Genomic DNA, 111,711 nt, shown 5'->3' with positions numbered 1-111,711 from the left:
TCAGCGTCGACAGCACCGGGAACGGATCGGCAAGGCCGGTGCTCTCGATGACGATGCGGTCGAAGGGCGGCACGAGGCCGCGGTCGCGCTTCGAATGGAGGTCGCGGATCGCGTCGGCGAGCTCGCCCCGCACGGTGCAGCACAGGCAGCCGGACTGGAGCAGCACCATCGTCTCGTCGATGCGCTCGAGCAGGTGATGGTCGAGGCCGATCTCGCCGAACTCGTTGATCAACACGGCGGCATTCTCGAGCGCGGGATCGGTGAGCAGCCGCTTCAGAAGCGTCGTCTTGCCGGAGCCGAGAAAGCCGGTGAGCAGGTTGACTTGGGTGAAGTCGGGAAAGTCGCCGGCCATCGCCTCACGCCTCCAGCCGGGCGATCAGCGCGTCGGCCAGCGGATCGCAGGGGCGGCCGATCACCCGCTCGGCGGCCGACCAGAGATGACCGAGATCCTCGACGATCTCGGTCTTGCCGGTGAACGAGGAGAGCAGGAAGGAGGCGCCCTGCCAGTCGGAGAGCGTCAGCCCGTAGGCGGCGAGGATGCGGTTGGCGGCGCTGACGCGCCGCATGCGTTCCCGCCTCCTGTCGATGCGCTCGACATTGCGGGTATAGACGCCCGGCCGCGCGGCCGCATCCGCCCAATGCTCGTTCCCACCGATGACGCCGCAGAGCGAACACATGGCCTTCCCCCTTCAGAACCGGCGGCGCGGAGACATCCGCGCCGCCAGCTGATCTTACTTCTTGCGCGGGAAGCGCTGGGCGAAATCGTCGGCGATCTCGTTCATCGTGACGAATTTCACGCCCGGGTGCTTGATCATGTGGGCGTAGAGCCGCTCCAGCATCATCAGCACCTGCGGCCGGCCGGCGACGTCGGGGTGGATGGTGATCGGGAAGACGGCATAGTCCATCTCGCGATAGACCCAGTCGAACTGGTCGCGCCACATCTGCTCGATGTCGTGCGGGTTGACGAAGCCGTGGCTGTTCGGCGCCTTCTTGATGAACATCATCGGCGGCAGGTCGTCGAGATACCAGGAGGCCGGGATCTCGATCAGGTCGGTTTCCTGGCCGCGCTTCAGCGGCACCATCCAGTCGGACGGCTTCTTCGAATAGTCGATCTTGGTCCAGCTGTCGCCGACGCGCACGTAATAGGGCGTGAAGTCGTTGTGCATCAGCGAGTGGTCGTACTTGATGCCGCGTTCGAGCAGCAGCTCGTTGGTGACGTTGGAGAATTCCCACCAGGGCGCGACATAGCCGGTCGGGCGCTTGCCGGAAAGCTTCGTCACCAGCTCGATGCACTTGTCGAGCACTTCGGTTTCCTGCTCGCGCGTCATCGCGATCGGGTTTTCATGGGTGTAGCCATGGATGCCGATCTCGTGGCCGGCATCGGCGACCGCCTGCATCTGCTCGGGGAAAGTCTCGATCGAGTGGCCGGGGATGAACCAGGTCGTCTTGATGCCGAAGCGCTCGAACAGCTTCAGCAGGCGCGGGCTGCCGACCTCGCCGGAGAAAAGGCCGCGCGAGATGTCGTCCGGCGAGTCCTCGCCGCCATAGGAGCCGAGCCAGCCGGCGACCGCGTCGACGTCGATGCCGAAGCTGCAGAAGATTTCCTTTGCCATAGTTCCTCCTTGAGGGATCTGCCGGACCTCATGGGGGCCGGTCGTTCTTCGACTGTGGATCAGTGCGCCGGGATGACGGTCGCCTTTTCCGGCGCCCAGGCGAGCGTGATGTCGGCATCGGCCGGGAAGACGCCCGGCGGATACTTGTCGACATGGGCTTCGAGCGAAAGCACGCGCCCGTCCGGCAGGGTCACGCCGAGATGGGAGATGTGGCCGACGACCTCGAAGCGGTTGATCTTCGCGTCGATCCGGTTGTGACTGCGGCCGACAGCGCCGCGCGCGAAAACCTCGATCGCCTCGGCCGGGATGACGATGCTGGCGGCGGCCCCGTTCGCGAGCGTCCCGTTGGCGTCGCCGGCGAGCGGCCCGAAGGGCGTGTCGACGATGGCGTGGCCGTTCTCGGTGCCCTTGACCGCGCCCTTGAAGATGGTGTTGCGGCCGATGAACTGGGCGACGAAGGGCGTGTTCGGCCGGGTGTAGAGCGCGCGCGGCGGGCTGATCTGCTCGACGCGGCCCTGGTTCATCACGACGATGCGGTCGGAGAGTGCCAGCGCCTCGGACTGGGCATGGGTGACGAAGACGAAGGTGACGCCGAGATTGCGCTGCAGCAGCTTCAGTTCGTTCTGGATCGCCTTGCGCAGGTTGGCGTCGAGCGCGCCGAGCGGCTCGTCGAGCAGCAGGATGTCCGGCTCGACCACGAGGCCGCGGGCGAGCGCGATGCGCTGGCGCTGGCCGCCGGAGAGCTTGTCGCAGCGCTTGTCGGCGACGTCCTCGAGCCCGAGCGTGGCGAGGATGCGGTCGACCTTGGCGTCGCGTTCGGCCTTCGGGAGGCCCTTGACCTCGAGCCCGTAGCCGACATTGCGGCGCACGGTCATATGGGGAAAGAGCGCGTAGTTCTGGAAGATCATCGAGGTCGGCCGCTCGGCCGGGCTGATCTCGTTCATCCGCACGCCCTTGATCATCATGTCGCCGGACGAGATGCTCTCGAAGCCGGCGATCATCCTGAGCGTCGTCGTCTTGCCGCAGCCGGAGGGACCGAGGAAGGCGATGAACTCGCCCTTCTCGACGGTCAGGTTGAAGTCGATGACGGCGGGCGTGCCGTTGTCGTAGACCTTGCCTACCTTAAAGAGTTCGAGATCGGGGGTGGTCATCGGCGGCACTCCGGCTTGGTGATCGTCGAGGCGAGGCCGTGCGGCCTCGCCTCCTGTCGTTCGTCTCGGGGCGCCTCAGGCGCTCAGGAACTCGTCCCACTTCTGGATGAGGTGGTCGTACTCGTCCGGCCACTGGTGCCAGTAGGCGACGTTGGCGGCGCGGGTTTCGAGCGAACCGCCGTCACGCAGATCCCCTTCCTTGATGCCGCGCTCTTCGGCGCCGACCCAGGGCTTGCCCTCGTACCAGAAGGCATACTTCTCCGGCGACATGACGTCCTTGATGTTGGTCGTCGGCGAGTAGTAGCCCTGCTCGGAGACGGTAATGCCCGGCGTGCCGGAGAGCCAGTAGTCGCAATAGGCGATCGCGGCTTCCTTGTTCGGCGTGCCCTTCAGGATCGTGTTGCCGATCGACCAGCCGCGATAGCCTTCCTTCGGAATGGCGTATTTGCACGGCTTGCCCTGCGCCTTGACCGCCATGACGGCCGGCTGCCAGGCGTCGGAGACGACGATCTCGCCGGAGGCGAGGAAGTTGACGAGTTCGCCGAAATCGCCCCAGAGCGCGCGGAACTGGCCTTCCTTCTTCTTCGAGATCAGGAACTTGGCGGCCTCGTCGATCTCGGCGGCGGTCGGGTTGCCCGGGTTGGCGACGTTCGACAGGCCGAGCGTGTTCATCGCCATGACCGCCTGGCCGAAGGCCGTCAGCGGGTCGGTGTTGAGGCCGGACTTGCCCTTGTACTTCGGATCGAACAGCGCCGTCCAGGAGTTGGCCTCCTCGTCGGAGAGGATTTCCGGGTTGTAGCCGACCGAGTCGAAGTTGAAGACGGAAGGCACCATCCAGAGCGACTGCTGGCTCTCGTCGGTCCAGATCTGGCCGACGATCTGGGCGGAGGCCGGCCACTTCGGATCGGGCTTGACGAAGATCTCGCGGATGTTCGACCAGTTCTTGAGCTCGGACACGGCGACCTGCTCGGCATTGTCGGTCATGACGACCGAGGGCAGGCGCTCGCCGATCGTTTCCCAGACGTCATAGTCCTTGGAGCCCGAAAGGATGCGGGTCTGGGCGTCCGGGAAGGTCGCTGCCGTGCCCGAGGTGGAGCCGACGCCGCTCGCCGCCTTGAAGTCGGCAAGGATGCGCTCCTGCACGGTGACCGACAGGCCGATCGTGCGCAGCTGCTGGCTGGCGAGGTCGGTCGCCTGGGCATAGGCCGCCCGCGAGGACAGGAAGTGTGTGCCGCCGCCCATCGCGAGCGCCATCGCGCCGGCTGAACGCTTCAGCAGGCTGCGGCGGTTCATTTCCATCGAAAATGCCATGGTTGTTCTCCAGTTTCGGTTGTTCCCCGGAACGCCTTGTCGGGCGCCCCTTCCTGCGCGGTCCACGGCAGGCGTCCGGCATGCGGCCGGGCGCCCGACGATTTCTCTTCAGTAAGCCCGGTCAACTCCGGTTCACCGACCCTACTCTTTCCTTTTGTGTCTGCCGCATCGTCCGTCGCCGAAGCGATCCCGCCTCGGCTGGACATGCCCTAGTATCGTCCGACCAGCAGGCCGCCATCCACGACCAGCGTCTGGCCGGTCATGTATCGTGCCGCATGCGAGGCGAGGAAGACGATCACGTCGGCGATGTCCTCCGGCTCGCCGATCCGCCCCATCGGGATGATCTCGCCGACCGTCTTGGCCCGTTCCGGCCCGAGCGAATTCTCCTCCGACAGAAGCTGGGCCGTGCGGATATAACCGGGCGCCATGCCGTTGACGCGGATGCCCTCGCGGGCAAGCTCGACGGCGAGCCCGCGCACGAGCCCGACGACGCCGGCCTTGGCCGCCGAATAATGCACATGCTCATCCCAGCCATAGGCGACGCCCATGATCGAGGAGAGCGCGACGATGGCGCCGGCCTTCTTCTCCTTCATCTTCGGCGCGACGGCCCGGGCGACGCGGAAAATGCCCTTCAAGTCGATGTCAAAGGTCAGGTCCCACTTGTCGTCGGTCAGCGCCGGAAGCGCCGTCTTGTGGGCGATGCCGGCATTGGCGACGAGCACGTCGACGCCGCCGAGGCGGGCGTCGAGACCGGCGACCAGCGCATCGACCGCCTCCGTCGAGCGCACGTCGAGGACGTGGAACTCGGCCGAGCCGCCGCTCGCGATGATCGCTTCGACGGTGGCGTTGCCTTCGGCCTCCAGCACGTCGGTGACGACGACGTGGTCGCCGAGCGCGGCGAAGGCCTTGGCGCTCGCATGGCCGATGCCGATGCCGGCGCCGGTGATCAGGACAACTCTCTTGCTCAGTGCGGTCATGGTCTGTCTTTCGATCTCACAGCATCACGTCGCCGGAATTGGGTCCGAGCGTCTGGCCGACGAAGAGGCTCGCTGCCGGCGAGGCGAGGAAGGCGACGGTGGCGGCCACCTCCTCCGGTTCGCCGAAGCGGCCGAGCGGCAGTTCGGCCGCCTTGCGCTTGCGCCAGTCCTCCGACAGCTCGCGCACCAGCGGCGTGTTGATCGGGCCCGGCGCGACGGCGTTGACGCGCACGCCGCGGCTCGACACCTCGCGGGCGAGCGACTTGGTCATGCCGATGATCGCCGATTTCGCCCCGGCGTAATGGGACAGCTCGATGCCGCCGATCTGGCCGAGCTGCGAGGCGATGTTGACGACGACGCCCGCGCCCTTCGCCAGCATCGCCGGCAGCACCTGCTTGGTCATCAGGAAGGTGCCGCGCACATGGACGGCGAACATCCGGTCGAAATCGGCGGTCTGAAGGTTCTCGAACAGGGCCTGGTGCACGATGCCGGCATTGTTGACCAGCAGCGCCGTATCGCCGAAGGCCGCCACCGACGCGCCATGGATGGCGGCGGCGTCGGCCTCCGACGATACGTCACCGGCCGCCGCATGGGCTTTCCCGCCAGTGGCGGTGATCTCGTCCGCCACGGCCCTGGCGCGGTCGAGATTGAGGTCGTTGACGGTGACGGCATAGCCGTCCTCGCTGAGCTTCAGGGCGATGGCGCGGCCGATGCCGGAGCCGGCGCCGGTCACGATGGCGGAGCCGTTTTCCGTCGAATGATGGGGCATCACGCTTCCTCCTGGATGGCGACGCGCTTGGCGCGGCGGATGGTCATCAGCATCAGCACCGCATAGATGCCGAGCAGGCCGAAGGAGAACAGCGTCGTCAGCACGCCGAAGGCAAAGACGTTCGGATGCACTTCCACCGAGAAGGTGCCGTAGATGGCGAGCGGCAGCGTCAGGTCGCGGCCGGAGGCGAAGAGCGTGCGGGAAAATTCGTCATAGGAGAGGGTGAAGGCGAACAGCATGGCCGAGAGCACGCCGGGGAAGATCAGCGGGAAGGTGATCTTGCGGAAGGTGCGGGCCGGCGAGACGCCGAGCGACCAGGCCGCCTCCTCGACCGTCTGGTCGAAGCGGTTGAGGATCGCCAGCATGACGAGGAAGGCGAAGGGGAAGGTGTAGACGACATGCAGCGCAAACGCCGTGCCCCACCAGTGCCGGTCGATGCCGAGCGTGTTGGCGACGAGCGCCATGCCGAGGCCGACGAGCACGCCGGGCACCATCATGCCGAGCACGATCAGGTAGAAGACGACGCCCGAGCCGCGGAACTTGCGGCGGAAGGCCTGGGCGGCGCTGACGCCGAGCACGGTCGAGACGATCATCGTCATCACGGCGAGCGTCAGCGAGCGGAACAGCGCCTCGTTGATCGGCAGCGGCGCGATGCGCGAGGGCGGCGTCAGGCCGAAGAGATGCTTGTACCAGTATGTCGACCATTCGATGATCGGGAACTGCGGCCCGCCTTCCGGCCCGGTCTGGAAGGAGAGGATGGCGAGCACCACCATCGGCGCGTAGAGGAAGACGAGGAACAGCGTGGTGTAGACGCCGAGGGCGAATTTCGTACCGCTGGCTTGCATGGCTCAGAGCTCCTTCCTGAGATCGACGACCCGGAGAAGGGCGGCGACGACGATGCCCATCAGGATGGTCAGCACGACGCCGACCACCGCGGCAAACGCCCATTTCAGCGATCCGACCTGGGTGACGATGATGTTGCCGAGCAGGTTGACCTTGCGGCCGGACAAGGCTGCCGCGGTGGCGAACTCGCCGAGCACCATGACCGAGACGAAGATCGCCCCGACGACCACGCCCGGCATGGAGAGCGGCAGGATGATCGTGCGGAAGATGCGCCAGAAGCCGGCGCCGAGATCCTGCGCCGCCTCGATGACGCTCTGGTCGATGCGGCCCATCATGAAGGCGATCGGCCCGACCATGAAGACGCAGTAGATCTGCGTCATGCCGATGATGACGGAGAGTTCGGAGAAGAGCAGCACCTCGATCGGCTGGTCGATGACGCCGATGCCCTGCAGGATCAGGTTGATCGCGCCCTCTTTGCCGAGCATCGGCCGCCAGGCGAGAACGCGGATGAGGAAGGAGGTCCAGAACGGAATGACGCAGAAGACGAGCAGCACGGTCTGCAGCGTCTTGTTGCGCACGAACAGGCCGACGAACAGCGCCGTCGGGTAGCCGACCACCAGGGTGGCGGCAAGAACGATCAGCCAGATGCGCACCGTCGTCCAGAGCGCGGAGAGATAGGTGTCTGTGGTGAAGAAGGTGACCCAGCTCTTCACCGTCAGGATCGGCTCGATCTTGAAGGTCGTCTGCGTCCAGAAGGAAACGTAGACCATCATCAGGATCGGCGCGACGAGGAAGAGCAGCATCCAGATGACGCCGGGCGCGAGCAGCCACAGCGTCCTGTCGCGCGCCTTTTTGACCGGCGGCGCCGCCGCGTCGGTGTCTGTCGTGGTGACGGTCATCGTCATCGGGCAATCTCCAGTCCGCCGGCGGGGAGGCCGTTCAAAAATCAGGCAAAGACGAGGGCGTCGTCGCGCTTCCACACCAGCGCGTAGCGGCCATGCGGCGTGCAGTCCGGCGCTTCATGCTGGCTCAAGTGCGACTCGACCTCGAAGACGCGGCCGTCCTCGAGGGAGAAGAAGGAATTGACGGCGGCGCCGGAATATTCGTCGGCGATGAAGGTGCCGGGGATCGCCACCTCGTCGGCGGCGACGCCCGCCCCTTCCGGGCGCACGTCGATGCGGTCGTAGCGGATGGCGTAGCCCGGACGGCCGCCGGCCGGAGCGCGATGGGCCCCGAGAGGGAAGGTGCCGAGCGGCCCCTTGAAGCCGGCATCGGAGACGGATCCGTCGAAGAGGTTGTAGCAGTTGAGGAAGCGGGCGACGGCGACCGAGTTCGGACGGTTGTAGAGGGCGTCCGCCCGGTCGGCCTGGACGATCCTGCCTTGATCCAGCACCAGCACGGTATCGCCCATGGCGAGCGCTTCCGTCTCGCTGCCGGTGACGTGCAGGAAGGTGACGCCGCAGCGCTCGCGGATGGCGCGCAGCTCCCCGCGCATGCGGCCGCGCAGATTGGCGTCGAGCGCGCCGAGCGGCTCGTCGAGCAGCACCAGCGAGGGTTCGGTGACGAGCGTGCGGGCGAGCGCCACGCGCTGGCGCTGGCCGCCGGAGATCTGCGTGACGCCGCGATCCTCGAGCCCCTTGAGGCCGACCAGCGCGATCATGTCGCGCACCTTGGCCTCGACCACCTTCGGATCGGTGACCGGGTTCACCTCGCGGTTCTCCAGCCCGAAGGCGACGTTCCTGGCGACGCTCAAGTGCGGGAACAGGGCGAAGTTCTGGAAGACGAAGCCGATGTCGCGGCGGTGCGGCGGCACGGTCTCGACGCGGCGGCCCTTGAAGGTCACGGTGCCCGCATCCGGCGTCTCGAAGCCGGCAATGACGCGCAACAGCGTCGTCTTGCCCGAGCCGCTCGGGCCCAGCAGCGAGACATAGGCATTGTCCGGCACGGCGAGATCGAGCCCGTCCAGCGCCTTCAGCGTGCCATAGGCGCGGGTGACCTTGGAGAGCGTGAGGACCGTCGATGTCATCTGACCATCTCCCGTCACGAACATGGAGGGCGTTTCGTCGCGCCGTCCGCGGGAAGCGGAGAGCAAGCCGAGAGCGCCTGCGCGCGCGGTCGCGCACAGCGAGAAACCGATCCTGTCGTGGCGTCTTCTTGTTGTTCACCTCATGGACGCTTCTCTCGTCGTCCATGGGAAAGTGATGACACAAATGATTTTTGTATTCAATAGGCTTTTTATAAAAAGTTCATGGCGCGAAACGCGCCGTTTTCGGCAGGGGACGCGCTTGTCTGCGTCCCGGATAGGCCACGACCGGACAGGCGGTGCGCTCTCCGCGCGGGAATCGTCAAAAATCAGGCTCTCTGCGAAAAAAATCGACAGTTTTCTGCCGATTTCGCAGGCATCGCTCCGTCTGCGCTGCGTCGCAATATCGCTCCCGCATATGCGAATTGATGCATGGCTGATATTTTCGCTTGCGATGTCCCCTGTTTCAGGTCAACAATTCCGCTCAAACTTGGTATGCAAAAGTCATTTATTGAGCGCGACATGGTCGTCCGGGGGCCGCCCCGCCGGCCGGGGCCGCGTGTGCCATCCGGTGTGCGGATGGGGGATCCGTGCAGGATGATGAAGAACGGCACCGGCCAGAATGCGCGGCGACGCTACGAGATCGCCGAACATATTTTGAGGGAAAACATCGTCGCCGGCATGCTGCCGCCCGGCCTGGTGCTGCTCGAGGGGCCGATCGCCGACATCCTGCAGACCTCGCGCGCGCCGGTGCAGCGCGCGCTGCTGGCGCTGGAGGCGGAGGGGCTCGTGCACCGCTTCCAGGGGCGCGGCTTCCTCGTCGGCCCTGAGGATGCCGGGATCGTCGCCAACCGCACCGACATCAAGGCCTTCGGGCTCGTCATCCCGCAGCATGCCGACGAGGCGCTGCAGAGCCGCTCGTCCTGGGAGCGCATCTACACCACGGTCGAGAACGACGTCGCCGGCTGCGTCGTCTTCGGCGAATACCGCATCATCGAGATGGAGCTCGCCGAGCATTTCAACGTCAGCCGCACGGTGGTGCGCGACGTGCTGTCGCGGCTGCAGGAGCGCGGCCTGGTGCGCAAGAACCAGAGCTCGCACTGGATCGCCGGGCCGCTCACCGCGCAGACGATCAAGGATCATTTCGGCCTCAGGCGCATGCTGGAGCCGGCGGCGCTGCTGGCGGCGACGGCCCGCCTCGACCGGGCGCGCCTTGCCGCCTTCTTCGCGCGTCTCGCGGCGCTGGAGGCGGCGGCGGCCGGCGAGGATCTCGAAAACCTGCAGGAACTGCAGGGCGAGATGATCGAGGCCTGCGTGCTCGGCGGCGCCAACGAGAAACTGCGCGAGCTCGTGCGCAAGAACCTTCTGCCGCTCGGCGCCGCGGAGCGGCTGCTGCGCCATCTGGGGCTTCCCGACGACATGACCGCGATCACCGAGATGCGCCTTGTCGCCGAACTGATGATGCGCGGCGCGATCAAGGCCGCCGCCGCCATGCTGGAGGCCCATCTCGATGCCTCGATGCGCCGCATGATCGCCCAGATGAAGATCGTGGCGATCATTCCCGGCCCCTCGGTCACGGCCGGCTATCTGACCCGCGTCGAATAGCCCGGCCGCTGTCATCTCAAGCCAAACTTGCGCGCAGGCGGTCGAGAAGGCCGGCGCGATCCTTTCGCGCCGCCAGCGCCTCCTCCATCGTCACCTTGAGGAAGCGCGTCGGCGTGTGCGGCTGCAATTGCCCGATCAGGTCCATGTCGGCCGAAATCACCGTGCCGACCATGAAATAGCCGCCGCCCGAGACCGCGTCGCGGTGAAGGATGATCGGCTCGGTGCCGCCCGGGATCTGGATCGAGCCATAGGGGTAGCAGCTGTCGACGATGTTCGACGGATCGGAGCCGGCGCCGAAGGGCTGGTCGCGCTCGACAAAGCTCATCTTCGTGCCGCCGCGGAAGCGGTAGCCCATGCGGTCGGCCTCCGGCGCCACCTTCCAGGTGTCGGCGAAGAAGGTGTCCTTGGCCTCCTCCGTCAGCCGGTCCCAGTAGAGGCCGGGAAGGACGCGCAGTTCGGCCGGCTTGCCGGGGCCGCGGCGGAAGTCTTCCGCCACCGTCCGGCCCGCGCCGGCAAGGCTGCCCTCGCCGACCGGCAGTTCGTCGCCGGCGGCGATCGCCCGGCCGTGGAAGCCGCCGAGCGCGCCGATCGGATAGGTCGAGCGGCTGCCGAGCGCGAGCGGCACGTCGATGCCGCCGGAGACGGCGATCAGGATGCGGGCGCCCGATTTCAGCGTGTCAAAGGTGAGCACCTGCCCCGCCTTGACGGCAAAGGCCGTCCAGCCGGGCTGGACCTCGCCGTCGACGCGGGGCGGCATGTCGGCGCCGGTGACGGCGACCAGCGCATCCGCGGTGAATTCGAGCTTCGGCCCCATGAACACGGCTTCGAGACCGGCCGCACCCTCGTCATTGCCGACGAGCAGGTTGGCGGCGCGCAGCGCCAGCCGGTCCATCGCCCCGCCGAGCGGGATGCCGAGATGGAAATAGCCGGGCCTTCCGAGATCCTGGACGGTGGTGGAAAGACCCGGATGCAGAACCTTAATGGCCATGGAGCAGACCCTCCAGCTTGGCGTTGTAGCCGTCGATGTCCTTCTTGAAGTCGCGCAGGTCGAAGGTCACCTCGCGGATCGGCGGGGCGAACAGGCCCTTGTCGACCTCCTCCACCGCCTGGTCGTAGCCGTCGCGATCGACCGGCTTGAAGGTGACGATGTCGCCGGGGCGGAAGAACACCATGAAGTCGCGCAAATACGAGGTCGTCTGCGTCGGGTCGAAGATCGGCATCGGCGTGATGCCGAACATCTGGTAGCCGCCTGCGCCGCGCACGGAATAGATGCAGCCGAAGCAGCCGCCATGGCCGACCGTCAGTTTCGGCGTGTCCGTGCGGGGGCGCAGGTATTTCGGCACCTCGATCTGCCGCTGGCGCTCGACCATCTGGTACATGAAGGGCAGGCCCGCGACGAAGCCGACCATCGAGACGAACCAGGGCGAGCCGGAATGGGCGGCGATGAAATCCTTGACCGTGTCGTAGGAGTTCACCCGCGCCGCATAGTCGAGATCGGTGCCGGAGGGATCCTGATGCCGCTCGCGAAAACGCATCAGCGTTTCATGGGTCCAGGGATCGTTGTAGAAGACGGGGATCTCGACGATGCGGGTCCTGATGACGGGTTCCGCCTTTTCCGCCGCGCCCTCGATCGCCTTCACCTCGCGCAGGATGTCGTCGGGGGAAATGACGTCCGGATCGAACTTCACCTGGAAGGAGGCGTTGGCCGGGCAGATCTCGGTGACGCCGGTGATCGCGCTCTCGCGCACGCCCGTCGCCATCGACAGGGACGTGAAGAAGGCGTCGAGCGACATCTCGTCGCTGCATTCGACGAACAGATGTTCGTCGCCGCCGAACGTGTAGCGTGCGGGCATCAGGCAACCTCCGTGGTCTTGCCGGCCGGGGCGAGGAGCCGCGTTTCGAGCCAGGCTTCGAGGGATCGGGTGTGGAAGGCGCCGGCGCTGACGTCCGGATCGGCGGCGAGCGCCCTGTGCAGCGGGATCGTCGTCGGCACGCCCTCGATGACGAGGCCGTCGAGCGCGGTTGCGAGCCGTTCGAGGCAGGCCTGCCGCGTGTCGGCATGGACGATCAGCTTGCCGAGCAGCGAATCGTAGAAGGGCGGCACGGTGTAGCCCTCGTAGAGCATCGTATCGAAGCGGATGCCCTCGCCTTCCGGAACGACGAGCCGGGTGATCGTGCCCGGCGCCGGCAGGAAGCCGCGCGCGGGATCCTCGGCGTTGATCCGGCACTCGATCGCATGGCCCTTCGCCGCAATCGTCGCTTGAGAGACCGAGAGCGGTGCGCCGCCGGCGACCTTGAACATTTCCTGCACCAGATCGATGCCGGTGATCATCTCGGTCACAGGATGCTCGACCTGGATGCGGGTGTTGACCTCGATGAAGTAGAATGCTTCCGTCTCGTCGTCGTAGAGATATTCGACCGTGCCGGCGCCGCGATAGCCGACCTCGCGGGCGAGCGCCACGGCGCTGGCGCAGAGTTTTTCCCGGACGGTCGTGGGCAGCGCCATCGACGGCGCCTCCTCCCAGACCTTCTGCCGGCGGCGCTGCAGCGAGCATTCGCGCTCGAAGCAATGGACGAAAGTCTCGCCGTCGCCGAAGATCTGCACCTCGACATGACGGGCGCGGGTGATGACCTTTTCGAGGTAGAGCCCGCCGTCGCCGAAGGCGGCCGCGGCCTCTGCCGCAGCCTGCGGGAACTGCTGCTCGAACTCGGCGAAGGTGTTGACGATGCGGATGCCGCGCCCGCCGCCGCCGGCCGCCGCCTTGATCATCACCGGAAAGCCGGTGCGCGCGACGACGGCGCGGGCCTCGTCGAGGCTCGACAGGCGGCCGTCGCTGCCGGGAACGGTCGGCACGCCGGCCTTGGCCGCGACCTTGCGCGCCGCGACCTTGTCGCCGAGCAGCCGGATCGCATCGCCGCTCGGACCGATGAAGATCAGGCCGGCCGCGGTGACGGCATCGGCGAAATCGCCGTTTTCCGAGAGGAAGCCGTAGCCGGGATGCACGGCATCGACGCCGGCGGCTTTTGCCGCCGCGATCACCGCCTCGACGTTCAGATAGGACTTCTTCGGCGCCGGCGGGCCGATCTGGACCGCCTCGTCGGCGAGCTTGACCGCCAGCATGTCGGCGTCCGCCGCGCTGTGGACCTGGACGGTGCGGATGCCGAGCGCCCTCGCCGCCTTGACGATCCTGACCGCGATCTCGCCGCGATTGGCGACAAGGACCGAGCGGATCGTCATGCCTTGACCTCGGCGATCACCTGGCCGGCCATCACCGGCTCCTCGTTGTCGACGGTAAAGGTGATGGCGCTTCCCGAGACGGTCGACGTCACCTGCTGGAAGGTCTTCATCACCTCGATCAGGCCGATGACGTCGCCTTCGGCCACCGGGTCGCCGTCCGCCTTGAACGGCGGCACATCCGGGGAGGAGGCGCGGTAGAAGGTTCCGGGAAGGGGCGACTGGATCTCGTGGCTGCTCATGGATCTCTCCGGTCAGGTCTGTCAGGCGATGAGTTCAGAGGCGGGGACGATGCGGATGCCGGCCTCGATCAGGGCCTTGCGCATCGTCTTGACGATGTCATGGGCGCCGAGCGTGTCGGAATGGAAGCAGATCGATTCGAAGGCGATGTCGATGTCGTTTCCGGCGACGGTGCGCACCCGGCCTTCGGTACAGGCGCGCAGCACCTTCTTCGCGATCGCCGCCGGATCGGGGCGGCCGGCATCGCGCACGAAGACGATCGAGCCGCTGTCGTCATAGTCGCGGTCGGCGTAGAATTCGCGGATCACCGGGTGGCCGGCCTCGCGCGCCACCTGATCGGTGACCGAGCCGCCCATGCAGAAGATCGCCGCGTTCGGCGCGGTCTTGCGCATGTAGTCGACGAAGAGCCGGGCAAGCTCGGGATTGCCGGCCATCTCCATGTAGAGCGCCCCATGCGGCTTGACATGCTGGAGCGACGCGCCGTGGCGGCGGGCGAACTCCCTGAGCGCCCCGACCTGGTAGACGATGTCGTTGACGAGCTCGCTCGCCGTGCCGAGGATCTTGCGCCGGCCGAAGCCCTGCAGGTCGTTGTAGCCCGGATGGGCGCCGATGCCGACGCCGTGCGAGCAGGCGAGCCGGACGGTCTCGTCGATCAGGTTCGGGTCGCCGGCATGGAAGCCGGTGGCGATGTTGGCCGAGCTGATCTCGGCCATCAGATCCGCGTCGCTGGCATCGCCGATCCGCCAGCGGCCGAAGGCCTCGCCCATGTCGCAGTTGATATCGACGGCTGTCTTCACGATGCCCGTTCTCCCGACTTCAGCTTTCACGAACGGTAGGACGAAAGATCGCGTTTGAAAAATTCATTTTTTGATGATTGAATATCGAAAAATCAGATGACGGTGTCCAGTTTCTGGGCAGAAATTACCTTTCTAAAACAAATATTTATGCAGGACATAGGTTGAGATCGCCGTTGATCTGATCAGGCGTATGGTGGTTCTTCGGATTCTTCCGTTCGCAATTCTGAAAATCGGAAGGGAGCTTCTATGTCCTTCAGCCTGCGCCAGCTTCGCTATTTCGTCGCCACCGCCGAGCAGGGCCAGATCTCCTATGCCGCCGTCTCCCTGTCGATCTCGCAGTCGGCGGTGACGACGGCGATCAAGGAACTGGAGCAGGACGTCGGCATCGCCCTCTTCAACCGCACGCCGCAGGGCATGGAACTGACGGCGGGCGGGCGGCAGTTCCTGTCGCATGCCTACGAGATCCTCGCCAAGGTCGACGAGGCGACCCATCTCAACCTCGTCTCCAGCGACGTCGAGGGCGAGCTGACGATCGCCGCCACCTATACGGTCATGGGCTATTTCCTGCCGCTGCATGTCGAGCGCCTGCGCCGGCTCTACCCGAAGCTGAGGCTGCAGCTCTACGAGGTCAATCGCGAGGCGATCGAGGAGGGGCTGCTCTCCAACCGCTACGACATGTCGGTGCTGCTCACCTCCAACATCCTCAATCCGGCGCTGTCGACGGAGACGCTGATGAGCTCGGTGCGCCGCCTCTGGCTTCCGGCCGGCCATCGCCTGTCGAAGCTCGGCCATGTCGGCCTGAAGGAGGTGGCGGAGGAGCCCTATATCATGCTCACCGTCGACGAGGCCGCCCACAGCGCGCTGAAATACTGGAGCACCACCCCCTACCAGCCGCGCGTCATGCTGCGCACCTCCTCGATCGAAGCCGTGCGTTCGATGGTCGCCAACAATCTCGGCGTCGCCATCCTCTCCGACATGGTGCACCGGCCCTGGTCGCTCGAAGGCCGGCGCATCGAGACGCTGACGGTAAAGGACCCGGTGCCGTCGATGGATGTCGGGCTCGCCTGGCGGGCGAGCTCCGCCTTTACCCCGGCGATGCGCGCCTTCCGCAGCTATTTCCAGCAGGCCTTCGGCCTTCCCGGAACCAATGCCTGACGCGGCCATTTTAGTGTCGACAGTTGTGAATGCAGATGCTAGGCTCCGTGCATGTCAAGCAGGGGGCGCGCGATGAGGAATTCACCGTCGATCGACGAGCAGGTCGAGATGTACCGCAAGATGATCGTGGTGCGCCGGCTGGAGGAAGGGCTCGGGCTCTTGCACAAGGAAGGCCGCACGCGCGGGCCGATCCACCGTTGCGACGGGCAGGAGGGCGTCGGCATCGCCGCCACCGCCGTGCTTGCCGCCGGCGACAAGGTGACGACCACCCATCGCGGCCATGCCCATTACATCGGCAAGGGCATGGACCTGCGCGCCGTCATCGCCGAGATCTTCGGCCGCGAGACCGGCGCCTGCGGCGGCCGAGCCGGCCACATGCTGATCGCGGACGCGGAAAAGGGCGTGATGGGCGGCAATGCCATCGTCGGCGGCAGCATCCCGGCGGCGACCGGCATGGCGCTGTCGCTGCAGGTGCTCGGCAAGGGCGACGTCGCCGTCTGCTTCTTCGGCGATGGCGCGGCGCAGACCGGCATTTGTCACGAATCGATGAACATGGCGGCACTGTGGAAGCTGCCGGTCGTCTTCATCCTCGAACACAATATGTACGGCCTGACGGTCCCCTCTTCGGTGCAGTCGCCGGTGAAGGATCTGGCGATCCGCGCCGCCGGCTATGGCATTCCCGGCGAGATCGTCGACGGCAACGACACGGTCGCCGTCTATCGCGCCGTCGGCGAGATGGTCGAGCGCGCCCGCCGTGGCGAAGGCCCCGGCATGATCGAGGCGAAGACCTATCGGTTGGAAGGCTTCTCCACCTCCGACATGGGCGGCTACCAGTCGGCCGAGGAAGTGGCCGGCTGGAAGGCGCGCGACCCGATCACCGTCGCCTTCAATGCGCTGAAGGCCGAGATCGGCGAGGAGAAACTTCGGGAAATCGACGAGGCTGCCACCGCCGAGGTCAAGGCCGCCTTCCAGCAGGCGCTTGCCGACCCCTATCCCGCCTTCGAGATCCATGCCTGGAGCGGCGCCTATTCGGAGATGAACTGATATGGCGATGATGCGCTATGCCGAGGCCCTGAATGCGGCGCTTCGCGAGGAAATGCAGGACGACCCGACCGTTTTCATCTTCGGCGAGGACATCGGCCGTTACGGCGGCGTCTTCAAGGTGACGCGCGGCCTGATGGAGGAGTTCGGCGAGAACCGCGTGCGCGACACGCCGATCTCCGAGCAGGCGATGACGGCGATGGCAGTGACGGCGGCGATGACCGGCACGCGGCCGATCCTCGAAATCATGTATGCCGACTTCCTGCCGTTGACCCTCGATGCGCTGGTCAACCAGGCCTCGATCTACGACTACATCTGGAACGGCCAGGTCTCGATGCCCTTCGTGCTGCGCACGCAAGGCGGCGGCGGCGCCGGTGCCGGCGCGCAGCATTCGAAGGCGCTCGATTCCATGCTCGCCCATATTCCCGGAATCAAGGTGGTGGCGCCGGTGACGCCCGCCGACGCCAAGGGCATGCTCAAATCGGCGATCCGCGACCGCCAGCCGGTGGTCTTCCTCGAACACAAGCTGCTCTACAACACGCGGGGCGAGGTGCCGGAGAACCGCGATTTCACCGTGCCGCTCGGCAAGGCCGATACGCGGGTCACAGGTTCTGACGTGTCGATCTTCGCCACCTCGCGCATGGTGCTCGAAAGCCTGAAGGCGGCCGAACTGCTGGAGAAGGACGGTGTCTCGGCCGAGGTGATCGACCTGCGCACGCTGCGTCCGCTCGACATTTCCGCCATCAAGGCGTCGATCGCCAAGACCAACCACGCCGTCGTCGTCAACGAGGGCTGGACCTTCTGCGGCTATGCGGCGGAACTCTCGGCGAGCATCATGGACCATTGCTTCGACGATCTCGACGCGCCGGTCGCCCGCGTGGCGCTGCCGGACATGCCGATCCCCTACAGCGAGCCGCTGGAAATGGCGGTGCTGCCGAATGCGGAAAAGATCCGCGCCGCCGCGCTGAAGACGCTGGGCTGAGGGCGGATCATGAGCCATCCGATCATCATCGAGAGCGCCGGCGGCGAATATATGGAAGAGGTGCTCGTCGTCGAATGGCGGGCGAAGCCCGGCGATGCCGTGAAGAAGGGCGAGGTCGTCGTCGTCGTCGAGACGGCGAAGGCGGCGACCGAGATCGAGGCGCCCGCCGACGGTGTCCTCACCGACATCCTCTATCCGGTCGGCAAGGAGGCGCCCGTCGGCGCGACGCTCGGGATCGTCGGCGACGGCGTCGTCGGCGTGGCGCGGGCCGACGCGACCGGCGCGCCGGTCGACAATTCGCTGATCGCCGCCGCCGAGGGTGCGGTCCTGCCGCCGGAGACCTCGTTGCAGGCGCCGGCCGTTCGCCCCGCCGGCGCCCGCGTCGTCGCCAGCCCGCTCGCCCGCCGGCGCGCCCGCGAGGCCGGCATCGATCTTTCCGGGCTGACGCCGAGCGCGGCGAGCGGCCGGATCAAGAGGCGCGACGTCGAGGCCGTCCTTGCGCGCGCCGCTGAAACGCCGCTGCCGGCGGCAAGGCCTGCCCCGTCCGTCCCGGCCGGGGCCCTGCCGCCGATCGTCTTCCTGCACGGTTTCGGCGCCGACCGCAGCATCTGGCGGCAGGTGACGGCGCTGATCGGCCGCGACCAGCCGGTGCTGGCGCTCGATCTCCCCGGCCATGGCGACGCCCTATCGATGCCGGCGGCAAGCGTCACGGAAATGGCGCTCGCCCTCTCCGACGTGCTCGAGGAAAAGCGCATCGACAGCGCCCATCTCGTCGGCCATTCGCTCGGCGGCGCGGTGGCGCTGGCGCTGACCGCGCTCGGGCGCGTCTCGGTGCGCTCGCTCTGCCTCATCGCGCCTGCGGGCCTCGGGCCGGAGATCGACCACGGCTTCGTCGCCGGCCTGTCAAAAGCCGGGTCGGAGGCTGCCCTGGCGCCGTGGCTCGCTCGGATGGTCGGCGATCCGGCCGTCCTTCCGCCCGGCTATGCGGCGGCGGTGCTGCGCCAGTGGCGCAAGACCGGCGCGCAGGAGAAGCTCGCCGGCCTCGCATTGCAGCTCTTCCCGGACGGCGTGCAGGCGGAAGGCGTCGGCGCCGCGCTTGCCGCCCTGCGCGTCCCGGCCAAGGTGATCTGGGGCCGGCGCGACGCGATCATCCCGCCCGCCCATGCCGAGGCGGTCCCGGGGAGCGTGGCGCTGCACCGGCTCGCCGGCATCGGCCACGTGCCGCAGATCGAATGCCCCGAGATCGTCGCCAGCCTCGTCGGCGAACTCGTCCGCTCTGCCCGCTGACGGCCCTTTCCTTTCACCCGCACCTCCCCCGCGGGTCACCTCGATGCGCCTTCGGGCGCATCCTCTTTTTCCGGCGGGGATTCCCGACAAAAGCCCGGAACTGCACAACAAAAGTGTCGACACACCATTATGCACTGTGTCATGATCGCCCCATGTTTTCCCCAGTCTGACACGCGGAAGGGCTTCCCATGATTTTCGATCACCGCACCTACACCGCCCGGCCGAACAAGCTCTCGCATTTCCTGAAGCTCTATGAGGATGTCGGCCTGCCGATGCAGCGCCATTATCTCGGCGAGCCCTTCGGCTTCTTCCAGACCCATATCGGCGATCTCTCGCGCACCGTGCACCTATGGAAATATGACAGTCTCGCCGACCGCGAGGCGCGCCGCGACGCGATGGAGGCCGATCCGAACTGGCAGGACTATCGCCGGAAGGTGATCGAGACCGACTATCTCCTCGACATGCGCAACCAGATCCTCAAGCCCGTTTCCTTCTTCGATCCCGGCAAGTAAGCGCGGCGAAGACCGCACAACCACGGACGCCCACAGCATGAAGCTCGATTTCGACATCGCCGGCGCGCGGTGGACGGTGACCTGCGCCCCGGACAAGGCGCCGCGCACGCTGGCGGCGCTCGCCGCCCATCTGCCGATGGCGCTGCAGCTGCACACGCCGAAGATCGCCGGCAGCCACATCTACTGGCATGCGCCCTTCGTCGAGGATGTCGAGGGCGCCGTGCACGTGCTCGACGCGCGGCCGGGCGCCTTCATCTACTGGCCGGTGCGCCAGTTTCTCGAGATCACCTTCGCGCCGCTGCAGGCGGAGACGGCGTCGGTCACCGTGCTCGGCCATCTCGACGGCCCGGTCGAGGGCATCGCCGCGCTCGCCGCGCGGCTGCGCGACGGCCAGGGCCGGGGCCGCTTCGAGGGCACGCTGTCGCTTGCCGACAGCCATCCGTTTGGCAAGAGCCCTGCCGCCGAACCCGGCGTGCCGGCCGGAATCATAGAGGCCCGAAGGGTCCTCTGGGCCGCCTGCCCGGCCGACATCGCGGCGCTGACGCGCTCGCGCGCGATCATGCATCCCGCCGGCCCCGTCTTCATGGCGGAATCGGAGGCGCGGGTGCTGCACGAGACGCTCTGGTGGGTGCGCGAACGCCTCGAACGGGATCCGGCGCCGATGCTGCGCTATGCGGCGGCGCTGGCGCTGAACAAGGCCGCCGTGCGGCTGCGCGACTTCTGCCACCTCTCGACCTCGGCGGATGCGCTCTTCGCGCTCGAGGCGGCCCTTGCCGACGAAACCGCGGCACTTGCCGCCCTTGTCGACCAGGCGATCCTGACGAGCGGCCGCATCGCCGCCTGGATCGATCTCCTGATCCCCTGGTCGGACGTCAATACGGGCTTCCGCGCCGCGCTCGACGGCGACGCGGCACCGCGCGCGGCGGCGGGCTGAACCATGGCGATCGACCGCGATTATCTCCGCCGCCAGGGCGCCGTCGGCATCGTCGGCCTCGGCACGATCGGCCAGCGCTGGGCGGCCGCCTTCCGCCATGCCGGCCTCGACGTCCGGGCCTACGATCCCGATCCGTCCCGCGCGGCGGCCTTCGACGCCGCCTTCCCGGCGCTGCTTGCCGATGTCGAGGCGCTGCACGGACCGGCACCGGCCCTCGGCGCCTTCGTCTTCTCCGGCGACCTCGGCGCGGCGCTCGCCGGCGTGACCTTCGTGCAGGAAAACGGGCCGGAGCGCCTCGACCTCAAACAGGCGTTGCTCGCCGAGATCGAGCGCCATGTCGACGACGACGTCGTCATCGCCTCGTCCTCCTCGGCCCTCATCGTCAGCGAGATGCAGCGCGCCTGCGCCCGGCCCGGCCGCATCGTGCTCGGCCATCCCTTCAACCCGGCGCATCTGATGCCGCTGGTCGAGATCGTCGGCGGTGCGGCGACCGCGCCGGAGACGGTGGCGACGGCGCGCGCCTTCTACGAGGCGATCGGCCGCAAGCCGGTGGTGCTCAACCGCGAGGTGACCGGCCATCTGGCGCTGCGGCTGATGGGCGCGATGTGGCGCGAGGCGATCGCGCTGGTGCGCGACGGCGTCGCCTCGGTCGAGGACATCGACCGCGCCTTCGTCTACGGCCCTGGGCCGAAATGGACGCTGCAGGGCTCGTTCATCTCGAACCACCTCAATGCCGATGGGATCGATGCCTTCCTCGTCAAGTACGGCCCGACCTACCAGGCGATCTGGGACGATCTCGGCGATGCTATGCTCGACCGCGAGACGATCGCGACCGTGTCGTCGTCGCTGCGCGATACGCTCGGCGCGCGGAGCGACGACGACCTCAGGGCCGAGCGCGACCGCGGCCTCGTCAAGATCCTGAAGGCGGTCTCGGAAGACGGCGCGCTTTAGACCATGTCCGGCCGGGGCGGGGTCGTTCCGGCGCCGGACGCCGCGGTCGAGACGACATGACGCAACATCCCGTTTGCCTCGGACATGCTCCCGTCCCGAAGGAAACGGCGCCAGGATGGAGAGGATGCACCGATGAGCCTGCCCTATGAAACCGCGCTGGTCACCGGCGCCTCGCGCGGCATCGGCGCCGCGATCTGCCGGGCGCTTGCCGGCGCCGGCGTCACCGTCTATGCGCTCGCCCGCACGGCGCCGGCGCTGGAGGCGCTTGCCGCCGACTGCGGCGTCGTGCCGGTCGTCGCCGACGTGCGCGACACGGCCGCCATCCTTGCCGGGCTGAACGGCGCCCCGGTCGACATCCTCGTCAACAATGCCGGCGGGCTCGCCACGGTGAAGCCGCTCCACGAACAGACGCCGGAGGAGGTCGCCGAGACGATCGCGCTCAACCTGACGGCGCCGCTGACGCTGATCCGGGCGCTTCTGCCCGGCATGATCGCGCGCCGGCGCGGCCATGTCTTCAACATCACCAGCACCGCCGCGCACAACGTCTTTCCCCAGACGACCGCCTATGGCGCGGCGAAGGCCGGCCTGTCGCAGGCGGGCAAGGTGCTGCGCTACGACCTCGCCGGCAGCAATGTCCGCCTTACCGAGCTGATCCCCGGCCGGGTACAGACCGACTTCTACCTGCAGGCCTTTGCCGGCGATGCCGCCGCGCTGACGGCGAAGATGTATGCCGCGCAGCGTGCCCTCCAGCCCGCCGACATCGCCGATGCCCTGATGGCGGCGCTCGTCCTGCCGGCCCATGTCGATCTTGCGCAGATCGACATTTCCCCGACCGACCAGGCGCCGGGCGGTCATGTCTACGGAACCGTCGCGCCGGACTGAGAGCAAGACCCGCGGGACCAGCTCTGCGGGACATGCGGAACATCGGCAGCAGGACGGGCGGCCCGTCCGCGGGATCGCGCCGCGCCTGAAAGCCTTTCCTGCCGGAGCGGGATCGCTCCGGCGTCGCACGAGGCGGGGGAAACACTTTCGGGCGCATCGTCAGGAGGGGGAGCCTGTCCGGTGTCCCGGTCGCGCCGGACAGGCCCGCGTCTACCAGCCGAAGCGCCGCGTCGCCGCATGCATCGCCGCCGCGACGACGGCATTGCCGCCTGCATTCAGGTGGATCGCATCGGCACGCAGCGAGCGCGGCGGGATGCCGGCGGCGATGTCGTCGTCGTCGCCCGGCGAGCCGTTGCCGGCCGCCCGCAGTGCGGCGCCGGGATCGACGAAGCGCGCGCCGTGGAGTGCCGCGAGATCCGCATTCGCCGCCGCGATCGTCGCATGGGCCCCGGTTCCGATCCCCTCGCCGGCCGCATTCAGCAGGCCGGCGACGAGATAGCGCCGGTGGCCGAGATGGGCGATCATCGCGGCGATGTCCGCCTTCACCGTCGCCGGCGCGTCGATATTGTTGCGCCCGACCCAGATCCAGGCGGTGCCGGCGCGAAGCGTTTCCGCCTCCTCCGGGACGAAGAGCGAGCCCGGCGGGCAGGCGACCGCAGGGCCGGGCGTGGTGCGGACAAAGGTCATCGCCGCGCTCCCGTTGCCGCTGTCGTCCGGCGTTGCCGCCCGCTCGAGATGTCCGGCGACGCCGGCAAGCGTGCCGGCGAGCCGGCGCACGCCGCCGGAAAACGGCCCCTGATAGGTGACCGGCGAGACCGAACGGGCGGTGACCGTGACCGGCTCCAGCGGCGGAACGGTCTTCGTCACCACCACGTTGTCGAGCCGCAGCCGGCCCGACAGCGCCACCGCCGCCCCGGCATAAAGGAACGAAAGCGATTGCGGCGCGCCTTCCTTGTCGTCGATGACCGGGACGTAGATGCGGTAATGCCCGACCTCCGTGATCGATGTCGACGGCCCGCCCTGGCTCCAGGCGCCGGCGGTGATGCCGACCTGGAGCGGCTGCGGGAAGGTGTATTCGACGACGTCGAACGCGACTTTGAGGATGTCGCCGGCGGCGAGCGCGCCGATGTCGCGGGCCGGGCCGGGAAAATCGGCGTGGCCGGCGCGGTTGACGAGGTCCGCCACCAGCGTGCCCGCCGCGACGGACAAGGCCGTGCCGGGGCCGCCGCTATAGGTCCCCCATGCGGCCGGCACCTCCGTGCCGCCGAAGGTGTCGTTCGAATGAAGCGTGCCGGCGCCGAGCGCCGGGATCTCGTCGCCGTCGAGGGTCAGCAGGATCGCCCTGCCGCCCTGGCGCGCGGCGATCTCCGTCGAGGTCTGCACGCCGACGCCGCGATTGAGCACGGCGCGCGGCGGCGAGAACAGCGCGCCGGCCGCGGTCGTATACCCGCCAGCCGTCAGGCTGTCGCCCCAGGCGACGATCTGCGTCGGCGGGCGGGCCGGAAGCGGGCGGCCGATGCGACATCCGAGGGTAAAATTCCGCATGAGGATCATCCTTCCAGATTTTAGGAAAAATATCCTATCATGCGGTGGCGAGGCGGTATCGCGCGGGGATGGGCGAGGAGGCCCGGCGGGGGAGGCAGGGCGGACAGAGCCAGCCCCTGTCGTTGGAAAATCAGGGAGATAGCAGCGCTCCCGTGCGGCGATGGCTCCCCGCCTTTACGGATGGCGCGCGATCGCCGTCCCCGCCGCAGGCACCTGCCAGAGTCTGTTGTCGTTTGTCGTTTCGGGATAACCGGATTCCATCTATCCCTGACAAACTCTAGCGCTCGAACGGTTCCCCGAGGGAGGCGACGCCGTTCAGCTTCAAGAGGCGCCGGTCTGCGGAGATGATGCCGAGCACGAGGATGGTGACGAGATAGGGCAGGCTCGAGAGCAGTTGCGACGGCACCGCAAGCCCGGTCGTCTGCGCCGCGAGGCTCGTCAACGACACGGCGCCGAACAGGCACGCCCCGAGGAAGACGCGCCCCGTCAGCCAGGTACCGAAGACGACGAGGGCAATGGCGATCCAGCCGCGCCCGGCGATCATGCCGTCGGCCCAGAGCGGCGTGTAGACGGTGGCGGCATAGGCGCCGGCGAACCCTGCCATCAGCCCGCCGAAGGCGATCGCGGCGACGCGCACGCCGATGACGGGATAGCCGATCGCATGGGCCGCCTTCGGATTCTCGCCGATGGCGCGGAGGACGAGGCCGGTCTTGGTGTAGGCGAAGGTCGCCCAGATCGCGACGGTCACGAGAAGCGACAGCCAGACGACGGCGTCCTGCACGAAGAGCCCGCCAATGAGGGGGATCTCGGAAAGGCCGGGAAGGGCGAGCTTCGGCAGGCCCTTCACCGTCAGGCTCTCGTAGCTCTTGCCGAAAAGGGCCGAGAGGCCCTGGCCGAGAATGCCGATCGCGAGCCCCGTCGCCACCTGGTTGGCGCGGAAACCGAGCGCGACGCCGGCGAAGACCAGCGACAGCGCCGCGCCCGCGAGCCCGGCAGCGAGAAAGCCGAGAATATGCCCGCCGCCGTGATAGACGATGATGAAGGCGACGACGGCGCCGAGCGCCATCAGCCCCTCGACGCCGAGATTGAGCACGCCGGCGCGCTCGACCACCATCTCGCCCAGCGCCGCGAGCAGGAAGGGGGTCGCGGCGGCCAGCATGCCGGCAAGGATGAAGGCAAGGGCATTCATGGCGCGCTCCGCTTCGGGGACGGCTGCCATTCGAGGCGGTAGCGCACGAAGGCGACGGCGATGAGATAGGCGAGAAGCAGGCTGCCCTGGAAGACGCGCACCGCCGCGATCGGCAGGTTGGCCGAGACCATGGCATTGTCGCCGCCGATATAGAGCGCTGCCATCACCAGCGCGGAGACGGTGATGCCGAGCGGGTGCAGGGCGCCGAGATAGGCGACGATGATCGCCGCATAGCCGTAGCCGGTCGAGATCGAGCGCTGCAATTGCCCGAGCGGGCCTGCCACCTCCGCCGCCCCAGCAAGGCCGGCGGCAAAGCCGCCGATCAGCAGCGACAGCCAGATCGCCCGCCCCTCGCTGAAGCCGGCATAGGAGGCCGCGCGCGGCGCCAGCCCGCCGACCTGCAATTTGTAGCCGGCAAAGCTCTTTTCCATGAAGATCCAGGCGGCGAGCGACAGCGCCAGCACGATGAGCAGCGAGACGTTGACGCGCGTGCCGGAAATCAGCGTCGGCACCATGGCGTCATACTGGAACATCACCGATTGCGGGAAATTGAAGCCCGCCGGATCCTTCCACGGACCGAGCAGCAGGTAATTCAGCAACTGCGCGGCGACGAGGCTCAGCATCAGCGAGACGAGGATCTCGTTGGCGTTGAGCCGGACGCGCCAGAAGGCGGTGATCGCCGCCCAGAGCGCGCCGCCGAGGGCGCCGAGGACCAGCATCGACGGCCAGATCCAGAAACCCGTCGCCATCGGGAACCAGACGGGGATCGACGAGGCGAAGATCGCGCCGAGGATGAACTGCCCCTCCGCGCCGATGTTGAACACCTTGGCGCGGAAACCGATGGCGAGCCCCTGTGCGATCAGCAGCAAGGGCCCGGTCTTCAGGAGCACCTCGGAGAAAGAGGCCCAGGAGAGGAAAGGTTCGAGCAGCATCGCATGGAGAACGGCGATGGGATCACGGCCCATCAGCCTGTAGAGCAGGAGATTGGCGAGGATCGCCACCGCAAGCGCCGCCGGCGGCGCGATCAGCGTGGCGGCGAGCGAGCCGCGCTCGCGGCGGACGAGGGAGAGGCTCATGCGACCGCCCTTCCGGCGGACGCGCCGATCATCAGGCGGCCGATCTCCTCGGCGCGGGTCTCGCGGGTGACGAGCGGCGGGCTGAGATGTCCGTGATGGAGAACCTGGATGCGGTCGGAAAGCTCGAACAGTTCCTCCAGTTCCTCGGAGATGACGAGGATCGCCATGCCCTGATTGCGCAGCGCGATCAGCCGCCGGCGGATGGCCGACGCCGCGCCGATATCGACGCCCCAGGTCGGCTGGGCGACGAAGAGCAGTTTCGGCGCCAGCATGATCTCGCGCCCGACGATGAATTTCTGCAGGTTGCCGCCCGACAGCGCGCCGGCTTCCGCCTCCGGCCCCGGTGTGCGCACGTCATAGTCGCGGATGCAGCGTTCGGCAAAGGCGGTGGCGCCAGCCGTGTCGACGAGCCCGTGCCGCACCAGCGCCAGCGGATGCGCGGTGAGCAGGCCGTTCATGACCAGCGACATGTCCGGCACCGCGCCGCGCCCGAGCCGGTCCTCCGGCACGAAGGCGAAGCCGAGGGCGCGGCGGCGGGCGGCATCGAGCATGCCGACATCGGTGCCCATCATGAAGATGCGGTCGCGCTCGTTGAGCGAAAGCCGCGTCTCGCCGGAGATCAGCGCCGCGAGTTCGCTCTGGCCGTTGCCGGAAATGCCGGCGATGCCGAGGATCTCGCCTTCCTTCACCGAGAGCGTGATGTCCTTGAGCGCCACGGCGAAGGGATCGTCGGTGCGGTGCGAGAGGCCGGCGATCTCCAGCCGCGTCTCGCCGCCTTCACGCGGTTCGGCCGGCATCGGTTCCGGCATGTCGCGGCCGATCATCATCCGCGCCAGATCATGGGCGTCATGGTCGCGCGGGTCGATGTCGCCGGTGACGCGGCCGGCGCGGAGAATCGTCGCCCGGTCGCACAGCGCGCGGATCTCCTCCAGCTTGTGCGAGATGAACAGGATCGACACCCCCCCGTCGCGCAGCCGTTTCAGGGTCTCGAACAGTTTTTCCACCGCCTGCGGCGGCAGCACCGAGGTCGGTTCGTCGAGGATCAGCAGTTTCGGATCGGTCATCAGGCAGCGGATGATCTCCACCCGCTGCCGCTCGCCGACCGAGAGCGCATGGACATGGGCGAGCGGATCGACTTCCAGCCCGAAATCCTGGCCGAGCCTGCGGATCCGTTCCGCCAGTTCCGCCTTGCGGCCGGGGACGACGAGGCGGATGTTCTCCACCACGCTCAGCGTCTCGAACAGCGAGAAATGCTGGAACACCATGCCGATGCCGCGCCGTCGTGCTTCCGCCGGCGAGGCGAGAGACAGCGCCTCGCCCCGCCAGAGCATGGCGCCGGCGTCGGGCTGCTCGACGCCGTAGATCAGCTTCATCAGCGTCGACTTGCCCGCCCCGTTCTCGCCGAGGATCGCATGGATCGAATGCTCCGCCACGTCGAGGTCGATCGCCGTGTTGGCGTGGATCTGTCCGTAGCTCTTCGAGATGCCGCGAAGCGACAGCAGGGGCGCGCCTGTCATGGGATCGACGACGCCCGCGTCACTGCGGCAGCGGCGTCGTCACACCCTTGACGTGCCAGTTCATCGCGACGATGTCGCCGTCGGCAAGCGTCGTGCCGGCGGCGACCCCCTCGCTGCCGTCGGCCTTCGCGATCGGGCCGGTGAAGGGCGAGAAGCTGCCGTCGGCGATCTTCGCCTCGATCTCCTTGATCTTCGCCATCGTGTCGGCCGGGATGTCCGGGTTCCAATCGGTGACCTCGACGACCTTATCGGCGACGCCGAGGAAGGCGTTGGCGCCCTTGAAGGTGCCGGCGAAATGGGCATCGACCGAGGCCTTGAAGAAGGGCGACCAATCGGTGGCGACGCAGCCGAGATATTTTTTCGGCGCATAGGTCTTCATCGAGGAATTGAGGTTGAAGGCGTAGACGCCCGCCTCTTCGCAGGCCGCGATGACGGAGGGCGTGTCCTGCGCGTTGGAGAAGATCACGTCGCAGTTCTGCGCCATCAGCGCCTTGGCCGCTTCCTGTTCCTTGGCCGGATCGAACCAGGAATTGACCCAGACGACCGAGACCTCGACATCCGGATTGACGGTCTGGGCGCCGAGCGTGAAGGCGTTGATCGAGGTGATCAGTTCCGGGATGGCGAAGGCCGAGACCGAGCCGAGCTTGCCGGTCTTGGACAAGGCCGCTGCGGCCATGCCGAGGAGGTAGGTGCCCTGGAAGTATTTCGCCGCGAAGGGCGAGAAGTTCGGCGCCACCTGGAAGCCGGAGGCATGCAGCACGGTGACGGAGGGATCGCGCCGCGCGATCTGCAGCGCGCCGTTCTGGTAGCCGAAGGAGCCGGCGATCAGCACCTTGTTGCCGTCGGCGACCGTCTTGTTCATGATCCGGTCGGCGTCCGGGCCTTCGGCGATGTTCTCGATCACGGTGACCTTGACCTTGTCGCCATAGGCGGCCTTGACCGGCTCCAGCCCGGCGGCGAGCGCATGGCCCCAGCCGACGTCGCCGACCGGCGACGGGATCACCAGGGCGATGCCGAGCGGCTCGTCGGCGGCAAGGGCGAGGCGGCTGCCGAGCACGCCGGCAAGGCCGGTGGCGGCGAGCCCGGTGACGAAGGTCCTGCGGGTGATGGTGATCGGCATGTCTGTTCCCCTCATTGGCTATTGCGTCTGGTTGGTGTGCCGGCTGTTCTGGACATCGATGGCGTCGAGCGCCGCCTCGGCGTCGGCGAAGAGTTGCTGTTCGTCGAGGCCTGGGAACTCGCCCTTCTCCCAGACGATGCGGCCGTTGATCATCGTCATGTCGACCGGCGCCCCGATGCCGACCTTGGCGATGAGGGAGAGGGGATCGTGGCGCGTGCCGACATAGTCCATCCGCCGCGTGTCGATGGCGAAGAGGTCGGCGGCCATGCCCGGCGCCAGCCGGCCGATGTCGTCGCGGCCGAGCAGGCCAGCGCCGCCGCTGGTGGCGTAGCGCAGGAAATCGACGGGCGGCGGCACGGGATGGGCGCGGCTTCCGGCGACCAGGCATTGCAGCATGTAGGCGGAGTGGATGCAGTGCATCAGGTTGGAATTGTCGTTCGAGGCGGTGCCGTCGACGCCGAGCCCGACGCGGATGCCGAAGGCGCTCATCGCCGGAATGTCGGTGACCTCGGCGCCGACGAGATAGACGGGCTCCGGGCAATGCGCGACGCCGGTGCCGCTCGTCGCCATCAGACGCAGTTCGTCATGGGTCAGTTCCCAGCAATGGGCGTAGAAGGCGTCCGGCCCGGCAAAGCCGATCTCGTCCAGATAGTCGACCGTGCGCTGGCCGTGGCGGGCGAGGATCACCGGGCTCTCGCCCTCGCCGACATGGGTGTGCATCAGCACGCCGCGATCGCGCGCCAGCGCCACGGACTCCATGAAGGTCTCGCGGTAGCAGTTGACCGGCTGGCAGGGCGCGACCACCACCTGGCGCATGCCGAAGCGGCGACGATCGTGGTAGCTGTCGATCAGCCGGGCGCAGTCGGCGATGAATTCGTCCGTCGTCTCCAGCATCGCGTCGGGGATGGTCGATCCTTCCGACTTCGGCAGGGTGTTGCCGCCGCGCCCGGCATGGAAGCGCATGCCGAGGAGGTCGGCCGCCTCGAACTGCCGGTCGATCAGCCGCTTTCCGGCATGGCGGGGGAAATTATACTGGTGATCGAAGGCGGTGGTGCAGCCATGCTTGATCATCTCGGCCATGGCGGTGAGCGAGGCATGGTAGAAGCAGTCTTCGGTCAGCCGCGAGAAGATCGGGTAGATCCGGTCGAGCCACTCGATGACCGAGAGTTTCGTCCAGTCGAGATCGGCGCGATTGCGCACGAAGCACTGGAAGAAATGGTGGTGCGTGTTGACGAGGCCGGGATAGACGAACCAGCCGGTCGCATCCCTCGTCTCGACGCCTTCCGGCAGGTCTGTGGCGTCGAGGCCTTCGCCGATCGCGACGATCGCCGGGCCGTCGGTCAGCAGGTCGACATCGCGGCGCACGCCGAGCGCCGGCCCGTCGTCGACGATCACGGCGGCACAGTTCTTCAGGAAATAGCCGGCCATGTCAGGCCTCCTCCGGCTGCGGCTCGGGTTCCGGCTTCAGCTCGTGCAGCCGGTGGATGCCGGGCATCTCGACGAAGCCGTCGAGGCTGCGGAAGCGCCGCGACCAGAGCCGGATCGCCGGATAGGGATCGAGCGATACGCCGCCGTCCGGGGCGAGCGCCACATAGGGAAAACAGGCGATGTCGGCGACGCTCGGGCGGTCGCCGGCAAGGAAGCCCATGCCGCGCAATGCCTGCTCGACGAGGCCCGCCTCCAGCTCGCGCAGCGCCGCGATGCCGGCGGCCTGGAGCGCGCCGATATCGCCGTCCCGCAGCAGCATCTCGTGCAGCCGGGCGCCGCCGAGGCTCGCCGTCAGCCGCTGCGAGAAGGCGAGCCATTGCTGAACGCGGGCCAGAGCAGCGGGATCCGGGCCGCCGAGCCAGTCCGGCCCGGCCTTCGCCGCGAGATAGACGAGGATCGCCGAGGATTCCGTCAGCACCAGGTCGCCGTCCGTCAGGATCGGGATCGAGCCCGCCGGATTGAGCGCCATCAGCTCGGCCCCGCGATGTTCGAGGCCCGGATGGAAATCGACCGGGCGGATCTCGAGTTTGACGCCGAGGAGCGCGGCCATCAGGCGGATCTTGTAGCAACTGGGCGAGAGGATGTAGTCGTAGAGCCTCATCGCGCCACCCGCTCGGCGCCATAGGTATAGTCGTGCCGCTTCAGCCAGCGCCGATAGGCGATCGACGTCATGTCGGCCCGGGTCGGGATCTCCATGCCCGGATCGAGCGGCAGCCGGCGCGGGATCTGGTTTTCGAGGATCGAGCGGTCCTGCAGGAAGATCATCTGCTGGAAGTGGATGAGGTCGGTCATCGGCGTCGTGTCGTCGAACAGCGCCATCCACGGCCAGACGTCGCAGATCTCCTCGCCGAGCGGCTGGACGAAGAGGGCGATCACGTCCCATTCGCCGGGGCGCGGCGGCGAGGTCTTGTAGAGCACCGACGAGGTCGGCGCCGGCACACGGTACATGTATTCGGTGGTAATCCCGCCCGCCGCCGATTTCGCCGCCTGCGGCTGGTAGAAGGAGACCTGCGTCGCCCAGACCTCGTCGGCCTCCTCGCGGATCTCGACCTTGTAGCCCTTCACCTCCGTATGCGGTTCCGACCCCAGGATATCGGTGTGGACGAAGGGAAAATGGGCGATGTCGAGAAAGTTCTCGACCGCGCGCAAGGGCGAGCAGCACACGCGGACCACGCCGACATCGACGAGCCGGCGGCCCGGCTGGTCGGCCTCGGGAAGGGCGAAGAGGTCCTTTTTCGGAGCGCCGAGCGAGGTCCAGACATGGCCGTAGCGGACGCGCACCGGCAGCGTGCGCCCGCCGGCCGTCACCGTCGCGCCGGTCTCGCCGCTGCGGGTGACATGGATCGGCGTGTCCATCAGCCGGGTTGCCGTGCCTCTGGCGTCGAGGCGGCTTGCCATCGCCACCGGATACCATTCGTCGATCATCGCGCCGATGCTCATGCGGCCCTCCGCCTCGCTTGCGCCTCGGCCGCCCGGCGCAGCGCCTCGGCCCGCCGCGAGGCGGCGATGCGCGCTTCCAGGCTGCTGCCGGCGGCGACCAGCACATGGATCAGCGTCGCCTCGCCCTGCGGCGCCAGCAGCAGGCTGAGGCCGTCGGCGGTCGTCGCAAGGCCGGTCTCCCCGGTCGTCGCGCCGGCCGCCGCCATCGCTTCGAGGTCCGCCGCCGCCGTCAGCGAGCGCAAGGGGTCGAGGCCGGCGAAGACCGGCGGCGGGGAGGACGGAGCGCCGGCGGCGACCCAGACGATCCCGCCCGCCTCCTCGGCGCGAAAGGTCGAAACGCGGATCGCCTCCGGCGGCGTCAGCGCCGGATGGGCGGGGATCTTCAGGCAGGTGCCGCTCTCGGCATAGCGCCAGCCGTGATAGATGCAGGAGAGCGCCTCGTCGCGGACGAAGCCGTGCGACAGGCGCATGCCGCGATGGGGACAGCGGTCGGCGAAGGCGGAAAGCCGCCCGGAACGGCTGCGCCACAAAGCGACGGCGCCGGCCGGGGTGATCGCCGGCATGACGGTCGCCGCCGGCAGGTCCGTCGAAAGGGCAACGGGGGTCCAGCACTCCGCCGTTTCAGTCATCTCGTCTCGACTTTCGGAACGCAGTCAACGCTGTGGCCCCGCCATGCCCGATGCGGCGGCGCGGATCGTCACGACGTTTGCATAAATTTTCCGCATTGGCAAGAATGATGAAATATGGTGCAAAAATATTCCGCGTTCCCGCGGAAAGGGCAGGATCACGCCGCGGGCGGATCGATCGGCCGGCGCTCGATCGTCTCGACCCAGGCCTCGAACGGCCCGAGCGAGCAGCCGACCTCCAGCATGTCGATCAGCGCCGCGTCGCCGTCGAGGTCGAGCATGACGCAGGCCGCGTCCGCCTGCACGATCGCCGGCTCAAGGCCGAGCCGCGCCGCATGCCGCTTGACCCAGGGCAGGAAGCTCGGGACGCCGAGCGCGCCATGGATGGTCATCCTCTGCCGAACCGCGCCGTTTCCCGTCATCGCCGCCTCCTGTCGCGTTTCATCGAGCATAGGATGATTCCTCCGGAGACGCCCGCGCGGCGGTCGCCCACTCCCGCTTCAGCCGGTCGACCAGGCGATCCACAGCGCGACGCCGGCGAGGGCGACGGCGAAGAGGCGCCCGCCATGCCTCAGGCGCCGCCGGTCGGACAGAAGCGGGCTGAGCAGGCTGGCGAGCGCCACGATCGTCGCATGGATGCCGGTCGCCACGGCGACATAGATCGCCGACAGCGTCAGGGCTTGCGACGGCGTGCCGCCGGTCGGGGCGAGGAAGGTCGGAAGCACGGTGACATAGAACAGCGCCGCCTTCGGATTGAGCAGGTTGGTGACGAGCCCGCGCAGGAAATAGCGCCGCGCGGCCTCGACGGTGACGGCCGCCGGCATGGCCGGCTCGCGCCAGGCATCGAAGGCGAGATAGAGCAGGTAGGCAACGCCTGCCCAGCGCAGCGCCTCGTAGGGCGCCGATCCGGCTTCGATCGCCCTGCCGATGCCGAGCGAGACGACGAGGGCAAGCAGCGCGAGGCCGAGGGCGACGCCCGCGACCGCGGCAAACCCCGCCCGCCGTCCCGCCTTCACCCCGACTAGCGCGAGATAGGTCATGTTCGGCCCCGGCGTCAGTTCGATGAGGAGGCTCGCCAGCGTGAAGGCGAGAAGGGTGGCCCGGGTGAGCATCAGATCCGTGAGCATCAGATCCCGCCGCCGTCGACGATGGGGCCGCGAACCTGTCGCGCCGGCATACTTGCGCGGGCGCCCGCCCGTCCGCCCGACACGGCGGCCCGGCCCGGGAGCGGCTGCCGGCAGAGGGGGCGAGGGAAAGGGATCATGACACCGTTATAGCCTTCGGTGCCGGGCAGGCAAGGGCCCGCGCGCGCCCCCTCTGCCCGGATTTCGTCGCGATTGTTCCGGATCGCCGGCGGCTGAAGGGACGACGTGCCGGTCGGCCGGAACCGCGCCGGCCGTTAAGCCAATCCTGACCCTTCGGTGTCAGGATGGTGCCGTCGCCGCCGCAGGGTGCGGCCACGGGTTGCGGGGCTCCGCGCCGCGTCGCTCGAAAGGGACAGGGCCGCATGGCTGGACGCATTCTCCTCGTCGCCGCCGTCGTCGCGGCGATATCCTTCGCCGCCGCGCCCGCGCGCTCCGCCGGTGCTTTGCCGGCAGAGCGCGGCCTTGCCTCCGCCCCGGCCTATCTCGTCTCGCGCCGGCCGACGCTCGCGCCTTACGCTTTCGTCCGGTTCTGCCGCGACAATCCGGCCGATTGCCGGCGGGCGACCGGCGCAGACGTCGTCGCGCTGACGCCGTCGCGCGCGCGGGCACTTTCTCGGATCAACGGCCGGATCAACCGGGAGATCCGCCCGGTGCGCGAGGCGGGAGGCGGCGATCGCTGGGCCGCCGATGTTGCGGCAGGCGACTGCGAGGATGTCGCCCTGACCAAGCGCCGCGCCCTCGTTACCGCCGGCTGGCCGGCGCGGGCGCTGCGCCTTGCCACGACGCGGACCGCCTCGGGCGAGGGCCATGCCGTGCTCGTGCTGCGCACGACGCGCGGCGATCTCGTCCTCGACAACCGCAGCGCCGCGATCAGGCCCTGGCGGCAGACGGATCTCGACTGGCTGAAGATCCAGTCCGCAGACGATCCGCGGCTCTGGCATGCGCTCTGATCATCACGCCGTCGCATAGGCCTTCGCGACGGCGATTTTTCCGACGCCGGGGTTTGTCACGGCGTCCAGCCGGTCACCTGCCGATGCCGGATCCGACGCGCCCGTCAAGGAATAGATCCCGAGATCCGTGTCGCTCTCGGTGCTGTCGCCGGTGCTTGCGTTCTCTTCGGCGACCTTGGCCTTGAAATAGGCAGTGGCATCATCGATCGCGCTGTTGACCTTTTTGTCGGCAGCAGGACGCGGCTGCGTGCGCTGCGCAAGCGCGGTGGTGTCGCTCAGCGACGAGAGACTGGAGCGGGTCGCTGCCGACAGTGTGGTTGACGTAACCATTTTTCATCGTCCTTCCGAAAAACGCGCTCGGTTACCGCTCTCCCGAGCGGGCCTCACCTTATGAGAACATGATCATATTATCGGTAACCTCTTAAAAAGACGGGCGTCTTGCCGCTAAAATCTTAACGAGCGGCGCGTGCGGGCGAGCGTGTCAGGGATGAAGGGGGATCCGGTAGGACCGAATGGCAGGCGACGGCAAAGGCGCAGAGTCCTTTCGGTTGCAAATGGTCCTGACAGGTATCGGAGACGCCCCGCGATGGCTCCTGTGCGGGCGGTCCGTCCTGCCGCAGGACGGCGTCCCTGCCGATGCAGAAGCGGTGGCGGCGATGGGGGTTGACGCGAAGCACCGGCATCACCGGCAGGCCGAACAGTCCGGATGGTATTTTTGCGCGCGCAGTGGCGCCATGTCCCGGCCTTGCTGGCCCCGCGCCGGCATGACCGCGGGGGTGGCGTGCGCCCGCCAGTCTCCGCGCAGCCCGGTCGCGCCGGCGAGAGGATGCGTGCCGGAAAGGCTTTCCGCGTCCGCTTTGACGTGCACTCCGGGGTCGAAACCATGTCGCTGCCGCCGGAAATGGTCTAGGGAAAAGCGGACGTCCTTCCGCCCCCTCCGCCGGCCGGGAGGCGCGCCCTTGGGAGACCCGGCGGGGAAAGGCTGTCCGATGTCCGCGCCGCTCAACCTTCTCACCGATGTCGCCGGGCTTTCCGTCGGCCATGCGACCGATCCGGTGCTCGGCTCCGGCGTCACCGTCGTCGTCTTCGACGCGCCGGCGACCGCCTCCGGCCTCGTGCTCGGCGGGGCGCCCGGCGGGCGCGACACCGCGCTGCTCGGTCCGTCGATGACGGTCGGCGCCGTCGATGCCTTCGTGCTTTCAGGCGGCTCCGCCTTCGGGCTCGATGCCGCGGGCGGCGTCCAGTCCGGGCTCAGGGCCGACGGACGCGGTTTCGCCGTCGGCCCGGCCCGCGTGCCGATCGTGCCACAGGCGATCCTGATGGATCTCCTCAACGGCGGCGACAAGGACTGGGGCCTGCATTCCCCCTATCGCGACCTCGGCCACGCCGCCTATCGCGCGGCGGCGAAGGGCGCCTTCGCGCTCGGCAGCGTCGGCGCCGGCACGGGCGCGACGACGGCGACGGTGAAGGGCGGGCTCGGCTCGGCAAGCGCGGTCGCCGCCTCGGGCGCCGTCGTCGCGAGCCTCGTCGCCGTCAATGCGCTTGGCTCCGCCACGATCGGCGACGGCCCGCATTTCTGGGCCGCGCCCTTCGAGCGCGACGGCGAGTTCGGTGGCCTCGGCCTTCCCGCCGCCTTCACCGCGGCCGACAGCGCCCTGCGCGTCAAGGGCCTCAGCCTGCCCGCCACCAGCATCGGTGTGGTCGCGACCGATGCGCGCCTGACCAAGGCCGAGGCGCATCGCCTGGCGGTGATGGCCCATGACGGGCTCGCCCGCGCGGTGCTGCCCGCCCACCTGCCCTTCGACGGCGATACGATGTTCTCGGCCGCCACCGGCATGAGGCCGCTCGAAGGCCCCGGCGCCTTTCTCGAACTCTGCCATCTCGCGGCGCTGGTGACGGCGCGGGCGGTGGCGCGCGGCGTCTTCGAGGCGACGGCGCTCGACCGTCCCGGCGCGCAGCCCGCCTGGCGTGACCGGTTCGGAGGCGACCGTCCCGCCCGATGATCAGGCCGCAACGACGATGCGCGGCGTCTCCGCGCCCGTCCATTCGAAGGTGACCTGGCGTCCCTGCCGGACGTTCTGGATCACCGAGGGGCGGAAGACGGCGATGCAGCGCCCGCCCGGCCGGCGCGCGGAGGGGTAGATCAGCCCGTTGCCGCCCCCGGCGCGGATCGCCCGCGCCAGCGCCTGTCCCGCCGGATAGGCGCTCCGCGTGTCTGCCTCAAGGCTCGGATGGCCGGGCAGGCCGGTCAGGTCGTGGAAGCGGCAGGTGAAGCCGGCGAGAAGCTCGCGATAGGCGCCGCGGTCGGTGAGGCAGCCGGCCTCCTTCAGCGCCCGCGTCCGGTGGAAGACGATCTCCGCCTGGGACGTCTCGCCCGCGTCCGGACCGAAGGCGCAGTACCAGGCGCCGCGCTCGGCATCGTTGAAGCGGTTGCCCGGCGGGCGGGCATGGCAGAAGGCGGCGTTGACCAGCGTATGGCCGTAGCCGTAGGAGGGCGGCAGCAGTTCCGCCGGGTCGACGCCGGCCGGCAGCACCGCCGGGCCGCCGCGCGCCGAGGTCTTCTCCTCGAGCGCCGTCAGGATCGCCAGTTCCGCCTCGGTCTCTGCGAGCGGCGCGATCGCGGGTTCGGGCAGATAGGCGGTCGAGATCAGCCGGACGGTCGCCGGATCGGTGAAATCGCGCTCGGGGATCATAGGCCGCCGCGCAGGCCGTCGATATAGCGGCGCGTCGACAGCATCGCCGGGATGCCGCCCTCGATCATGAAGCGGAGCGGCGAGCGTCCGGCAAACAGCGCGTGGCCGTTGTCGCCCTTCGGCCAGCCATAGGTGAGCGGCCCGTCGAAATAGAGCCTCAGGCCTTTGAAGATGCCGAGGATCAGGCTCGCCCGCATCGTCTTGTCGCGGTCGAGCCGGCCCTTGAAGGCGCCCGCCTTCATCCGGTTCCAGGTGGCGAGCGGCACGTCGAAAAGCGCGGCCGACTCCTGGTTCGTCAGCTTCCAGAGGGCGAAGGCGCGGGCGATCGCCCGGATCACCACCGCATCCTCGTCCCGGTCCGGGGCGGCGGCTGCGGGCAAGGGCGATGCAAGGGCGGCCATGTCTCTCTCCTGCGCGTCGTTTTCATATCATATGATACGATTGCGCCGGCATTCAAGGCCCCTCCGCCTCAGGAAGCGATGTCGATCACGACGCGGCCGCGAATCCGGCCGGCGACAATCTCCTCGGCAAGCTCCGCGATGCGGCTCAGCGGCTCCGTGCGGGTCATGCGGGCGAGAAGGCCCCGGTCGAGGCTCTCGTCGAGCATCGCCCAGGCGGCATCGCGCTTGTCGTGGCGCGCCATCACCGAATCGATGCCGAGGAGGGCGACGCCGCGCAGGATGTGCGGCATGACGGTGGCCGGCAGGTCGGCGCCGCCGGCAAGGCCGCAGGCGGCGACCGCGCCGTCGCGCACCGTCTGGGCGAGCACGTTGGCAAGCGTCGTCGAGCCGACGGAATCGACCGCGCCGGCCCAGCGCTCCTTCTGCAGCGGTCCGCCCTTCTCGGCGAGCGCCGCGCGCGCGACGAAGCCGGTGGCGCCGAGCTCGGCGAGGTAATCATGGGTCTCCGGCCGCCCGGTCGCGGCGGTGACGGTGTAGCCGCGCCGCGCCAGCAGCGCGATCGCGACCGAGCCGACGCCGCCGGCAGCACCCGTGACCAGCACCTCGCCGCCGCCCTTCCCGATCCGGCCCCAGTCCTCCAGCGCCCGGACTGCGAGCGCCGCCGTATAGCCGGCCGTGCCGATCGCCATCGTCTGTTCCAGCGTGAAGCCTTCGGGCCTCCGCGTCAGCCATTCCGGCTTCAGCCGGGCGTAGCGGGCATAGCCGCCCCATTCCGTCTCCGACAGGCCCCAGCCGTTGACGATCACCTCGTCGCCGGGCCGGAAGGCGGGGTCGGCCGATTCGACCACCGTGCCGGCGAGATCGAGGCCGGCGACCATCGGCAGCCGCCGCGCGATCCGGCCCTTTCCGGTGACGGCGAGCCCGTCCTTGTAGTTCACCGTCGAGTATGTCACCTCGACGAGGACGCCATGGTCCGGCAGGTCGGCGAGGGAGAGATCGCGGAAGGCGCCCTTCGCCTTGCCGTCCGCCTCGTCGATCACCATCGCCCTGAAAGTCTCCGCCATGCCGTCTCTCCCGTGCTTTCCTTTTGGGTCGGGACCATCGCATGCGCCGCCGCCGAAATCCATTCCGACGAAAGCCGGTGTCCAACCGGACACCATCCCTTGCCCAAATTTCAGGCAAGTGCTGCGCACGCCGCTTTCCATGGCATGCCCGGAGCGCAGGCCAGACCTGCGCCGACGCCTCTGGCCTGCGGCGTCGCGGCGGGCCATATGAGACTGATCCAGAGCACCGGGCGTTCGCCACGGGCCGAAGGCCTGTCCGTCCGGATGCGAGAGAAAACGGACACTTCTATGTCGACCCTTCACCAGACCGACCGCCAGCACAGCTTCATCGCGCGCCTCTGGGACGCGATGCGCGTCGTGCACATGCGCGACACCCTGTCGCTCCTCGGCGGCCGTCGCTGATCCTTGTTCCCCCGTGATGAAAAAGGCGCCGCGCGGCGCCTTTTTTTTGGGCGCCGCTCACGCCTGAGGAAACGTCACCGAGACGGTCAGCCCCCGCCCGCCCGCCCCGTCGCCGAGCCGCACGCGTCCCTTGAACAGCGCCGCGATCTCCTCGACGATGGCGAGGCCGAGGCCCGCGCCGGGCGTGGCGCCGTCCGCGCCCCGGCGGAAGCGTTCGAGGATCGCGCCGCGGCGCTCCGGCGCGATCCCCGGCCCGTCATCCTCGACTTCCAGCCGCACGCCCTCGTCCGCGGCCACCACCCGCACCGTGACGCTCGCCCCCGCGCCGGCATAGGCGATCGCGTTGCCGATCAGGTTGCCGATGAGTTCGCCGACGAGCAGCGGCTCGGCGCGCACCGCCTGCGTTCCCTCGCCCTCGAAGCCGAGATCGATATCGCGCCCGGCCGCGCGCGGCACGTGGTCGGCGGTGGCGGCCCGCGCCAGCGCGACGAGATCGACGGGCGCGGCCTCCTCCGGCGCCGCATGGGCATCGATGCGCGCGAGCACCAGGAGCTGCGCCAGGATGCGCTCGGCATGGGCGACGGCCTGGTCGCCCTCGCGCGCCGCCGCCCGCGCCTCCTCGAGCGTGGCCGCGCGGGCGGAGAGCGCCAGCTGCGTGCGGATGATGGCGAGCGGCGTGCGCAACTGGTGGCTGGCATTGCCGGTGAAGTTGCGCAGTGCCCCGAGCGCGGCCGCGAGCCGCACCATGAAGGAATTGACCGTCTCCACCAGCCCCTCGACCTCCTCCGGCACCCGCTCCTCGATCGGGTGCAGGTCGGCGGGATTGCGCAGCGCGATCGCGTCGCCCAGCCGTTCCAGCGGTTTCAGCGAATAGGTGACGGCGATCCAGACGATGGTCGCGGCGCCGAGGATCATCATCGCGAGGCGCAGCGCCGAGCGCAGCAGGATCGCGCGGGTCAGCTGCTGGCGCGCGATGGTCGTCTCCGCCACGGTGACGACGAAGGGAACCGAATGGATGCCGGTCGAGGCGGAGCGTTCCAGTGCTGCGACGCGGATCGGCTCGCCGCGGAACGTGTCGTCGCCGAAGACGGCGCCGCGCGGATTGCGGCGCGCGATCGAGGGCAGCGTCTGATAGCCGGTGATGAAGGTGCCGGGCGGCCCGTCAACCCGGTAGAAGACCCGGTCCTGCGCCGCCGAGGTCAGCATCTCCAGCGCCACATAGGGAATGTCGACCTCGAGGGATCCGTCCTCGGCGACGACCACCCGCTCGGCGATCGCCAGTGCCGAGCCGGCGAGCACCCGGTCGGAGACGGTGTTCGCCGTGCCGACCGCCTCGCGATAGGTGTCGATCAGCGCCGCCATGCCGATGACGGCGGTGGCGGCGAGCAGCATCGCCAGGAGGCGCCGGCGCAGCGAATGGGCGGCGCGCCTCACGGTGCGGTGTCCGGCGGCCCGGCCGGCGGCGCCTCGGGGGCCTTGTCGAGATAGTAGCCGATGCCGCGCGCGGTCCTGACCGTCAGCCCGTGCGGCGCCAGCCGCTTCCTCAGCCGCGAGACATATTGCTCGATGGCATTGGCGGAGAGGTCCTCGTCGAAGGCGGTCAGCGACTGCAGGATCGCCTCCTTCGACACGACCTTGCCGGCGCGCATGAACAGGATTTCGAGGAGGCCGACCTCGCGCGCCGGAATGTCGAGCGGCACGCCGCCGGCGAGGAAGCTGCGCGAGACGAGGTCGAGCGTGACGCCGCCATAGGCGACGGTCGAGGCGCGCAGCCCCGCCTGCCGGCGGATCAGCACGCGGATGCGCGCCTCCAGCTCGCCGACGTCGAAGGGCTTGGTCATGTAGTCGTCGGCACCGAGGTCGAGGCCGCGGATGCGCTCCTCCGGCGTGCCCCGCGCCGTCAGGATCAGCACGGCTGCACTCCGCCGCCCGGCCCGCATCGCCTTCAGTACCTCGAGCCCGTCCATGCCCGGCAGCGTCAGGTCGAGGATGACGAGGTCGAAGCGCTCCGTCGCCAGCGCCGCCTCCGCCGAGGGGCCGTCGGCGACCCGGTCGACGGCATAGCCGCTGCCGGCGAGCAGCGTCGCCAGCCCCTCGGCGAGCGCCGCGTTGTCCTCGACCAGAAGGATGCGCATCGGACCTTTCCCGCCTCCCCTCGCCCTTGCTCTTGCCCGCGGCATCGCTCTTGCCCGCGGCCCCCGTCGCGGGGCATGATGGCGCATGCGCCTCGTCCCTCTCTTCTCCCTGATCCTCGCGGCGATGTCCACGCGCCTTCACGCCGAGCCGGTCATCTTTCCGGCGCGGGACGGGACGGGGGACGCCGCCCTCCTCACCGTCTATTCCTCGCTCGACGAACCGCTCGCCCGGCCGATGATCGAGGCCTTCCAGAAGGCCTATCCGGGGATTTCGGTGCGCTACGAGGACATGCTGACCGGCGAGATCTACGATCGCATCGTCCGGGAGACCGATGCGGGCGAGGGCACGGCCGATTTCGCCTTCTCCTCGGCGATGGACCTGCAGGTCAAGCTCGCCAATGACGGCTACGCGCAGGCGAGCGTGCTGCCGATGAGCGCGCGCTGGCCGGCCTGGGCCAACTGGCGCAACACCGCCTATGCGCTGACCTTCGAGCCCGCCGTCTTCGTCTATCACCGGCCGAGCTTCGCCGGAAAGGCGCCGCCTTCCACCCGCGCCGCCTTCGTCGATTACCTGAAGCACGAGGGCGACGCCGTCTACGGCCGCATCGGCACCTACGACATCGAGCGTTCCGGCGTCGGCTTCCTGTTCATGGCGCGCGACCAAGAGCAGTTCGGCGACATCTGGTCGGTGATCCGGGCGATGGGGGCGGCCGGCGTCAAGCTCTATTCGACCAGTTCCGCCATCCTCGAGCGCGTCGCCGACGGGCGCTTCGTCCTCGGCTACAACATCCTCGGCTCCTACGCCGCCGACTGGGCGCGCCGCCACCCGGATGTCGGCATCGTGCTGCCGAAGGACTATACCGTGGTGATGTCACGCATCGGCCTCGTGCCGGAGGCCGCCCGCGCGCCGGAGCTCGGCCGGCTCTACCTCGAATTCTTCATGTCGAAGGAGGGGCAGACGCTGATGGCGCGCGAGCTGCAGATCCCCGCCGTCAATCCCGACGTCGCCGGCGACAACACGGCGCTGACGTTGCAGGACATGCTCGGCGCGCAGCTCCGCCCCGTTCCCGTCAGCCCCGGCCTGATGGTCTATCTCGACCAGGTCAAGCGGGCGCGGCTGATCGCGCGCTGGAACGAGATGCTACGGCTGCAATGAGGCGGGCGCCATCGCAGTCCGTCGGGTTCCCTCTGGAACGGACGGACGCTCTCTTCCCTCTGTCGTGCTTTGCCCTTTCGGGACAGCCGGATTCGGCTTATCCCGACACGCTCAAAACCGGCGCAGGCCCGCCACCTCCGCCTCCGTCAGCGCCCGCGCCGCGCCCTTGCCGAGGTCGCCGAGCGCAAGATCGCCGATCGCGACGCGGATGAGCCGCAGGCAGGCGGTGTCGAGGGCTTCCAGCATGCGGCGGATCTGCCGGTTGCGGCCCTCGGTTAGCACGATCTCCAGCCAGGAATTGCGCCCGCCTTCGCGCAGCATACGGGCGCTCGCGGCGGCGAGCCTCTCGCCGTCATGGACGACGCCGGAGGTCAGCGCGTCGATGAGCGCCGCGTCGGCGATCCGGTCGATCTGCACATGGTAGGTCTTCGCCACATGGGTTCCGGGGTCGAGCAATGCCTGGGCGAACACCGTGTCGTTGGTGAAGAGCAGCAGCCCCTCGCTCGCCCGGTCGAGCCGGCCGACCGGGGAGAGATGGGGGTGGTCGAGGCCGGAGAGGCAGTCATAGACGGTCGGCCGGCCTTCAGGGTCGCTGCGGGTGGTGACGAGGCCGCGCGGCTTGTTCAGCATCAGATAGAGGCGCGCGCTTTCCGCGACCGGCACGCCGTCGACGGCGATCGCCGCCGTTTCGATGTCGACCCAGGTCCCGGTGTTGGTTACGACGCGCCCGTCGAGGCTGACGCGGCCGGCGCGCACCAGCGCCTCGCCCTCGCTCCGCGAGCAATGGCCGAGCTTCGACAGCGCCCGCGCCAGCGTCACGCGTCGTCCGGCCGGCACCGCGTCCCGGCGCGGCCCCCGTCCCGACCGGTCCTTCATCGCCCGTCCCGTCCCACGCCCACGTTCTCCACCCTTGTCCCACGCCTTGCATCGACCGGCACTCACTCGACCGGCCTTGAGTTGACGGCCTTGAGTTGACCGGCGGGGGCCTGCCATTCTAAAGCCGTGGGCGTCAAGCCGGACCATCGTGCCGGCATAGCGCCGGCTGCGGCGGAAAGCGAGGCCCTGTTGAGCGACGACGACATCACCCGCGAGCTTTCGACGCTGCGCGACCACTGGCGCTACGCCGTTTCCCGCTTCAACGCCGCAGGCCTCAGCTACGGTCACGGCACGACGACGGCGGTCGACGACGCCGCCTTCCTTGTCCTCGATTCGCTCGACCTGCCGATCGAAATGCTCGATCCCTTCCTCGACGCGCGCCTGCTGCCCGCGGAGCGCCGGCTGCTCGCCGAGCGGATCGCGGCGCGGGTTTCGACGCGCAAGCCCTCCGCCTATCTGACCGGGCGCTCCTATATCCAGGGCGTGCGCTTCCACGTCGACGAGCGGGTAATCGTGCCGCGGTCCCATATCGGCGAGATCCTCTTTGCCGAATACGGCAATCCCGACGGCCCGTCCTACCTGCCGGACCCGGATGTCGTCGAAAGCGCCGTCGACATCTGCACCGGTTCCGGATGCCTTGCCATCCTTGCGGCGAAGTTCCTGCCCGGCGCCGCGGTCGACGCGGTCGATCTCTCGGCGGATGCGCTGGAGGTGGCGCGCATCAACGTCGCCGCGCATGATGTCGGCGACCAGGTGACGCTGCACCGGGGCGACCTCTTCGCGCCGCTTTCCGGGCGGACCTACGATCTGATCATTACCAATCCGCCTTATGTCGACCACGCGGCGCTTTCCGCCTATCCGCCGGAATACCGCGCCGAGCCGGCGATGGCCCATGACGGCGGGCAGGACGGGCTCGATCTCGTGCGCACGATCCTTGCCGATGCCGCCGCCCATCTCAATCCCGGCGGCGGCATGCTCTGCGAGATCGGCCGCGGCCGCCCGCTGCTGGAGGCGGAGTTCCCGGATCTCGAGTTCCTGTGGATCGAGACCGAGGAGGCGGCCGATTCGGTCTTCTGGATCAGCGCCGAGGCGCTCGGCGTCGAGGGATAGGATCTGCCCGCGCCAGCGTCACGCGCCGGCCGTCGGATAAAGAACGCGAGGGAGAACGCGACCATGACCCAGACCATCGTTTCGACGCGGGAGCGGCCCGATCTGGCGCCGGTGACCGGCACCTGGCGCTGGAAGGCGTTTTTCGAGGGCGGGCCGACCGGGCTCGACGAGATTCTTGCCCGCGACGCCGCCTGCACCCGGGTGACGGAGCGGATGCCCACCGTTCTCGTGCTGCTGGAGGACGGCGCGCCGGTCGCCATGGCCGCGCTCTGCCGCGACGACCTGCCGCAACGCCCGGCGCTGAACCCGTGGCTCGCCGGCGTCTATGTCGACCATCCCCATCGCGGCAAGGGCCATGCCCGCACCATCGTCGCCGCGGTCGAGGCGCTGGCGCGCGATGCCGGCATCGCGGAACTCTTCCTCTATACGCCGGATGCCGAAGGCCTCTATGCCAGGCTCGGCTGGACGGAGCGCGAGACGCTGCCGCGCGGGGCGGAGATCCTGACGGTGATGTCGAAGCGGCTTTGAGCCGGGGACCGCGGGTCGCGCCGCTCGACGTTCGCGCGCCGCTCGCCTAGTGTGCCCGCCATGCCGCCGCGCCCCGCAGAGACGATCGCCCTTCGCATCACCCGCACGCTCGCCGAACGCATCGTCGCGGGCGGCATCGAGCCGGGCGCGAAGCTGCGCCAGGATGCCATCGCCGAGGAATTCGGCACCAGCCACGTCCCGGTGCGCGAGGCGTTCCGCCGGCTGGAGGCGCAAGGCCTCGTCGTCAGCGAGCCGCGCCGCGGCGTGCGCGTCGCCCGCTTCACGCTCGAGGAGGTGAAGGAGGTGGCCGAGATGCGTGCCGCCCTCGAGGTTCTGGCGCTGCGCCATGCCGCGCCGCACCTGACACGGGCGATCCTCGACGCGGCGGAAAACGCCACGCGCGCCGGCGACCGGGCCGGCGATATGCAGGCCTGGGAGGAAGCCAACCGTGCCTTCCACCGGCTGATCCTCGCGCCCTGCGCCATGCCAAGGCTGCTGGCCGCCATCGACGACCTGCATGCGGCAAGCGCACGCTTCCTGCTGACCGGCTGGCGGGCGGAATGGGAAGCCCCGACCGACCGCGACCACCGGGCGATTCTCGCGGCCCTGCGCGCCGGCGATCTCGACACCGCCGTCGCCGTGCTCGCCCGCCATGTGCAATGGATCGGCCACACGCCGCGGCCGGCCGGGGCATCCCGGAGCATGTCCAGCCGAAGCGGGATCGCTTCGGCAGCGGACAGTGCTGGAAAAACAAAAGAATAGACCGTTTCCCGTCGCGCCTCTATCGGATGCGGCGTCCGGACAGCGGGTTAAAAAACGGAGAGACAGGGCATGCCAGGCGACCCGTGTTCGCCGGAAATGTTCTGGCGGGTGTCCCGTGGTCTGCCCTCTCCGCGTTTGCAAGGCATTGCCCGACGCCGACGTAACGCTGCGCCCCGTGGGATGCGCTCCCGCCTTTGGTGGACCGGTGCGGAGGCCGTCTGCCGACATCGGCCCTGCCGTCCGCCCGGCGTGCCGGACGAGCCGGCCGCTCCGCGCGCTGCGAGCCCGGCAACCGATCTCCCCTGCTGTCCATATCCTGCGCCCGGGGACGTTACGGCGCCGTCGTTTCCTGTTTCCGCCGGTGGGTCGACAGCGGGGACCGGGCCTTGCTGCCGAGCCCCCGTACACCGGAAACGCACGGGGCGTGCGCGGCACGGCAACGGGAAGGCTTGCACTTTCCGTCGCGCCGTGGATTCATTAGCGATAGAATCAGAAAATTATCTATAAAATGAGGATCGCATGACCCGTACAACCATCGCTTCCGTCAACAGGCCCTTCATCCCGCTCGACGACAGGTCCCTTGCCGTCAAGGCGGCGGCCGTCATCCTCGGCACCGCCCTGCTTGCCCTGTCGTCCCTGGTCGAGGTGCCGATGGTGCCGGTGCCGGTCACGCTGCAGACGCTCGCCGTCACCCTGATCGGCGCGCTTTATGGCTGGCGGCTCGGCGCGCTCACCGTCGCCGCCTGGCTGGCGGAGGCGGCGGCGGGCCTGCCGGTGCTTGCCGGCGGCGCCGGCGGCCTTGCGCATTTCGCCGGCCCGACCGCGGGCTATCTCTTTGCCTTTCCGCTGGCCGCCGCCCTTGTCGGCTGGCTTGCCGGGCGCGGCTGGAACGGCCGCCGGCCGGTGCTTGCCTTCGTCGCCATGCTCGCCGGCAACGGCGCCTGCCTCGCCTTCGGCGGCGCCTGGCTCGCGGCGCTGATCGGCGCGGAAAAGGCGCTGGCCTTCGGCGTTCTCCCCTTCCTCGTCGGCGCCCTGCTCAAGTCCGCCCTCGGCGCGTGCCTGCTTTCGCTGCTGTCGCGGCGGGTGCGATGACCGTCCGGCTCAGGCCGCACCATCTCCTCTGCCTGCTGACCTACGTCGGCAGGGGCTATGGCGCCGCCTTCGTCGACAACTACGACCGGATCGCTACGCGTCTTTCCGCCGGCGAGGACGTGCTGATCGTCGACGGGCCGGACGACATCTGCGCGCCGCTCCTTTCCGACGCCGACGCCCATTGCCATGGCGCAGGCGTTTTAGGGCGCGACCGTCAGGCGGCCCGCGACACCGGCCGGATCCTCCGGCGCGCGATCCGGCCGGGAACGCGCCTCGTCCTGCCGCCCGACCGCGTCGGGCGCCTGCGCGCCGCCTTTGCCGGGGGCGCGAGCCGCGCGGCCTGCGCCGGCTGCGAATGGAGCGGGCTCTGCGACGCGATCGCCGCCGGCGGCTTTCGCGGTGCCCGCCTCTTCCCGCCCGAGGAGGGCGCGGCGGAGGCCGGTGACGCTCCCGCCGGCCGCTGAACGTCCGTTCCGGCGATCCCGACGGCAAATGTCAGGCAAATGTCAGCTTCGCGTGTTTTCGTGCGCCCATTCGTCGGCCGTGGAGGCGGCCCGGCGATCCAGCCGGGGAGGACGGCCGGACCGGGAGGAGGAGAGGCCGCATGGCCGACGATCCATCCCCCTGCGCCATCGAACTCCCCTGCTCCGTCAGACCTACCGCGCGGCCGGATGCACGGCGCGCGTGCCCCGGAGGATTTCGAACGTGAAGCGCATCTTTCTCTCCCTCGTTGCCGCTGTAAGCCTGGCGCTGCCGGCCGCGGCCGCCGACTACACCATCATCGCGCCGGCCAATCCGGGCGGCGGCTGGGACCAGACCGCCCGCTCGCTCCAGAGCGTCATGCAGCAGGAGGGCATTTCCGGCAATGTCCAGGTGCAGAACGTGCCCGGCGCCGGCGGCACGATTGGCCTTGCCCAGTTCGCCAGCCAGTCGGCCGGCAATCCGAACGCATTGATCGTCGGCGGCTACGTCATGGTCGGCGCCATCCTCACCAACAAGTCGCCCGTCACGCTGAAGGACGTGACCCCGATCGCGCGGCTGACCGGTGAATACGAGGCGATCGTCGTGCCGGCCTCGTCCGAGCTGAAGACGATCGGCGACCTGATCGCCGCGCTCAAGGCCGATCCCGGCGCGGTCTCCTGGGCCGGGGGCTCGGCCGGCGGCACCGACCACATCGCCGTCGGCCTGATCGCCAAGGCGGCCGGCGTCGACCCGACCAAGATCAACTACATCGCCTATTCCGGCGGCGGCGAGGCGCTGGCCGCGATCCTCGGCGCGCAGGTCACCGCCGGCATTTCCGGCTATGGCGAATTCGAGGCCCAGGTTCAGGCCGGCACGCTGCGGCTGCTCGCCGTCACCAGCGCCGAGCGCATGGCGGGCGTCGAGGCGCCGACGCTGAAGGAATCGGGCCTCGACGTCGTCGTCGAGAACTGGCGCATGGTCGCCGCCGCCCCCGGCCTCTCGCCGGAACAGAAGGCCGCCGTTTCCGCCGACATCGAGAAGCTCGCGACGTCGGCCGGCTGGCAGGAAGTGCTGAAGACCAAGGGCTGGCAGGACAGCTATCTCTCCGGCGACGCCTTCGACGCCCAGCTCGACAAGGACATCCAGGCGACCGAAGCCGTCCTCAAGGACATCGGTCTCGTCCAATGAGCGGGCCCCGTCCGTCCGCGCGCCGTCCCGACGGGGCGGCGCTGGCGATCGCCGCGGGGCTCGCCGCGATCGCCGGGCTGATCCTCTACGATCGCGCCCGCCTGCCGGCGATGGCCAATTATTCCGGCCTCGGGCCGGGCAGCGTGCCCTTCGTCATCGCCTGCTGCCTGATCGGGCTCGCCGTCTGGACCGTGATCGCTGCCTTCCGCAATGATTTCCCGGCGCGCGAGCGCCAGGAGATCGGGCCGGTCGTCTGGGTGGTGGCGGGGCTCGCCGGCCAGATGCTGCTCCTGAAGCTCGCCGGCTTCTCGATCGCGACCGGCGTGCTCTTCGCCTGCGCCGCCGCCGGCTTCGGGCGGAAAAGGCTGCTGTTCACCCTGCCCGTCGGCATCGCGCTCTCCTTCGCCATCTGGCTGGTCTTCTCGCAGCTCCTGCAGCTGTCGCTGCCGGCCGGGCCGCTCGAACGGCTGATCGCCGGATGAGCCGCCGTCTCCAGTCCCCGGGTCTCGTCCGATGAACACATTCGATTTCCTGCTGCAGGGCCTGTCGGTGGCGATGCTGCCGATGAACCTGCTCTACGCGCTGATCGGCGTGACGCTCGGCACCGCCGTCGGTGTCCTGCCCGGCATCGGCCCGGCGCTGACGGTGGCGCTGCTTTTGCCCGTCACCTACAAGCTCGATCCGGCGGGCTCGCTGATCATGTTCGCCGGCATCTATTACGGCGGCATGTATGGCGGCTCGACCACCTCGATCCTGCTCAACACGCCGGGCGAGAGCGCCTCGATCGTCACCGCGCTCGAGGGCAACAAGATGGCGCGCGCCGGGCGCGGCGGGCCGGCGCTCGGCACGGCGGCGATCGGCTCCTTCGTCGCCGGCCTGATCGCCACGATCCTGCTCGCCTTCATCGCGCCCTTCGTCGTCAAGGTGGCGCTCATCTTCGGGCCGCGCGAATATTTCGCTTTGATGGTGCTCGCCTTCGTCACCGTCTCCTCGGCCTTCGGCGATTCGACGCTGCGCGGCCTCACCTCGCTGTTCATCGGCCTGACGCTCGCCATCGTCGGCATCGACCAGCTGACCGGCCAGGCGCGCATGAGCTTCGGCGTGCCCGACCTCCTCGACGGCATCGAGGTGACGACGCTCGCCGTCGCCATGTTCGCCATCGGCGAGACGCTCTATATCGCGGCCCAGGGCAAGCAGGCGCCGGAGACGGTCGAGGCGGTCAAGGGCTCGGTCTGGATGACGAAGAAAGACTGGGCGCGCTCGTGGAAGCCGTGGCTGCGCGGCACCGCGATCGGCTTCCCGATCGGCGCGATGCCCGCCGGCGGCGCCGAGATCGGCACGTTCCTCTCCTACGCGGCGGAGAAGCGGCTGACCTCCCACCCGGAGGAGTTCGGCCATGGCGCGATCGAGGGCGTGGCGGGCCCGGAGGCCGCCAACAATGCGTCTGCCGCCGGCACGCTGGTGCCGCTGCTCACCCTCGGCCTGCCGACCACGGCGACGGCGGCAATCATGCTCGCCGGCTTCCAGCAATACGGGCTGCAGCCCGGCCCGCTGCTCTTCGCGACGAATCCCCAGCTCGTCTGGGGCCTGATCGCCTCGCTGCTGATCGCCAATTTCATGCTGCTGGTCTTGAACCTGCCGCTGATCGGCCTCTGGGTGAAGCTTCTGACCATCCCGAAGCCGTGGCTCTATGCCGGCATCCTCGTCTTCGCCACGCTCGGCACGATCGGCGCCAATCCGTCCGTCTTCGAGCTCGGCATGCTGCTCGCCTTCGGGCTCGTCGGCTACGGCATGCGCATCCTCGGCTATCCGATCGCCCCCGTCGTCGTCGGCCTCATCCTCGGGCCACTCGCCGAGCAGCAGCTGCGCCGGGCGCTCGCCATCAGCCAGGGCGATCCGAGCGTGCTCTTCACCTCGCCGGTCGCCGCCGTGCTCCTCCTCGTCGCCGCCGCGGCGCTGATCGTGCCGGCGATCCTCAGGATGCGCGGGCGCGGCGCGGTGCTGTCGCAGCTTGCCGCGAACGAGGACTGAGACGGAGGGGAGACCAGCGGGCGGCCGCGGACCCCGCGCGCCTCTCCCCGCCGCGGGACGCCGGGAGGCTCACGCTTCCCGGCGTTTCCGCCCCGACGCGGCGAGGCGGTCGCTGCGTGCCGCCGTGCGCCATCGCCGAAGCGACGGCCGCGCCGCCTGCCGCAAAGAGGTTGCGTTAAGGTTTTCCTGCCAGATTCGGTGCGCACCGGCATGCTTCCCGCAGGATGGCGGAACGATCGCGGCCTTCCCCCATTGACGGGACGAACCGGCCGCCATGGGAGAGACAGTGACGCGCATTTCCGGCACCGCATCCGCGGCCCTCCTCATCCTGCAGCAGGCCGGCCCGGTGGCGGCCGCCGCGGCTGCCGGATCCGCAGGCGACGATCTCGTCGCGATCGCCAATGGCCGGACGCCGCGGATCGGTGCCAGCACCCAGCCGACGCAGGCGCAGTCGGCGATCTCGGAAAAGATGTTCGGCCTCGACAACGTGAACGTCAACAAGCAGAAGCTCGACCTGATCGACCGCACCGGCAAGGCGCTCGGCGTCAACCAGGACGATTACGCCTCGCGCGACGATTTCGTCGACGCGATGCGCAAGGCCTATGGCCGGCTGCAGCTCGAAGGCGGGCCGCAGGCGGTGATGCAGCTCGAAAAGGAACTCGGCCTCGACAGGCTCGGCGTTTCGCTTGCCGACGTCATCGAAAGCGCCGGAGACCCGGAGAAGAACGACCGGCTGACCCGCGCGCTGGAGGACAAGGCCGAGACGCTGAAACGCGGGAGCGACGAGGATGCCTCATCGCCGATCGGCGTGCCCGACGATATCGGCCTCTACGGTCCTTCGGGCGTCGCGGCACCGCCTCTTCTCCCCTGACGGCGCCGCGCGTCGTTCCCGAGCCTGGCTATTCCGCGGCGATGATGTGCAGCGGCGCCGGCGCGCTCCCCGGTTTTCGCTCGTTGCTCATCAGGTAGATGAGACAGCTCGTCCTGAGCAGCGAGGCGAAGTTCGGCACGCTGCCGTTGATGCCGAGTGCCTCGTCGTGCAGCGTCGACAGGAAACGCGAGGTCGACAGGCCCTGCCCGGCGGCGATCTCGTCGACGAGGTCCCAGAAGGCCGCCTCGATCTGGATGCTGGTCGAATGCCCGCCGATGCGCACCGAGCGGTTGACGGGACGGTAGCGTTCCGGGTCCTGTCCGGCAAAGACTTCACACATGGCATGCTCCTCCTTTTTTGTTGTGCGATCATTATGCTGCCGGTCAAATCGGCGGTCAATTTCTCCGTTGATCGTAGATCCCGCATGATTTTTGTCGAAGGACCGGGTGAAACGACAAATTTTCGCCTGCGGTAACCGGCTGCTACCCGCATCGCCGGCTTTGGCGGCACAGTTTGCGCAGATGGTGCAATGCCTGCGGGAGCAAGACGTGGCGAAGACGATACACAGCATGATCCGGGTTCTGGACGAGGCGCGCTCCGTCGCCTTCTACGATGCCGCCTTCGGCCTCAAGATCGCCGACCGGCTCGATTTCGACACGTTCACCCTCGTCTACATGAGCAATGCGGAGAGCGACTTCGAGGTCGAGCTGACGATCAACAAGGGGCGGACCGAACCCTATGCGCTCGGCGACGGCTACGGCCATCTCGCCGTCTCCGTGTCCGATCTCGACGCCGAGCATGCGCGGATCGCCGCAGCCGACCTCAACCCCGGCAAGATCGTCGAATTCAACCGCGACGGCGCGCTTCTCGCCCGCTTCTTCTTCATCGCCGATCCCGACGGCTACAAGATCGAGGTGCTGCAGCGGCACGGGCGCTTCAAGTAACGCCGCGCCGCCGCCGGCGGGAGGGCCGGCGCGGCGAGGCCAACACCAAGGAGGAGACAGCATGACCACCATCCACCACGCTACGCCGGGCGGCGGGCTTTCGCGCCGCGAGCTCCTGAAGCGCGGCGGCATCGGCGCCGCCCTCGTCATTTCCGGCAGCGCCGTCATCAGCCCCGAACATGCCTGGGGCATGGAGACGTCGGCGCTGAAGCCGGAGACCATGGCGACCCTGATCCGGCTCGCCCGCGACATCTATCCGCACGATCAGCTCTCCGACAAATATTATGCGCTTGCCGTCAAGGGCCACGACGCCAAAGCCGGCAAGGATCCCGCCCACAAGACGCTGATCGAGGACGGCATCGCCGATCTCGACAGCCGCGCCGGCGCCGGCGGCTATCGCGGGCTCGGCTGGGAGGACGACCGCGTCGCCATCCTGAAGGCGGTCGAGACCACGCCCTTCTTCCAGGCCGTGCGCGGCGACCTCGTCGTCAGTCTCTACAATCAGAAGGAGATCTGGCCGATCTTCGGCTATGAGGGCGAATCCTATTCGAAGGGCGGCTATATCGAGCGCGGCTTCAACGACATCGAGTGGCTCTGACGCGCGCGGATCGCCGTCCGGGAGGGACGGCGCGCGATGTCGGGTTCCGAAGAGATTCCGGGAGGACAGCATGGCAGCCAAATACGATCTCAACGACGACGGCGTCGTCGTCATCATCGGTTCGGGCGCGGGCGGCGGCACGCTCGGCAACGAACTGGCACAGAAGGGCATCGACGTCGTCGTCCTCGAGGCGGGCTCCCGCATCGAGCACGAGGACTTCATCAACGACGAATGGGACAGTTTCGCCCAGCTCGCCTGGCTCGACCACCGCACCACCGGCGGCGGCTGGCGCGTCCACAAGGATTTCCCCAACCTGCCGGCCTGGATCGTCAAGGCGGTCGGCGGCACGACGACCCACTGGGCCGGCGCGTCGCTGCGCTTCCAGGAGCACGAGTTCAAGACATTGACCCATTACGGCAAGGTCGAGGGCGCCAACCTCCTCGACTGGCCGATCACCCTTGCCGACCTCGAGCCCTATTACGCCAAGGCCGAGGACAAGATGGGCGTCACCCGGACGAACGGCATCGAGGGCCTGCCCGGCAACAACAATTTCAAGATCCTGAAGGCCGGCGCCGACAAGCTCGGCTACAAGGAATGTCACACCGGCAACATGGCGATCAACTCGGCCGACCGCGACGACCGGATGAGCTGTCAGCAGACCGGCTTCTGCTTCCAGGGCTGCAAATGGGGGGCGAAATGGTCGACCCTCTATACCGAGATCCCCAAGGGCGAGGCGACCGGCAAGCTGGAAGTCCGGCCGAATTCCCACGTCGTCAAGATCGAGCATGACAAGACGGGCAAGGTCACCGGCGTCGTCTATGCCGACAAGGACGGCAAGCTCCACGAACAGAAGGCCCGCATCGTCGCCGTCGCCGGCAACTCGATCGAGAGCCCGCGGCTGCTCTTGAACTCCCATTCCTCGATGTTCCCGGACGGTCTCGCCAACTCGTCCGGCCAGGTCGGCAAGAACTACATGCGCCATACGACCGGCTCGGTCTATGCCGTGTTCGAGAAGCCGGTGCATTTCTACCGCGGCACGACGATGGCCGGGATTATCAGGGACGAGGCACGCCACGATCCCTCGCGCGGCTTCGTCGGCGGCTACGAGCTGGAGACGCTGGCGCTCGGCGTGCCCTTCATGGCGGCCTTCCTCGATCCGGGCGGCTGGGGCCGTTCGTTCACCTCGGCGATGGACAACTATGCCCACATGGCCGGCCTCTGGATCGTCGGCGAGGACATGCCGCAGGAACAGAACGCGGTGAAGCTCCACGCCGAGCTCAAGGACCAGTACGGCATGCCGATTCCGGACGTCTGGTTCACCGACCATCCGAACGACGAGGCCATGCGCAACCACGCCTACAGGCAGGGCGAGGCGCTCTACGCCGCAGTCGGTGCGACGCGCTCCTTCCCGACGCCGCCCTATCCCTCGACCCACAATCTCGGCACCAACCGGATGAGCGAGAAGGCGGCCGACGGCGTCGTCAACAAGCACGGGCGCGCGCACGACATCAAGAATCTGTTCATCTCCGACGGCAGCCAGTTCACCACGGGGGCCGCGGAAAACCCGACGCTGACCATCGTCACGCTCGCCATCCGCCAGGCCGACCACATCGCCGCGGAAATGGCGGCGGGCACGATCTGAGCCGTCCTTCCCTGCCGGTCCGGGCGGCGCTCGCGTCTCGGATCCGGCCCTCTGATCCTCCCACCGGCGGGCGCTCCCGCCGGTGTGACCGCAGGGCGGCCCTGCCGCCCCCGCGCACCTTGCGGCCGGCTGCCTCGCCCATCGGACGGGGGCCGGTCGGCTTTTTGTCCGCGCCCCGTCCCTTCGTCCCATGGAGCCGTCCTTGATCCGCCCGAGCCTTCTGCCGGCCGCCCTCTGTCTCGCCGTCCTTTCCGCCCATGCCCTTCCCGCCCGTGCCGCGGGCGATGCCGACAGGGGCAAGGCCGTCTTCGCCAAATGCAGCGCCTGCCATTCGATCGACGCGCCGAAGAACCGGGTCGGGCCGTATCTGATGGGCGTCGTCGGCCGCGCCGCCGCCCAGGTCGCCGACTACAGATACTCGAAGGCGATGATCGCCGCCGGCGAAGGCGGCCTCGTCTGGGACGAGGCGACGCTGACGGACTATCTCGCCGGGCCGAAGGCGAAGGTGCCGGGCACGAAGATGAGCTTTTCCGGGCTGAAGACGCCGGAGGACATCGCCGACGTCATCGCTTATCTGAAGGCCCATCCGGCGCCGTGAAGGGTCATCCGGCCTGAATGAGGTTCAGCCGGCGATAGGTGCCGTCGCGGGCGATGAGGTCGGCATGGCGGCCGTCCTCGACGATGCGGCCGTCCTTGACGACGAGGATGCGGTCGGCCTTGGCGATGGTCGCCAGCCGATGGGCGATCACCAGCGTGGTGCGGCCGACCGAAAGCTCGGAAAGCGACTGCTGGATCGCCCGCTCCGTCTCCGTGTCGAGCGCCGAGGTGGCCTCGTCGAGGATCAGGACCGGCGGGTTCTTCAGGAACACGCGGGCAATCGCGAGGCGCTGCTTCTGCCCGCCCGACAGTTTCACGCCGCGCTCGCCGATGACGGTGTCGAGCCCGTCGGCAAGCCCGGCGATCACCTCGTCGAGCCGGGCGCGGCGCGCCGCCTCGACGATCTCCGCCTCGCTTGCGCCGATCCGGCCGTATTCGATGTTCTCGCGCACCGTGCCTGAAAAGAGGAACACGTCCTGGCTGACGATGCCGATCTGGCTGCGCAGCGACGTCAGCGTCATGTCGCGGATGTCGGTGCCGTCGATCAGGATCGCGCCGGCGGTGACGTCGTAGAAGCGCGGCAGCAGGGCGCAGATTGTCGTCTTGCCGGCCCCGGACGGTCCGACGAAGGCGACCGTCTGGCCGGGGGCGATCGAGATGTCGAGGCCGGCGAGGATCTCCCGGCCCTCGCGATAGCCGAAGCGCACATTGTCGTAGCGGATCGCGCCCTTGAGGTTCGAGACGTCGACGGCGCCCGGGCGGTCGGCGATGTCGGGGCGCGTGTCGAGGAACTCGACGTAGCGGCGGAAACCGGCGATGCCCTTCGGATAGCTCTCGATGACCGAATTGATCTTGTCGACGGGGCGGAAGAACACGCCGACGAGCAGCAGGAAGCCGACGAAGCCGCCCGCCGAAAGCTCCCCCTTCAGCACGAACCAGCTGCCCGCCACCAGCACCACCATCTGGACGAAGCGCATGGAGAGGTAGCTGAAGGTGGTGGATGTCGCCATGATCCGGTAGGCGTCGAGCTTGGTCGAGCGGTAGCTCTGGTTGTCGCGCTCGAAGAGGCCACGCTCGTGGTCCTCGTTGGCAAAGGCCTGGACGACGCGGATGCCGCCGATATTTTCCTCGAGCCGCGCGTTAAAATCGCCGACGCGCGAGAACAGCGCATGCCAGTTGCGCGTCATCCGCCCGCCATAGCGCGTCGTCACCCAGGCGGTCAGCGGCAGCACCAGCGCTGTGATCAGCGCCAGCTCGACATTGACCGTCAGCATCAGCACGAAGGCGCCGATCAGCGTCATCACCGCGATGAACACGTCCTCCGGCCCGTGATGGGCGACCTCGCCGATCTCCTCGAGATCCTTGGTCAGCCGGCCGAGCAGGTGGCCGGTCTTCTGGTTGTCGAAATAGCCGAAGGAGAGGGTCTGCAGGTGATCGAAGGCCTTGCGGCGCATCTCGGTCTCGATGTTGATGCCGAGCATGTGCCCCCAATAGGTGACGATCGCCATCAGCCCGCCGTTCAGCACGTAGATCAGCATCAGCCCGGCCGAGGCGAGCGCGATCAGGCCCCATTGCCCGGTCGGCAGCAGCGTGTCGATGAAGAGTTTCACCGCGATGGGGAAGCCGAGTTCCAAGAGGCCGGACAGGACCGCACAGCCGAAGTCGAGATAGAACAGGCCCATATGCGGCCGGTAGTAGGAGAAGAAGCGGCGGACGAGATCATTCATGCTGGGCGGTTCCGGGAAAGATGGGGCGGGCTCAAGGCCCCGCCCGACACGTCCTGGCGCGGAAACGCGCCGGGAGCAAGGCCGTCCCCGCCGTCCGCACGCATCTTTCGCGACGGAGGAGCTGCCCGGGATGCGCCCGCGCGCCGCGTTTGCCAAGCGCTGTCTTCGGCCGGCCCGGCGGGGGCGCCGGGCCGGGTCGGGTTCACCAGCTCTTGCTGAGCTTCAGCGTGACGGTGCGCTGGTCGCCATAGCCGCAGGTGAAGAGGCCCTGGCATCCCTTGACATAGTCCTTGTCGAAGAGGTTGGCGACGTTGAGGGAGCCCTGCCAGCCGTTCTTTTCGTAGCGGATGGCGGCATCGGTGACGAGCGCCCCGGGAACCGTCTTCGTGTTGGCGTTGTCGGCATAGGATTCGCCCTGGTAGCGCAGGCCCCCGCCGAGGCTCACGCCTTCGAGCGCGCCGTCGGTCACCTTGTATTCGGCCCAGAGCGAGGCCTGGTGCTCGGGGATGAGGAAGGGCCGGTTGCCGACGAGCAGCGGGTTCAGATCCTTGGTGATTTCGAGGTGGTTGTAGGTGTAGCTCGCCAGCAGCGTCCAGTGGGCGTCGAGATGGACCTTGCCTTCGAGCTCGACGCCGGTGGAGGTCACCTCGCCGAGCTGCTCCTGCAGGAAGTCCGGCCGCGTCAGCGCCACGTTCTCCTTGACGATCCGGTAGACGGAGGCGGTCAGCGACCCGTCGAGGAAGGTGGGGTCGTATTTGACCCCGGCCTCGATCTGCCGTCCCTCCTCCGGCTTCAGCCCGCCGCCGGTATAGGATGTGCCGATCAGGGGATTGAAGAAGGTCGCGACCGAGACGTAAGGCGTGACGCCCGTGTCGAACTGGTAGCCGAGGCCGGCGCGGCCGCTGAAGGCGCCGTCGTCGAAATCGTAGGAGCCGGTCGCGAGCCGCGATTGATTGTCGATGTCGACATGGTCGTAGCGGCCGTTGACGGTGGCGATCCAGCCGCCGCCGAAGCGGATCTGGTCCTGGGCGTAGAGCCCGACCTGGTTCAGCCGGGTCACGCCGTCGAGATAGGTGTTGTAGGCCGGCAGGGCGCCGCCATAGACGGGGTCGGTCGGATCGAGGTCGCTCGCCGGAAAGGCGGAGGCCTGCATCTGGTCGATCCGGTAGTTTTTATAATCGATGCCGGCGAGGAAGGTGTGGCTGAGGCCGCCGGTGTCGAATTCCGTCTCGGCGCGGGTGTCGACGGCGAAGCTGTCGACCGAGGTCCGGTGCTTGAAGCCGAGCCGGGCGAGATCGTCGTCCGCCGTGTAGGCATAGGGGTAGACGAGCTCCTCGCGCTTGTCGAGGTGGGAGAAGCGCAGGCTCTGCGACAGCGTCCAGCCGCTGTCGAACGTGTGCGAAACCTCGTAGCCGATCGCCTGCTGGTCGGAGCGGCCATAGTCATGGTCCGGCTCGCCGAAGAAGAGGTCGCGGTCGATCCGGCCGAAGGGCGCCTTCGTCACCGTGCCCTCATAGGGCAGGAAGCCGTTGCCGACATGGGTCTGGTCGAGGCCGCTGAGGAGGGCGTAGACGGTGACCTCTGTCGCCGCATCCGGAGCGAAGGTCACCTGCGGCATGATAAAGCCGCGCAGGTCCTCGGAATAGTCGCTGTAATTGTCGCCGCCGGCGATCTTGCCGGTGACGCGGTAGCGGATCGTGCCGTCGGCATTCAGCGTGTCGTTGACGTCGAAGCCGAAGAAGGCGTTGCCGAAATTGTTGATGCCGATCTCTGTTGAGAAGGCGGGCGTCTCCTGCGGGCGTTTGCGCACGAGGTTGACGATGCCGCCGGGGCTCGATCCGCCGTAGAGCACGGAGGCCGGCCCTTTCAGCACCTCGACGCGCTCCAGCATGTAGGCATCGGCCTGGAAGCCGCCGAAACCATAGGAGAAAAGGTTGAGGCCGTCGAGGAAGACGCCGGTCTGCGTCGCGTCGAAGCCGCGGATATAGAACCAGTCGGTGTCGGGATCCGAACCGAACGGCTCGGTGGAGACGCCGGCGGTGTAGCGCAGCGCCTCGTCGATCTTGGTGACGACGCCGCGGTCGGCGAGTTCGTTGCGGCCGATGACCGAGACCGATTGCGGGATGTCGGAGAGCGGCGTCGCCGTCTTGGCGCCGGTGCCGGTATCGCGGGCGACATAGCCGTCGACCGGGCCCTCGGCATCGCCTTTCCCCGCGCCGCCTTCCGTCACCACCTGTTCGAGCGCGGTCGGCGACTGCGCGTCCTGCGCCTGCGCGGACAATCCCGCCGCCAGCGCGCCGATCGCCACCCCCGCCACGAGCCCTAACCTGATCGTCCGTCGTTCACGCCTGTCCGCCATCTCGTCTTTCACCCCGGCCGGAGCGTTCCCGCGCCACTCATTGGCGCGTGCGGTTCCCGGCCTCTTATAAGATGAGTGTCTATATCAACTATTTGCGCGCGGCTTGTCCCGATCGGGGAAAATTGAACGGTCTTGGCAAAACCTGCCGGTTCTCCCCGGCCGCCTTGACCCCGCCACGATCAGGTGAGGCGGGATTTCTTCCAGCGCCCCGGCGTGACGCCGACGGCCTTGCGGAACACGCGGGTGAAATGGGCCTGGTCGGAAAAACCGGTCTCGGTGGCGACCGCCGTCAGCGGCATGTCGGCGGACAGCATCAGCGTCTTCGCCCGCCCGATGCGGGCCTGCATCTGCCAGGCATGCGGCGCCATGCCGGTCGAGGCCTTGAAGGCATGGCTGAAATGGGACTGCGACAGGCCGGTGATCTGCGCCAGCTCTTCGAGCCTGACGTTCCTCAGGCAGTTTTCCTCGATATGGGCGGTGGCGCGGCGCAATTGCCAGCCGGCGAGCCGGCTGCGCCGGCCGGCATCCGGTCCGCGCACGAGCCGCATCAGGTCGACGAACAGCGCGACCGTCAGCCCGTCGCCATAGAGATCGTTGAGCGGGGCCGGACTGGCGCATTCGGCGGCGATCAGCCCGGCGAGCGTCATCAGGCGCGGATCGGAGAACATCAGCCGCGGCGTCGACAGCGCGCGCGGGTCGAGATCCTCCTTCAGCCTGCGCGACAGGGCGTCGACGTTGAAATGCAGGTCGAGATGGCGGACGAAGGAGAGGTCGCTGAGCTCGGCCTCGAGCTCCATCTCCGCCGGGATGTAGGAAATGTCGGTCGCCCCCGACCGGGACCCGCCCTTGCCCGGCGACAGGCGGATGCGCGGCCGGTCGCCGCCGCGTGCCTCCAGCACGACGAAGAGGCGCGGATCGGCGGCGACATAGGTGCCGCCGGCCGAGGGCGCGCAATCGACGTCCCAGACATCGGCGACCACGCCGTCGAAGTGGCGGCGATGGAAACCGCCGACGGAAAAACCGCTGATCCTGTTGTGCATGCGGGGCTCGAAGGCCATGGGCGGGCTCGCGGAGTGCCGGGACGCGATGTTAACTTGTATAAATAACTCAAGTTTTAATACCGCATCTGCGAAGGCTTTGCAAATTGCCGGTGCGGCTCGGGACGGGACGGTGCGCCGGACGCGCGAAAGCCGCCGTCGCCGGCGGCTTTCGCAGGTATCGCTTCGTCCTCTCAGGCGTTGCGCAGCCGGCCCTCGATGAGGTCGAGAACGGCGCGGCCGGCTTCCATGACATTGGTGCCGGGACCGAAGACGGCGGAGACGCCGTGGTCGAGGAGATATTGATAGTCCTGCCGCGGCACGACCCCGCCGACGACGACGACGATCTCGCCGGCGCCGCGCGCCTTCAGCGCCTCGACGAGCTGCGGCGCCAGCGTCTTGTGGCCGGCGGCGAGCGACGACATGCCGACGACATGGACCTTGCGCTCGACGGCAAGCCCCGCCGCCTCGTCCGGCGTCTGGAACAGCGGCCCCGCGACGACGTCGAAGCCCATGTCGCCGAAGGCCGAGGCGATGATCTTGGCCCCCCGGTCGTGGCCGTCCTGCCCGAGCTTCGCCACCAGGATACGCGGCGCCGCGCCGAGCGTCGTCGCGGCCGTCTTCAGCCGGGCGGCGAGCGTCTCCATCTCGGGGTCGCCGGCATAGGCGTCGCCGTAGATGTCGCGGACCACCTCGGGCATGGCGGAATGGTCGCCGAAGACGGCACGCAGCGCATCGGAGATCTCGCCGACGGTCGCCCGCGCCCGCGCAGCCTCCACGGCCGCCGCGAGGATGTTGCCGTCGCCGGAACGGGCGACGGCGCCGAGCCGTTCGAGTGCCGCCTCGACCGCCGTCCCGTCGCGCCGGCGGCGCGTGTCCGCGATGCGCTTCACCTGCGCGGCGCGCACGGCGGCATTGTCGATGTCGAGGATGTCGATCTCGGCTTCCGTCTCCAGCCGGTAGCGGTTGACGCCGACGATCACCTCCTCGCCGCGGTCGACGGCCGCCTGCCGGCGCGTCGCCGCCTCCTCGATCAGCCGTTTCGGCAGGCCGTCGGCCACCGCCTTGGTCATGCCGCCGAGGCTTTCCACCTCCTCGATCAGCGCCCAGGCCCGGTCGGAGAGCTCCTGCGTCAGGCTCTCGACATAATAGGAGCCGGCGAGCGGATCGACCACCTTGGTGACGCCTGTCTCGTGCTGGAGGATTAGCTGGGTGTTGCGGGCGATGCGGGCGGAAAACTCCGTCGGCAGCGCGATCGCCTCGTCGAAGGAATTGGTGTGCAGCGACTGGGTGCCGCCGAGCACCGCCGACATCGCCTCGAAGGCGGTGCGGACGATGTTGTTGTAGGGGTCCTGTTCGGCCAGCGACACGCCCGAGGTCTGGCAATGGGTGCGCAGCATCAGCGAGGACGGCTTCTTCGGCGAAAACTCCTGCATGATCCGCGTCCAGAGCAGGCGCGCGGCGCGCAGCTTCGCCGCCTCCATGAAGAAATTCATGCCGATGGCGAAGAAGAAGGAGAGGCGGCCGGCGAAATCGTCGACGTTCAGCCCCTTGGCCAGCGCCGCGCGCACATATTCGCGCCCGTCGGCAAGGGTAAAGGCCAGTTCCTGGACGAGCGTCGCGCCCGCCTCCTGCATGTGGTAGCCGGAAATGGAGATGGAATTGAATTTCGGCATCTCGGCCGCGGTATAAGCGATGATGTCGGCGATGATCCGCATCGAGGGCTCGGGCGGATAGATGTAGGTGTTGCGGACCATGAACTCCTTGAGGATGTCGTTCTGGATGGTCCCGGACAGGGCGGAGCGCGCCACCCCCTGCTCCTCGCCGGCGACGATGAAGCTTGCCAGCACCGGCACGACCGCGCCGTTCATCGTCATCGACACGGAAACCGTGTCGAGAGGGATGCCGTCGAAGAGGATCTTCATGTCCTCGACCGAATCGATCGCCACGCCCGCCTTGCCGACATCGCCCTCGACGCGCGGATGATCCGAATCATAGCCGCGATGGGTGGCGAGGTCGAAGGCGACGGAGACGCCCTGCTGGCCGCCGGCGAGCGCCCTGCGGTAGAAGGCGTTGGAGGCTTCCGCCGTGGAGAAGCCGGCATATTGCCGGATCGTCCAGGGCCGCCCGGCATACATCGTCGCGCGCGGCCCCCGGACGAAGGGGGCAAAGCCTGGCAGAGAGCCCAGATGGCCGATGCCGTCGAGATCGTCGCGTGTATAGAGCGGCCGCACCGGGATGCCCTCCGGCGTCTGCCAGACGAGGCTCTCCGCCGGCGCCTTCACTTCCCGCTCGGCGAGCGCTTCCCAGTCCTTCACCGTCTTCTCCGACATGCCGTCATCTCCCCGGGCATCGGCCCGTCACGCGAATTCCAGGATCAGCTCGTCGACCGCGAGGCTGGCGCCGGCGGCGACCGCGATCCGCTTCACCGCGCCCTTGCGCTCGGCGCGCAGGATGTTTTCCATCTTCATCGCCTCGACGGTCGCGAGCGCCTGCCCCGCCTCGACGGTGTCGCCGACGCCGACGAGGATCGACGTGACCACGCCCGGCATCGGGCAGAGCAGCATGCGCGAGGTGTCCGGCGGCAGCTTCTTCGGCATCAGCGTCGCAAGGGCGGCGACGCGCGGCTCGCGCACCGTCGCCGTCACGTCGATGCCGCGCCAGCGCAGCCGGATGGCGCTGCCCGCGAGCGCCACCTTGATGCCGGCCGCAGCACCCTCGACGGCGAAGCGCGCATGGGTCATGCCCGGCAGCCAGTCGCTCTCGATCGCCGTCATCGTCCCGTCGGCGAAGGTGACGGTCGCGCCCGCTCCCGCCGGCTCGAGCGTCAGGGCGAGGCTCCCGTCGTCGAAACCGACGACCCAGGCGCCGGTAAGCACGCGGCGGTGATTGCCGATCGTCCCGGAAATATGGGTGGCGCGCGTCTGCACCCGGTGCTGGACGAGGGCCGCGACCGCCGCGATCAGCCGCGCTTCGGCCGCATCCGGCGTGACGCCGTGGAAACCGTCGGGAAATTCCTCGGCGATGAAGGCGGTGGTCAGGTTGCCGGCGCGAAAGCGGTCGTGGCGCATGACGGCGGAGAGGAAGGGCAGGTTGTGGCCGATGCCCTCGACCTCGAAATCGTCGAGCGCGTTCGCCATCGCGTCGATCGCCGAAAGCCGGTCCGGCGCATGGGTGCAGAGCTTTGCCACCATCGGGTCGTAATACATCGAGATCTCGCCGCCCTCGAACACGCCGGTGTCGTTCCTCACCGTGATGCCGTCGTCGGACGTGCCTTCCGCCGGCGGGCGGTAGCGCGTCAGCCGCCCGATCGAGGGGAGGAAATTGCGGTAGGGATCTTCCGCATAGAGCCGGCTCTCGATCGCCCAGCCGTCGAGCTTGACGTCCTCCTGGCGGAAGGAAAGCGTTTCGCCGGCTGCCACCCGGATCATCTGCTCGACGAGGTCGATGCCGGTGACGAGTTCCGTGACGGGATGCTCGACCTGGAGCCGCGTGTTCATCTCGAGGAAATAGAAGTTGCGCGCGCCGTCGACGATGAACTCGACCGTGCCGGCGGAATGGTAGCCGACGGCCCTGGCGAGCGCCACCGCCTGCTCGCCCATGGCTTTGCGCGTCGCCGCGTCGAGGAAGGGCGACGGCGCCTCCTCGATCACTTTCTGGTTGCGGCGCTGGATCGAACATTCGCGCTCACCGAGAAAGAGCGTGGTGCCGTGCATGTCGCCGAGCACCTGGATCTCGATATGGCGCGGCTGGGTGACGAATTTCTCGATGAAGATGCGGTCGTCGCCGAAGGAGGCTTTCGCCTCGTTCTTCGAGGACTGGAACCCTTCGCGCGCCTCCGCGTCGTTCCAGGCAATCCGCATGCCCTTGCCGCCGCCGCCGGCCGAGGCCTTGATCATCACCGGATAGCCGATGGCGCCGGCGATCCGAACCGCCTCGTCGGCGTCCTCGATCAGCCCCATATGGCCGGGCACGGTGGAGACGCCGGCCTCGGCCGCGATCTTCTTCGAGGTGATCTTGTCGCCCATCGCCTCGATGGCCTTGACCGGCGGGCCGATGAAGGCGACGCCTTCCCTCTCCAGCGCTTCGGCGAAGGCGGCATTCTCCGAAAGGAAGCCGTAGCCCGGATGCACGGCATCGGCGCCGGTCCTGCGGATCGCGTCGAGGATCTTGTCGATGACGATATAGGACTGCGACGAGGGCGCCGGGCCGATAGGCACCGCCTCGTCGGCCATCTCGACATGCAGCGCGTTCCGGTCGGCATCGGAATAGACAGCGACCGTGGCGATGCCGAGCTTCTTCGCGGTCTTGATCACGCGGCATGCGATTTCGCCGCGATTGGCGATGAGGATTTTCTTGATCATGGGGGTCAGACTTCCATCACGTCGTCAAACGCCTGCGGAAAGTTCTTCCGTGCCAGGCTCTCATTGATCTTCAGCAGCGCCTGATAGGAGGCGGGATCGAAGGTCCGCTCGGCCGGGACGATCTCGCGTCCCAGAAGCCGCGACAGCCGCTCTCCATCGAGATTGCCGCGCTCGAAGGGTTCCGGCCCGAAATAATGCCAGAGCGCATGCAGGAAGGCGGCGTCGGCCAGCGCCACCGTCCTGTCGAGGCTCGGATGGCGTTTCCACTGCCCGAGCACGGTGACCTTGGGATTGGCGCGGCGAAGGGTGAACTGCCATTGCGTACCGCTGAGGCCCGCCGGAAAGCCGCGATGCTTGGTCATTTCGGGAACTTTGGCCATTCGGTCACACTCTTCGGTCGCTGGCATGGTTGTGGGGTCGACGGCGGACGCCCGGATCCGACGCTCACAGCGGGATCGTATCATGCTTGCGCCAGATCTGTTCCTTGCGCTTGTTCCTGAGGCTGGCGAAGGCACGGGCGATGCGCTTTCGCGAGGAGCGCGGCATGATCACCTCGTCGATGAAGCCGCGTTCGGCGGCGACGAAGGGATTGGCGAAGCGCTCCTCGTATTCCTTCGTCCGCGCCGCGATCCTGTCGGCATCGCCGAGTTCCGAGCGGTAGAGGATCTCGGTCGCGCCCTTGGCGCCCATCACCGCGATCTCGGCCGTCGGCCAGGCATAGTTGACGTCGGCGCCGATATGCTTCGACGCCATCACGTCATAGGCGCCGCCATAGGCTTTCCGCGTGATGAGAGTGACCATGGGCACCGTCGCCTGGCTGTAGGCGAAGAGCAGCTTCGCGCCGTGCTTGATGACGCCGCCATATTCCTGCGCCACGCCCGGCAGGAAGCCCGGAACGTCGACCAGCGTCAGCAGCGGAATGGAGAAGGCGTCGCAGAAGCGCACGAAGCGGGCGGCCTTGCGCGAACTGTCGATGTCGAGGCAGCCGGCGAGCACCATCGGCTGGTTGGCGACGACGCCGACCGTCTCGCCCTCGATGCGGACGAAGCCGGTGATGATGTTCCTCGCAAACGCCTCCTGTAATTCGAAGAAATCGCCCTCGTCGGCGATCGCCAGGATCAGCTCCTTCATGTCGTAGGGTTTGGTCGAGGTGTCGGGGATCAGCGTGTCGAGCCGGGCCTCGATGCGTGCCGGATCGTCGTGGAAGGGGCGGACCGGCGCCCTGTCGCGGTTGCTGAGCGGCAGGAAATCGAAGAGCCGGCGCGTCGCCTCCAGCGTCTCGATGTCGTTCTCGAAGGCGGCATCGGCGACCGAGGATTTCTTCGTATGCGTGCCGGCGCCGCCGAGATCCTCGGCGCTGACGATCTCGTTCGTCACCGTCTTCACCACGTCCGGGCCGGTGACGAACATGTAGGACGTGTCGCGCACCATGAAGATGAAATCGGTCATCGCCGGCGAATAGACCGCGCCGCCGGCGCAGGGCCCCATGATGACGGAGATCTGCGGGATGACGCCCGACGCCTCGGCATTGCGGCGGAATACCTCGGCATAGCCGGCGAGCGAGGCGACGCCCTCCTGGATGCGCGCGCCGCCCGAGTCATTCAGGCCGATCACCGGCGCGCCGTTGCGCACCGCCATGTCCATAATCTTGCAGATCTTCTGCGCATGGGTTTCGGAGAGCGAGCCGCCGAGCACGGTGAAGTCCTGGGAGAAGACGTAGACCTGCCGCCCGTTGATCGTGCCCCAGCCGGTGACGACGCCGTCGCCCGCGACCTTCTGCTCGGCCATGCCGAAATCGACGGCACGATGGGTGACGTACATGTCGTACTCCTCGAACGAGCCTTCGTCGAGGAGCACGTCGATGCGCTCGCGCGCCGTCAGCTTGCCCTTGCCGTGCTGGGCGTCGATGCGGCGCTGGCCGCCGCCGAGCGTCGCCGCATTCCGCCGCTGTTCGAGCTGTTCGAGGATGTCGCGCATGCCGTCTGTGCCTTTTCCGTCTGTCTGCAAGGGGCCGTCCTTCCATAAACCGCGCTGCGGGAAAGAGAATGCTTGATCATGCGAAGATGTGTGTTTTACATGAGAGGTAGTTGTATTTTGCGAAGTTGCGAAATGGCGATCGGCAAGCTCTATATCGGCCGCAAGGTGCGCGACCTCCGGCTCTCGAACGGCGCCACCCAGGCCCGGTTCGCCGAGCGGATCGGCATCTCCCTCTCCTATCTCAACCAGATCGAAAACAACCAGCGTCCCGTCTCCGCCGCCGTGCTGCTGTCGCTGGCGGAAAAGTTCAGCATCGACCTGTCGGAGCTCTCTGCCGGCGAGGGCGACCGGCTGCTGTCGGCGCTCTCCGAGACGCTCGGCGATCCGCTCTTCGCCGGCAATGCGCCGAGCCTGCAGGAACTGAAGATGGTGGCGCAGAACGCGCCCGGCATCGCCCATGCGCTGATCGCCTGCCACCGCGCCTACCGCCACCAGTCCGACGAGATCGCAAGCCTCGATCGTACCCTCGGCCGCGCCGCGGGTGCGAGCGAAAGCACGCCCTACGAGGAGGTGCGCGACTTCTTCCACTTTGTCGACAACTACATCCACGAGCTCGACACGGCGGCGGAGGCGCTGGCCGGCACGATCGGCCTCGGCGAGGCGGATGCCCATCCGCTTCTCGTCCGCCATCTGGAAGCCGCGCACGGAGTGCGCATCCGCCGGGCCGAGGATGGCGCGGAGGCGCCGATGCGGCTCTTCGATGCCGGGGCGAAGGTGCTGACGCTGAACCCCTACCTTCCGGCGCCGACGCGCGATTTCCAGATCGCGCTGCAGCTCGCCCAGCTCCATGCCGGCACCCTCATCGACGCGATCGCCGCAGGGGCCGGCTTCCGGAGCAGCGACGCGATGGAGATCTGCCGCATCGGCTTGCACAATTACGTCGCCGGCGCGCTCCTCCTGCCCTATCGCCGCTTCCGCGCCGCGGCCCGCGACCTGCGCCACGATCTCGACCTCCTCTGCATCCGCTTCGGCGCCAGCCTCGAACAGGTCTGCCACCGTCTGTCGACGCTGCAGCGGCCGGGGGAAAAGGGCGTGCCGGTCTTCTTCGCCCGCCTCGACCGCGCCGGCAACATCACCAAGCGCCATTCGGCCGCACGGCTGCAATTCGCCCGCTTCGGCTCGGCCTGCCCCTTGTGGAACGCGCACCGCGCCTTCGAGACGCCGGGGCGGATCAACCGCCAGCTCGCCGAGACGCCGGACGGCGTGCGCTATCTCTGCCTCTCCATGCCCGTCGCCAAGGGCGGGCGCGGCTTCCGCCGGGGCGAGCAGCACTATGCGCTGGCGCTCGGCTGCGAGATCTCCTATGCCGGCGAATTCGTCTATGCCGAGGGCATGGACCTCGCCAACCGCGCGGCCTACGCGCCGATCGGCATTTCCTGCCGCATCTGTGACCGCACCGATTGCGAAAGCCGCGCCGTGCCGCCGCTGAAAAGCCGGCTCGTCGTCGCGCACGACCGGCGCGGCATCCTGCCCTATGCGCTGAAGCCCGTCGGAGACTAAAGCGCGTCTCGCAAAGCTGTGCCGCAGTTTTGCGAAAAGACACGCGTAAAAACAAGGACCCAAAGCGTAGGAGCGAATCTGAAGGGTCGCGGCGCGCTTTGGACTGTGTCGGGGACCAAGTGGAATCCGGTTGCCCCGAAAAACACACGACACCAAACGAGCCGGGAGCCTGCCTGGTTCGGAAGGGACCTGACGGGCTCCCGGGGCGAAGCCCTCACCCCGTTTTCAGCCAGTCCGCCAGTTCGGCCTCCGCCCGCTCCAGCGCGCTGTAGTTCAAAAGCTTGCGCAGAAACGCCACGGTGACGGCGCGGGCGCGCAGGTTGAAGCGGCCCTCCTCGTCGTCCATGCCGGCGGTCTGGTAGACCTCCAGCTTCTCGTAGAGCGCCTGCAGCCGGTTCTGCACCGAGCGCAGCGACAGGTTGCGCCGCCGCGCGATCGCCCGGTCGGTCAGCCCGAGCGCGATGTCGACGAGGATCTCGTATTCGCTGTCGGTGAAGCCGCGCGTCTGGCCGAGCGACTTCTGCTGCATGCCGCGCACCTCGCGGTCGATGACGCATTGCGCCTCGACGAAGATCGAGCGCAGCGCCAGCTTCAGCCGTTCGTCCGAGGCCGATTTCAGCACGTAGCCATAGGCCGCCCCGTCCGGCACGATGCGCGAGACGCCGCGGACATAGGCCTCGTCGGCATAGTTCGACCAGAACAGGATGCGCGTGTCCGGCCGCTCCTTCCAGATGGTGCGCGCCGCCTCGATGCCGTTGCGGCTCGCCATCTGCAGGTCCATGACGACATGGGCCGACTTGTGGTCGCGCGCAAGCTTCTCGCCGAGCGTGCCGTTCTCCGCCTCGATCACCAGGTCGCATTCGGGAAGGGCGGCCGAGACCGCCTCGTGCAGGTAGGAGCGGTGCAGCGGGTCGTCCTCGACGATCAGGACCTTCATGCCTCGCCCCCCGCGACGGTTCCCGGCAGCCGCGCGGGCTGGGCGAGCTGCACCCCGACCGTCGTGCCGCGCCCGTCGCGCCCCGGGCCGATCGTGAAGCGGGCCGAGATCAGCCGGGCGCGCGTCTTCATGTTGTCGATGCCGCCGCCGGCGCGCCGGCGCGGCTTCGCCAGCCCGCAGCCGTCGTCGCTGACCTCGATCGAGATCCCCTCGCCGCGCAGCGACAGCCGCACCGTGATGCTGTCGGCGCGGGCGTGGCGCACCGCATTGTTGATCGCCTCCTGCGTGATGCGGAACAGCGCCACCGACACGGTCGGGTCGAGCGCGTCGATCCGGCCCGCCGTCTCGTCGAGGAGTTTCGGCGCAAGCGGCAGTCCGCTGTCCCGCACGGCGCGGTCGAGATGGTTCTCGGCGGCCTGCGCGAAGCCGAAGAGCTGCAGCACCGAGGGCTTGGCCTCCTCGATGATCTGGCGCAGGTCCTGCATGCAGTGCTGCAGGCTGCGCATCAGCGGTTCCAGCGTCTCGCCGGAGACCTCGTGCTCGCGCGTCAGCCGCTCCATCCGGCGCGAGAGCCGCGTCAGGTCGGCGAGCGTCTGGTCGTGCAGGTCCATGCCGATGCGCTGGCGCTCGCGCTCCAGCGCCTCCGTCAGCTTCAGCGCGCCGAGCCGGAGCCCTTCCTCGCGGGCGCGCGCCTCGGCCTCCACGATCGCCGAGCGCTGCGCCTGGCCGGCGGCGCGCAGCGCGAAGAAATAGGGCGAGAGCAGGTCGGCGACCGAGCGGGCGCTCTCGACGTCGGCGCGGGTGTAGACGTCGGCGTCAAACGACGAGCAGGAGAGCGCGCCGATGATGTCGCCCTCGACCTTCAGCGGCACGTGGATGCGGCTCCTCAAGCCGTGGGCGAGGATCGGCTGCACGAAGGCGCCCTCGAAATGGAAGCGCGGATCGACGCAGGCGTCGCCGGTGATCATGAAGGGCACCTCGCCCCAGAGCAGCGCGCGGATCGGGCTGCCGGAGACGAGCGCCGGCGGCTCGCGCCCCCAAGCGGTCTCGATGCCGTTCTCGTAGGCCGTGTGGTAGGTGCCGCCATGCATGACGATGCAGACGTCGAGATGATCGTGCGGGATGATGTGGGAAATCTCCGCCGCCACGGCGCGGATCGCCGAGCGGAACTCCATCTGGCCGGCGAGCAGCCGCGAAATGCCGAGATAGTGCTCGAGCAGCGCCGGTGCCGCCATCTCCCTCACCCGATCGCCGAGCATCGGCTCCTCCTCCGCATGCCGCCTTCCGCCGCGCCCTCAGTAAGCGCCCGGCGACCGGCCGCTGTCCTGCGGGATCCCGCATTTTCTGCGGGAGATCCCGCAAAGGCCTTGCGGCAATGTTACTATACAATCCCCGCATTGTGTTCCATCCTCCCCTCGACCGGCCCGAGACGGCCGGCCGCGGGGCGCTCTCCTGAGGAGAGGAGCGCGTCAGCCGCGATCGGGAGCGGATCCGGGCGTCACGCATCGGATCAATGGGGAGAGAGATGATGAACGTCAGAACGATGCTTCTGGCATCGGCCGCGCTTGCCTGCGCCGCCATGCCCGCCCTTGCCGAGACCTCGGCCAAGAAGATTGCGCTTTCCAACAACTATGCCGGCAATTCCTGGCGTCAGGCGATGCTGACGAGCTGGGAGAAGGTCACCGGCGAGGCGGTCAAGTCCGGCGTCGTCGCCGCCGCCGACCCGTTCACCACGGCGGAGAACCAGGCGACCGAGCAGGCCGCCCAGATCCAGAACATGATCCTGCAGGGCTATGACGCGATCGTCGTCAACGCCGCCTCGCCCACGGCGCTGAACGGCGCGGTCAAGGAGGCCTGCGACGCCGGCATCACCGTCGTCTCCTTCGACGGCATCGTCACGGAGCCCTGCGCCTGGCGCATCGCCGTCGACTTCAAGGAGATGGGCCGTGGCCAGGTCGAGTATCTCTCGAAGAAGATCCCCGCCGGCGGCAACCTGCTGGAAATCCGCGGCCTCGCCGGCGTCTTCGTCGACGACGAGATCTCCGCCGGCATCCATGAGGGGGTCAAGCAGTTCCCGCAGTTCAAGATCGTCGGCTCGGTGCATGGCGACTGGGCGCAGGACGTGGCGCAGAAGGCCGTCGCCGGCATCCTGCCGAGCCTGCCGGAGATCGTCGGCGTGGTGACGCAGGGCGGAGACGGCTATGGCGCGGCCGAGGCGATCAAGGCGGCCGGCCGGCCGATGCCGACGATCATCATGGGCAACCGCCAGGACGAGCTGAAATGGTGGAAGGAGCAGAAGGACGCCAACGGTTACGAGACCATGTCCGTCTCGATCGCGCCGGGTGTCTCGACGCTCGCCTTCTGGGTCGCCCAGCAGATCCTCGACGGCAAGGAGGTCAAGAAGGACCTCGTCGTGCCCTTCCTGTCGATCAGCCAGGAGACGCTCGACGACAGCCTGAAGACCACGCCCGAGGGCGGCGTCGCCAATGTCGAATATTCGCTCGAGGACGCGCAGAAGGTGATCGCCTCGGCGCAGTGACGTTCCCCGCGGTCCCGGCGGCGTTCGCCGGGACCGCGTCTCCTGCAAGCGGATCGGGGTTCATGGCGGAAAGAGCGGGAAGTGCTGTCGTCGAGGTCGCCGACGCGCGCGTGCATTTCGGCGCGGTGAAGGCGCTCGACGGGGTGACGCTGACGGTGATGCCCGGCGAATGCGTCGGCCTCGTCGGCCACAACGGCGCCGGCAAGTCGACGATCGTCAACGTCATCAATGGCGGGCTGACGCCGCATCAGGGCCGGATCGCGGCCGGCGGCGTGGCGCTCGAGCGCTACGGCATCGCCCAGGCGCGCGCGTCCGGCATCCGCTGCGTCTTCCAGGAACTGTCGCTCTGCCCCAACCTGACGGTGATCGAGAACACCCGCGTCATGCATCGAAGCCTGTCCGGCTGGGGCTGGCGCGGCCGTGCCGAGGTGATCATCCGGGCCAAGCTCGACGAGGTCTTTCCCGGCCACGGCATCGATCCGAGGCGCCCGGTCGGCGACCTCTCGATCGCCGAGCGGCAGATGGTCGAGATCGCCACCGCCTTTTCGGAGGCCGGGACGCCGGCCCGCCTCGTCATCCTCGATGAGCCGACGTCCTCGCTCGATGCCGCGCTCGCCGCCCGCCTGCTCGACTATGTCCGCGGCTTCGTCGCGAAGGGCGGCGCGGTCATCGTCATCTCCCACATCCTCGGCGAGATCCTGTCGACGGCAAGCCGCATCGTCGTGATGAAAGACGGCCGCATCGTCGCGGACCGTCCCGCCGCCGACTTCACGGAGCACAGCCTGGTCGAGGCGATGGGAAGCGTCGTCAAGGGCCGCGACGGCGCGTCGCGCGCTCCGGTTGCCGGGGAGACCGTCCTGTCCCTGCCGCCCCGGCGCGGCAGGGGCTTGAGCTTTTCCGCCGCCAGGGGCGAGATCGTCGGCCTTGCGGGTCTTGCCGGCCACGGCCAGACCGAGATGCTCGTCGACCTCTATCTCGCCCGCAGCCGCAACTGGCTGGCGAAGCGCGACCCGGAGGTCACCTTCGTCGCCGGCGACCGGACGCTGAACGGCGTCTTCCCGCTCTGGAGCATCCTCAACAACATGTCGGTCGCTTCCCTTGCCGACCGCGCCCGCTTCGGCTTCGTGCGTGGCGCCGAGGAGCGCGCGCTCGGCGCCGAGTGGAAGGCGCGGATCGCGATCCGCACCGACGACGTCGACAACCGCATCCTGTCGCTGTCGGGCGGCAACCAGCAGAAGGTGCTCTTCGCCCGCGCCTTGTCGACCCGCGCCCCGTCCGTGCTGATGGACGATCCGATGCGCGGTGTCGACATCGGCACCAAGCAGGAGGTCTACCAGATGATCCGCGCCGAAGCCGAAGGTGGCCGCACCTTCGTCTGGTACTCGACCGAGATGGACGAGGTCTGCCTCTGCGACCGCGTCTACGTCTTCTCGGAAGGCGCGATCGTGCGCGAACTGACGGGCGCCGACGTCACCGAGGCGAACGTTCTCGCCGCCTCCTTCGCGGGCGTCGCCGCATGATGCGCAGCCTCTCCTCCGATACGCTGCGCCTCCTCGTCCCGGCGCTCTCGCTCGTCGTGCTGCTCGCCGCCGTCTTCTGGCTGCAGCCGCGCGCGATGAGCTATACCGGGCTCAACCTCCTCTTCAACCTCGCCGTGCCGATCGCGCTCGCCACCATCGCGCAGATGCTGATCATGACGGTGAACGACCTCGACCTGTCGATGGGCACCTTCGTCAGCTTCGTCGCCTGCGTCGCCGCCACCTATCTGCGCGACCAGCCGCTCCTCGGCGTCGCCATCCTTGCCGCGGCGATTGCCGTCTATGCCGGGCTCGGCGTGATGATCTACCTGCGCAACCTGCCTTCCATCGTCGTCACGCTCGGCATGAGCTTCGTCTGGGGCGGGCTCGCTGTGCTGCTCCTCCCCTCACCCGGAGGCTCAGCGCCCGACTGGGCGCGCGCCCTGATGACGGCAAGGCCGCCTTTCGTGCCGATGGCGATCGTCGCCAGCCTCGTCATCGCGCTCGTCGCCCATCTCGTCATCATGCGTTCCGCCTTCGGCGTCATCCTGCGCGGCGTCGGCGGCAACCAGCGCTCGGTCGAGCGCGCCGGCTGGTCGATCGCCGGCGCGCGCGCGGCGACCTATGCGCTTGCTGCCTTCTTCGCCGTCCTCGCCGGCATCGCGCTGGTCGGGCTCACCACCTCGGCCGACGCCAACATCGCGCTGCGCTACACGCTGCTGTCGATCGCCGGCGTCATCCTCGGCGGCGGCGAGTTCACCGGCGGCCGCGTCTCGCCGATCGGCGCGGTCATCGGCGCGCTGACGCTGACGCTCGCCGGCTCCTTCCTCTCCTTCCTCCGCATCTCGCCCGACTGGCAGATCGGCGCGCAAGGGGCGATCCTGATCATCGTGCTGGCGCTGCGGCTGGCGCTGAACCGCATGGAGAAGCGGAGGCAGGGCCGATGAACGCGCTTAGGCCCCTCACCGCGAAGACCTGGATCTGGTCGTTCGCCGCCGCCCTCCTCGTCTTCCTGGTCACCGTCGCCTTCACCGGGGGCGCGAGTGCCGGCGGCGTGGCGCAGGCGGCCTTCACCTTCGCCGCCTTCTCGATCCTCGTCGGCATCGGCCAGATGTTCGTCATCACGCTCGGTCCCGGCAATATCGACCTCTGCGTGCCCGCCACGATGACGCTCGCCGGCACGGTGGCGCTGAAGGTGATGAATGTCGAGGACGGCATGGTCGCCGCCGGCCTCCTCGTCGCCGTCGCCATCGGCGTCGCGGTCGGCATCGGCAACTACGCGCTGATCAAGCTGCTCCGCATCCCGCCGATCATCGCGACGCTGTCGATGAGCTTCATCGTCCAGTCGACCGCGATCTGGACCAACCGGGGCTTGAGGATCAAGCCGCCGCCGGTGCTTGCCGACTTCACCACCTCGGCGACGCTCGGCATCCCCAACGTCGCCCTCGTCGCGCTGGTGATCTCGCTCGCCGCCTTCCTCGCGCTGAACCGCACGGTCTACGGACGGGCGATCGCCGCGATCGGCCAGAGCATGCCGGCCGCGCGCATGGCGGGGCTTCCCGTCGACGGGATCCGGCTTGCGACCTATGTGCTCTGCGCCGTGCTCGCCGCCGTCTGCGGCTACCTGCTCGCCTGCTTCTCCGGCGGCGCGGCGCTGAACATGGGCTCGGAATACCTGCTGATGTCGATCGCCGTCGTCGTCATCGGCGGCACGGCGGTCGCCGGCGGCGATTCGAACGTGCCGGGCATCTGGGGCGCCTCGCTCTTCATGTTCCTCGTCGTCTCCATGCTCAACACCTATGGCTTCGGCGCCGGCATACGGCTGATCATGACCGGCCTGATCATCATCGCCGTCATCCTCGCCGCCGGCGGCCCCCGCAACACCCGCTGAACCCGGACATCCGACCATGGCCTCGATCTTCGACATCCGCGACCCCCGTTTCCGCCACCTGATCGTCGGCAGCGCCGGCCTCGACGAGCTCTATTCCGGCTGCCGCTGGGCCGAGGGGCCGGTCTGGTTCGAGGACGCCCAGCAACTGCTCTGGAGCGACATCCCGAACGAGCGCATCCTGCGCTGGGTGCCCGGTGGCGATGTCGGCGAGGTCTCGGTCTTCCGCGATCGCTCGAATTTTTCGAACGGCCATACCCGCGACCGCGAGGGCCGGCTGATCAGCTGCGAGCACGGGACGCGTCGCGTCACGCGCACGGAGGCCGATGGCGCGATCACCGTCATGGCCGACCGGTTCGAGGGCAGGCGGCTCAATTCGCCGAACGACGTGATCGTGCGCTCGGACGGCACGATCTGGTTCACCGATCCGACCTACGGCATTCTCTCGAACTATGAAGGCTTCAAGTCGGAGCCGGAGCAACCGACCCGCAACGTCTACCGCCTCGATCCCGCGACCGGCGACCTTGCCGCCGTCGTCACCGATTTCCGCCAGCCGAACGGGCTCGCCTTCTCCCCCGACGAGACGAAGCTCTACATCGCCGACAGCGCCGCCAGCCACGACGAGACGGCGCCGCGCCACATTCGCGTCTTCGACGTCGTCGACGGGCGGCGGCTTGAAAACGGCCGCGTCTTCGCGGATGTCGACACCGGGCTTCCGGACGGCATGCGCGTCGATGTCGAGGGCAATGTCTGGACGAGCGCCGGCGACGGCGTCCACTGCTTCGCGCCGGACGGCACGCTTCTCGGCAAGATCCTCGTGCCGCAGACCGTGGCCAACCTGACCTTCGGGGGCCCGCGCCGCAACCGGCTGTTCATCGCCGCGACGCGCTCGCTCTATTCCGTCTTCCTCGCCGTCTCCGGCGTGCAGCGGCCGTGAACCCTTAAAGCGTGTCGCGATCTTTCAGATTCACTTATACGCTTCAGGTCTTTGTTTTTACGCGTGTCTTTTCGCAAAACCGCTGAACACCTTTGCGAGAGACGCTCTAAGACGGAAGCCGGCCTTGCCGCTTCAGCTGCTGTTCGCGGAAGAAGATGAAGAGGCCGGAGCCGACGATGAGGGCGGCGCCGGCGACGACCGCCGGGCGCGGCGTCTCGCCGAAGATCAGCCAGCCGAAGAAGACGGCCCAGACGAGCAGCATGTAGTTGAGCGGCGCCACGGTCGCGGCGTCGGCGAGCTTCAGCGCCCGGTTGACCAGCATGTGCGCGCTCATCGCCACCACGCCGAGCAGGCAGAGCATGCCGAGATCGGCGCCGCCGACCGGCAGCCAGGTGGAAGGCGCGAACACCGCGGCGACGAGGCCGGCGCCGGCGAGCTGCCAGAAGGCGAGCGTCGCGTCCGGCGTCGCCCGCAGCATCCGCCCGGTCACCATCATCAGGCCGAAGGCGAGGCTGCCGAGAACGGCGATCAGCGCCGGCCAGGTCAGCGCCTTCGACGTCGGTTCCAGTGCCACGACGACGCCGAGGAAGCCGACCGCGATGGCGCTCCAGCGCCGCCAGCCGACGCGCTCGCCGAGAAGCAGCGGCGAGAGCGCCGCGACATAGATCGGCGCGGCCAGCCAGTAGGTCATCACGTCGGCGAGCGAGAGATGGGCGACGGCGAGGTAGAAGCAGAAGAGTTCCGCGGTGGAGAAGACGACGCGCAGCGCCTGGACGAAGGGTTGTTCGACGGAGAAGATCTGCCGGATCCCGCCGCGCATCAGGAAGGGCAGCAGGATCAGGATCGCCGCGGCGCTGCGGATCAGCACGACCTGCGCCACCGGATAGGTCGTGACCAGCCACTTGCCCATCACGTCGTTCAGCGAGAACATCAGGATGCCGAAAAACATCACGATCAGCCCGTTGCGGGTGCTGCTGGTCTCGGCAAGCGGCGTGGCGATCTGGGCCGTCATGGGCGGTCTGCCTGAATTTTCATCCGGATGCCCGGCCTTTGGCATATTCCTGCGCAACAATCCAGCAAATTGGCGGGAACAAGGGCGGCGGCGCGGCCTTGCCCGTCGATCGCCTCTTGACGCGGCCCGTGGTCTTGCTAATTAACCCGTGGCTCACCGACATCAAGACGGCGGCGGGCTCGAACTCTGGTGCCGGGCCCCTCTGGCGAGAGTCTCACGGCGCTCTCGTGATGTCGGTACCGCCAGCAATTGCAGCCGGCGGATGGCAATCCCATGACATATCTTTCCATGCGTGACCCGCATGCCGCATCCGGCATGCCGTTTTTCCCGATCCCTTCCCGCGCCGTCGAGGTGCGGCCATGAGCGGACCCGTCACCGATACGCCCACGCTCTCCTACTTCAAGTGGGCCTTCATCGTCACCGTCGCCGGTCTCGCGCTCGGCGCCTGGCTCGGCTGGCAGACGACCGGCTCGCTCGGCGGCATGGCCACCGTCTTCTTCATCTGTGTCGTGCTGGCCGTGCTGGAGATCTCGCTCTCCTTCGACAATGCCATCGTCAACGCCAACAAGCTGAAGGACATGACGCCGGTCTGGCAGCACCGGTTCCTCACCTGGGGCATCGTCATCGCCGTCTTCGGCATGCGCATCGTCTTCCCGCTGCTGATCGTCGTCATCGCGGCGAAGATCGGGCCGATCGAGGCGATCATCCTCGCGGCGAGCCAGCCGGAGGAATATGCCCGCATCATGAACGAGGCCCATCTGCCGATCGCGGCCTTCGGCGGCGCCTTCCTGATGATGGTCGGACTGAACTTCTTCTTCGATGCCGAGAAAGACGTGCACTGGATTTCCTGGATCGAGCGCAAGATCTCCAGCGTCGCCTCGATCAAGGGCGTCGAGATCGCCTTCGTGCTCTCGGTGGTGCTGATCTTCTCCTCGATGCTGGAGGGCGACGAGGCGGTGACCTTCGTCTACTGCGCCATCTACGGCCTCCTGACCTTCCTCGTCGTCGAGGTGATCGGCGGCCTGCTCGACGCGTCGCAGAAGACCATGAGCGAGGCGGCCAAGGGCGGTCTCGGCGCCTTCATCTATCTGGAAGTGCTCGACGCCAGCTTCTCCTTCGACGGCGTCATCGGCGCCTTCGCCCTGACGCAGAATCTCTTCGTCATCGCCATCGGTCTCGGCATCGGCGCCATGTATGTGCGGTCCATGACCATCATGCTGGTCGAGAAGGGCACGCTCGCCGAATACCGCTATCTGGAGCACGGCGCCTTCTACGCCATCCTGATCCTCTCGGTTATCATGTTCGTCCAGACCATGGTGCACATCCCGGAGGTCATCACCGGGCTTGGCGGCGCGGCGCTGATCGGCATCTCCTTCTGGTCGTCGGTGCGCTACAACCGGCGCGAACAGGCCGAGCACAAGGCCTTTGCCGACCAGCAGTCGAAGGACGCGCTGAACTACTGAGGCGCCGAACCGCTTAAGCCATGAAAAAACCCGTCGCGGGCGATCCGCGACGGGTTTTCCGTGTCGGGCGCCCGAGATCAGCGGCGGGCGGCGCCGGGGAAGCTCTCGGGGTCGATGCCGAGCGTGCGCAGGTCGCTGGCGCGCGGCCGGCGGTTGCCCTCGACGGCGGCGGCGGCGGCCGAGGCGGCGCCGAACACAGCGACGGCGCGGGCAAGGAAACTGGTCTTCGGGGCGGTCATCGTTCTCATCTCCGTTGTCATGATCCGGAGATAGGATTGCCCCCCTCCCGCAACAATCGCCGCGACGGCAGGGCTGCCATGCAGTCCGCGCCGTGCTCGCCTGCTCGTTCGGCCCCGGACGGGCCGCGGGGCCCCTCTACCACGGCGAAGGCGACGGCACCGGTTCGCAGAGGAAGGAATTCGCGGGCGTCCCTCGGGTCCGCAGCCGTCGCGCCGGCGGCGGGCGCGATTTTCGCTCTTGAATTTCAACGCCGTGCTTGCCAAGTCAGGCGCGGTTTTTTCTGCATGCCAAGGACACCCGCAATGAACGACGAGACGAAGACGGCGGACGTCTCCGCCAGCCCTGCCCCCGAGCATCACGTATTCGAGGCCGATGTTGCCCGCCTGCTGCACATGATGGTGCATTCGGTCTATTCCGACAAGGACGTCTTCCTGCGCGAGCTGATCTCCAACGCGGCCGATGCCTGCGAGAAGCTGCGCTACGAGGCGATCGGCACGCCGGGTCTCCTCGGCGACGACGCGGCCGCGCGCATCACCATCACGCTCGACGAGGCGGAAGCCCGCCTGACGATCGAGGACAACGGCATCGGCATGGACCGCGCCGAGCTCGCCGAGGCGCTCGGCACCATCGCCCGCTCCGGCACCCGCGCCTTCATGGAACGGATCGAGGCGGCGGAAAAGAGCGAGGGCACGCAGCTGATCGGCCAGTTCGGCGTCGGCTTCTATTCCGCCTTCATGGTCGCCGACCGCGTCGACGTCGTCTCGCGCAAGGCGGGAACCGATGCGGCCTTTTCCTGGTCGTCCGACGGCAAGGGCAGCTATGCGATCGCGCCCGCCGACCTCGCCGACGCGCCGGTGCGCGGCACCCGCGTCGTACTGCACCTCAAGGACGAGGCGAAGAGCTACACGTCGAAATGGACGGTCGAGCGCATCGTCAAGGCCCAGTCCGGCCACATCCCCGTGCCGATCGCGCTGATCGAGAAGCCCGGCGCGGAAGCCAACGAGATCGCCGACGGCACCGCCCTCTGGACGAAGCCGAAGAGCGAGATCGGCGAGGAGGCCTACGCCGAATTCTACCGCAACGTCTCCGGCCAGTATGACGACCCGGCGCTGACCGTGCATTTCCGCGCGGAAGGGCGGCACGAATACACAGCACTCGCTTTCGTGCCCGGCAGCCAGCCCTTCGACCTCTTCGATCCCGACCGCAAGGGGCGGATGAAGCTCTATGTCCGCCGCGTCTTCATCACCGACGATGCCGGCCTGCTGCCTCGTTATCTCCGCTTCGTCCGCGGCCTCGTCGACACGGCCGACCTGCCGCTCAACGTCTCGCGCGAGATGATCCAGGAAAGCCCGGTGCTAAGCGCGATGCGCAAGGGCCTGACGAGCCGCGTGCTGACCGCGCTCGAAAAACTTGCCGAGAGCGACGCGGAAAAATTCCGCACGATCTGGGAAACCTTCGGTGCCGTCCTCAAGGAGGGCATCTACGAGGATTTCGAGCGCCGACAGCAGCTTCTCGGCCTGTCGCGTTTCCGCACCACCGCGTCGGGCGACGGCTGGCGCTCGCTCGCCGACTACGTCAAGGACATGAAGGAGGGCCAGACGGCGATCTACTACCTCGCCGGCGACGACCTCAACCGACTGAAGGCCTCGCCGCAGCTCGAAGGGTTTCGCGCGCGCGGTGTCGAGGTGCTGCTGCTTGCCGATCAGGTCGACAGTTTCTGGGTGACGATGGCCGGCGATTTCGACGGCAAGCCGCTGAAGTCGGTGAGCCAGGGCGCGGCCGACCTCGCCGGCATCGCCAAGACGGGCGAGGATGCCTCCTCGCAAAGCGTGACGACGCCGACGGTGGAAAGCTTCATCGGTTTCGCAAAGACGGTGCTCGGCGACAGCGTCTCGGACGTGCGCGCCTCCGACCGGCTGACGGAAAGCGCCGTCTGCCTCGTCGCGCCGGAGGGCGGGCCGGACCGGGCGCTGGAGAAGCTTCTGCAGGGCGCCGGCCGGATCGACGGCGCGGCAAAGCCGGTGCTGGAAATCAATCCCGATCACGCGCTGATCGGCGCCATCGCGGAAAAGGGCAAGGCGGATACGGCCTTCGGCGAGGACGCCGTGCGCCTCCTCTTCGACCAGGCCCACATCCTCGACGGCGGCAAGCCGGACGACCCGCGCGCCTTCGCCGAGCGCCTGTCGCGCGTCTTCGAGCGCGCGCTCGGCGCGTAAGCCGCGAAACGAAAGGCCGCTCCCGTCATCGGGGAGCGGCCTTTCGGGTCGGGGATCAGGCGTCGAGCTTGCCGGCGATCAGGCTGCGCAGGCCGACGAGGTCCTTGGCGAAGCCGCGAATGCCCTCGGAGAGCTTCTCGGTGGCCATCGCATCCTCGTTCATCATCCAGCGGAAGGTCTTCTCGTCGATGGTGACGGGCTCGTCCTTCTCGTGCACGTCGGGCGAGAGCCTGCGCGTGAGCTGGCCCTGGTCGTTCGCAAGCTCTTCAAGCAGGTTCGGCGCGATCGTCAGTCGGTCGCAGCCCGCCAGCGCCTCGATCTCGCCGACGGAGCGGAAGGAGGCGCCCATGACGATCGTCTTGATGCCGTTCGCCTTATAGTAATTGTAGATCGAGCGCACCGAGACCACGCCCGGATCTTCCTCGGGCGTGTAGTCCTTGCCGGTCGACTTCTTGTACCAGTCGAGGATGCGGCCGACGAAGGGCGAGATCAGGAAGACGCCGACATCGGCGCAGGCGATCGCCTGGGCCTTGCTGAAGAGCAGCGTCAGGTTGCAGTCGATGCCGTCCTTCTGCAGCACTTCCGCGGCGCGGATGCCTTCCCAGGTCGAGGCGAGCTTGATCAGGATGCGCTCGCGGCCGATCCCCTGCGCCTCGTAGGCGGCGATGATGGCGCGGCCCTTCTCGATCGAGCGCTCCGTGTCGAAGGAGAGGTCGGCGTCGACTTCGGTCGACACGCGCCCCGGGACCAGTTCGGCGAGTGCGGCGCCGACGGCGATCGCCAGCCGGTCGGCCGTCGCCTGGACCACCGCCTCGCGCGTGCCGCTCGCCGATTTCGCCCAGGTGATGGCGTCGGAGACGGCGCCCTCGAACTGCGGCATGCCGAGCGCCTTGAAGACGATCGTCGGGTTCGTCGTGCAGTCGACCGGCTTCAGCTTGCGCACGGCCTCGATATCGCCGGTGTCCGCGACCACCGTGGTGATGTCGCGCAGTTGGTCGAGCTTCGATGGCATTGGTCTATCCTTGTTGTTTCCGGGGCAGGCTGGCGCTGCCGTTGACGAAAGGCATTCGGGCGAGCCCTTGCGGGCCCGGATCCGTCGCCATGCTCCTAGAGCATTTCCGGTGATCACGGGATCACCGGAAATGCTCTGAATCCTTCTTTTTGTCGCATTCTCCGACGCCGACGCGATCAGGCTTCGGCGGGAAATGCTCTAGCGCAAATTCTTGCGCTTCGGTATGGTTTCGGCGCCTCCGGCCGGTGGCGGCCCGCCGGCAGCGCTAAGGCAAGCCGTTTCTCGCATCGATCGGGCTAAATCGATTGGATAGAGGCAATCGCCGCCTCCGTCGATCCTCTTTTTCGGGCGTGTCCCGATAAGAGGTCGTGTCCGAGGCCGCGCGCGTCAAGGCATGTTGTCGCGATCGGCGCTCCATCGCGCGCTTTCTGCCGCAGAACCGGCGCAATGGCGGGGCAAGAGCAAGGCGCAGGCGGGCGGCGCGATGCTTTACACCGATCTTTAACGAATGATAACCAAGTTCGGGCAATCTTGCCGGTGCAGAACAGGCCCGAGGCGACGTTCGGGCGACGCGGCAGGCGGACAATTCAGGGGCGCGGGACGATGACGGGACGGAATGCGACGGGACGGGCGGCCGGGATCGGGAGCGCCATCGCGGCCGTCTCGGCGAGGGTGCGGCGCTTCGCCCTGACCGCCGGCCTCGTCTCGGCCATGGCGCTGATCTCCGGCTGCATGTCGATGAACCTCGAGGATCTCGACGGCGCCGCCCCGGAAATCCCGGCCAAGCTCGTGCGCGAGATGAAGGCGCGCGGCATGCGGCCGGAAAGCCCGGTGCTGGTGCGCATCTTCAAGAAGGAGAGCGAGCTCGAGGTCTGGAAGCAGGATGCGAGCGGCCGCTACGCGCTGCTGAAGACCTATCCGATGTGCCGCTGGTCCGGCAAGCTCGGGCCGAAGATGAAGGCTGGCGACCGGCAGGCGCCGGAGGGCTTCTACCATGTCTCCGCCGGCATGCTGAACCCGAAGTCGCAGTTCTACCTCTCCTTCAACCTCGGCTATCCGAACCGGCTCGAATCGGCGCTCGGCTATACCGGCGAGGCGCTGATGGTGCACGGCGCCTGCTCGTCGTCGGGCTGCTACGCCATGACCGACCAGGGCATTTCCGAGATCTATGCCGTCGTCAACACGGCGCTGAAGGGCGGGCAGGCGCAGTTCCAGGTGCAGGCCTTCCCCTTCCGCATGACGCCGAAGAACATGGCGGAAAACCGCGCCGACCCGAATTACGGCTTCTGGCGCGATCTCAAGGTCGGCTATGACAGTTTCGAGCTGAACCGCCGCCAGCCGAAGGTCTCGGTCTGCGGCCGGCGCTACGTCTTCGACCAGCTTTTCGCCGGCGGCGAGCCGACCGATCCGCTGGCCGCCTGCCCGCCGGCGCTCGGCGGCCCGGATCCGCGCATCGCCGCCAAGCAGGCGGCGGACGAGGAGAAGGTCGCCGACCTGCTCTCGGACGGGGCGCCCGCGACGCTGCACGCCTATTCCGACGGCGGCATGCATCGCAGCTTCCGCCTGCTCCTCGAACAGAAGGGCGCCGACAGGCTCGCCTCCTCGGTGTCGAAGCGGAAATATCCGGTCAGCCGCCCGGATGCGGCGCTCGCCGACCCCTATCGCTGACCGCGCGCCCCGCCTCGATGCCCGGCCGCATCCCGACCTACGCCTTCCATCTCCATGCGTGGAAGCGGCCGGTCTGGCGCCGTTTCTTTCCCGACCGGCGCTTCATTCCCGTTCCCTTCCATCTCGGCGGGGATGCGTTCCTGCGTGACTGGGCGCCGCGGATCGCCGTGGACCGGGACGCCGAGATCATGGTCTGGAGCCTGAACGCGCCGGACGCCGTGTTCCGCTTCGCCGCCGAGCGCGGCGTCCGCGTCACCTGCGTCGAGGACGGTTTCCTGCGCTCGGTCGCCGGCCATGCCGGCCGCACACCGCCCCTTTCCCTGACGCTTGACGGCCGCACCCCCTATTTCGACGGGCGCCGCGCCTCGGATCTGGAAGTCCTGCTGTCGACCCATGATTTCGACGCCGACCCGGCGCTTCTGTCCCGCGCCCGCGACGGCATCGCCCGCATCGTCGGCGGCGGCATCAGCAAATATGCCGGCGCCGCGCCGGTCGATGCCGCCGCCGTCTACGGGGCCAAGACGCGCCGCCGCATCCTCGTCATCGGCCAGGTCGAGGACGACGCCTCGATCCGCTACGGCTGCATCCCGCCGATGACCAACAACGACCTCGTGCGGCTGGCGGCGGCCGAGAACCCGGAGGCCGAGATCCTCTACAAGCCGCATCCGGACGTGCTGAACCGCGTGCGGCCCGCCCTCTCCGACCCGGACGAGGTGCGCGGCATCGCCCGCGTGCTCGACATGCCGCTGCCGCTCGCCGCCGCCTTCGCCACGATCGACCACGTCTACACGATCACGTCGCTGTCGGGGTTCGAGGCGCTGATGCGCGGATTGCCGGTCACCGTCGCCGGCCGGCCCTTCTATGCCGGCTGGGGTCTGACCGACGACCGGCAGCCGAGCGAGCGGCGCGGCCGGCGGCTGACGATCGAGGCGCTCTTTGCCGGGGCCTATCTCCTCTATCCGCGCTATTTCGATCCCGACACGCTTCGGCCGCTGACCTTCGAGGGCGCGCTCGACTGGATCGACGCGGCGCGCGCGCGTTCCACGACGCCGTCGCCCTTCGCCGCCCGGCCGGGCTGGCGGGCCTTCGGCCCCTATGGTCTTCTCGGCTGGCGCCACCTGCTGCCGGCCGTCGTCTCCCCGGTCATCGCCCGCCTCGGCACAGCCGAGGACGTCGCCTATTACCGCGCCTATCCGATCGATTTCTTCCGCGAGGTGCCGGATCGCAGGCAGCGGCGCCTCGGCCGGCTGCTCTATCCCTTCGATCCGCCCTCCGAAACGTGAAACGCCGCCCGCAAGCAAGACTCGGGGCGGCGTTCGGGCGAGGTCCGGCGCTTCCCGTCCGCGGTGCTTCAGGCCGGGACGGGATCAGCGCCTCGCGAGGCGCCCGAGAGGAGGATCAACGGGCGTCGCGGTCTCGGGATCGAGGGAGGGCGGGCCGCCCCTTACTTGCAGGCGTCGAGCTTGTTGATCGCGTCGACATTGCCGGCGGAGGCGCCGTTCGGGTCGAATTCCGACTCCAGCCACTTGTCGACGATCGCCTTGGCGAGTTCCGGCCCGATGACGCGGGCGCCCATGGTGATGATCTGGGCGTTGTTCGACTTGGCGGCGCGCTCGGCCGAATAGGTGTCGTGCGTCAGCGCGGCGCGGATGCCGGGCACCTTGTTGGCGGAGATGCAGACGCCGATGCCGGTGCCGCAGATCAGGATGCCGCGTTCGTTCTCGCCCTTGACGATGGTGTCGGCGAGGCCCTTCGACAGGTCGGCGTAGAAGCCGGACTGGCTGAGGTTGGAGACCTCGAGGTCCTTCTTGGTGGCGAGGTGGGCTTCGATGATGTCGAGCAGCGGCTTGCCGGCGCTGTCGGCGCCAATCGCGATCTTCATGGGGTGTTTCCTTTCGTTATGGTCGTGTCAAAGGGCGGCCGAGCAGCGCTTCAGGATGTCGAGATAGCCCTCGACGGTCCAGGCGGAGCGGCCGATGAACAGGCCGTCGATATGCGGCATGGTGATGAGTTCCGCGCAGTTGCCCGGATTGACGCTGCCGCCATAGAGCACCGGGATCACCCGGCCGAGGGCTGCTTCCGCCCAGCCGGCGATGTTGGCGTGGCGCTCGTCGGCATAGTCGGCCGAGGCCGGGATGCCGTTGACGCCGATCGCCCAGACCGGCTCGTAGGCGAGAAGGATCGGCGCCTGCTTTTCCTCCTCGGTGAGGAAGGAGAGCGCGACCTCCGTCTGGCGCCTCAGCACGGCGTCGGCCTGGCCGGCCTCGCGCTCGGCCAGCGTCTCGCCGATGCAGATCAGCGGGATCAGGCCGTGGCGGACGGCGGCGGCGGTCTTCTTGCCGACGGCCTCGTCGGTCTCGTTGAAGAATTCGCGCCGCTCGCTGTGGCCGAGTTCGACGAGGTCGAGGTTGCATTCCTTCAGCATCACCGGCGAGATCTCGCCGGTCCAGGCGCCGGCATCGTCCCAGTGCATGTTCTGCGCGCCGACCTTGACGCTCTTGCCGTCGAGGATCTGCTTCACCTCGCGCACGGCGGTGAAGGGCGGGATGATGAAGCGCTGGATGCGCGGATCATTGTCGGCGTCGGCGGCCGAAAGCCCGTCGGCGAAGATCCTCGCCTCGGCGAGCGTCTTGTTCATCTTCCAGCTTGTGCCGACCCAGTATTGCGTCTTGCTCATCAGTCCTCCCCGGACAGGTCCTTGTTGATGGTCACGAGATGAATGCCGGCGTCGCGAAGGCTTTTCTGTTCGCCGGGATTAAGTTCCTCGCCGGTCATGACGGTGGTGAAGGCGTCGAGGCCCGTGAGGAAATGCAGCGCCGGCCTGCCGAACTTGCCGTGGTCGACCATCAGGACGCTGCGGCTCGCCGCCCGGATCATCAGGCGGCGCGTCTGCACCACCTCCTGGTCCTGGTGGAAGGCGGCCGCGCCCTGGATGGCGGACGAGGAGAGAAAGGCGATGTCGCCGCGCAGCGCGCGCAGCGCCTCCTCCGTGACGATCCCGAAGAAGCCGTTGAACTTCCGGCTGTACTGGCCGCCGAGCGCGATCAGCGTGATGCCCGGAAGGCCGCTTAGGGACGTGATCACCGAGAGATTGTTGGTGATCACCGTCAGCGGCCTTATGTCCCTGATGAAGGCGGCGACCCCGCCGGCCGTCGAGCCGTCGTCGATCAGCACGATCTGGCCGGGCTCGACCAGCGAGGCGGCATGGCGGGCGAGCCGGCGCTTCTCGCCGGCGGCGATCTTTTCGCGGTAGCGGAAATCGCTCTCGAATTGCGGGCTCGACTGGATGGAGGCGCCGCCATGGACCTTGCGCACAAGGCCGGCGAGCTGGAGATCGTCGAGGTCGCGGTGGACGGTCATCTTGCTGATGCCGAAGCGCGAGGCCAGCTCCTCGACGGAGACGCTGCCCGCCTCCATCAGGAGATCCATGATCTCTTGCCGCCTGTCGTCCGGTTTCACCGAAAATCCATCCCGTCGCCATGGGCCGCGCTCTCCTCCGCGCCCACGGCGCCTTCATGCGCTGAAAATGTGATCTTTTCAAGATCCGTAACGCGATTTTGTGATTTTTATGTGATATTTGGGCGAGGGAACTTTCCTCCCCGTCGCGCATTGATCCTCGCCATCCGTGTGATGAGAGGAGAGTTGACATGAGCGAATTCCTGCCGGCCCTTCACGAGGGCCACGCGCCGATCACCCTTCATGAACTTTTCCGCGATGCTCTCGAAACCTACGAGGCCTGGGAGGAGGGCGAGGCCGAGCCCGTCGTCACCTTCGAGGGCAAGGTGGTGCCGATCCGCGCCGTCTTCGAGCATATGAGCGCCTGCACCGACATCCTGCCGCAAAACATGATGGGTGTGATCACCGACCGGCTGACGAAGAAATGGAACGGCAGCGGCCCGCTCGACGAGATGACGTTCTCGACGGCGGCGCGCGTCATGGCCGTCCTCTACCGCAAGCGGCTGAGAAGCCATGCGAGCGGCGACATCGGCCATTTCCTCGAAACCTGGGTCAACCGCTACGGCGAGGGCATCCAGGCCTGACCGGGACGGGACGCAGGACACGCGGACGGTCCCGGTGCCGGCCGCGGGGATATCAGGCCCTGGCGGGATCGATCGCGTCAAACATCAAGGAGACGATGTCGCTCCCGTCCAGCGGTTCGGATCCGGCCATCACGGCGACGGCAAAACCGATGGCCGAAGAGACCGGGTTGTGCGTCGTGGCGCCGGCGCGCAGGTTCATCACCAGCGTCGGGCAGAGGAAGAGACCGAGCCGGACGACGCGGCGCCAATCGGCGGGCAGCAGGCCGCGCCCGGCGAGTTCCGACAGCAGCGGCCTCCACAGGCGCTCCGCCTTGACCCGCAGGAGATCGCGCCGCACCGGGCTCGGGCGCCAGTCGGTTTCGATGTCGAGCACGCCGCCGGCATAGCTGGCCGAGGCGCTGTAGCGTTCGGCCGCGACGGCCGGGTCGTAGAGCCAGAGCGGATGGGCGAGCACGTTGTGGAAGGTCGTCTTCACCTCGGCAAGCAATGTCGGCACGGCCTCGCCGGCAAAGGCGGGGTCGAAATAGGAAAGACGCGGGCCCCCCTCCCCCTCCTCGTACCAGACGTTGGCATTGTGGGCATCGCCATGGGCGGTGACGCCGCCGGCATCGGCGAGGGCCTGCGGTTTCAGCCGCGCGACCGCCGCATCGAACAACTGGCCGACCGTCTCGGCATAGCGGATGCCGTTGACGCGGATGGTCGCCGTGGAGAATTCCTCCCAGCCAAGCGTGACGCCCGGAAAGGCGAAGTCCCGACCGACATAGAATGTCTTCAGCCGCCCGCCCGGATAGGCGCCCTCGGGCAGGTCGACGAGGCGGTCGTGGAACAGACGGTGCACCGGCTCAGCGGCGGACTGCGCCGGCGTGATCGGATGCAGCGTCCGGCGGTAGACGGCGAGCACCGCGTCGGAAAGGCCGGCTTCTGCGGCGGCCGCACGGGCGGCCTTCTCCGCGTCATGGTCGAGATCGAGCGCCCGGAGCACGTCGGAGAAGCGCGGATCGGTGCGGCGGCGATAGACCAGGATCTGCTCGCCCGGCAGCACCGACATCTTCACCGGCTGGTCGACGGGAAGCCCGGCGCGGGCGAGGATGTCGGCCCGGTAATATTCGCCGGTCATCGCCTCCTCGCCTTCCTCCTGGTGGAACTTGAAGAAGAAGGCGCCGTCCTCGCTGTCGAAGACGCCGTTCAGCGAGTTGAGGCTGTACTGGTCGTGGTTGATGACGAGGTTTTCGGCTTGCATGCCGAAGAGATCGGCGAGAAGTGCCGCGAGCATCGCCTCGGCGCGGCCGTCGCGCAGCGTGGCCAGGCGGCGGATCTCGGCGGTGCGGCTCGGGCTTTCGGTCATCGGGACACTCATGTGTTGCGGGTCATGTAGCGGCTGCCGAGCGTGTAGCGGCTTCCGGCATAGGTGAAGGTGTTGACGGTGGCGACGACCGCGCCGCTCCAGGTCTTGCGGTCGAGGACGAGGCAGGCATCGCCGGGGCGAAGCTGCAGCAGCCGCGCCGTCTCGCCGTCGGCCGGCTCGGCGCGGATGACATGCTCCACCTCGGTCAGCGGCGTCGCGGTCTGCAGATATTCGAAGGTGGCGATCGCGGTGAAATCCTGCTCGGCATAGCCGGAGACGAGGGTGGCGTTGACGTAGCGCTCCTCGAGCTGCACCGGCAGGTCGTTTTCGAAATGGACGATGACCGAATGGTCGACCGGCCGGATGTCGGCAAATTCGAAGGCGATCAGCAGCGCCGCCGAGGGCCGGTCGATCCGCTCCAGCGCGATCACCTCGGCGCGGTGCCGGCTGCCGCGCGCGAGGATCTCGGTGGCGATGTTGCTGATCTCGATCAGCGTCGATTGTGGTTTCGGCGGCGCGACGAAGGTGCCGACCCCCTGGATGCGGCGCAGGTGCCCCTCCGAGGTCAGTTCCCTCAGCGCCCGGTGAACCGTCATGCGCGAGACGCCGAGCGCCTCGACCAGCGCATGTTCGGAGGGCAGCCGGGCATTGCGCGCCCATTTGCCGCTGCCGATGTTCGTCAGGACGAAATCCTTCACCTTCTCGTAGAGCGGCGAGGCGGAATCGGAAAGCGTGTCCATCGTCCATCACTCCTGAATGCAAGGCGCGCGCCGAAAGCGTGTCGCGATCTTTCAGTGTCGCTCGTACGCTTCAGGTCCTTGTTTTACGTGTGTCTTTTCGCAAAATCGCTGCACAGCTTTGCAAGACACGCTTTAGCTGGCGAGTGCCACCACCGTCTTCAGCGCCGCCGTCTCGCCGTTGATGAGACGCTGATAGGCGGCCGGCACGTCGTCGAGCGTCGTCAGCGTCTCGGTCATCCGCATCAGCCGGTCGGCAAGCTTCGGCAGCAGGCCGATCGCTTCCGGCAGTTCGTCGGCGAAGGCATGGCAGCCGAGAAGGCCGATCTCGCGCTCGACCAAGAGGTTCGGGTCGAGATCCAGCTTGCCATGCCCGATGCCGACCAGCGCCAGCGCGCCGCCGCCGGAGAGAAGGTCGAGCATGACCCCGATCGCCTTTATGTTGCCGGTGGCGTCGAGCGCATAGCGCAGGCGCCTGCCGGAGAGCGCCGCATCGATCGCCGCCCTGTCGAGGTCGACCACCGTGGCGCGGGCGAGATCCGCCACGGTTTTCGCCCGCGTCGCGTTGCGATCCGCGACGAGGATCGGCCCGTCATGGATCTCGGAGAGCACCAGCGCCGAAAGCCCGCCGATCGTGCCGCAGCCGGCAACGAGCACCGCTTCGCCGGCGCGTGGGGCGAGCCGGCGCACGGCATGCAGCGCCACCGCCAGAGGTTCCGCCATCGCGGCGACGATCGCCGGCAGGCTCGCATCGTGCTTCAAAATCAGCCTTGCCGGCAATTGCACCGCGTCGGCAAAGCCGCCGTCGCAGACCTCGCCGACGAAGCCGAGCGCCTCGCAGATCTGGGCCCGGCCGCTGGCGCAGGCCGGGCACTCCCCGCACCAGACGCGTGAATCCGCCACGACCGTGTCGCCGACGGCGAGACCCTCGACCCCCTCCCCGACCGCGGTGATACGGCCTGAGAATTCATGGCCCGCCGTCGACGGCCGCCGGCTGATCCACTGCCCGGTGCGGAAATTGTGCAGGTCGGAGCCGCAGATGCCGGCGGCGCGCACGGCAAGGTTCACATGCCCCGGCGGCGGTGCTGCCGGCGGATCGATATCCTCGACCCTGAGATCCAGCGCGTCGTAGAGGCGAACGGCCCTCATCATGCGTCCTTCTTCAGGTATTTGTCGCGCAAGGGGGAGACCGCCAGCGCATGCGACGAAAACCCTTCGTAGAGCGCCAGAGTGTGCGAATGTCTGGCGAATTCCGGATAGGCCGGTGCGGTGACATAGCCGATCGACGAGCGCTTGACGAAATCGGTGACCGACAACGGTCCGAAGGTGCGGGCCCAGCGGCTGGTCGGCAGCACGGCGTTCGGCCCGAGCGAGAAATTGGCGATCGAGACGGGCGTATGCGTGCCCATCAGGATCTCGGCGGCCTCGGTGATGTGGCCGAGATGGAGGAAGGGTTCGGTGGAGAGCAGTTCCAGATGTTCCGGCGCATAGGCGTTGACGAAGGCGTAGCTCTCCTCGATGGAGGAGGTCAGCACGATGCCGCCATTCTTGCCGGTCAGCACGGTTTTGGAAAAACCGACGCGTAAGTCCGACATCTCAGCCCAGTGGTCGGGGAGTGCCGCCAGCGCCTCTTCCGCCACGCGGCGCGAATGGGTGACGAGATAGGCCGACGAATCCGGCCCGTGCTCGGCCTCGATCAGGAGATCGAGGGCGGCGAGCCCGCCATGCACCGTGTCGTCGGCAAGGATCATCACCTCGGACGGGCCGGCGGGCAGGCCGGTGTCGATGATGCCGGACAGCGCCCGCTTGGCGGCGACCACCCACGGGCTGCCGGGGCCGACGATCTTCAACGCCGGCTTGACGGTCTCCGTGCCGTAGGCGACGGCGGCCACGGCCTGCGCGCCGCCGACCTTGTAGACCGTCTCGACGCCGGCAAGCCGCGCCGCGACCAGCGTCGCCGCGTCGACGGAACCATCGGGCGCCGGCGGCGTGACGATCGCAAGCTCCGGCACGCCGGCGACGACGGCCGGGATCGAGGTCATCATCGTGACGGAGGGGAACGAACCCTTGCCGCGCGGCACATAGAGCGCGACCGACTTGATCGGCGTAAACCGGTCGCCGGCAAAGGCGCCGGGGCGGATCTCCTTCAGCCACATCGCCTCCGGCTTCTGCTCCTCGTGGAAATGCCGGATATTGTCGATGCCGAACTGGATGGATTCTATCACGCTGGCATCGACCAGCTTGAAGGCGGCGTCGAACTCGGCGTCGGTCACCTTTAAGGTCTTCTCCGTGACGTCCGCCTTGTCGAGGTCGCGGCCGAAGCGGGCGAGCGCGGCATCGCCTTCCGTCCGCACCGCCTCGAGGATCGGATGCACCTTCTCGACGAAGCTCGAAAGATCCGTTTCGGAGCGGCGCAGCAGCGCCGCCTTCCCGTCGGCCGAGAGGGTGGAATAGTCGTGGAATGACACGTCCGTCATGATGGTCGTCCTTGGATGCCGGCGTTGCCGCCGTCCGGTCACTTCGATTTGAGGAAGATGTCGAGCCCGACAAGGCGGTCGAGCGCGGCGATGGCGATGGCGGCCGAGACGATGAACACGACCGAGATCGCGGCGAGATCCGGCGTGATGATCGAGCGGATGGAATTGTAGATCTGCACCGGCAGGGTGACGCTCCTCGCATCGGTCAGCAGCAGGCTGACGAGGAATTCGTTCAGCGCCAGGATGAACATCAAGAGCGAGCCGGTGATGATGCCCGGCAGCACGGCGGGCAGCGTGATGTAGAGAAAACGGGAAAGCGGCGGGGCGCCGCAATTGGCGGCGGCCAGTTCGAGGTCCGGCGAGAGATTGCTGGCGCTCGCCGTCACGGCCCAGATCATGAAGGGCAGGTTGATGACGGCGCAGGCGATGCCGACGGGCCAGAGCGAGCCCAGCACACGCATCTCGCCGAAGACCAGCATCATGCCGATGCCGGAGCCGATCAGCGGCACGGTGAAGGGCAAGAGCAGGTAGATCTGGATCGAGCGGGCGAAACGAACGCGGTATTTGGCGAGCGCGATGCCGGCGAGCGTTCCAACGGGAATGGCGACGAGGGTGCAGATCGCCGCCACCACCAGCGAGCGGACGAAGGCCTGGCGCAGGTCGCTGGCGGCCGCGATTTTGCCGTACCATTTGAGCGAAAACCCGTCCGGCGGGAAGGTGATGATGTTGCCAGAGGTGAAGGACGCGCCGAGGACGACGATCGTCGGCGCCGACAGCATCAGCAGGGCAAGGCCGACAAAGGCCCAGATGGTGATGGACTTGCTCAAGGAGCCGGTCATTTGCGGTCTCCGGTCATCGCCAGCGTGCCGGCGCCGAACAACAGGAAGACGACGCCGACGAGCAGCGAGCCGACCGCGACGAGCAGCAGCGACAGCGTCGCGCCGAGCCCCTGGTCGGAGGTGCGGAAGAACTGGTCGTAGATGGCGTTGGCGATGAAATCCTGTGACCCGCCGCCGAGGATCGCCGGAATGGCGAAATCGGTGAGCGAGAGCGTAACGACGACCAGACCGGCGCCGACGAGGCCGGGTCGCGCGAGCGGCAGCACGATATGGCGGAAGGTGCGCGTCCAGCTGGCGCCGAGCGAGCTTGCGGCCGATTCCAGCTCGGCGGGAATGGCGGTGAGCGCTGGCGCCAGCATCAGCACGGCGAAGGGCAGCATATACTGCACCAGCCCGAAGAGCACGGCCGGGTAATTGTAGAGCAGCCGCATCGGCGAGACACCGACAAGGCCGAGGGCTTCATTCACCATGCCCTGATTGCCGAGAATGATCAGCCAGCCATAGGCGCGCACCACCTGCCCGATGAAGAAGGGCAGAAACAGCGCCACCAGCAGGAATTTGCGCAAGGCCGAGGAGGGCGTGCGCACCATCAGGTAAGCGTAAGGAAAGGCGAAGATCAGCGTGACCACGGTGACGATCACCGAGCCGATCAGGCTGCGCCCGGCGACGGTGGCGAAGAAAGTCTCCGTCAGCGCCCGCCGGTAATTGGCAAGCGTGTAGTCCTCCGACATCAGGAAGGTCGAGGTGTCGAGCGTCCGGAGGCTGGTGTCGCCGATCTGGATCAGGCCGAGGACGAGCACGCCGACGAGCAGCAGCGCCGGCAGCAGCATCAAGAGCGGCAGGCCGCGGTCGAAGCGGGCGGGCCAGAGCCGGGCGGCGAGGGCTTCGAGCCCGTCCATGACGCGCCACGTCCATGGATAGGCGACACGGGATCGGCGCATCGGCATCGTCCTGAAAAGACTGTCACGGAGAAGGCGGCCCCGCGCGGAAAACCTCCCGCGCGGGCCTCATGCGGGCCTCAGCCCTGCATGATTTCCTTGAACTTGGCGAACCACTGGCTCTCGTTTTCGACCTGCACCTTCGACGAGATGCGGATGAGGTGTTTGAAGTCCTCTTCCGTGGTCGGGTAGGACGGATCGCCGACGAGGTCGCCCGGCGGGTTGACGCCGGGGATGACGCCCGGAAGACCGAGACCGTCGAGCCAGACCTGCTGGGCCTCCTTCGTCAGCGCGTGGTTGATGTACTGCTTGGCCCAGTAAAGCTCGTTTTCCGGCAGGCCCTTGGGGATCCACAGGCCGTCCGTGTCGAACTTGGCGCCCTCTTCCGGCACGACCCAGGCGAGTTCGATGCCGTTCTTCTTGGCCTCGCGCGCATTGGTCGAAATCGTGCAGGCGGCGTCGATCTCGCCCTTCTGGAACCAGGTGGTGAAATCCGGGTCCTCGCCGAGCAGCGGCTGCTGTTCCTTCACCTTGGCGATGAAGTCCCAGGCCGGTTGCATGTTGGCCGGAATGTCCTCGAGTTTGCCGCCGCCTGCGACCTGGGCCGGGAAGTGGAAGCCGATGCCGTCATTGTAGAGCGCGATGCGGCCTTTGAGCTTCGGGTCGAGCAGGTCCTTCCAGGATTTCGGCGCGCCGTCCGGGAAGGCGGAGGGGCGGTAGGCGAGAACGTAGACATAGCCGTAGGTGTTGACGATCGGGTAGCCGTCGAGGCCGACGGGCTTGGCGAGGTCGGTCGCGTCCTTCAGGTTCGGCAGGTCGGACAGGTCCTCGGTAACGCCGCGCAGCGCCGACTTGGTGGCGTTGGTGGTCGTGTCCCAGTTGATGTGGATCGGCGGCACGCGGCCTTGCGCGACGGCAGCCCAGACCTTCGGCTGGATCTCGTTGTCTTCGGTGAGGTCGTGGCGCACCGCGATGCCGGTCGCCTTGGTGAAGCTGTCGGAGACGCCGGCCTTCAGGCTGTCGACCCAGCTTCCGCCCCAGGCGCGCACGATGATCTCCGCCGGCTTTTCCGGCTCCTGCGCGAAGGCCTTCTCCCAGCCGAAGGCGCTGGTGGCGCCGGCGGCGGCCATTGCCTGCAGCAGCGTGCGGCGGCGCAGCGCCGGTGTGGGGAATGTCTCATCTGTCATCGGTCGTTCTCCTCTGGCTGAAACCGTATCCGGTTTACGTGTTGAAGACATGCATGTCGCGGGCGTTCCAGCCGAGGCGGACGGCTTCCCCCGACGTGAACTGCTGATGGCCGACCGGATCGTGGTCGAAGACGCGGAACGGCATGTCGCCGAGCGCCGGCACGGCGACCTCGTAGACGATGCGCTCGCCCTCGAAGATCGCGTCGGTGACGCTGCCGTCGACGGTGACGTCGAGGCGGTCGAGCCCGGTCGCGGCGGGGGCGATGCGGATCTGCTCGGCGCGCAGCGCACCGAGCGCCCTGCCCCCCTGCCTCAGCTTTTCGCCGGCGGCGATGCCCGGCAGGGCCAGCCCGCGGGAGGCGTCGAGCGTCACCGACGGGCCCGCGAGCGTTTTCACATGACCCTCGATGAAGTTGGTGACGCCGATGAAATTGGCGACAAAAGCATTGGCCGGCGTGCGGTAGGCGCTGACCGGTGCGGCCTTCTGCTGGATGACGCCGCCATCCATGACGATCACCTCGTCGGAGACGACGAGGGCCTCGCGCTGGTCGTGGGTGACGTTGATCGTGGTGACGCCGAGTTCCTTCTGGATGCGGCGGAATTCGAGCTGCATCTCCTCGCGCAGTTTCCGGTCGAGCGCCGCCAGCGGCTCGTCGAGCAGAAGGAGGTCCGGCTCGAAGACGAGCGCGCGGGCGATCGCCACGCGCTGCTGCTGGCCGCCGGAGAGCTCGTGGATCCGCCGGCCGCCATAGCCGCCGAGGCGGACAAGATCGAGATAGCGCTCGACCGTGTCGGGGATCCGGCGCGCGTCGCTGCGGCGCATCTTCAGCGGGAAGGCGACATTCTCGGCGGCGGTCATGTGGGGAAACAGCGCCAGCTTCTGGAACACCATGCCGATCGCGCGCCTGTGCGGCGGCACGGCATTGACCGGCTGGCCACCGATGAAGATTTCGCCGCTGGTCGGCGCGTCGAAGCCGGCGATCATGCGCAACAGCGTCGTCTTGCCGGAGCCGGAAGGCCCGAGAATCGTCAGGAATTTTCCCTGCGGCAGGTCGAAGGAGGCGTTGCGCACGGCATGCACCTTGCCGAAGCGCATGCCGACGTCGCGCACCGAAACGGCGGCCTCGCTTGCCCGACGATGTTCAGCCGCTGCGATTGCCATGGCACCCCTCGCGCCGGCCCCGGGCCGGTTCATCACGCCTTGCGGCCCGCGGATCTCTCCGCCGCCCGGCCAACTTGTCTATACAAATATGGACAGGTATCGTCAACCGGGCTGCGACTTTTCTCGGCGGGCGCAATTATGGCCTAAAATTTGTGCATGTGCGAAGCAAAGCGCCGCATCGGCGTCAGATCGAAGCAAGATACCCGCCATCGACGGGGATGCAATGGCCGGTGACATAGGCGGCGGCATCCGAGGCGAGGAAAACGACGGCGCCGCCGATATCGCCCGCCTCGCCGAAACGGCGCTGCGGGATTTTCCCGAGCATCGCCGCCTGCCAGTCGTCGTTCTCATAGAAGACCTCGGTCATCGCCGTGCGGAAATAGCCCGGCGCGATCGCGTTGACGCGGATGCCGAGCGGCGCCCATTCGGCCGAGAGTGCCCGCGTCATGCCGAGCAGCCCGGTCTTCGAGGCGCCGTAGGGGACGGCGGTCGGGATGCCGACATAGGAGGTGAGCGAGCAGAGATTGACCATCGCGCCGCCCCTCCCCGCCTTCGCCATCGCGCGGGCGGCCGCCTGCGCCACGAAGAAGGCGCCCTTCAGGTTGGTATCGACGATCCGGTCCCACAGCGCCTCGTCGACGTCGAGCGAGGCGCGAACCTGCTCGATGCCGGCATTGTTGACGAGGATGTCGAGGCCGCCGAGGGCTTCGCCCGCCTCCGCGACGACGGCGGTGGCGCCCGCCGCGTCGCGCACGTCCTGCCGCAGCGCGATCGCCCGCCGTCCGGTGGCCGCGACCGCGGCGACGGTCTCCTCCAGGCTCTCGGCGCTGCGCGCGGTGACGGCGACATCCGCCCCGGCGCCGGCAAGCGCCGTGGCAATCGCGCGGCCAAGGCCGCGGCTCGCCCCGGTGACGAGCGCCCGGCGGCCGGAAAGATCGAACGAGGCAAGGGTCATGGCATCGGTCTCCGCATCGGCGCCGCATCATCGTCGCGCCCGTCCTCGACCCGATAGCGCAAGACGGACCGATTCGCCGCCCCCTTGTTCTCTCGCGGGGTCGGTCCCGTCGGGCGGGCAAGGCGCCGGCTGTCCGTGAGCGGGAGGCACACCGGATCCCGGCCGTGATCCGGCGCCCCTGCCCCGGTCGCCGGCGATCCCGTCGCTTCCTGCGGCGCTCTGCCCGTCCCTTGCCGGGCGACGGGTTTGCCGTCGACGGAGAGGGGCGTCGTGCCGGCAACGGCCTCGTCCGACGGGCGGGTGCGGTTGACACCTGTCAACGTCGCCCCGGACGGGAAAGGCCGCGGCAGGAGTATCCCGCCGTGGCAATCAGGCATCCGTCACGCGATGACGAAAAAGTCCGCCGCCGTCAGCGCCGGCCTGTTGTCGAGCACGGCGAACTGGACGGAGCCGCCACTGTCGCTGCCGTTGCTGTCGAAGAAGAGCTGGCCGGTCTTGCTGTTGTAGACGATGCGGTCGTCGGCATCGAGCGTCGCGCCCGCGACGCCGACATCCTTGAAGCGCTCGGCCGTGAGCACGTTGAGCGACAGGCCGGGGAAGAAACTCCGGTCGAGCCGGATCGTGTCGTCCACCGGCGAGAAATCGGTGATCCGGTCGATATTGCCGGCACCGGGGGCCGAGGTGAAGAGGAAGATGTCGGCGCCGGCGCCGCCGGTCAGCACATCCGCTCCCGCGCCGCCGTCGATGCGGTTGGCGCCGGAATTGCCAATGATGCGGTTGGCGAGCCCGTTGCCCGTGCCGTTGATCGCCGCGGCTCCGGTCAGTGTCAGGTTCTCGATCTCCTGGCCAGCAAGCGAGAAGCCGACGGAGGCATAGACGATGTCGGTGCCGCCATTCGCCGCCTCGATGACGCGGTCGCCGGCATGGTCGACCGTGTAGACGTCGTTGCCGCCGCGTCCCTCCATCCGGTCGGCACCGGCGCCGCCGTCGATGCGGTTATAGGCGCCGTTGCCGATGATCACATTGGAGGAGCCGTTGCCGGTGCCGTTGATCGCCGCGCTTCCGGTCAGCGTCAGGTTCTCGATCGCCTGGCCGGAAAGCGAGAAGGTGACGGAGGAGAGCACCGTATCCGTGCCGCCATTCGCCGCCTCGACGACGCGGTCGCCGGCATGGTCGACGATATAGGTGTCGTTGCCACCGAGGCCCTCCATCCGGTCGGCGCCGGTGCCGCCGTCGAGGATGTTGGCGGCGCCGTTGCCGATGAGGACGTTGGCGCCGGAATTGCCGGTGCCGTTGATCGCGGCCGTGCCGGTGAGCGTCAGGTTCTCGATCGCCTGGCCGGAAAGCGAGAAGGAAACGGAGGCGCGCACCGTGTCCGTGCCGCCGTTCTTCGCCTCGAACACCCGGTCGCGGACGTTGTCGACGATATAGGTGTCGTTGCCGCCGAGCCCGGACAGCTGGTCGGCGCCGGTGCCGCCGTCGAGGATGTTGGCGGCGCCGTTGCCGATGAGGACGTTGGCGCCGGAATTGCCGGTGCCGTTGATCGCGGCCGTGCCGGTGAGCGTCAGGTTCTCGATCGCCTGGCCGGCAAGCGAGAAGGAGACGGAGGCGCGCACCGTGTCGATGCCCTCGTTGCTTGCTTCGAAGACACGGTCGCGGCTGTTGTCGACGACATAGGTGTCGTTGCCCTTGCCGCCCCGCATCTGGTCGGCCCCCGTCCCGCCGTCGATCAGGTTGGCGGCGCCGTTGCCGGTGATCGTGTTGGCGGCGGAATTGCCGGTGCCGTTGATGACGGCGGTGCCGGTGAGCACCAGGTTCTCGATCGCCTGGCCGGCAAGCGAGAAGGAGACGGATGCCTCGACCGTGTCCGTTCCCTCGTTGGCGGCCTCGAACACCCGGTCGCCGGCATGGTCGACGATGAAGGTGTCGTCGCCCCGGCCGCCGCGAAGGATGTCGGCGCCGGCGCCGCCGTCCAGCGTGTCGTTGCCGTCGGCGCCCGACAGCGTGTCGCTGCCGCGCATGCCGAGGATGCGGTTGTTGAGGCTGTTGCCGGTGACCGTGTCGTTGCCGTCGCCGGTGACGATGTTCTCGATCGTGTCGGCGCCGGCCGCGATCCGGAACCATTGCGTGCCGGCGACGCGGACGATGCCGCCGGCGGCAAGGCTCGCATCGACCGCGCCGGGGATTGCCGCCATGTTGATCCAGTCGACGCCGCCATTGCTGTCCGAGAGCGTGCCGCGGTTCGACTGGAGGGCGCGCAGCGCCAGGAAATTGCCTGTGTAGGTGTGGATGTCGTTTGCCGACGCCGGCGCGCCGAAGAACTCGAGCTTGGCGCTGCGCAAGACGCCGGAATAGTCGATCAGCGTGTCGCGCACGAGGAGCTTCCAGGTGCCGGCGCTCGACAGGCCGCGCAGCGCCTCGACGCCGAAGGTCCATTTGAAACCGGTCTGGGTCTTGTCGACAGCGGCGTCCTCGTTCTGCATCAGCGGCAGCTCGATGCCGTCCGGCGTGACGAGCCAGAGCTGCAGGTCGTAGCCGCGTCCATGGCTGAGATCGACGGTGACATAGGCCGTCTCGATCTCGATCGCGTCGGTGAAGGCGAAGTTGACCGATGCCTGACCCGGGATCATGTTGAAATTCCAGTCGACGCCCGCATCGGGGAGGGTGAGCGTCGGCCCGTCATAGCTCATCCAGGTGCTGACCTCGTTGCCGCTGGTCGAGGCGCGCCCGCGCATCGCGGTCCACACCTCGGCCATGCGCACGGCGGCATAGCCGTCGAGCATGCCGAAGCCGTAGGAGAGGTGGTAGGCATGGCCGGCGCCGTTCCAGCCGGCGGCGGTGAGCGTGCCCCAGCCGCCGCGTTCCGTTGGCCCGCCGAAGGCGGCGCCGTAGGCCGAGCCGGTGTGGCTCGCCGAGAGCGCCAGCAGCGAGGCGACGTCGCGCCAGCCGAGCCCGGAATTGGCCTCGAGCATCAGCGCCACGACGCCGGCCGTCGTCGGCGTCGCGGCCGAGGTGCCGTTGAACGAATTGCGGTAGTCGACGGGCAGCGGATCGGCATCGCCGGTCTTGTTCTTGCCGCGCTCGCCGACGAGGTCCGTCGTCACCGCCGAGGCGGGCGCGGTGATCAGCGTCGAGACGCCGAAATTGGAATAGGAGGCGGCAAAGCCGTCCTGCTCTGTGGCGGCGATCGTCAGCGTGTAGCGCGAGGCGTTGACGCCGTCGGCATTGGCGTTGACCGTGTCGTTGCCGGCGGCCTGGACGATGACCGTGCCGAGCCCGCCCCGCCCCTTCTCGACCACGGTCTTGTAGGCCGCGTCGATCAGCGTCGAGGTCGAGACGCTCCCATCGACGGCGATCGACTGGTTCGCCGCATAGGCCGGGGTGCGGCCCCAGCTGTTGTTCATGACGTCGAAATTGGCGGCCCAGCGCAGTGCGGCGGTGGCGATCTCGAGTGACCGGTTCTGGATGTCCTCGAGATAGTTGACACCTGTCAACGTCACGTTCGGCGCGATGCCGACGCCGCCGATGCCGTTGCCGGCGACGGCGCCGATCAGGCCGGCGACGGAGGTGCCATGCGCGTCGTCGTCGGCGATCGGCGTCGGATCGTAGGTGACGTTCTGGTAGCGGAAGTGGAAGGAGGCGTCGTAATTGGCGGCAAGGTCCGGATGGATATATTGCAGCCCGTCGTCATAGACGGCGACATGGACGCCGCGCCCGGTATACTCGTCCCAGATGCGCTCGATATTGCCGATCAGGCCGAAATGCCACTGCTGAAGGTAAAGGGGATCGGTGGGGCGTGCCATGACGGTCTATCCTTGCTTGGCCGGGCGGAAATGCTGGATGCGGAAGGTGCGGCCCTGCATGCAGTTGGAAAACTGCAGGAAGCGGCCGGTGAGCGCATAGGCGCCCTCGCCCTTGGGCGCCGGGCCGGACAGCGTGATCACCTCGCCGCTTTCGAGCCGGAAGAGCGGGCACTCGACGCCCGGCCCCGCCATGTCGCCGACGATCTCGATCTCGGCGGCCGCCATCTCGAACATGCCGATCCCCTTCATCATGAGCTGCGGCCCGCGCGCGGGGGCCGGCGAAAAACATGGATGTTGCGGATCGCCGTCCGGGTCGCGCGCCCCCGCCCGACGGCAGGCCGCCCCGACGCCCCCGCGCTCCCGAGACGGACGGCCGGGTCGCAAACGTCAACGGAAGGTTAACACGGGGCCGACGGCACCGGAAGCCGACCGGCCCCAATTTGGCCGCAGCGCAGCATGTGGTCGGGACGCGGGGGCCGAGGGCCGCGCCGGCCGTTGCCGGAGCGGCGGGATCCCCACCTTCGTCTCCAGGGCGCGGCTGGGGCGCGGTGACGTTTACCCGGCGTTAACCAAAAACCGCTTGACGCGACTCGGACGATCCCGCACCGTTTGTTACGGAGAGGCGAGAATATCCACAGGTTTTCCGTAACCGTCGAAGAATCTGTAGGTCGCGCCTTCCCCGTATATCCCCGCCGCCGAGAATCGCTGCATAGTGGCAGCCGCGGTCGGGTCGGGCGCAGGGTTCGAGAAGGATGGAGTGGCGGGAATGCCGGAAGCCAAACGACAGGAGACGATGCCGCCGCCGGCGGACGAGGCGATCGCCGCCGATGCGCGCGCGCTTTCGGCCCAGCTGCAGGCGATGCGCGACCGGCTGTTCGCGCCGACCTCGGTCAAGTCGCTGCGGCATTTCACCTCCGGCGAGGCGGCCCGCCTCGTCGGCGTCTCCGACGGGTATCTCCGCCAGATCGCGCTTGCGGGGGAGGGGCCGGAGGTCGCGACCGGCCCGGGCGGGCGCCGTCTCTACACGCTCGCCGACATCGACGCGCTGCGCCGCCGCCTCGCCGAGCAGGCGATCGCCAAGGGCAATGCCGCCAAGGCGCGCGCCTATCTCAAATGGCGCGATCCGTCCGCCGGCGAGCACCTCCAGGTCCTCTCCGTCACCAATTTCAAGGGCGGCTCGGGCAAGACGACCTCCTCGGTCCATCTCGCCCAGCACCTCGCCATGACCGGGCTTCGCGTGCTCGCCGTCGATCTCGATCCGCAGGCCTCGCTTTCGGCGCTGTTCGGCTACCAGCCGGAGCTCGACCTCTCCGGCAACGACACGATCTACGGCGCGATCCGCTACGATGCGGAGGCGCGGCCGCTGTCGGAGATCGTCCGCAAGACCTATTTCCACAATCTCGATCTCGTGCCGGGCAATCTCGAACTGCAGGAATTCGAGCATGCGACGCCGAAGGCGCTGGCCGAACGGCGCCCCGGCGACCAGGCGACGCTGTTCTTCACCCGCGTCCAGGCGGCGCTCGCGACGGTCGCCGACCAGTACGACGTCGTCGTCATCGACTGCCCGCCGCAGCTCGGCTACCTGACGCTGTCGGCGCTCTGCGCCTCCACCTCCGTCATCGTCACCGTGCATCCGCAGATGCTCGACGTCGCCTCGATGAGCCAGTTCCTGTTCATGACCTCGGACCTGCTCGGCGTCGTGCGCGAGGCCGGCGGCACGCTGAACTTCGATTTCCTGCGCTACCTCGTCACCCGCTTCGAGCCGCATGACGCGCCGCAGGCGCAGATCGTCGGCTTCCTGCGCTCGCTCTTCGGCGGGCGCGTGCTGACCGCCGCCATGCTGAAATCCACCGCTATCTCCGATGCAGGCCTCACCAAGCAGACGCTCTACGAGGTCGGCCGCGAGAATTTCTCGCGCGGCACCTATGATCGGGCGATGGAATCGCTCGAGGCGGTCAATGCCGAGATCGAGCAGCTGATCCACCGGGCCTGGGGACGCGCATGATGGCCGGGCGCGATCGGAAGAATTCCCTGAAGCAGCTTTTCGGCGGCGACATCGCCCCGGCTAGCCCCGAGGCGTCGATGCCGGCGCCGGAGCAGAAGTCGATGACGCCCTTCGTCGCGCCGGGGGAGGGGGCTTCCGGCCCGGACGGGCAGGGTGGCCAGGCCGGGCAGGGTCATGCGGGACAGGGCAACACCGGACAGGGTGGGCGCACGGCGTCCGGCGCGATCAAGGCGATGGGCCTGTCGCTCTCCTCGATCACGCGCGAGGCCGAGGAGGCGCGGGCGCTGCGCGAGGCGCTCGCGAGCGGCGAGCGCGTGCTGTCGCTGTCGACCGAGACGGTCGAGGCCTCCTTCGTCGCCGACCGGATGAGCGACGAGGCGCGCGACGATCCCGATTTCCTGGCGCTCGTCGACAGCATGCGCGACCACGGTCAGCAGGTGCCGATCCTGGTGCGCCCGATCGCCGGCAGGCCGGAGCACTATCAGGTCGCCTATGGCCACCGCCGGCTCAAGGCGGCCCGCCGTCTCGGCCGGCCGGTGCAGGCGATCGTGCGGCCGCTCACCGATGACGAGCTCGTGCTCGCCCAGGGCAAGGAGAATGCCGAGCGGCGCAACCTCTCCTTCATCGAGCGGGCGCTGTTTGCCCAGGCGCTCGCCGCGCGCGGCTTCGACCGCCGGCTGATCGGCGAGGCGCTCGTCGTGCAGAAGAGCGAGCTCTCCCGACTGATGCAGGTGGCGGATGCGGTGCCGATCCGCTTCGCCCATGCCGTCGGCCCGGCGCCGAAGGCCGGGCGCGAGCGCTGGATGGCGCTCGCCGAGATCTTCGAGAACGGCAACGGCGCGGAGGTCGAGAAGGCGATCGACGAGGTCCATTCCGCCCGCTTCCGCGCCGCCGACACCGACACGCGCTTCCAGATGCTGTTCGACCGGCTGAAGCGGCCGAAGCCGCCGGCGCCGGAAAAGCCGGGCACCGCGGCGCGGCGCGGCGACGGGCGGCTGGTCGCCCGGGTGACGCGCAGGGGCAGGGCGGTGAGCCTCGCTTTCGCCGACGACGTCGATGCCGGTTTCCTGGCAGCGCTCGGCGAGCGGATCGCCGCCGATTACGAGGCCTATCTCGCCGCCCGCGCCGCGGCGCAGGACGGAACGGCCTGAGGAGGAGGCAGGATCAGGCAGGCCCCCGCGGCGGGCCTTGCGCGACAGGAGGCCGGCGGTCCGAACATGAACGGCGCGGCGGGATGCGGGAAGAAAGCGCCCGACGGCGCAAGGCATGGCTCGCGAACGCCCGCAGCGTCGTTGCGCAACGACAGGCGTAGGAACAGGCGCCCGACGCGCAGGCGCGGATCCGGACGATCGCGCCACGTTTCAGCGGCTGCGGCCGGACCCGGAGCATGCCTCGTAAAACTGAATGTCGGTTTTGCGAGGGGGCATGCGGCGAAACGAAGACAGGAAGTGAAGGCGCGGATCTGCACGATTGCGCCACGCTTCGGAGCCGATTCGACCGGGTCCGCCCGGCCGGAAAGACGGTGAAACCCAGGAAAGGACGCACGGAGACAAGAAAAAAGGCCCCCAAAACGTCACCATTTCGGAAGCCCCTCTTCTATGTAGCAATTCAAGAGAATCACTTCCGGCGGACAAAGTCAACCGTCGCGGCGGCATCATTGCTCCGCGAAGCGCATTTCCTTTGCCCGGCCTTTCCGACTTCCGGACGGCCGGAGGGTCTCCTTTTGCCCCGAACCCCGGTTCGCGGCGCGGGAGAGCATGACCTGATCGGGCTCTGACGGGCGCTGCGGCTGACCGCCGCCGTGTCCGGACGGTTTGCCGTCGCCGGAAAGGCGCGGCGGCCCGCGGTCATCGATGCGGGGAGGGGCCTGTCCTCTCCCATGGGTTTTCTCCGCGATCCAGACGGTTTCGGGTCCTGCTTGCCTCGGTTCGAGGAGACGGACGATGATCGAACGCATTGCGACGACGCCCTTCGGCGGCGGACGGATGACCGCGCGCCTGTTCCGGCGGCAGAACGAGACGGCCGAGCGCCAGCGCGGCCTTGCAGACGGGGCGAATGACGGCGCGGTCGCCGACAAGTGGCAATTGCTGCGTGCGCTGACCGAGGCGCGCCGCGTCTTCGGCCTTGGCGACCGGACGATCACGCTTCTCGAGGCGCTGGTCTCTTTCACCACCGGGCGGGGGCTCGACGGGCGGGAGGCGATCATCGTCTTTCCGTCGAACCGGGAGCTTTCCATGCGCGCGCGCGGCATGGCGCCGGCGACGCTGCGCCGCCATCTGGCGGCCCTCGTCGAGGCTGGCCTGATCTTCCGCCGCGACAGCGCCAATGGCAAGCGTTACTGCCGGCGCGACGAGGCCGGCGCGGTGGAGGACGCCTTCGGCTTCGACCTTGCGCCGCTGGCGCTGAAGGCAGCTGAGATCATGGCGGCGGCCGACGCGGAGCGCGCCCGCGCCCGGGCCGAACGGGCGCTGCGGGCGGCCGTCACCCTGCATCGGCGGGATATTGCCAAGATCATCGCCGCCGCCCTGGAGGAGGAACGCAGCGGCGACTGGCCGGGCCTTTCCGTCCGGTTCGCAGCGCTCAACCATGCGCCTGGTCCCCGTGCCGGCATCAACAGCGTGCAGGAGCGCTGCGACGATCTCGCGCGGCTGCGCGCCGATGTGGAATACGCCTATCTTTCAAGTCTTTCCCATGAAGAAATGAGCGCCAATGACCATCATGGCGAGCGTCATATTCAGAATTCAAAGACACAACAGGCTATTGAATCCAGCGGCCGAGAAATAGAAAAGGGCAAAGCCGTCGCCTGGGCGCCGGAGCGCAAGATGGCGCTCTCCCTGTCGCGGGTGGTGCGGCTCTGCCCCTCGATCGTCGACTATGCCCGCGAGGGCGTCGCAAGCTGGAACGATCTGATCGCGGCGGCCGATCTCGTCCGCGCCATGCTCGGCGTGTCGCCGGATGCCTGGGCGAAGGCGAAGGCGGCGCTCGGCACAGCCGCGGCGGCCGTGGTGGTGGCGGCGATGCTGGAACGCGCCGAGACGATCCGCTCGCCGGGCGGCTATCTGCGCAGGCTCACCGAAAAAGCCTCCCGCTCCGCCTTCAGCATCTATCCGATGCTCGACGCGCTGGAGCGGCGGCGGTGAGGGCAGGCGACACTCGTCTTTGCGGCGAAGCGGTTTCCCGTCTATGATCAGCGCGTATTTTAGGCAATGTTCAGGGAGGATTTTCGTGGCGGCCCCGACGCTTTCGATCAGCACCACCGCGCCCGTCGACGGCGTCGAGACGGCGACGGCCAGGGATCTCTCCCGTCCGCCGGCGACGAAGCGTGCCTTCGTCGGCGATCTTGAAACTGGTTACGCGGTGTTCGTCGAGGATCTCGTCACCGGCGAGGTGACCGAGGTGCCCGGTTCCCGCGAAGGCATCCCGCTTGGCTTCACCGCGAACGAGCGCTTCCTCTACGTCGCCGATTATTACGATGACATTTTCGACCGTGGCAGGTCTTACCTCTTCGACACGCGGACCGGCGAGGTCATCGACATTGTTCCGGACACCAGCGTCGACACTTACTCTCTTTCCGCTTCGGACGACGGCACGATCGTCGCCTTCTCGTCGCGAACGGCCGTGTCGGGCGGCGACACGAATTCCGGGCGCGACATCTATGTGAAGAACATGGAGACCGGTGTCGTGACATTGATCACGAAGGGGGTGGAAGAGGGTTCGTACCCCCTCGATTTCCGCGATCCCGTCGTCAGCCGCGACGGCACCAAGGTGATCTACGGCATGGGCTATTGGGGGGGACCCGACTACCGTACGCTGTTCGTGCATGATCTCGTCACCGGCGAGACGATCCGGCTGCCGCAGGCGATGGGCAGGCAGCCGCTGCGCTTTTCCGACGATGGGACCTATGTGCTCTCGGACAATGGGGGTGGCCTGAAATTCGATCTCGCACCGGAGAGGCGGCTGAGTTTCACGGCGGCGACCGACGGCGACGAGGTGCGCTTCACTCCCGGCGATGGTTCGGTGACGGTGGTCACGCCCGTAACGGAGGGCACGCCGGTCGCGATCGACCATCTCTACGCGGCGGACGGCGACTATTCCGCGCGTCTCGTCGCGGTCGCCGACGGAGAACCCGACCGGACGAGCGACGTCAAGGTGTCGATCCGCGGCTTTTCCGGCGCGGCCGTCAACCTGACCGGCACGGCAGGCATCGACATGATGGTGCTGTCGCGCTTCGACGATACCGCCGTCGGCGGCAATGGCGACGACGTGCTGAAGGGAGGGGCCGGCGACGACCGTCTTTCGGGCGGCAACGGAAATGACGGGCTCGATGGCGGAACGGGCAAGGACCGGATGATCGGCGGCGCCGGCGACGACACCTATTTCGTCGACAATGCCGGCGACACGGTGATCGAAGCGGCCAATGGCGGCATTGACAGCGTCGTCTCGTCGGTCAGCTTCACGCTTGGCATCGGTGTCGAAAACCTGACGCTGGTGGGTGGGCCGGTTTTCACCGGCGGCGCTGATACCACCGGAACGGGCAATGATGCCGCCAACATCCTCATCGCCGAAGGCAACGGCATCAAGACGCTCTACGGCATGGGCGGCAACGACACGCTTGAGGCGCGCGGGCCAGCCTACCTGTTCGGTGGCGCCGGTGACGACACCTATATCATCGGCGCAGGCGCCATTGTGGTTATCGGCGAAGACGAGAACGGCGGCATCGACACGGTTCATGCCTATGTGAACACTGTCGAGCTTGCCGAGAATGTCGAGAACCTGACCTTCATGACGACTGCGGCGGCCACTGGCCAAGGCAATGCCTCCAACAACCGTATCATCGGCAATATCGGGAACGACACGCTCTATGGTGGCGACGGTGACGACCGGCTGGAAGGGGGCAAGGGCAACGACCAGCTTTGGGGATTCGAGGGCAGGGATCTGTTGATCGGCGGCAGCGGCGACGACACCTATTACTGGCAGCGTGGGGATCGCATCACTGAACGGGAAAACAGCGGCATCGACACCATCGTCACCGGTTCCGACATAGCATTGCCCGAGCATGTCGAAAATCTGGTGATCCAGGGCGGCGAGGATAGAAGGCAATTCGCCTCGGGCAACGACCAGGCGAATGTCATAGACCTGTGGGGCCACCCATACGGCGAAATTGAAGTCCATGGCAGAGGGGGCTCAGACATTATAACCAGCAGCCACGGACTGAACTCCCTGTATGGCGATGACGGCGACGACATCCTTGCCGCCACATCTGGAAACAGTGGCTCCTTTGCTACTGGAAATTATCTCTACGGCGGTGCCGGTAACGACACACTCTCATCCGTCTTTCGAGCCCGTCTCGAGGGCGGAACCGGCGACGATACCTATCGCATAACCAGATCCGACATTCAGACCATCGAACTTGCCGGAGAAGGCACGGATACCGTCGTCAGCACGATCGATTTCACCCTTGTGGACAATGTCGAGAATCTCGTTCTCGATGGCACGAAAGCCCTGGCCGGTGCCGGCAATGCCTTGAACAACAGCATCACCGGCAACAGCGCCAACAATAGTCTGGATGGCGGCGCCGGCAATGACAGGCTCGACGGAGGCGCGCGAGACGACACCCTCAACGGCGGCGACGGCGACGACACGCTGACCGGCGGGGATGGCAACGACCTGCTCAAGGGCGGTTACGGCATCGACCGGATGATCGGCGGCAAGGGCGATGACACCTATGGCTACACCGCCGGCGACATCATCGTCGAGGAAGCGGGTGGCGGCATCGACACGATCTCCACCACCGGCGCGGTGACCATCCCGCTGCAGGTGGAAAACCTCATCCTCGTCGGCCGCGCCCATGTCGGCGCGGTCGGCAATGGCGGCGCCAACGTGATGACCGGCAATGACGGCAACAACTACCTGCGCGGTCTCGGCGGCGCCGACAGGCTCTCGGGCGGTAACGGCAATGACACGCTCGCCGGCGGCGCCGGCCGCGACCTCCTTGAGGGCGGCGACGGCGCCGACACCTTTCTCTACCGCTCACGCGCGGAAGGCGGCGACACCATCGTCGACTTCACCAAGGGCAGCGACCGCGTCGCCATCTCCGCCTCCGGCTTCGCTCTGGACCTGAGCGCCCGGCCGCTCGGCGCCCACATGTTCGTCGTCGGCAGCGGCGCCACGGCAAACCGGGCCTACGCCCAGTTCCTCTACGATACCGACCTGCAGATCCTCTCCTTCGATGCCGACGGCAAAGGGGGCGCCAAGGCGATCGAGATCGCCAGCTTCGCCACTGCCATCACCCTTTCGGCAGGCGATATTCTCCTGATCTGAGGAGAGGCGTCAGTCCTGCGTCTCCGTCGGATCGCCGAGATCGATGCGCAGGCGGCGGATGAGGGCGGCCTGGCTGGTGGTTCCGGTCTTGCGGAAGATCGCGCGCAGCTGCGCGCGCACGGTCTCGCGCGAGACATTGTGACGAGTGGCGATCTCGGCCGGGGACTGGCCGCCGGCAATGCCTCCGGCGACCCGCGCCTCGCCTGGCGTCAGGTCGAAGAGGGCGGCGATCAGCGTGCGGTCGGGGGCGCTTCGCGCCCGGACGAGGCTGACGAGCAGCAGCGCGACGGCATGGCCGAAGAGGTCGCGCGCCTCGCCGGCCGAAGGGATCAGGTGCAGCACCATCGGCTCGCGGCCGCCGGTCAGCGGGAAGGACATCGGCATGCGGAAATCGCGCCCGACGAGGCGCTGGAGCGCGTTGGTGAGCAGGGCCTGCACCGTTTCCGCCTCGACATGCAGGCGGTCGCGCGCGCCGATGCGCAAGGGCGGGTCGAGCGCCTGGAAGCGGTCGTTGGCGGCGAGCACGCCGCCGTCGGCGCGGATGAGCGCGGCCGGGATGCCTGCGACGTCGAAGCCGGCGACCACGGCGCGGGCGCGCTCGAAGCGCAGTTTCGCCGTCAGCAGCGCCGCGCGCGACAGATGCGGCCGCATCTCCTCGAGGAAGGCCATGGCGTCGTCGGTGAGCGGCCCGTCCTTCCACGCCTTGTCGACGGAAAAGACCAGCGTCTCGCCGCTCGGCATCGGGATCATCAGCCCCGCGCCCCAGCCGCCGCCGGCGGGAATGAAGAAATCGCGGATCAGCGGCATGGCCGCGATCTCCTCGCGCGAGAAGATGTCGATGTCGCGGACGAAGCCCGGCGGCCGGTGGCGCATCGAATAGTCGACGCGCGGATTGCGCGCCGCCCAGCCGTCGAGGTGATAGCGGTTGCAGGTGGGGGCGCAGTCCGGCGAGGACATCCAGATCGGAATGTCCTCGTCGACGGTGATCAGCGTGCAGCCAAAGGCGCCGGTCCGCCGCGTCATCGCGTCGAGCACCACGGGCCACAGTTCCGGCAGCGCCGCCGCCTCGTAGATCCTGGAGACTTCCATTCGCCCGCCCTCCCGCAACGCCATCCTGCCGAAGGACGGCGCGTCGGGCAAGGGCGGCGACCGAGCCGCCGACGCCCGTGCCGCGCTCAGGCGATGACGAGGAAGTCGGCCGCCGTCAGCCGCAGTCCCTCGCCGATCTGCGCAAAGACGATCGGCGTCGTCGCGCCGGTCCCGTCGGCGTCGTAGGAGAGCGTTCCGTCCTTGCGGTTGTAGACGATCCGGTCGTCGCGATCCTCGGCCCTGCCGGTCGCATTGGCGACGAAGGCGGATTTCGGCAGCGCGATCGTCCCGTCCTTGTCCGAGGCGGGCACCTTGGGCAGCGCCCTGAAGATGTCGTCGTCGAGCAGGATCGTGTCGTCGCGCACGCTGAAGTCGGTGATCGTGTCGACGTTGCGGCGCAGGGCCGTGTCGAAGACGAAGCTGTCCTTTCCGGCGCCGCCCGTCAGCACGTCGTTGCCCTGCTTGCCCGAGATCGTGTTGTCGTGGCGGTTGCCGGTCAGCGTGTTGGAAAGGCCGTTGCCGACGAGCAGCGTCGGCGGCGGCGCGGCGGCGCTCTTCTGTCCGGTGCCGCCAGCGGCCGGAATGTCGGCGAGCCTGATCGTGTCGACGCCCGCCGGGCCGCGATCGACGTCGACGCCGGAGATCAGCGCATCCTTCTTCGTCGCGCTCGCCTTGTAGGCATCGAGCCCCGTCTTGGTGCCGACATAGCCGTATTTGGTGTCGGAGGTCTCGAAGCTGTTGTTCTTGAAGGTGACGTTGTCCTTGGGCCGGATGATCTCGCGGGTGTCGGGGGCGCGAAGAAATTTGCTATCGAAATCTTTGTCGATATTCTGGATCGCGAATTCAAATCCGGTTTTAATCACAACCTCGCTGAGCTTGAGAGATTTTCCAGCGAAGGGATGTAAAACCTCGACAAATATCTGCATAAGATCCTTTGCGTCCAGAATTTTTTGCTGTTCATCGACATTTTTCTTCAGCATGTTTTTGAGGATTTTCTGGCACGCCTTGTCCGCCATGTCAGTAAAAGCTTTTGCCGTTGCCTCTCCGATGTGCTTTTCACTGTTTTCAAGTATCGCTTTGACGATTTTCTTTTTCAGCGCATCGGCGGATTTTTCCAGGGCCTTCTTGTAGATTTTGGAGAACAGTTCGCCTGCACCGTATTCCAGGGCAGGTTTCAGCAGGTTGAATGTGTCGATCAGTTTCTTCGAGAACGCCTCGAGAGCGCGGCTCGCCCTGGCTTCGGCATTGGGCGAATAGGTAATCGAGGCGGATGGCGCTCCGCCAAAAACGTTCGAGAAGGTTATGGAAAAATCGTCAGGATCGATGCGGCCTTCGAATGCGATGCGGGCTTCAAGCCTGTTCAACGTATCGCTGAAGAAGCTGATCGTCGTAAAGTCGGCCTCG

Annotated in this window: 102 protein-coding genes (2 of these 102 running past the window's edge); 40 read left to right on the top strand and 62 right to left on the bottom strand. The window is 67.9% G+C overall.

Annotated elements, in window-relative coordinates; genetic code table 11:
• From ACEVQ6_RS17505 to ACEVQ6_RS17460, 10 genes are all read right to left on the bottom strand, one after another.
• Positions 1–352, bottom strand: the beginning of a protein-coding gene (locus ACEVQ6_RS17505; RefSeq protein ID WP_374890322.1) for a CobW family GTP-binding protein. The gene continues 686 nt to the left of window position 1, outside the view; 352 of the gene's 1,038 nt are visible here — the first part of the coding sequence; its start codon is at positions 350–352; the stop codon falls past the left edge of the window.
• 4 nt (positions 353–356) lie between these two features.
• Positions 357–677, bottom strand: coding sequence for a hypothetical protein (locus tag ACEVQ6_RS17500; protein ID WP_374890321.1), 321 nt, complete (start codon positions 675–677; stop codon positions 357–359).
• A gap of 54 nt (positions 678–731) precedes the next feature.
• Positions 732–1,613 carry a polysaccharide deacetylase family protein gene (locus ACEVQ6_RS17495; RefSeq protein WP_374890320.1) on the bottom strand — a complete coding sequence of 294 codons (882 nt, stop codon included), beginning with the start codon at positions 1,611–1,613 and terminating at the stop codon, positions 732–734.
• Positions 1,614–1,672: 59 nt separating this feature from the next.
• Positions 1,673–2,764: an ABC transporter ATP-binding protein gene (locus ACEVQ6_RS17490; protein ID WP_374890319.1), complete on the bottom strand. Its 1,092-nt coding sequence runs from the start codon at positions 2,762–2,764 to the stop codon at positions 1,673–1,675.
• A 75-nt stretch (positions 2,765–2,839) separates the two neighbouring features.
• A complete protein-coding gene (locus ACEVQ6_RS17485) occupies positions 2,840–4,075 on the bottom strand; it encodes an ABC transporter substrate-binding protein (RefSeq protein WP_374890318.1) in 1,236 nt (411 codons plus the stop codon).
• A 209-nt stretch (positions 4,076–4,284) separates the two neighbouring features.
• On the bottom strand, positions 4,285–5,052 hold the full coding sequence (locus tag ACEVQ6_RS17480) for an SDR family NAD(P)-dependent oxidoreductase (RefSeq protein ID WP_374890317.1): 768 nt from the start codon (positions 5,050–5,052) through the stop codon (positions 4,285–4,287).
• 16 nt (positions 5,053–5,068) lie between these two features.
• On the bottom strand, positions 5,069–5,821 hold the full coding sequence (locus tag ACEVQ6_RS17475) for an SDR family NAD(P)-dependent oxidoreductase (RefSeq protein WP_374890316.1): 753 nt from the start codon (positions 5,819–5,821) through the stop codon (positions 5,069–5,071).
• The gene (locus ACEVQ6_RS17470; protein WP_374890315.1) at positions 5,821–6,666 is read right to left on the bottom strand and encodes an ABC transporter permease; all 846 of its coding nucleotides are present in this window, start codon (positions 6,664–6,666) and stop codon (positions 5,821–5,823) included. The genes ACEVQ6_RS17475 and ACEVQ6_RS17470 overlap by 1 nt, the downstream gene beginning before the upstream one ends.
• Positions 6,667–6,669: 3 nt before the next feature.
• Positions 6,670–7,563, bottom strand: coding sequence for an ABC transporter permease (locus ACEVQ6_RS17465; RefSeq protein WP_374890341.1), 894 nt, complete (start codon positions 7,561–7,563; stop codon positions 6,670–6,672).
• Between the two features lie 47 nt (positions 7,564–7,610).
• On the bottom strand, positions 7,611–8,690 hold the full coding sequence (locus ACEVQ6_RS17460) for an ABC transporter ATP-binding protein (RefSeq protein ID WP_374890313.1): 1,080 nt from the start codon (positions 8,688–8,690) through the stop codon (positions 7,611–7,613).
• Positions 8,691–9,284: 594 nt separating this feature from the next.
• On the opposite strand from ACEVQ6_RS17460, the gene ACEVQ6_RS17455 reads away from it, so the two are divergent.
• Positions 9,285–10,292, top strand: a complete 1,008-nt coding sequence (locus tag ACEVQ6_RS17455) for a GntR family transcriptional regulator (protein WP_374890312.1) — start codon at positions 9,285–9,287, stop codon at positions 10,290–10,292.
• 16 nt (positions 10,293–10,308) lie between these two features.
• Here ACEVQ6_RS17455 and ACEVQ6_RS17450 read toward each other — a convergent pair whose 3' ends face one another.
• From ACEVQ6_RS17450 to ACEVQ6_RS17430, 5 genes are read right to left on the bottom strand one after another with little or no spacing between them, the layout of a single operon-like run.
• A complete protein-coding gene (locus ACEVQ6_RS17450; RefSeq protein WP_374890311.1) occupies positions 10,309–11,280 on the bottom strand; it encodes a 5-oxoprolinase subunit C family protein in 972 nt (323 codons plus the stop codon).
• On the bottom strand, positions 11,270–12,145 hold the full coding sequence (locus ACEVQ6_RS17445; protein ID WP_374890310.1) for a 5-oxoprolinase subunit B family protein: 876 nt from the start codon (positions 12,143–12,145) through the stop codon (positions 11,270–11,272). Before ACEVQ6_RS17445 ends, ACEVQ6_RS17450 begins: the two co-directional genes overlap by 11 nt.
• A complete protein-coding gene (locus tag ACEVQ6_RS17440) occupies positions 12,145–13,530 on the bottom strand; it encodes an acetyl-CoA carboxylase biotin carboxylase subunit (RefSeq protein WP_374890309.1) in 1,386 nt (461 codons plus the stop codon). Before ACEVQ6_RS17440 ends, ACEVQ6_RS17445 begins: the two co-directional genes overlap by 1 nt.
• On the bottom strand, positions 13,527–13,769 hold the full coding sequence (locus tag ACEVQ6_RS17435; RefSeq protein ID WP_374890308.1) for an acetyl-CoA carboxylase: 243 nt from the start codon (positions 13,767–13,769) through the stop codon (positions 13,527–13,529). Before ACEVQ6_RS17435 ends, ACEVQ6_RS17440 begins: the two co-directional genes overlap by 4 nt.
• Positions 13,770–13,790: 21 nt before the next feature.
• The gene (locus tag ACEVQ6_RS17430; protein ID WP_374890307.1) at positions 13,791–14,564 is read right to left on the bottom strand and encodes a 5-oxoprolinase subunit PxpA; all 774 of its coding nucleotides are present in this window, start codon (positions 14,562–14,564) and stop codon (positions 13,791–13,793) included.
• 246 nt (positions 14,565–14,810) lie between these two features.
• On the opposite strand from ACEVQ6_RS17430, the gene ACEVQ6_RS17425 reads away from it, so the two are divergent.
• The 8 genes from ACEVQ6_RS17425 to ACEVQ6_RS17390 all read left to right on the top strand — a co-directional run bounded on the left by ACEVQ6_RS17425 (position 14,811) and on the right by ACEVQ6_RS17390 (position 22,308).
• A complete protein-coding gene (locus ACEVQ6_RS17425) occupies positions 14,811–15,719 on the top strand; it encodes a LysR family transcriptional regulator (RefSeq protein ID WP_374890306.1) in 909 nt (302 codons plus the stop codon).
• A 72-nt stretch (positions 15,720–15,791) separates the two neighbouring features.
• Positions 15,792–16,763, top strand: coding sequence for a thiamine pyrophosphate-dependent dehydrogenase E1 component subunit alpha (locus ACEVQ6_RS17420; protein ID WP_374890305.1), 972 nt, complete (start codon positions 15,792–15,794; stop codon positions 16,761–16,763).
• 1 nt (position 16,764) lies between these two features.
• Positions 16,765–17,742, top strand: a complete 978-nt coding sequence (locus ACEVQ6_RS17415; RefSeq protein ID WP_374890304.1) for an alpha-ketoacid dehydrogenase subunit beta — start codon at positions 16,765–16,767, stop codon at positions 17,740–17,742.
• Positions 17,743–17,751: 9 nt separating this feature from the next.
• Positions 17,752–19,029 (top strand): acetoin dehydrogenase dihydrolipoyllysine-residue acetyltransferase subunit, encoded by a 1,278-nt coding sequence (locus ACEVQ6_RS17410; RefSeq protein ID WP_374890303.1) that lies wholly within the window; start codon positions 17,752–17,754, stop codon positions 19,027–19,029.
• A gap of 188 nt (positions 19,030–19,217) precedes the next feature.
• Positions 19,218–19,541 (top strand): NIPSNAP family protein, encoded by a 324-nt coding sequence (locus tag ACEVQ6_RS17405; RefSeq protein ID WP_374890302.1) that lies wholly within the window; start codon positions 19,218–19,220, stop codon positions 19,539–19,541.
• A gap of 37 nt (positions 19,542–19,578) precedes the next feature.
• Positions 19,579–20,475 carry a hypothetical protein gene (locus ACEVQ6_RS17400; RefSeq protein ID WP_374890301.1) on the top strand — a complete coding sequence of 299 codons (897 nt, stop codon included), beginning with the start codon at positions 19,579–19,581 and terminating at the stop codon, positions 20,473–20,475.
• Positions 20,476–20,478: 3 nt separating this feature from the next.
• The gene (locus tag ACEVQ6_RS17395) at positions 20,479–21,426 is read left to right on the top strand and encodes a 3-hydroxyacyl-CoA dehydrogenase NAD-binding domain-containing protein (RefSeq protein ID WP_374890300.1); all 948 of its coding nucleotides are present in this window, start codon (positions 20,479–20,481) and stop codon (positions 21,424–21,426) included.
• 132 nt (positions 21,427–21,558) lie between these two features.
• Positions 21,559–22,308, top strand: coding sequence for an SDR family oxidoreductase (locus tag ACEVQ6_RS17390; protein WP_374890299.1), 750 nt, complete (start codon positions 21,559–21,561; stop codon positions 22,306–22,308).
• A 210-nt stretch (positions 22,309–22,518) separates the two neighbouring features.
• Here the strand turns inward: ACEVQ6_RS17390 and ACEVQ6_RS17385 are convergent, their stop codons facing one another.
• The 11 genes from ACEVQ6_RS17385 to ACEVQ6_RS17335 all read right to left on the bottom strand — a co-directional run bounded on the left by ACEVQ6_RS17385 (position 22,519) and on the right by ACEVQ6_RS17335 (position 33,436).
• Positions 22,519–23,853 carry a hypothetical protein gene (locus ACEVQ6_RS17385; RefSeq protein WP_374890298.1) on the bottom strand — a complete coding sequence of 445 codons (1,335 nt, stop codon included), beginning with the start codon at positions 23,851–23,853 and terminating at the stop codon, positions 22,519–22,521.
• Between the two features lie 277 nt (positions 23,854–24,130).
• Positions 24,131–25,042, bottom strand: coding sequence for an ABC transporter permease (locus ACEVQ6_RS17380; protein WP_374890297.1), 912 nt, complete (start codon positions 25,040–25,042; stop codon positions 24,131–24,133).
• Positions 25,039–26,118 (bottom strand): ABC transporter permease, encoded by a 1,080-nt coding sequence (locus ACEVQ6_RS17375; protein WP_374890296.1) that lies wholly within the window; start codon positions 26,116–26,118, stop codon positions 25,039–25,041. Before ACEVQ6_RS17375 ends, ACEVQ6_RS17380 begins: the two co-directional genes overlap by 4 nt.
• Positions 26,115–27,635, bottom strand: coding sequence for an ABC transporter ATP-binding protein (locus ACEVQ6_RS17370; RefSeq protein ID WP_374890295.1), 1,521 nt, complete (start codon positions 27,633–27,635; stop codon positions 26,115–26,117). Before ACEVQ6_RS17370 ends, ACEVQ6_RS17375 begins: the two co-directional genes overlap by 4 nt.
• Positions 27,636–27,654: 19 nt before the next feature.
• The gene (locus ACEVQ6_RS17365; RefSeq protein WP_374890294.1) at positions 27,655–28,755 is read right to left on the bottom strand and encodes a BMP family ABC transporter substrate-binding protein; all 1,101 of its coding nucleotides are present in this window, start codon (positions 28,753–28,755) and stop codon (positions 27,655–27,657) included.
• 18 nt (positions 28,756–28,773) lie between these two features.
• Positions 28,774–30,183 (bottom strand): amidohydrolase, encoded by a 1,410-nt coding sequence (locus ACEVQ6_RS17360; protein ID WP_374890293.1) that lies wholly within the window; start codon positions 30,181–30,183, stop codon positions 28,774–28,776.
• Position 30,184: 1 nt separating this feature from the next.
• A complete protein-coding gene (locus ACEVQ6_RS17355) occupies positions 30,185–30,844 on the bottom strand; it encodes a glutathione S-transferase family protein (RefSeq protein WP_374890292.1) in 660 nt (219 codons plus the stop codon).
• The gene (locus tag ACEVQ6_RS17350) at positions 30,841–31,683 is read right to left on the bottom strand and encodes an aromatic ring-hydroxylating dioxygenase subunit alpha (protein ID WP_374890291.1); all 843 of its coding nucleotides are present in this window, start codon (positions 31,681–31,683) and stop codon (positions 30,841–30,843) included. Before ACEVQ6_RS17350 ends, ACEVQ6_RS17355 begins: the two co-directional genes overlap by 4 nt.
• Positions 31,680–32,312, bottom strand: a complete 633-nt coding sequence (locus ACEVQ6_RS17345; protein ID WP_374890290.1) for a Rieske 2Fe-2S domain-containing protein — start codon at positions 32,310–32,312, stop codon at positions 31,680–31,682. The genes ACEVQ6_RS17350 and ACEVQ6_RS17345 overlap by 4 nt, the downstream gene beginning before the upstream one ends.
• Before the next feature lie 155 nt (positions 32,313–32,467).
• Positions 32,468–32,761, bottom strand: a complete 294-nt coding sequence (locus tag ACEVQ6_RS17340; protein ID WP_374890289.1) for an acylphosphatase — start codon at positions 32,759–32,761, stop codon at positions 32,468–32,470.
• A 48-nt stretch (positions 32,762–32,809) separates the two neighbouring features.
• Entirely contained in the window at positions 32,810–33,436 is a 627-nt protein-coding gene (locus ACEVQ6_RS17335; RefSeq protein ID WP_374890288.1) for a LysE family translocator, read from the bottom strand.
• Between the two features lie 380 nt (positions 33,437–33,816).
• Here ACEVQ6_RS17335 and ACEVQ6_RS17330 point away from each other — a divergent pair, with 380 nt between their 5' ends.
• On the top strand, positions 33,817–34,404 hold the full coding sequence (locus ACEVQ6_RS17330; RefSeq protein WP_374890287.1) for a transglutaminase-like cysteine peptidase: 588 nt from the start codon (positions 33,817–33,819) through the stop codon (positions 34,402–34,404).
• Between the two features lie 3 nt (positions 34,405–34,407).
• Here the strand turns inward: ACEVQ6_RS17330 and ACEVQ6_RS17325 are convergent, their stop codons facing one another.
• The gene (locus ACEVQ6_RS17325; RefSeq protein WP_374890286.1) at positions 34,408–34,734 is read right to left on the bottom strand and encodes a hypothetical protein; all 327 of its coding nucleotides are present in this window, start codon (positions 34,732–34,734) and stop codon (positions 34,408–34,410) included.
• Between the two features lie 659 nt (positions 34,735–35,393).
• Between ACEVQ6_RS17325 and ACEVQ6_RS17320 the strand changes: the two genes are divergently transcribed.
• Entirely contained in the window at positions 35,394–36,407 is a 1,014-nt protein-coding gene (locus tag ACEVQ6_RS17320) for a P1 family peptidase (RefSeq protein WP_374890285.1), read from the top strand.
• Here ACEVQ6_RS17320 and ACEVQ6_RS17315 read toward each other — a convergent pair whose 3' ends face one another.
• The 5 genes from ACEVQ6_RS17315 to ACEVQ6_RS17295 all read right to left on the bottom strand — a co-directional run bounded on the left by ACEVQ6_RS17315 (position 36,408) and on the right by ACEVQ6_RS17295 (position 41,099).
• Complete coding sequence (locus ACEVQ6_RS17315) at positions 36,408–37,097, bottom strand: RES family NAD+ phosphorylase (protein ID WP_374890284.1); 690 nt, start codon at positions 37,095–37,097, stop codon at positions 36,408–36,410. It lies immediately after the preceding gene.
• A complete protein-coding gene (locus tag ACEVQ6_RS17310) occupies positions 37,094–37,498 on the bottom strand; it encodes an antitoxin Xre-like helix-turn-helix domain-containing protein (protein ID WP_374890283.1) in 405 nt (134 codons plus the stop codon). Before ACEVQ6_RS17310 ends, ACEVQ6_RS17315 begins: the two co-directional genes overlap by 4 nt.
• Positions 37,499–37,566: 68 nt before the next feature.
• Positions 37,567–38,562 (bottom strand): MDR family oxidoreductase, encoded by a 996-nt coding sequence (locus ACEVQ6_RS17305; RefSeq protein ID WP_374890282.1) that lies wholly within the window; start codon positions 38,560–38,562, stop codon positions 37,567–37,569.
• Positions 38,563–39,021: 459 nt separating this feature from the next.
• Positions 39,022–40,356 carry a sensor histidine kinase gene (locus ACEVQ6_RS17300; protein WP_374890340.1) on the bottom strand — a complete coding sequence of 445 codons (1,335 nt, stop codon included), beginning with the start codon at positions 40,354–40,356 and terminating at the stop codon, positions 39,022–39,024.
• Positions 40,357–40,394: 38 nt separating this feature from the next.
• Positions 40,395–41,099 carry a response regulator transcription factor gene (locus ACEVQ6_RS17295; RefSeq protein WP_374890281.1) on the bottom strand — a complete coding sequence of 235 codons (705 nt, stop codon included), beginning with the start codon at positions 41,097–41,099 and terminating at the stop codon, positions 40,395–40,397.
• Positions 41,100–41,184: 85 nt separating this feature from the next.
• Between ACEVQ6_RS17295 and ACEVQ6_RS17290 the strand changes: the two genes are divergently transcribed.
• The gene (locus tag ACEVQ6_RS17290) at positions 41,185–42,255 is read left to right on the top strand and encodes an ABC transporter substrate-binding protein (protein WP_374890280.1); all 1,071 of its coding nucleotides are present in this window, start codon (positions 41,185–41,187) and stop codon (positions 42,253–42,255) included.
• 111 nt (positions 42,256–42,366) lie between these two features.
• Here the strand turns inward: ACEVQ6_RS17290 and ACEVQ6_RS17285 are convergent, their stop codons facing one another.
• On the bottom strand, positions 42,367–43,131 hold the full coding sequence (locus ACEVQ6_RS17285; RefSeq protein WP_374890279.1) for a pseudouridine synthase: 765 nt from the start codon (positions 43,129–43,131) through the stop codon (positions 42,367–42,369).
• Positions 43,132–43,320: 189 nt separating this feature from the next.
• On the opposite strand from ACEVQ6_RS17285, the gene prmB reads away from it, so the two are divergent.
• The 9 genes from prmB to ACEVQ6_RS17240 all read left to right on the top strand — a co-directional run bounded on the left by prmB (position 43,321) and on the right by ACEVQ6_RS17240 (position 51,175).
• Positions 43,321–44,241, top strand: coding sequence for a 50S ribosomal protein L3 N(5)-glutamine methyltransferase (prmB, locus tag ACEVQ6_RS17280; protein ID WP_374890278.1), 921 nt, complete (start codon positions 43,321–43,323; stop codon positions 44,239–44,241).
• A gap of 63 nt (positions 44,242–44,304) precedes the next feature.
• Positions 44,305–44,769 carry a GNAT family N-acetyltransferase gene (locus ACEVQ6_RS17275; protein WP_374890277.1) on the top strand — a complete coding sequence of 155 codons (465 nt, stop codon included), beginning with the start codon at positions 44,305–44,307 and terminating at the stop codon, positions 44,767–44,769.
• 60 nt (positions 44,770–44,829) lie between these two features.
• Positions 44,830–45,531, top strand: coding sequence for a GntR family transcriptional regulator (locus ACEVQ6_RS17270; protein ID WP_374890276.1), 702 nt, complete (start codon positions 44,830–44,832; stop codon positions 45,529–45,531).
• Positions 45,532–46,050: 519 nt separating this feature from the next.
• Positions 46,051–46,623: a biotin transporter BioY gene (locus ACEVQ6_RS17265; RefSeq protein WP_374890275.1), complete on the top strand. Its 573-nt coding sequence runs from the start codon at positions 46,051–46,053 to the stop codon at positions 46,621–46,623.
• A complete protein-coding gene (locus ACEVQ6_RS17260; protein WP_374890274.1) occupies positions 46,620–47,087 on the top strand; it encodes a DUF1284 domain-containing protein in 468 nt (155 codons plus the stop codon). Before ACEVQ6_RS17265 ends, ACEVQ6_RS17260 begins: the two co-directional genes overlap by 4 nt.
• A 241-nt stretch (positions 47,088–47,328) precedes the next feature.
• Positions 47,329–48,273, top strand: coding sequence for a Bug family tripartite tricarboxylate transporter substrate binding protein (locus ACEVQ6_RS17255; protein ID WP_374890273.1), 945 nt, complete (start codon positions 47,329–47,331; stop codon positions 48,271–48,273).
• The gene (locus tag ACEVQ6_RS17250; RefSeq protein ID WP_374890272.1) at positions 48,270–48,755 is read left to right on the top strand and encodes a tripartite tricarboxylate transporter TctB family protein; all 486 of its coding nucleotides are present in this window, start codon (positions 48,270–48,272) and stop codon (positions 48,753–48,755) included. Before ACEVQ6_RS17255 ends, ACEVQ6_RS17250 begins: the two co-directional genes overlap by 4 nt.
• A gap of 31 nt (positions 48,756–48,786) precedes the next feature.
• Positions 48,787–50,304: a tripartite tricarboxylate transporter permease gene (locus tag ACEVQ6_RS17245; RefSeq protein ID WP_374890271.1), complete on the top strand. Its 1,518-nt coding sequence runs from the start codon at positions 48,787–48,789 to the stop codon at positions 50,302–50,304.
• Positions 50,305–50,590: 286 nt separating this feature from the next.
• Positions 50,591–51,175 (top strand): hypothetical protein, encoded by a 585-nt coding sequence (locus ACEVQ6_RS17240; protein ID WP_374890270.1) that lies wholly within the window; start codon positions 50,591–50,593, stop codon positions 51,173–51,175.
• 28 nt (positions 51,176–51,203) lie between these two features.
• Here ACEVQ6_RS17240 and ACEVQ6_RS17235 read toward each other — a convergent pair whose 3' ends face one another.
• Positions 51,204–51,515 (bottom strand): ribbon-helix-helix domain-containing protein, encoded by a 312-nt coding sequence (locus tag ACEVQ6_RS17235; protein WP_374890269.1) that lies wholly within the window; start codon positions 51,513–51,515, stop codon positions 51,204–51,206.
• 208 nt (positions 51,516–51,723) lie between these two features.
• Between ACEVQ6_RS17235 and ACEVQ6_RS17230 the strand changes: the two genes are divergently transcribed.
• From ACEVQ6_RS17230 to ACEVQ6_RS17215, 4 genes are all read left to right on the top strand, one after another.
• On the top strand, positions 51,724–52,119 hold the full coding sequence (locus ACEVQ6_RS17230; RefSeq protein ID WP_374890268.1) for a VOC family protein: 396 nt from the start codon (positions 51,724–51,726) through the stop codon (positions 52,117–52,119).
• A gap of 61 nt (positions 52,120–52,180) precedes the next feature.
• Positions 52,181–52,717 (top strand): gluconate 2-dehydrogenase subunit 3 family protein, encoded by a 537-nt coding sequence (locus tag ACEVQ6_RS17225; protein ID WP_374890267.1) that lies wholly within the window; start codon positions 52,181–52,183, stop codon positions 52,715–52,717.
• Between the two features lie 70 nt (positions 52,718–52,787).
• On the top strand, positions 52,788–54,359 hold the full coding sequence (locus ACEVQ6_RS17220) for a GMC family oxidoreductase (protein ID WP_374890266.1): 1,572 nt from the start codon (positions 52,788–52,790) through the stop codon (positions 54,357–54,359).
• 202 nt (positions 54,360–54,561) lie between these two features.
• On the top strand, positions 54,562–54,957 hold the full coding sequence (locus tag ACEVQ6_RS17215; protein ID WP_374890265.1) for a c-type cytochrome: 396 nt from the start codon (positions 54,562–54,564) through the stop codon (positions 54,955–54,957).
• A 4-nt stretch (positions 54,958–54,961) separates the two neighbouring features.
• On the opposite strand, the gene ACEVQ6_RS17210 is transcribed toward ACEVQ6_RS17215, so the two are convergent.
• The 7 genes from ACEVQ6_RS17210 to ACEVQ6_RS17180 form a co-directional block, all read right to left on the bottom strand.
• The gene (locus tag ACEVQ6_RS17210; protein WP_374890264.1) at positions 54,962–56,683 is read right to left on the bottom strand and encodes an ABC transporter ATP-binding protein; all 1,722 of its coding nucleotides are present in this window, start codon (positions 56,681–56,683) and stop codon (positions 54,962–54,964) included.
• Between the two features lie 202 nt (positions 56,684–56,885).
• Complete coding sequence (locus tag ACEVQ6_RS17205; protein WP_374890263.1) at positions 56,886–59,042, bottom strand: TonB-dependent siderophore receptor; 2,157 nt, start codon at positions 59,040–59,042, stop codon at positions 56,886–56,888.
• A 179-nt stretch (positions 59,043–59,221) separates the two neighbouring features.
• Positions 59,222–60,100: a helix-turn-helix domain-containing protein gene (locus ACEVQ6_RS17200; protein WP_374890261.1), complete on the bottom strand. Its 879-nt coding sequence runs from the start codon at positions 60,098–60,100 to the stop codon at positions 59,222–59,224.
• Positions 60,101–60,273: 173 nt separating this feature from the next.
• Entirely contained in the window at positions 60,274–62,412 is a 2,139-nt protein-coding gene (gene scpA, locus ACEVQ6_RS17195; protein WP_374890260.1) for a methylmalonyl-CoA mutase, read from the bottom strand.
• A gap of 27 nt (positions 62,413–62,439) precedes the next feature.
• The gene (locus ACEVQ6_RS17190) at positions 62,440–64,443 is read right to left on the bottom strand and encodes an acetyl-CoA carboxylase biotin carboxylase subunit (protein WP_374890259.1); all 2,004 of its coding nucleotides are present in this window, start codon (positions 64,441–64,443) and stop codon (positions 62,440–62,442) included.
• Between the two features lie 5 nt (positions 64,444–64,448).
• Positions 64,449–64,823: a hypothetical protein gene (locus ACEVQ6_RS17185; RefSeq protein ID WP_374890258.1), complete on the bottom strand. Its 375-nt coding sequence runs from the start codon at positions 64,821–64,823 to the stop codon at positions 64,449–64,451.
• Positions 64,824–64,887: 64 nt separating this feature from the next.
• Entirely contained in the window at positions 64,888–66,420 is a 1,533-nt protein-coding gene (locus ACEVQ6_RS17180) for an acyl-CoA carboxylase subunit beta (protein ID WP_374890339.1), read from the bottom strand.
• Between the two features lie 132 nt (positions 66,421–66,552).
• Here ACEVQ6_RS17180 and ACEVQ6_RS17175 point away from each other — a divergent pair, with 132 nt between their 5' ends.
• On the top strand, positions 66,553–67,980 hold the full coding sequence (locus tag ACEVQ6_RS17175; protein WP_374890257.1) for a helix-turn-helix domain-containing protein: 1,428 nt from the start codon (positions 66,553–66,555) through the stop codon (positions 67,978–67,980).
• 214 nt (positions 67,981–68,194) lie between these two features.
• Here ACEVQ6_RS17175 and ACEVQ6_RS17170 read toward each other — a convergent pair whose 3' ends face one another.
• Both ACEVQ6_RS17170 and ACEVQ6_RS17165 read right to left on the bottom strand, forming a co-directional pair.
• A complete protein-coding gene (locus ACEVQ6_RS17170) occupies positions 68,195–68,917 on the bottom strand; it encodes a response regulator (protein ID WP_374890256.1) in 723 nt (240 codons plus the stop codon).
• Entirely contained in the window at positions 68,914–70,176 is a 1,263-nt protein-coding gene (locus tag ACEVQ6_RS17165; RefSeq protein WP_374890255.1) for a GAF domain-containing sensor histidine kinase, read from the bottom strand. Before ACEVQ6_RS17165 ends, ACEVQ6_RS17170 begins: the two co-directional genes overlap by 4 nt.
• A 269-nt stretch (positions 70,177–70,445) precedes the next feature.
• Here ACEVQ6_RS17165 and ACEVQ6_RS17160 point away from each other — a divergent pair, with 269 nt between their 5' ends.
• From ACEVQ6_RS17160 to ACEVQ6_RS17140, 5 genes are all read left to right on the top strand, one after another.
• The gene (locus tag ACEVQ6_RS17160) at positions 70,446–71,456 is read left to right on the top strand and encodes an ABC transporter substrate-binding protein (RefSeq protein ID WP_374890254.1); all 1,011 of its coding nucleotides are present in this window, start codon (positions 70,446–70,448) and stop codon (positions 71,454–71,456) included.
• Positions 71,457–71,518: 62 nt separating this feature from the next.
• Positions 71,519–72,976, top strand: coding sequence for a sugar ABC transporter ATP-binding protein (locus ACEVQ6_RS17155; protein ID WP_374890252.1), 1,458 nt, complete (start codon positions 71,519–71,521; stop codon positions 72,974–72,976).
• The gene (locus ACEVQ6_RS17150; protein ID WP_374890251.1) at positions 72,973–73,920 is read left to right on the top strand and encodes an ABC transporter permease; all 948 of its coding nucleotides are present in this window, start codon (positions 72,973–72,975) and stop codon (positions 73,918–73,920) included. The genes ACEVQ6_RS17155 and ACEVQ6_RS17150 overlap by 4 nt, the downstream gene beginning before the upstream one ends.
• Positions 73,917–74,864, top strand: a complete 948-nt coding sequence (locus tag ACEVQ6_RS17145) for an ABC transporter permease (protein ID WP_374890250.1) — start codon at positions 73,917–73,919, stop codon at positions 74,862–74,864. Before ACEVQ6_RS17150 ends, ACEVQ6_RS17145 begins: the two co-directional genes overlap by 4 nt.
• A gap of 16 nt (positions 74,865–74,880) precedes the next feature.
• Positions 74,881–75,798: an SMP-30/gluconolactonase/LRE family protein gene (locus ACEVQ6_RS17140; protein ID WP_374890249.1), complete on the top strand. Its 918-nt coding sequence runs from the start codon at positions 74,881–74,883 to the stop codon at positions 75,796–75,798.
• Positions 75,799–75,904: 106 nt separating this feature from the next.
• Here the strand turns inward: ACEVQ6_RS17140 and ACEVQ6_RS17135 are convergent, their stop codons facing one another.
• The gene (locus ACEVQ6_RS17135; protein ID WP_374890248.1) at positions 75,905–76,810 is read right to left on the bottom strand and encodes a DMT family transporter; all 906 of its coding nucleotides are present in this window, start codon (positions 76,808–76,810) and stop codon (positions 75,905–75,907) included.
• 359 nt (positions 76,811–77,169) lie between these two features.
• Here ACEVQ6_RS17135 and ACEVQ6_RS17130 point away from each other — a divergent pair, with 359 nt between their 5' ends.
• A complete protein-coding gene (locus ACEVQ6_RS17130) occupies positions 77,170–78,273 on the top strand; it encodes a DUF475 domain-containing protein (protein ID WP_374890247.1) in 1,104 nt (367 codons plus the stop codon).
• Between the two features lie 77 nt (positions 78,274–78,350).
• On the opposite strand, the gene ACEVQ6_RS17125 is transcribed toward ACEVQ6_RS17130, so the two are convergent.
• On the bottom strand, positions 78,351–78,512 hold the full coding sequence (locus tag ACEVQ6_RS17125) for a hypothetical protein (RefSeq protein WP_374890246.1): 162 nt from the start codon (positions 78,510–78,512) through the stop codon (positions 78,351–78,353).
• A gap of 303 nt (positions 78,513–78,815) precedes the next feature.
• Between ACEVQ6_RS17125 and htpG the strand changes: the two genes are divergently transcribed.
• A complete protein-coding gene (htpG, locus tag ACEVQ6_RS17120; protein WP_374890245.1) occupies positions 78,816–80,729 on the top strand; it encodes a molecular chaperone HtpG in 1,914 nt (637 codons plus the stop codon).
• Between the two features lie 55 nt (positions 80,730–80,784).
• Here the strand turns inward: htpG and tal are convergent, their stop codons facing one another.
• The gene (gene tal / locus ACEVQ6_RS17115; protein ID WP_374890244.1) at positions 80,785–81,741 is read right to left on the bottom strand and encodes a transaldolase; all 957 of its coding nucleotides are present in this window, start codon (positions 81,739–81,741) and stop codon (positions 80,785–80,787) included.
• Between the two features lie 603 nt (positions 81,742–82,344).
• Here tal and ACEVQ6_RS17110 point away from each other — a divergent pair.
• Both ACEVQ6_RS17110 and ACEVQ6_RS17105 read left to right on the top strand, forming a co-directional pair.
• Positions 82,345–83,409, top strand: coding sequence for a hypothetical protein (locus ACEVQ6_RS17110; protein WP_374890243.1), 1,065 nt, complete (start codon positions 82,345–82,347; stop codon positions 83,407–83,409).
• Positions 83,410–83,426: 17 nt separating this feature from the next.
• Complete coding sequence (locus ACEVQ6_RS17105; RefSeq protein ID WP_374890242.1) at positions 83,427–84,692, top strand: capsular polysaccharide export protein, LipB/KpsS family; 1,266 nt, start codon at positions 83,427–83,429, stop codon at positions 84,690–84,692.
• A 161-nt stretch (positions 84,693–84,853) separates the two neighbouring features.
• Here ACEVQ6_RS17105 and derI read toward each other — a convergent pair whose 3' ends face one another.
• From derI to ACEVQ6_RS17090, 3 genes are read right to left on the bottom strand one after another with little or no spacing between them, the layout of a single operon-like run.
• A complete protein-coding gene (gene derI, locus ACEVQ6_RS17100; protein ID WP_374890241.1) occupies positions 84,854–85,291 on the bottom strand; it encodes a D-erythrulose-4-phosphate isomerase in 438 nt (145 codons plus the stop codon).
• Between the two features lie 27 nt (positions 85,292–85,318).
• A complete protein-coding gene (locus ACEVQ6_RS17095) occupies positions 85,319–86,086 on the bottom strand; it encodes a triose-phosphate isomerase (RefSeq protein ID WP_374890240.1) in 768 nt (255 codons plus the stop codon).
• Entirely contained in the window at positions 86,086–86,868 is a 783-nt protein-coding gene (locus tag ACEVQ6_RS17090) for a DeoR/GlpR family DNA-binding transcription regulator (protein WP_374890239.1), read from the bottom strand. The genes ACEVQ6_RS17095 and ACEVQ6_RS17090 overlap by 1 nt, the downstream gene beginning before the upstream one ends.
• Before the next feature lie 188 nt (positions 86,869–87,056).
• On the opposite strand from ACEVQ6_RS17090, the gene ACEVQ6_RS17085 reads away from it, so the two are divergent.
• Complete coding sequence (locus tag ACEVQ6_RS17085; protein ID WP_374890238.1) at positions 87,057–87,449, top strand: BRA0787 family protein; 393 nt, start codon at positions 87,057–87,059, stop codon at positions 87,447–87,449.
• 52 nt (positions 87,450–87,501) lie between these two features.
• On the opposite strand, the gene ACEVQ6_RS17080 is transcribed toward ACEVQ6_RS17085, so the two are convergent.
• The 11 genes from ACEVQ6_RS17080 to ACEVQ6_RS17030 all read right to left on the bottom strand — a co-directional run bounded on the left by ACEVQ6_RS17080 (position 87,502) and on the right by ACEVQ6_RS17030 (position 101,144).
• Positions 87,502–88,794, bottom strand: a complete 1,293-nt coding sequence (locus ACEVQ6_RS17080; RefSeq protein WP_374890237.1) for a hypothetical protein — start codon at positions 88,792–88,794, stop codon at positions 87,502–87,504.
• An 8-nt stretch (positions 88,795–88,802) separates the two neighbouring features.
• On the bottom strand, positions 88,803–89,534 hold the full coding sequence (gene hutC, locus ACEVQ6_RS17075) for a histidine utilization repressor (protein WP_374890236.1): 732 nt from the start codon (positions 89,532–89,534) through the stop codon (positions 88,803–88,805).
• A 132-nt stretch (positions 89,535–89,666) separates the two neighbouring features.
• Positions 89,667–90,680 carry a zinc-dependent alcohol dehydrogenase gene (locus ACEVQ6_RS17070; RefSeq protein ID WP_374890338.1) on the bottom strand — a complete coding sequence of 338 codons (1,014 nt, stop codon included), beginning with the start codon at positions 90,678–90,680 and terminating at the stop codon, positions 89,667–89,669.
• Entirely contained in the window at positions 90,680–92,008 is a 1,329-nt protein-coding gene (gene hisD, locus ACEVQ6_RS17065) for a histidinol dehydrogenase (protein WP_374890235.1), read from the bottom strand. Before hisD ends, ACEVQ6_RS17070 begins: the two co-directional genes overlap by 1 nt.
• A 38-nt stretch (positions 92,009–92,046) precedes the next feature.
• Entirely contained in the window at positions 92,047–92,847 is an 801-nt protein-coding gene (locus tag ACEVQ6_RS17060) for an ABC transporter permease (RefSeq protein WP_374890234.1), read from the bottom strand.
• Positions 92,844–93,788 (bottom strand): ABC transporter permease, encoded by a 945-nt coding sequence (locus ACEVQ6_RS17055; RefSeq protein ID WP_374890233.1) that lies wholly within the window; start codon positions 93,786–93,788, stop codon positions 92,844–92,846. The genes ACEVQ6_RS17060 and ACEVQ6_RS17055 overlap by 4 nt, the downstream gene beginning before the upstream one ends.
• Positions 93,789–93,865: 77 nt before the next feature.
• Entirely contained in the window at positions 93,866–94,972 is a 1,107-nt protein-coding gene (locus ACEVQ6_RS17050) for an ABC transporter substrate-binding protein (RefSeq protein ID WP_374890232.1), read from the bottom strand.
• A gap of 34 nt (positions 94,973–95,006) precedes the next feature.
• On the bottom strand, positions 95,007–96,134 hold the full coding sequence (locus tag ACEVQ6_RS17045) for an ABC transporter ATP-binding protein (RefSeq protein ID WP_374890231.1): 1,128 nt from the start codon (positions 96,132–96,134) through the stop codon (positions 95,007–95,009).
• A gap of 184 nt (positions 96,135–96,318) precedes the next feature.
• On the bottom strand, positions 96,319–97,089 hold the full coding sequence (locus tag ACEVQ6_RS17040; RefSeq protein ID WP_374890230.1) for an SDR family NAD(P)-dependent oxidoreductase: 771 nt from the start codon (positions 97,087–97,089) through the stop codon (positions 96,319–96,321).
• A 380-nt stretch (positions 97,090–97,469) separates the two neighbouring features.
• Positions 97,470–100,892 carry a S8 family serine peptidase gene (locus ACEVQ6_RS17035; RefSeq protein WP_374890229.1) on the bottom strand — a complete coding sequence of 1,141 codons (3,423 nt, stop codon included), beginning with the start codon at positions 100,890–100,892 and terminating at the stop codon, positions 97,470–97,472.
• Between the two features lie 6 nt (positions 100,893–100,898).
• Complete coding sequence (locus ACEVQ6_RS17030; RefSeq protein ID WP_374890228.1) at positions 100,899–101,144, bottom strand: hypothetical protein; 246 nt, start codon at positions 101,142–101,144, stop codon at positions 100,899–100,901.
• A 514-nt stretch (positions 101,145–101,658) separates the two neighbouring features.
• Here ACEVQ6_RS17030 and repA point away from each other — a divergent pair.
• From repA to ACEVQ6_RS17010, 4 genes are all read left to right on the top strand, one after another.
• Positions 101,659–102,897, top strand: a complete 1,239-nt coding sequence (repA, locus tag ACEVQ6_RS17025; protein WP_374890227.1) for a plasmid partitioning protein RepA — start codon at positions 101,659–101,661, stop codon at positions 102,895–102,897.
• A complete protein-coding gene (gene repB / locus ACEVQ6_RS17020) occupies positions 102,897–104,048 on the top strand; it encodes a plasmid partitioning protein RepB (RefSeq protein WP_374890226.1) in 1,152 nt (383 codons plus the stop codon). The genes repA and repB overlap by 1 nt, the downstream gene beginning before the upstream one ends.
• 792 nt (positions 104,049–104,840) lie before the next feature.
• On the top strand, positions 104,841–106,037 hold the full coding sequence (gene repC / locus ACEVQ6_RS17015; RefSeq protein WP_374890225.1) for a plasmid replication protein RepC: 1,197 nt from the start codon (positions 104,841–104,843) through the stop codon (positions 106,035–106,037).
• Positions 106,038–106,122: 85 nt separating this feature from the next.
• Positions 106,123–109,218, top strand: a complete 3,096-nt coding sequence (locus ACEVQ6_RS17010; protein WP_374890224.1) for a hypothetical protein — start codon at positions 106,123–106,125, stop codon at positions 109,216–109,218.
• Positions 109,219–109,227: 9 nt separating this feature from the next.
• Here the strand turns inward: ACEVQ6_RS17010 and ACEVQ6_RS17005 are convergent, their stop codons facing one another.
• Together ACEVQ6_RS17005 and ACEVQ6_RS17000 are read right to left on the bottom strand one after the other, a co-directional pair.
• Positions 109,228–110,307, bottom strand: a complete 1,080-nt coding sequence (locus ACEVQ6_RS17005; RefSeq protein WP_374890223.1) for a helix-turn-helix transcriptional regulator — start codon at positions 110,305–110,307, stop codon at positions 109,228–109,230.
• A gap of 86 nt (positions 110,308–110,393) precedes the next feature.
• Positions 110,394–111,711 carry the 3' portion of a calcium-binding protein gene (locus ACEVQ6_RS17000; RefSeq protein ID WP_374890222.1) on the bottom strand. Its footprint extends 962 nt past the window's final position, so 1,318 of the gene's 2,280 nt are visible here — the last part of the coding sequence; its start codon lies beyond the right edge, outside the window; it ends in the stop codon at positions 110,394–110,396.

Origin of the sequence: Ensifer soli, assembly GCF_041928815.1 — a bacterium.
GTDB lineage: Bacteria > Pseudomonadota > Alphaproteobacteria > Rhizobiales > Rhizobiaceae > JBHFEI01.
This window is presented reverse-complemented; position numbering and strand designations above follow the sequence as displayed.

Excerpts from the sequence above, each read along its gene's own strand:
- ACEVQ6_RS17365 (WP_374890294.1), bottom strand. The coding sequence starts at position 28,755 with ATGCCGATCACCATCACCCGCAGGACCTTCGTCACCGGGCTCGCCGCC.
- hisD (WP_374890235.1), bottom strand. The coding sequence starts at position 92,008 with ATGACGGACGTGTCATTCCACGACTATTCCACCCTCTCGGCCGACGGG.
- ACEVQ6_RS17325 (WP_374890286.1), bottom strand. The coding sequence starts at position 34,734 with ATGGTTACGTCAACCACACTGTCGGCAGCGACCCGCTCCAGTCTCTCG.
- ACEVQ6_RS17500 (WP_374890321.1), bottom strand. The coding sequence starts at position 677 with ATGTGTTCGCTCTGCGGCGTCATCGGTGGGAACGAGCATTGGGCGGAT.
- htpG (WP_374890245.1), top strand. The coding sequence starts at position 78,816 with ATGAACGACGAGACGAAGACGGCGGACGTCTCCGCCAGCCCTGCCCCC.
- ACEVQ6_RS17440 (WP_374890309.1), bottom strand. The coding sequence starts at position 13,530 with ATGACGATCCGCTCGGTCCTTGTCGCCAATCGCGGCGAGATCGCGGTC.
- ACEVQ6_RS17375 (WP_374890296.1), bottom strand. The coding sequence starts at position 26,118 with ATGAGCCTCTCCCTCGTCCGCCGCGAGCGCGGCTCGCTCGCCGCCACG.
- ACEVQ6_RS17045 (WP_374890231.1), bottom strand. The coding sequence starts at position 96,134 with ATGGCAATCGCAGCGGCTGAACATCGTCGGGCAAGCGAGGCCGCCGTT.
- repA (WP_374890227.1), top strand. The coding sequence starts at position 101,659 with ATGCCGGAAGCCAAACGACAGGAGACGATGCCGCCGCCGGCGGACGAG.
- ACEVQ6_RS17435 (WP_374890308.1), bottom strand. The coding sequence starts at position 13,769 with ATGAGCAGCCACGAGATCCAGTCGCCCCTTCCCGGAACCTTCTACCGC.
- ACEVQ6_RS17390 (WP_374890299.1), top strand. The coding sequence starts at position 21,559 with ATGAGCCTGCCCTATGAAACCGCGCTGGTCACCGGCGCCTCGCGCGGC.
- ACEVQ6_RS17165 (WP_374890255.1), bottom strand. The coding sequence starts at position 70,176 with ATGCTCGGCGATCGGGTGAGGGAGATGGCGGCACCGGCGCTGCTCGAG.
- ACEVQ6_RS17345 (WP_374890290.1), bottom strand. The coding sequence starts at position 32,312 with ATGACTGAAACGGCGGAGTGCTGGACCCCCGTTGCCCTTTCGACGGAC.
- ACEVQ6_RS17445 (WP_374890310.1), bottom strand. The coding sequence starts at position 12,145 with ATGCCCGCACGCTACACGTTCGGCGGCGACGAACATCTGTTCGTCGAA.
- ACEVQ6_RS17105 (WP_374890242.1), top strand. The coding sequence starts at position 83,427 with ATGCCCGGCCGCATCCCGACCTACGCCTTCCATCTCCATGCGTGGAAG.
- ACEVQ6_RS17415 (WP_374890304.1), top strand. The coding sequence starts at position 16,765 with ATGGCGATGATGCGCTATGCCGAGGCCCTGAATGCGGCGCTTCGCGAG.
- repB (WP_374890226.1), top strand. The coding sequence starts at position 102,897 with ATGGCCGGGCGCGATCGGAAGAATTCCCTGAAGCAGCTTTTCGGCGGC.
- ACEVQ6_RS17285 (WP_374890279.1), bottom strand. The coding sequence starts at position 43,131 with ATGAAGGACCGGTCGGGACGGGGGCCGCGCCGGGACGCGGTGCCGGCC.
- ACEVQ6_RS17340 (WP_374890289.1), bottom strand. The coding sequence starts at position 32,761 with ATGCTCGATGAAACGCGACAGGAGGCGGCGATGACGGGAAACGGCGCG.
- ACEVQ6_RS17225 (WP_374890267.1), top strand. The coding sequence starts at position 52,181 with ATGACCACCATCCACCACGCTACGCCGGGCGGCGGGCTTTCGCGCCGC.
- ACEVQ6_RS17140 (WP_374890249.1), top strand. The coding sequence starts at position 74,881 with ATGGCCTCGATCTTCGACATCCGCGACCCCCGTTTCCGCCACCTGATC.
- ACEVQ6_RS17035 (WP_374890229.1), bottom strand. The coding sequence starts at position 100,892 with ATGGCACGCCCCACCGATCCCCTTTACCTTCAGCAGTGGCATTTCGGC.
- ACEVQ6_RS17290 (WP_374890280.1), top strand. The coding sequence starts at position 41,185 with ATGCGCCTCGTCCCTCTCTTCTCCCTGATCCTCGCGGCGATGTCCACG.
- ACEVQ6_RS17250 (WP_374890272.1), top strand. The coding sequence starts at position 48,270 with ATGAGCGGGCCCCGTCCGTCCGCGCGCCGTCCCGACGGGGCGGCGCTG.
- ACEVQ6_RS17475 (WP_374890316.1), bottom strand. The coding sequence starts at position 5,821 with ATGCCCCATCATTCGACGGAAAACGGCTCCGCCATCGTGACCGGCGCC.
- ACEVQ6_RS17395 (WP_374890300.1), top strand. The coding sequence starts at position 20,479 with ATGGCGATCGACCGCGATTATCTCCGCCGCCAGGGCGCCGTCGGCATC.
- ACEVQ6_RS17385 (WP_374890298.1), bottom strand. The coding sequence starts at position 23,853 with ATGCGGAATTTTACCCTCGGATGTCGCATCGGCCGCCCGCTTCCGGCC.
- ACEVQ6_RS17370 (WP_374890295.1), bottom strand. The coding sequence starts at position 27,635 with ATGACAGGCGCGCCCCTGCTGTCGCTTCGCGGCATCTCGAAGAGCTAC.
- ACEVQ6_RS17095 (WP_374890240.1), bottom strand. The coding sequence starts at position 86,086 with ATGAGCAAGACGCAATACTGGGTCGGCACAAGCTGGAAGATGAACAAG.
- ACEVQ6_RS17180 (WP_374890339.1), bottom strand. The coding sequence starts at position 66,420 with ATGCGCGACATCCTCGAACAGCTCGAACAGCGGCGGAATGCGGCGACG.
- ACEVQ6_RS17070 (WP_374890338.1), bottom strand. The coding sequence starts at position 90,680 with ATGAGGGCCGTTCGCCTCTACGACGCGCTGGATCTCAGGGTCGAGGAT.
- repC (WP_374890225.1), top strand. The coding sequence starts at position 104,841 with ATGATCGAACGCATTGCGACGACGCCCTTCGGCGGCGGACGGATGACC.
- ACEVQ6_RS17495 (WP_374890320.1), bottom strand. The coding sequence starts at position 1,613 with ATGGCAAAGGAAATCTTCTGCAGCTTCGGCATCGACGTCGACGCGGTC.
- ACEVQ6_RS17335 (WP_374890288.1), bottom strand. The coding sequence starts at position 33,436 with ATGCTCACGGATCTGATGCTCACCCGGGCCACCCTTCTCGCCTTCACG.
- ACEVQ6_RS17465 (WP_374890341.1), bottom strand. The coding sequence starts at position 7,563 with ATGACCGTCACCACGACAGACACCGACGCGGCGGCGCCGCCGGTCAAA.
- ACEVQ6_RS17400 (WP_374890301.1), top strand. The coding sequence starts at position 19,579 with ATGAAGCTCGATTTCGACATCGCCGGCGCGCGGTGGACGGTGACCTGC.
- ACEVQ6_RS17055 (WP_374890233.1), bottom strand. The coding sequence starts at position 93,788 with ATGCGCCGATCCCGTGTCGCCTATCCATGGACGTGGCGCGTCATGGAC.
- ACEVQ6_RS17295 (WP_374890281.1), bottom strand. The coding sequence starts at position 41,099 with ATGCGCATCCTTCTGGTCGAGGACAACGCGGCGCTCGCCGAGGGGCTG.
- scpA (WP_374890260.1), bottom strand. The coding sequence starts at position 62,412 with ATGTCGGAGAAGACGGTGAAGGACTGGGAAGCGCTCGCCGAGCGGGAA.
- ACEVQ6_RS17455 (WP_374890312.1), top strand. The coding sequence starts at position 9,285 with ATGATGAAGAACGGCACCGGCCAGAATGCGCGGCGACGCTACGAGATC.
- ACEVQ6_RS17175 (WP_374890257.1), top strand. The coding sequence starts at position 66,553 with ATGGCGATCGGCAAGCTCTATATCGGCCGCAAGGTGCGCGACCTCCGG.
- ACEVQ6_RS17210 (WP_374890264.1), bottom strand. The coding sequence starts at position 56,683 with ATGAATGATCTCGTCCGCCGCTTCTTCTCCTACTACCGGCCGCATATG.
- ACEVQ6_RS17350 (WP_374890291.1), bottom strand. The coding sequence starts at position 31,683 with ATGAGCATCGGCGCGATGATCGACGAATGGTATCCGGTGGCGATGGCA.
- ACEVQ6_RS17310 (WP_374890283.1), bottom strand. The coding sequence starts at position 37,498 with ATGGCCGCCCTTGCATCGCCCTTGCCCGCAGCCGCCGCCCCGGACCGG.
- ACEVQ6_RS17005 (WP_374890223.1), bottom strand. The coding sequence starts at position 110,307 with ATGGAAGTCTCCAGGATCTACGAGGCGGCGGCGCTGCCGGAACTGTGG.
- ACEVQ6_RS17190 (WP_374890259.1), bottom strand. The coding sequence starts at position 64,443 with ATGATCAAGAAAATCCTCATCGCCAATCGCGGCGAAATCGCATGCCGC.
- ACEVQ6_RS17050 (WP_374890232.1), bottom strand. The coding sequence starts at position 94,972 with ATGACAGATGAGACATTCCCCACACCGGCGCTGCGCCGCCGCACGCTG.
- ACEVQ6_RS17425 (WP_374890306.1), top strand. The coding sequence starts at position 14,811 with ATGTCCTTCAGCCTGCGCCAGCTTCGCTATTTCGTCGCCACCGCCGAG.
- ACEVQ6_RS17330 (WP_374890287.1), top strand. The coding sequence starts at position 33,817 with ATGGCTGGACGCATTCTCCTCGTCGCCGCCGTCGTCGCGGCGATATCC.
- ACEVQ6_RS17355 (WP_374890292.1), bottom strand. The coding sequence starts at position 30,844 with ATGAGGCTCTACGACTACATCCTCTCGCCCAGTTGCTACAAGATCCGC.
- ACEVQ6_RS17405 (WP_374890302.1), top strand. The coding sequence starts at position 19,218 with ATGATTTTCGATCACCGCACCTACACCGCCCGGCCGAACAAGCTCTCG.
- ACEVQ6_RS17275 (WP_374890277.1), top strand. The coding sequence starts at position 44,305 with ATGACCCAGACCATCGTTTCGACGCGGGAGCGGCCCGATCTGGCGCCG.
- ACEVQ6_RS17030 (WP_374890228.1), bottom strand. The coding sequence starts at position 101,144 with ATGATGAAGGGGATCGGCATGTTCGAGATGGCGGCCGCCGAGATCGAG.
- ACEVQ6_RS17265 (WP_374890275.1), top strand. The coding sequence starts at position 46,051 with ATGACCCGTACAACCATCGCTTCCGTCAACAGGCCCTTCATCCCGCTC.
- ACEVQ6_RS17135 (WP_374890248.1), bottom strand. The coding sequence starts at position 76,810 with ATGACGGCCCAGATCGCCACGCCGCTTGCCGAGACCAGCAGCACCCGC.
- ACEVQ6_RS17420 (WP_374890305.1), top strand. The coding sequence starts at position 15,792 with ATGAGGAATTCACCGTCGATCGACGAGCAGGTCGAGATGTACCGCAAG.
- ACEVQ6_RS17245 (WP_374890271.1), top strand. The coding sequence starts at position 48,787 with ATGAACACATTCGATTTCCTGCTGCAGGGCCTGTCGGTGGCGATGCTG.
- ACEVQ6_RS17125 (WP_374890246.1), bottom strand. The coding sequence starts at position 78,512 with ATGACCGCCCCGAAGACCAGTTTCCTTGCCCGCGCCGTCGCTGTGTTC.
- ACEVQ6_RS17270 (WP_374890276.1), top strand. The coding sequence starts at position 44,830 with ATGCCGCCGCGCCCCGCAGAGACGATCGCCCTTCGCATCACCCGCACG.
- ACEVQ6_RS17205 (WP_374890263.1), bottom strand. The coding sequence starts at position 59,042 with ATGGCGGACAGGCGTGAACGACGGACGATCAGGTTAGGGCTCGTGGCG.
- ACEVQ6_RS17080 (WP_374890237.1), bottom strand. The coding sequence starts at position 88,794 with ATGACCGAAAGCCCGAGCCGCACCGCCGAGATCCGCCGCCTGGCCACG.
- ACEVQ6_RS17410 (WP_374890303.1), top strand. The coding sequence starts at position 17,752 with ATGAGCCATCCGATCATCATCGAGAGCGCCGGCGGCGAATATATGGAA.
- ACEVQ6_RS17380 (WP_374890297.1), bottom strand. The coding sequence starts at position 25,042 with ATGAATGCCCTTGCCTTCATCCTTGCCGGCATGCTGGCCGCCGCGACC.
- ACEVQ6_RS17155 (WP_374890252.1), top strand. The coding sequence starts at position 71,519 with ATGGCGGAAAGAGCGGGAAGTGCTGTCGTCGAGGTCGCCGACGCGCGC.
- tal (WP_374890244.1), bottom strand. The coding sequence starts at position 81,741 with ATGCCATCGAAGCTCGACCAACTGCGCGACATCACCACGGTGGTCGCG.
- ACEVQ6_RS17185 (WP_374890258.1), bottom strand. The coding sequence starts at position 64,823 with ATGGCCAAAGTTCCCGAAATGACCAAGCATCGCGGCTTTCCGGCGGGC.
- ACEVQ6_RS17450 (WP_374890311.1), bottom strand. The coding sequence starts at position 11,280 with ATGGCCATTAAGGTTCTGCATCCGGGTCTTTCCACCACCGTCCAGGAT.
- ACEVQ6_RS17490 (WP_374890319.1), bottom strand. The coding sequence starts at position 2,764 with ATGACCACCCCCGATCTCGAACTCTTTAAGGTAGGCAAGGTCTACGAC.
- ACEVQ6_RS17300 (WP_374890340.1), bottom strand. The coding sequence starts at position 40,356 with ATGCTGCTCGCCGCCACCGCCGTCATCGGCATGGCGGCGCTGATCGAC.
- derI (WP_374890241.1), bottom strand. The coding sequence starts at position 85,291 with ATGAAGATCGCGATTGGCGCCGACAGCGCCGGCAAGCCGCTGCTCGAC.
- ACEVQ6_RS17200 (WP_374890261.1), bottom strand. The coding sequence starts at position 60,100 with ATGGCCTTCGAGCCCCGCATGCACAACAGGATCAGCGGTTTTTCCGTC.
- ACEVQ6_RS17260 (WP_374890274.1), top strand. The coding sequence starts at position 46,620 with ATGACCGTCCGGCTCAGGCCGCACCATCTCCTCTGCCTGCTGACCTAC.
- ACEVQ6_RS17315 (WP_374890284.1), bottom strand. The coding sequence starts at position 37,097 with ATGATCCCCGAGCGCGATTTCACCGATCCGGCGACCGTCCGGCTGATC.
- ACEVQ6_RS17145 (WP_374890250.1), top strand. The coding sequence starts at position 73,917 with ATGAACGCGCTTAGGCCCCTCACCGCGAAGACCTGGATCTGGTCGTTC.
- ACEVQ6_RS17305 (WP_374890282.1), bottom strand. The coding sequence starts at position 38,562 with ATGGCGGAGACTTTCAGGGCGATGGTGATCGACGAGGCGGACGGCAAG.
- hutC (WP_374890236.1), bottom strand. The coding sequence starts at position 89,534 with ATGGACACGCTTTCCGATTCCGCCTCGCCGCTCTACGAGAAGGTGAAG.
- ACEVQ6_RS17150 (WP_374890251.1), top strand. The coding sequence starts at position 72,973 with ATGATGCGCAGCCTCTCCTCCGATACGCTGCGCCTCCTCGTCCCGGCG.
- ACEVQ6_RS17130 (WP_374890247.1), top strand. The coding sequence starts at position 77,170 with ATGAGCGGACCCGTCACCGATACGCCCACGCTCTCCTACTTCAAGTGG.
- ACEVQ6_RS17085 (WP_374890238.1), top strand. The coding sequence starts at position 87,057 with ATGAGCGAATTCCTGCCGGCCCTTCACGAGGGCCACGCGCCGATCACC.
- ACEVQ6_RS17470 (WP_374890315.1), bottom strand. The coding sequence starts at position 6,666 with ATGCAAGCCAGCGGTACGAAATTCGCCCTCGGCGTCTACACCACGCTG.
- ACEVQ6_RS17320 (WP_374890285.1), top strand. The coding sequence starts at position 35,394 with ATGTCCGCGCCGCTCAACCTTCTCACCGATGTCGCCGGGCTTTCCGTC.
- ACEVQ6_RS17040 (WP_374890230.1), bottom strand. The coding sequence starts at position 97,089 with ATGACCCTTGCCTCGTTCGATCTTTCCGGCCGCCGGGCGCTCGTCACC.
- ACEVQ6_RS17110 (WP_374890243.1), top strand. The coding sequence starts at position 82,345 with ATGACGGGACGGAATGCGACGGGACGGGCGGCCGGGATCGGGAGCGCC.
- ACEVQ6_RS17485 (WP_374890318.1), bottom strand. The coding sequence starts at position 4,075 with ATGGCATTTTCGATGGAAATGAACCGCCGCAGCCTGCTGAAGCGTTCA.
- ACEVQ6_RS17360 (WP_374890293.1), bottom strand. The coding sequence starts at position 30,183 with ATGGCCGGCTATTTCCTGAAGAACTGTGCCGCCGTGATCGTCGACGAC.
- ACEVQ6_RS17235 (WP_374890269.1), bottom strand. The coding sequence starts at position 51,515 with ATGTGTGAAGTCTTTGCCGGACAGGACCCGGAACGCTACCGTCCCGTC.
- ACEVQ6_RS17480 (WP_374890317.1), bottom strand. The coding sequence starts at position 5,052 with ATGACCGCACTGAGCAAGAGAGTTGTCCTGATCACCGGCGCCGGCATC.
- ACEVQ6_RS17160 (WP_374890254.1), top strand. The coding sequence starts at position 70,446 with ATGAACGTCAGAACGATGCTTCTGGCATCGGCCGCGCTTGCCTGCGCC.
- ACEVQ6_RS17220 (WP_374890266.1), top strand. The coding sequence starts at position 52,788 with ATGGCAGCCAAATACGATCTCAACGACGACGGCGTCGTCGTCATCATC.
- ACEVQ6_RS17060 (WP_374890234.1), bottom strand. The coding sequence starts at position 92,847 with ATGACCGGCTCCTTGAGCAAGTCCATCACCATCTGGGCCTTTGTCGGC.
- ACEVQ6_RS17170 (WP_374890256.1), bottom strand. The coding sequence starts at position 68,917 with ATGAAGGTCCTGATCGTCGAGGACGACCCGCTGCACCGCTCCTACCTG.
- ACEVQ6_RS17460 (WP_374890313.1), bottom strand. The coding sequence starts at position 8,690 with ATGACATCGACGGTCCTCACGCTCTCCAAGGTCACCCGCGCCTATGGC.